Annotated in this window: 103 protein-coding genes, 2 rRNA genes, 4 pseudogenes and 1 other annotated feature (1 of these 110 running past the window's edge); of the genes and pseudogenes, 69 read left to right on the top strand and 40 right to left on the bottom strand. The window is 38.5% G+C overall.

Annotation, left to right across the window (positions count from 1 at the left end; all coding sequences use genetic code 11):
- Positions 1–589 precede the first annotated feature (589 nt).
- Genes NST97_RS09835 through NST97_RS09815 form a run of 5 tightly spaced genes read right to left on the bottom strand, consistent with a single transcriptional unit; the run spans position 590 to position 4,256 of the window.
- Positions 590–1,213 carry a 4Fe-4S single cluster domain-containing protein gene (locus tag NST97_RS09835; protein ID WP_341343159.1) on the bottom strand — a complete coding sequence of 208 codons (624 nt, stop codon included), beginning with the start codon at positions 1,211–1,213 and terminating at the stop codon, positions 590–592.
- Positions 1,213–1,926 carry a ComEA family DNA-binding protein gene (locus NST97_RS09830; RefSeq protein ID WP_341343158.1) on the bottom strand — a complete coding sequence of 238 codons (714 nt, stop codon included), beginning with the start codon at positions 1,924–1,926 and terminating at the stop codon, positions 1,213–1,215. The genes NST97_RS09835 and NST97_RS09830 overlap by 1 nt, the downstream gene beginning before the upstream one ends.
- A gap of 3 nt (positions 1,927–1,929) precedes the next feature.
- The gene (locus NST97_RS09825; protein WP_066248063.1) at positions 1,930–2,142 is read right to left on the bottom strand and encodes a DUF2997 domain-containing protein; all 213 of its coding nucleotides are present in this window, start codon (positions 2,140–2,142) and stop codon (positions 1,930–1,932) included.
- Between the two features lie 8 nt (positions 2,143–2,150).
- Positions 2,151–2,597: a hypothetical protein gene (locus NST97_RS09820; RefSeq protein WP_066248066.1), complete on the bottom strand. Its 447-nt coding sequence runs from the start codon at positions 2,595–2,597 to the stop codon at positions 2,151–2,153.
- Positions 2,598–2,615: 18 nt separating this feature from the next.
- Entirely contained in the window at positions 2,616–4,256 is a 1,641-nt protein-coding gene (locus NST97_RS09815; protein ID WP_130157217.1) for an AAA family ATPase, read from the bottom strand.
- A 1,065-nt stretch (positions 4,257–5,321) separates the two neighbouring features.
- On the opposite strand from NST97_RS09815, the gene NST97_RS09810 reads away from it, so the two are divergent.
- The gene (locus NST97_RS09810) at positions 5,322–6,476 is read left to right on the top strand and encodes an MFS transporter (RefSeq protein WP_066248068.1); all 1,155 of its coding nucleotides are present in this window, start codon (positions 5,322–5,324) and stop codon (positions 6,474–6,476) included.
- A 608-nt stretch (positions 6,477–7,084) separates the two neighbouring features.
- On the opposite strand, the gene NST97_RS09805 is transcribed toward NST97_RS09810, so the two are convergent.
- The 5 genes from NST97_RS09805 to NST97_RS09785 form a co-directional block, all read right to left on the bottom strand.
- Complete coding sequence (locus NST97_RS09805) at positions 7,085–7,816, bottom strand: ATP-binding cassette domain-containing protein (RefSeq protein ID WP_063387816.1); 732 nt, start codon at positions 7,814–7,816, stop codon at positions 7,085–7,087.
- A gap of 13 nt (positions 7,817–7,829) precedes the next feature.
- The gene (locus NST97_RS09800) at positions 7,830–9,566 is read right to left on the bottom strand and encodes a hypothetical protein (protein ID WP_130157219.1); all 1,737 of its coding nucleotides are present in this window, start codon (positions 9,564–9,566) and stop codon (positions 7,830–7,832) included.
- Positions 9,567–9,581: 15 nt separating this feature from the next.
- On the bottom strand, positions 9,582–10,097 hold the full coding sequence (locus NST97_RS09795; RefSeq protein WP_066248075.1) for a stage II sporulation protein M: 516 nt from the start codon (positions 10,095–10,097) through the stop codon (positions 9,582–9,584).
- Between the two features lie 83 nt (positions 10,098–10,180).
- Positions 10,181–10,366, bottom strand: a complete 186-nt coding sequence (locus tag NST97_RS09790; RefSeq protein ID WP_063388392.1) for a hypothetical protein — start codon at positions 10,364–10,366, stop codon at positions 10,181–10,183.
- A gap of 16 nt (positions 10,367–10,382) precedes the next feature.
- Positions 10,383–11,063, bottom strand: a complete 681-nt coding sequence (locus NST97_RS09785) for a YIP1 family protein (protein WP_094244515.1) — start codon at positions 11,061–11,063, stop codon at positions 10,383–10,385.
- 856 nt (positions 11,064–11,919) lie between these two features.
- Here NST97_RS09785 and NST97_RS09780 point away from each other — a divergent pair.
- From NST97_RS09780 to NST97_RS09715, 14 genes are all read left to right on the top strand, one after another.
- Positions 11,920–12,525 (top strand): response regulator, encoded by a 606-nt coding sequence (locus NST97_RS09780; protein ID WP_063388394.1) that lies wholly within the window; start codon positions 11,920–11,922, stop codon positions 12,523–12,525.
- A gap of 339 nt (positions 12,526–12,864) precedes the next feature.
- Complete coding sequence (locus NST97_RS09775) at positions 12,865–13,068, top strand: hypothetical protein (protein ID WP_063388395.1); 204 nt, start codon at positions 12,865–12,867, stop codon at positions 13,066–13,068.
- 91 nt (positions 13,069–13,159) lie between these two features.
- Positions 13,160–14,122, top strand: coding sequence for an ATP-grasp domain-containing protein (locus NST97_RS09770; RefSeq protein WP_339193332.1), 963 nt, complete (start codon positions 13,160–13,162; stop codon positions 14,120–14,122).
- A gap of 20 nt (positions 14,123–14,142) precedes the next feature.
- Complete coding sequence (locus tag NST97_RS09765) at positions 14,143–15,237, top strand: hypothetical protein (protein WP_144598178.1); 1,095 nt, start codon at positions 14,143–14,145, stop codon at positions 15,235–15,237.
- A 373-nt stretch (positions 15,238–15,610) separates the two neighbouring features.
- Positions 15,611–15,904, top strand: coding sequence for a UxaA family hydrolase (locus NST97_RS09760; RefSeq protein WP_232515603.1), 294 nt, complete (start codon positions 15,611–15,613; stop codon positions 15,902–15,904).
- Positions 15,894–17,048: a UxaA family hydrolase gene (locus NST97_RS09755; protein WP_066248079.1), complete on the top strand. Its 1,155-nt coding sequence runs from the start codon at positions 15,894–15,896 to the stop codon at positions 17,046–17,048. Before NST97_RS09760 ends, NST97_RS09755 begins: the two co-directional genes overlap by 11 nt.
- Before the next feature lie 13 nt (positions 17,049–17,061).
- Complete coding sequence (locus tag NST97_RS09750; protein WP_341343157.1) at positions 17,062–18,018, top strand: hydroxyacid dehydrogenase; 957 nt, start codon at positions 17,062–17,064, stop codon at positions 18,016–18,018.
- A gap of 14 nt (positions 18,019–18,032) precedes the next feature.
- Positions 18,033–19,082 carry an Ldh family oxidoreductase gene (locus tag NST97_RS09745; RefSeq protein ID WP_341343156.1) on the top strand — a complete coding sequence of 350 codons (1,050 nt, stop codon included), beginning with the start codon at positions 18,033–18,035 and terminating at the stop codon, positions 19,080–19,082.
- Complete coding sequence (locus NST97_RS09740; protein WP_063388402.1) at positions 19,075–19,788, top strand: FadR/GntR family transcriptional regulator; 714 nt, start codon at positions 19,075–19,077, stop codon at positions 19,786–19,788. Before NST97_RS09745 ends, NST97_RS09740 begins: the two co-directional genes overlap by 8 nt.
- Positions 19,789–20,102: 314 nt before the next feature.
- Positions 20,103–20,231 (top strand): hypothetical protein, encoded by a 129-nt coding sequence (locus NST97_RS09735; RefSeq protein WP_261308733.1) that lies wholly within the window; start codon positions 20,103–20,105, stop codon positions 20,229–20,231.
- Between the two features lie 220 nt (positions 20,232–20,451).
- Positions 20,452–20,898, top strand: a complete 447-nt coding sequence (locus tag NST97_RS09730; protein ID WP_094244518.1) for a GNAT family N-acetyltransferase — start codon at positions 20,452–20,454, stop codon at positions 20,896–20,898.
- Positions 20,899–21,682: 784 nt separating this feature from the next.
- Positions 21,683–22,945, top strand: a complete 1,263-nt coding sequence (gene ltrA, locus NST97_RS09725; protein ID WP_327848818.1) for a group II intron reverse transcriptase/maturase — start codon at positions 21,683–21,685, stop codon at positions 22,943–22,945.
- Positions 22,946–23,030: 85 nt separating this feature from the next.
- Entirely contained in the window at positions 23,031–23,471 is a 441-nt protein-coding gene (locus tag NST97_RS09720; protein ID WP_341343155.1) for a MarR family winged helix-turn-helix transcriptional regulator, read from the top strand.
- A gap of 35 nt (positions 23,472–23,506) precedes the next feature.
- Positions 23,507–24,598: an SDR family NAD(P)-dependent oxidoreductase gene (locus NST97_RS09715; protein WP_341343154.1), complete on the top strand. Its 1,092-nt coding sequence runs from the start codon at positions 23,507–23,509 to the stop codon at positions 24,596–24,598.
- 666 nt (positions 24,599–25,264) lie between these two features.
- On the opposite strand, the gene NST97_RS09710 is transcribed toward NST97_RS09715, so the two are convergent.
- Both NST97_RS09710 and NST97_RS09705 read right to left on the bottom strand, forming a co-directional pair.
- Positions 25,265–25,675 (bottom strand): DUF5367 family protein, encoded by a 411-nt coding sequence (locus tag NST97_RS09710; protein WP_063388406.1) that lies wholly within the window; start codon positions 25,673–25,675, stop codon positions 25,265–25,267.
- Positions 25,672–26,256 (bottom strand): TetR/AcrR family transcriptional regulator, encoded by a 585-nt coding sequence (locus tag NST97_RS09705; protein ID WP_063388407.1) that lies wholly within the window; start codon positions 26,254–26,256, stop codon positions 25,672–25,674. Before NST97_RS09705 ends, NST97_RS09710 begins: the two co-directional genes overlap by 4 nt.
- 225 nt (positions 26,257–26,481) lie before the next feature.
- Here NST97_RS09705 and NST97_RS09700 point away from each other — a divergent pair, with 225 nt between their 5' ends.
- On the top strand, positions 26,482–26,802 hold the full coding sequence (locus tag NST97_RS09700) for a MazG nucleotide pyrophosphohydrolase domain-containing protein (protein WP_063388408.1): 321 nt from the start codon (positions 26,482–26,484) through the stop codon (positions 26,800–26,802).
- Between the two features lie 400 nt (positions 26,803–27,202).
- On the opposite strand, the gene NST97_RS09695 is transcribed toward NST97_RS09700, so the two are convergent.
- Positions 27,203–28,105 carry a TauD/TfdA dioxygenase family protein gene (locus NST97_RS09695; RefSeq protein WP_186439284.1) on the bottom strand — a complete coding sequence of 301 codons (903 nt, stop codon included), beginning with the start codon at positions 28,103–28,105 and terminating at the stop codon, positions 27,203–27,205.
- Between the two features lie 627 nt (positions 28,106–28,732).
- Between NST97_RS09695 and NST97_RS09690 the strand changes: the two genes are divergently transcribed.
- From NST97_RS09690 to NST97_RS09670, 5 genes are all read left to right on the top strand, one after another.
- Positions 28,733–29,767: an ABC transporter substrate-binding protein gene (locus NST97_RS09690; protein WP_063388410.1), complete on the top strand. Its 1,035-nt coding sequence runs from the start codon at positions 28,733–28,735 to the stop codon at positions 29,765–29,767.
- 39 nt (positions 29,768–29,806) lie between these two features.
- Positions 29,807–30,634, top strand: coding sequence for an ABC transporter ATP-binding protein (locus NST97_RS09685; protein ID WP_341343153.1), 828 nt, complete (start codon positions 29,807–29,809; stop codon positions 30,632–30,634).
- A 26-nt stretch (positions 30,635–30,660) separates the two neighbouring features.
- On the top strand, positions 30,661–31,482 hold the full coding sequence (locus NST97_RS09680; protein ID WP_232515604.1) for an ABC transporter permease: 822 nt from the start codon (positions 30,661–30,663) through the stop codon (positions 31,480–31,482).
- A gap of 23 nt (positions 31,483–31,505) precedes the next feature.
- Positions 31,506–32,861: an LLM class flavin-dependent oxidoreductase gene (locus NST97_RS09675; protein ID WP_339197346.1), complete on the top strand. Its 1,356-nt coding sequence runs from the start codon at positions 31,506–31,508 to the stop codon at positions 32,859–32,861.
- A gap of 363 nt (positions 32,862–33,224) precedes the next feature.
- The gene (locus NST97_RS09670; RefSeq protein WP_341342920.1) at positions 33,225–34,586 is read left to right on the top strand and encodes an IS4 family transposase; all 1,362 of its coding nucleotides are present in this window, start codon (positions 33,225–33,227) and stop codon (positions 34,584–34,586) included.
- Here the strand turns inward: NST97_RS09670 and NST97_RS09665 are convergent.
- From NST97_RS09665 to NST97_RS09650, 4 genes are all read right to left on the bottom strand, one after another.
- Positions 34,549–35,115 carry a hypothetical protein gene (locus NST97_RS09665; protein ID WP_341343152.1) on the bottom strand — a complete coding sequence of 189 codons (567 nt, stop codon included), beginning with the start codon at positions 35,113–35,115 and terminating at the stop codon, positions 34,549–34,551. The genes NST97_RS09670 and NST97_RS09665 overlap by 38 nt on opposite strands.
- Before the next feature lie 332 nt (positions 35,116–35,447).
- On the bottom strand, positions 35,448–35,918 hold the full coding sequence (locus NST97_RS09660; RefSeq protein WP_235600456.1) for a YrvL family regulatory protein: 471 nt from the start codon (positions 35,916–35,918) through the stop codon (positions 35,448–35,450).
- Positions 35,919–36,028: 110 nt separating this feature from the next.
- The gene (locus tag NST97_RS09655) at positions 36,029–36,289 is read right to left on the bottom strand and encodes a hypothetical protein (RefSeq protein ID WP_063388371.1); all 261 of its coding nucleotides are present in this window, start codon (positions 36,287–36,289) and stop codon (positions 36,029–36,031) included.
- Positions 36,240–36,995 (bottom strand): S8 family serine peptidase, encoded by a 756-nt coding sequence (locus NST97_RS09650; RefSeq protein WP_341343151.1) that lies wholly within the window; start codon positions 36,993–36,995, stop codon positions 36,240–36,242. Before NST97_RS09650 ends, NST97_RS09655 begins: the two co-directional genes overlap by 50 nt.
- 372 nt (positions 36,996–37,367) lie before the next feature.
- Here NST97_RS09650 and NST97_RS09645 point away from each other — a divergent pair, with 372 nt between their 5' ends.
- The 4 genes from NST97_RS09645 (at position 37,368) to NST97_RS19245 (ending at position 41,873) form a co-directional block, all read left to right on the top strand.
- Positions 37,368–38,483, top strand: coding sequence for an IS4 family transposase (locus tag NST97_RS09645; RefSeq protein WP_341343103.1), 1,116 nt, complete (start codon positions 37,368–37,370; stop codon positions 38,481–38,483).
- A gap of 569 nt (positions 38,484–39,052) precedes the next feature.
- Complete coding sequence (locus tag NST97_RS09640) at positions 39,053–40,330, top strand: IS110 family transposase (protein ID WP_340786644.1); 1,278 nt, start codon at positions 39,053–39,055, stop codon at positions 40,328–40,330.
- Between the two features lie 385 nt (positions 40,331–40,715).
- Positions 40,716–41,630 (top strand): catechol 2,3-dioxygenase, encoded by a 915-nt coding sequence (locus NST97_RS09635; RefSeq protein ID WP_063388369.1) that lies wholly within the window; start codon positions 40,716–40,718, stop codon positions 41,628–41,630.
- Positions 41,631–41,666: 36 nt separating this feature from the next.
- Positions 41,667–41,873 (top strand): tautomerase family protein, encoded by a 207-nt coding sequence (locus NST97_RS19245; protein WP_420534702.1) that lies wholly within the window; start codon positions 41,667–41,669, stop codon positions 41,871–41,873.
- Here NST97_RS19245 and NST97_RS09630 read toward each other — a convergent pair.
- Positions 41,780–43,261, bottom strand: a pseudogene (locus tag NST97_RS09630) (NADPH-dependent assimilatory sulfite reductase hemoprotein subunit); the annotation flags it as partial. The gene NST97_RS19245 and the pseudogene NST97_RS09630 overlap by 94 nt on opposite strands.
- A gap of 1,216 nt (positions 43,262–44,477) precedes the next feature.
- Here NST97_RS09630 and NST97_RS09625 point away from each other — a divergent pair.
- Positions 44,478–45,530 carry a 2,3-butanediol dehydrogenase gene (locus NST97_RS09625; protein ID WP_094244530.1) on the top strand — a complete coding sequence of 351 codons (1,053 nt, stop codon included), beginning with the start codon at positions 44,478–44,480 and terminating at the stop codon, positions 45,528–45,530.
- Between the two features lie 243 nt (positions 45,531–45,773).
- On the opposite strand, the pseudogene NST97_RS09620 reads toward NST97_RS09625, so the two are convergent.
- Both NST97_RS09620 and NST97_RS09615 read right to left on the bottom strand, forming a co-directional pair.
- A pseudogene (locus tag NST97_RS09620) lies at positions 45,774–46,608 on the bottom strand (class II aldolase/adducin family protein); the annotation flags it as partial.
- Positions 46,609–47,478: 870 nt separating this feature from the next.
- Positions 47,479–47,982 (bottom strand): hypothetical protein, encoded by a 504-nt coding sequence (locus NST97_RS09615; RefSeq protein WP_341343150.1) that lies wholly within the window; start codon positions 47,980–47,982, stop codon positions 47,479–47,481.
- Between the two features lie 677 nt (positions 47,983–48,659).
- Here NST97_RS09615 and NST97_RS09610 point away from each other — a divergent pair.
- Positions 48,660–49,544 (top strand): diacylglycerol/lipid kinase family protein, encoded by an 885-nt coding sequence (locus tag NST97_RS09610; RefSeq protein WP_066247365.1) that lies wholly within the window; start codon positions 48,660–48,662, stop codon positions 49,542–49,544.
- Positions 49,545–50,372: 828 nt separating this feature from the next.
- Here NST97_RS09610 and NST97_RS09605 read toward each other — a convergent pair.
- Positions 50,373–51,746, bottom strand: a complete 1,374-nt coding sequence (locus tag NST97_RS09605; protein ID WP_339195758.1) for an IS1380-like element ISGsp2 family transposase — start codon at positions 51,744–51,746, stop codon at positions 50,373–50,375.
- Positions 51,747–52,219: 473 nt separating this feature from the next.
- Here NST97_RS09605 and NST97_RS09600 point away from each other — a divergent pair, with 473 nt between their 5' ends.
- From NST97_RS09600 to NST97_RS09570, 7 genes are all read left to right on the top strand, one after another.
- Positions 52,220–52,738 (top strand): general stress protein, encoded by a 519-nt coding sequence (locus NST97_RS09600; protein WP_144598223.1) that lies wholly within the window; start codon positions 52,220–52,222, stop codon positions 52,736–52,738.
- A gap of 30 nt (positions 52,739–52,768) precedes the next feature.
- Positions 52,769–53,599: a DUF1835 domain-containing protein gene (locus NST97_RS09595; RefSeq protein WP_311066470.1), complete on the top strand. Its 831-nt coding sequence runs from the start codon at positions 52,769–52,771 to the stop codon at positions 53,597–53,599.
- Positions 53,600–53,613: 14 nt separating this feature from the next.
- Positions 53,614–53,940 carry a YnfA family protein gene (locus NST97_RS09590; protein WP_044895977.1) on the top strand — a complete coding sequence of 109 codons (327 nt, stop codon included), beginning with the start codon at positions 53,614–53,616 and terminating at the stop codon, positions 53,938–53,940.
- Positions 53,941–54,474: 534 nt separating this feature from the next.
- The gene (locus NST97_RS09585) at positions 54,475–56,190 is read left to right on the top strand and encodes a M48 family metallopeptidase (protein WP_341343149.1); all 1,716 of its coding nucleotides are present in this window, start codon (positions 54,475–54,477) and stop codon (positions 56,188–56,190) included.
- Positions 56,191–56,648: 458 nt separating this feature from the next.
- The gene (locus NST97_RS09580) at positions 56,649–58,004 is read left to right on the top strand and encodes an MFS transporter (RefSeq protein ID WP_066247353.1); all 1,356 of its coding nucleotides are present in this window, start codon (positions 56,649–56,651) and stop codon (positions 58,002–58,004) included.
- A gap of 108 nt (positions 58,005–58,112) precedes the next feature.
- Positions 58,113–58,568: a DUF3237 domain-containing protein gene (locus tag NST97_RS09575; RefSeq protein ID WP_339193297.1), complete on the top strand. Its 456-nt coding sequence runs from the start codon at positions 58,113–58,115 to the stop codon at positions 58,566–58,568.
- A gap of 236 nt (positions 58,569–58,804) precedes the next feature.
- A complete protein-coding gene (locus tag NST97_RS09570; protein ID WP_339195824.1) occupies positions 58,805–58,897 on the top strand; it encodes a DinB family protein in 93 nt (30 codons plus the stop codon).
- Between the two features lie 31 nt (positions 58,898–58,928).
- On the opposite strand, the gene NST97_RS09565 is transcribed toward NST97_RS09570, so the two are convergent.
- Both NST97_RS09565 and NST97_RS09560 read right to left on the bottom strand, forming a co-directional pair.
- A complete protein-coding gene (locus tag NST97_RS09565; protein WP_339193295.1) occupies positions 58,929–59,513 on the bottom strand; it encodes a DUF1648 domain-containing protein in 585 nt (194 codons plus the stop codon).
- Positions 59,506–60,132, bottom strand: coding sequence for a hypothetical protein (locus NST97_RS09560; protein ID WP_311066466.1), 627 nt, complete (start codon positions 60,130–60,132; stop codon positions 59,506–59,508). Before NST97_RS09560 ends, NST97_RS09565 begins: the two co-directional genes overlap by 8 nt.
- 254 nt (positions 60,133–60,386) lie before the next feature.
- Here NST97_RS09560 and NST97_RS09555 point away from each other — a divergent pair, with 254 nt between their 5' ends.
- Complete coding sequence (locus NST97_RS09555; protein ID WP_339193293.1) at positions 60,387–61,145, top strand: MerR family transcriptional regulator; 759 nt, start codon at positions 60,387–60,389, stop codon at positions 61,143–61,145.
- 660 nt (positions 61,146–61,805) lie between these two features.
- On the opposite strand, the gene NST97_RS09545 is transcribed toward NST97_RS09555, so the two are convergent.
- From NST97_RS09545 to NST97_RS09525, 5 genes are all read right to left on the bottom strand, one after another.
- Positions 61,806–62,555 carry a helix-turn-helix domain-containing protein gene (locus NST97_RS09545; RefSeq protein WP_341343148.1) on the bottom strand — a complete coding sequence of 250 codons (750 nt, stop codon included), beginning with the start codon at positions 62,553–62,555 and terminating at the stop codon, positions 61,806–61,808.
- Between the two features lie 96 nt (positions 62,556–62,651).
- Positions 62,652–63,287: an FMN-dependent NADH-azoreductase gene (locus NST97_RS09540; RefSeq protein ID WP_311066462.1), complete on the bottom strand. Its 636-nt coding sequence runs from the start codon at positions 63,285–63,287 to the stop codon at positions 62,652–62,654.
- A gap of 407 nt (positions 63,288–63,694) precedes the next feature.
- Complete coding sequence (locus NST97_RS09535) at positions 63,695–63,898, bottom strand: hypothetical protein (protein ID WP_063386282.1); 204 nt, start codon at positions 63,896–63,898, stop codon at positions 63,695–63,697.
- A 5-nt stretch (positions 63,899–63,903) separates the two neighbouring features.
- A complete protein-coding gene (locus NST97_RS09530; protein ID WP_063386281.1) occupies positions 63,904–64,119 on the bottom strand; it encodes a hypothetical protein in 216 nt (71 codons plus the stop codon).
- A 716-nt stretch (positions 64,120–64,835) separates the two neighbouring features.
- Positions 64,836–66,038, bottom strand: a complete 1,203-nt coding sequence (locus NST97_RS09525) for a trans-sulfuration enzyme family protein (RefSeq protein WP_375338759.1) — start codon at positions 66,036–66,038, stop codon at positions 64,836–64,838.
- A gap of 150 nt (positions 66,039–66,188) precedes the next feature.
- Here NST97_RS09525 and NST97_RS09520 point away from each other — a divergent pair, with 150 nt between their 5' ends.
- From NST97_RS09520 to NST97_RS09495, 6 genes and pseudogenes are all read left to right on the top strand, one after another.
- A complete protein-coding gene (locus NST97_RS09520; RefSeq protein WP_063386279.1) occupies positions 66,189–66,512 on the top strand; it encodes an antibiotic biosynthesis monooxygenase family protein in 324 nt (107 codons plus the stop codon).
- Between the two features lie 215 nt (positions 66,513–66,727).
- Positions 66,728–67,702: a bile acid:sodium symporter family protein gene (locus tag NST97_RS09515; protein ID WP_327856213.1), complete on the top strand. Its 975-nt coding sequence runs from the start codon at positions 66,728–66,730 to the stop codon at positions 67,700–67,702.
- 338 nt (positions 67,703–68,040) lie between these two features.
- Positions 68,041–68,994, top strand: a pseudogene (gene serA / locus NST97_RS09510) (phosphoglycerate dehydrogenase); the annotation flags it as partial.
- Between the two features lie 103 nt (positions 68,995–69,097).
- Positions 69,098–70,327, top strand: a complete 1,230-nt coding sequence (gene hemA / locus NST97_RS09505; RefSeq protein WP_144598213.1) for a 5-aminolevulinate synthase — start codon at positions 69,098–69,100, stop codon at positions 70,325–70,327.
- Between the two features lie 98 nt (positions 70,328–70,425).
- Complete coding sequence (locus NST97_RS09500) at positions 70,426–70,923, top strand: GNAT family N-acetyltransferase (RefSeq protein ID WP_094244543.1); 498 nt, start codon at positions 70,426–70,428, stop codon at positions 70,921–70,923.
- 20 nt (positions 70,924–70,943) lie between these two features.
- Complete coding sequence (locus tag NST97_RS09495; RefSeq protein ID WP_094244544.1) at positions 70,944–72,023, top strand: Gfo/Idh/MocA family protein; 1,080 nt, start codon at positions 70,944–70,946, stop codon at positions 72,021–72,023.
- Positions 72,024–72,322: 299 nt separating this feature from the next.
- On the opposite strand, the gene NST97_RS09490 is transcribed toward NST97_RS09495, so the two are convergent.
- Positions 72,323–73,231, bottom strand: coding sequence for a LysR family transcriptional regulator (locus tag NST97_RS09490; RefSeq protein WP_144598212.1), 909 nt, complete (start codon positions 73,229–73,231; stop codon positions 72,323–72,325).
- 142 nt (positions 73,232–73,373) lie between these two features.
- On the opposite strand from NST97_RS09490, the gene NST97_RS09485 reads away from it, so the two are divergent.
- The 5 genes from NST97_RS09485 (at position 73,374) to NST97_RS09465 (ending at position 79,011) form a co-directional block, all read left to right on the top strand.
- On the top strand, positions 73,374–74,546 hold the full coding sequence (locus NST97_RS09485) for an MFS transporter (RefSeq protein ID WP_066247323.1): 1,173 nt from the start codon (positions 73,374–73,376) through the stop codon (positions 74,544–74,546).
- Positions 74,547–74,651: 105 nt separating this feature from the next.
- Positions 74,652–75,581 carry a glutaminase A gene (gene glsA / locus NST97_RS09480; RefSeq protein ID WP_340882010.1) on the top strand — a complete coding sequence of 310 codons (930 nt, stop codon included), beginning with the start codon at positions 74,652–74,654 and terminating at the stop codon, positions 75,579–75,581.
- 123 nt (positions 75,582–75,704) lie between these two features.
- Positions 75,705–76,820, top strand: a complete 1,116-nt coding sequence (locus NST97_RS09475) for an IS4 family transposase (protein WP_341343103.1) — start codon at positions 75,705–75,707, stop codon at positions 76,818–76,820.
- Between the two features lie 187 nt (positions 76,821–77,007).
- The gene (locus NST97_RS09470; RefSeq protein WP_341343147.1) at positions 77,008–77,412 is read left to right on the top strand and encodes a cytosolic protein; all 405 of its coding nucleotides are present in this window, start codon (positions 77,008–77,010) and stop codon (positions 77,410–77,412) included.
- Between the two features lie 357 nt (positions 77,413–77,769).
- The gene (locus NST97_RS09465) at positions 77,770–79,011 is read left to right on the top strand and encodes a S1C family serine protease (RefSeq protein ID WP_341343146.1); all 1,242 of its coding nucleotides are present in this window, start codon (positions 77,770–77,772) and stop codon (positions 79,009–79,011) included.
- Between the two features lie 183 nt (positions 79,012–79,194).
- Here the strand turns inward: NST97_RS09465 and NST97_RS09460 are convergent, their stop codons facing one another.
- Both NST97_RS09460 and NST97_RS09455 read right to left on the bottom strand, forming a co-directional pair.
- Entirely contained in the window at positions 79,195–80,667 is a 1,473-nt protein-coding gene (locus tag NST97_RS09460) for an MFS transporter (RefSeq protein WP_339210313.1), read from the bottom strand.
- A gap of 285 nt (positions 80,668–80,952) precedes the next feature.
- On the bottom strand, positions 80,953–82,716 hold the full coding sequence (locus NST97_RS09455; RefSeq protein ID WP_339193286.1) for a thiamine pyrophosphate-requiring protein: 1,764 nt from the start codon (positions 82,714–82,716) through the stop codon (positions 80,953–80,955).
- Between the two features lie 146 nt (positions 82,717–82,862).
- Here NST97_RS09455 and NST97_RS09450 point away from each other — a divergent pair, with 146 nt between their 5' ends.
- From NST97_RS09450 to NST97_RS09430, 5 genes are all read left to right on the top strand, one after another.
- The gene (locus NST97_RS09450) at positions 82,863–83,729 is read left to right on the top strand and encodes a LysR family transcriptional regulator (protein ID WP_063386271.1); all 867 of its coding nucleotides are present in this window, start codon (positions 82,863–82,865) and stop codon (positions 83,727–83,729) included.
- 124 nt (positions 83,730–83,853) lie between these two features.
- A complete protein-coding gene (locus tag NST97_RS09445; protein WP_063386365.1) occupies positions 83,854–84,546 on the top strand; it encodes a TerC family protein in 693 nt (230 codons plus the stop codon).
- 497 nt (positions 84,547–85,043) lie between these two features.
- Positions 85,044–85,535 carry a DoxX family protein gene (locus NST97_RS09440; protein ID WP_066247308.1) on the top strand — a complete coding sequence of 164 codons (492 nt, stop codon included), beginning with the start codon at positions 85,044–85,046 and terminating at the stop codon, positions 85,533–85,535.
- A gap of 58 nt (positions 85,536–85,593) precedes the next feature.
- Positions 85,594–85,809, top strand: a binding site (T-box leader).
- Between the two features lie 57 nt (positions 85,810–85,866).
- Positions 85,867–86,994 (top strand): glutamate 5-kinase, encoded by a 1,128-nt coding sequence (gene proB, locus NST97_RS09435; protein WP_063386269.1) that lies wholly within the window; start codon positions 85,867–85,869, stop codon positions 86,992–86,994.
- Positions 86,991–88,238 (top strand): glutamate-5-semialdehyde dehydrogenase, encoded by a 1,248-nt coding sequence (locus NST97_RS09430; RefSeq protein ID WP_063386268.1) that lies wholly within the window; start codon positions 86,991–86,993, stop codon positions 88,236–88,238. The genes proB and NST97_RS09430 overlap by 4 nt, the downstream gene beginning before the upstream one ends.
- A gap of 61 nt (positions 88,239–88,299) precedes the next feature.
- On the opposite strand, the gene NST97_RS09425 is transcribed toward NST97_RS09430, so the two are convergent.
- Complete coding sequence (locus NST97_RS09425; RefSeq protein WP_063386267.1) at positions 88,300–88,851, bottom strand: GNAT family N-acetyltransferase; 552 nt, start codon at positions 88,849–88,851, stop codon at positions 88,300–88,302.
- Positions 88,852–89,446: 595 nt separating this feature from the next.
- Here NST97_RS09425 and recX point away from each other — a divergent pair.
- Complete coding sequence (recX, locus tag NST97_RS09420; protein ID WP_341343145.1) at positions 89,447–90,262, top strand: recombination regulator RecX; 816 nt, start codon at positions 89,447–89,449, stop codon at positions 90,260–90,262.
- A 3-nt stretch (positions 90,263–90,265) separates the two neighbouring features.
- Positions 90,266–90,598 (top strand): YfhH family protein, encoded by a 333-nt coding sequence (locus tag NST97_RS09415; protein WP_063386265.1) that lies wholly within the window; start codon positions 90,266–90,268, stop codon positions 90,596–90,598.
- A 385-nt stretch (positions 90,599–90,983) separates the two neighbouring features.
- Here the strand turns inward: NST97_RS09415 and NST97_RS09410 are convergent, their stop codons facing one another.
- The 3 genes from NST97_RS09410 to NST97_RS09400 all read right to left on the bottom strand — a co-directional run bounded on the left by NST97_RS09410 (position 90,984) and on the right by NST97_RS09400 (position 92,409).
- Positions 90,984–91,139 (bottom strand): YpzG family protein, encoded by a 156-nt coding sequence (locus tag NST97_RS09410; protein WP_082829369.1) that lies wholly within the window; start codon positions 91,137–91,139, stop codon positions 90,984–90,986.
- A 28-nt stretch (positions 91,140–91,167) separates the two neighbouring features.
- On the bottom strand, positions 91,168–91,326 hold the full coding sequence (locus NST97_RS09405) for a small, acid-soluble spore protein K (RefSeq protein WP_066247293.1): 159 nt from the start codon (positions 91,324–91,326) through the stop codon (positions 91,168–91,170).
- A gap of 102 nt (positions 91,327–91,428) precedes the next feature.
- Entirely contained in the window at positions 91,429–92,409 is a 981-nt protein-coding gene (locus NST97_RS09400) for a metal-dependent hydrolase (protein ID WP_327848068.1), read from the bottom strand.
- Positions 92,410–92,588: 179 nt separating this feature from the next.
- Between NST97_RS09400 and mutY the strand changes: the two genes are divergently transcribed.
- On the top strand, positions 92,589–93,695 hold the full coding sequence (mutY, locus tag NST97_RS09395; protein WP_094244555.1) for an A/G-specific adenine glycosylase: 1,107 nt from the start codon (positions 92,589–92,591) through the stop codon (positions 93,693–93,695).
- 75 nt (positions 93,696–93,770) lie between these two features.
- Here mutY and NST97_RS09390 read toward each other — a convergent pair whose 3' ends face one another.
- A complete protein-coding gene (locus NST97_RS09390) occupies positions 93,771–93,938 on the bottom strand; it encodes a cytosolic protein (RefSeq protein ID WP_094246379.1) in 168 nt (55 codons plus the stop codon).
- Between the two features lie 103 nt (positions 93,939–94,041).
- Here NST97_RS09390 and fabL point away from each other — a divergent pair, with 103 nt between their 5' ends.
- Both fabL and NST97_RS09380 read left to right on the top strand, forming a co-directional pair.
- Positions 94,042–94,791, top strand: coding sequence for an enoyl-[acyl-carrier-protein] reductase FabL (gene fabL / locus NST97_RS09385; protein WP_063386261.1), 750 nt, complete (start codon positions 94,042–94,044; stop codon positions 94,789–94,791).
- 84 nt (positions 94,792–94,875) lie between these two features.
- Positions 94,876–95,019 (top strand): annotated as a pseudogene (locus NST97_RS09380) (gamma-type small acid-soluble spore protein); the annotation flags it as partial.
- A gap of 75 nt (positions 95,020–95,094) precedes the next feature.
- Here NST97_RS09380 and NST97_RS09375 read toward each other — a convergent pair.
- Entirely contained in the window at positions 95,095–95,910 is an 816-nt protein-coding gene (locus tag NST97_RS09375; RefSeq protein WP_144598206.1) for an undecaprenyl-diphosphate phosphatase, read from the bottom strand.
- Between the two features lie 214 nt (positions 95,911–96,124).
- Between NST97_RS09375 and NST97_RS09370 the strand changes: the two genes are divergently transcribed.
- The 4 genes from NST97_RS09370 (at position 96,125) to NST97_RS09355 (ending at position 101,742) form a co-directional block, all read left to right on the top strand.
- Positions 96,125–96,397 (top strand): YgaB family protein, encoded by a 273-nt coding sequence (locus NST97_RS09370; protein WP_232515610.1) that lies wholly within the window; start codon positions 96,125–96,127, stop codon positions 96,395–96,397.
- A gap of 104 nt (positions 96,398–96,501) precedes the next feature.
- Positions 96,502–97,029, top strand: coding sequence for a nucleoside tri-diphosphate phosphatase (gene ntdP, locus NST97_RS09365; RefSeq protein ID WP_063386259.1), 528 nt, complete (start codon positions 96,502–96,504; stop codon positions 97,027–97,029).
- Between the two features lie 65 nt (positions 97,030–97,094).
- Positions 97,095–98,843 carry an ABC transporter ATP-binding protein gene (locus tag NST97_RS09360; protein WP_066247284.1) on the top strand — a complete coding sequence of 583 codons (1,749 nt, stop codon included), beginning with the start codon at positions 97,095–97,097 and terminating at the stop codon, positions 98,841–98,843.
- Between the two features lie 178 nt (positions 98,844–99,021).
- Complete coding sequence (locus tag NST97_RS09355; protein WP_341343144.1) at positions 99,022–101,742, top strand: tetratricopeptide repeat protein; 2,721 nt, start codon at positions 99,022–99,024, stop codon at positions 101,740–101,742.
- 687 nt (positions 101,743–102,429) lie between these two features.
- Here the strand turns inward: NST97_RS09355 and NST97_RS09350 are convergent.
- Together NST97_RS09350 and NST97_RS09345 are read right to left on the bottom strand one after the other, a co-directional pair.
- Positions 102,430–103,503: an FUSC family protein gene (locus NST97_RS09350; protein ID WP_341343143.1), complete on the bottom strand. Its 1,074-nt coding sequence runs from the start codon at positions 103,501–103,503 to the stop codon at positions 102,430–102,432.
- A 339-nt stretch (positions 103,504–103,842) separates the two neighbouring features.
- Positions 103,843–105,144: a glutamate-1-semialdehyde 2,1-aminomutase gene (locus tag NST97_RS09345; protein WP_130158649.1), complete on the bottom strand. Its 1,302-nt coding sequence runs from the start codon at positions 105,142–105,144 to the stop codon at positions 103,843–103,845.
- A 162-nt stretch (positions 105,145–105,306) separates the two neighbouring features.
- On the opposite strand from NST97_RS09345, the gene NST97_RS09340 reads away from it, so the two are divergent.
- From NST97_RS09340 to perR, 6 genes are all read left to right on the top strand, one after another.
- Positions 105,307–106,341 (top strand): ABC transporter ATP-binding protein, encoded by a 1,035-nt coding sequence (locus NST97_RS09340; RefSeq protein ID WP_063386255.1) that lies wholly within the window; start codon positions 105,307–105,309, stop codon positions 106,339–106,341.
- Positions 106,334–107,125: an ABC transporter permease gene (locus NST97_RS09335; RefSeq protein WP_340808011.1), complete on the top strand. Its 792-nt coding sequence runs from the start codon at positions 106,334–106,336 to the stop codon at positions 107,123–107,125. The genes NST97_RS09340 and NST97_RS09335 overlap by 8 nt, the downstream gene beginning before the upstream one ends.
- Before the next feature lie 4 nt (positions 107,126–107,129).
- Positions 107,130–107,915 carry an ABC transporter permease gene (locus tag NST97_RS09330; RefSeq protein WP_063386253.1) on the top strand — a complete coding sequence of 262 codons (786 nt, stop codon included), beginning with the start codon at positions 107,130–107,132 and terminating at the stop codon, positions 107,913–107,915.
- Between the two features lie 140 nt (positions 107,916–108,055).
- Positions 108,056–108,460: an ion channel gene (locus NST97_RS09325; protein WP_063386252.1), complete on the top strand. Its 405-nt coding sequence runs from the start codon at positions 108,056–108,058 to the stop codon at positions 108,458–108,460.
- Positions 108,461–108,521: 61 nt separating this feature from the next.
- On the top strand, positions 108,522–108,992 hold the full coding sequence (gene bcp / locus NST97_RS09320; protein ID WP_063386251.1) for a thioredoxin-dependent thiol peroxidase: 471 nt from the start codon (positions 108,522–108,524) through the stop codon (positions 108,990–108,992).
- Between the two features lie 245 nt (positions 108,993–109,237).
- Complete coding sequence (perR, locus tag NST97_RS09315) at positions 109,238–109,681, top strand: peroxide-responsive transcriptional repressor PerR (protein WP_186439264.1); 444 nt, start codon at positions 109,238–109,240, stop codon at positions 109,679–109,681.
- Between the two features lie 24 nt (positions 109,682–109,705).
- Here the strand turns inward: perR and NST97_RS09310 are convergent, their stop codons facing one another.
- On the bottom strand, positions 109,706–110,068 hold the full coding sequence (locus NST97_RS09310) for a YgzB family protein (protein ID WP_063386249.1): 363 nt from the start codon (positions 110,066–110,068) through the stop codon (positions 109,706–109,708).
- A gap of 308 nt (positions 110,069–110,376) precedes the next feature.
- On the opposite strand from NST97_RS09310, the gene NST97_RS09305 reads away from it, so the two are divergent.
- The 3 genes from NST97_RS09305 to NST97_RS09295 all read left to right on the top strand — a co-directional run.
- Positions 110,377–111,750, top strand: a complete 1,374-nt coding sequence (locus NST97_RS09305) for an IS1380-like element ISGsp2 family transposase (protein WP_327847978.1) — start codon at positions 110,377–110,379, stop codon at positions 111,748–111,750.
- Between the two features lie 1,210 nt (positions 111,751–112,960).
- A 16S ribosomal RNA gene (locus NST97_RS09300) occupies positions 112,961–114,514 on the top strand.
- Positions 114,515–114,652: 138 nt separating this feature from the next.
- Positions 114,653–115,343: ribosomal RNA gene (locus NST97_RS09295) — 23S ribosomal RNA — on the top strand (it continues 2,241 nt past the right edge of the window).
- Together the 16S and 23S rRNA genes form the textbook arrangement of a ribosomal RNA operon.

Below are 115,343 nucleotides of genomic sequence, written 5' to 3'. Positions count from 1 at the left end.
GCTGATTACGCAGACTCCGAACATACAACTGGTGAAATTAGTTTATATAAAGCAACAATGAAAAAAATAAGCCTATCATCCTGCATTATAAAGCTTCGCAATAATATCTGCCGCCGGTTGGTATACGAGAAAGTAATCGATTGCCTAGGTGAAAATGACCTGGCAACCACAACCTTATGATTGAGGATTTGGTAAATTAATCCTGTATCAGCTAATGAGAAATGGGCAGAGCGAAAGTTGCCAGGATTGGCCGAAGTACAAGCAGCCCTCGAGCATATGTTTGAAGAACTAAATAATGCAAATCAAAAAAATAGGAGGATTCCCACTTTCCACATGGGGGTGTCTAATAAGTCGTTTTTACTACTTATTGACGCCCCCTTTGATGTTTTAGAAACGTTGATATATCGATGTTTATGATTTTTTGTTTTTTATGGGGATTTGATTTTCTGGACAGCCCCGTGTGGAGAAACATTCCAAATCCATTTCAGAGACCCCCTATCTATCTTGTATTACACAAAATTTTTGACGGTACCTGAAAGGTAGGGGATTATCTATTGTTTCTTTATCAAGTGCACCTAACAAATAAAAATTAAGTATTTGATCGGATACGTTTAAAAGTGTGCTGATTCAATATTTCTTTCAATGTATCTTTCGTTGCCATTCCGTTCACTGAGATTGTACCATTTTGAGAAATTCGAATTTCAATTTTATTTTGGAATTGATGAAAGTTCGTTTCTAAATGTTTATAAACATCCGTGAGGAAATGATAGTTTTGATTGGATGAACCAACCCAAGGACGGCTTAAATCTAATTTTTCTTCGATAAAAGGTCCATCGATTAGCAAATCTGTCACTGATAGCAGCCGTTGATTTTGATTTTGTTTTTTCAAATCATCATATAAATACCCTGTAAATGTCATAACTGTTAAGCCGAGCTGTTTCACTTTTCTTCCTAGTTCCCCTAAGGCTTCAGCTTGATCAAACGGTTCTCCTCCAAGAAATGTGACGCCTTCAATCTCGTTTTGCTCTTTACTATCTTTAATGAATTCAAATAAATTCTCCACATTCATTTTTGTACCGTTTTCATTTACCCAAGTCCAAGGAACGGCACACCCTTTACAACGAATTGAACAACCTTGTACCCAAATTGCAAATCTTTTACCTGGTCCTTCCACTTCAGTAACTGGAATATAACGATGTATGTACAGTTCCATCAAAAGTCCACAACTCTTCCTCGTTCCATTTTTTTCTTTTGATTTCCTTGATTATTATCGTCTGTATTAAACTGTAAATATGGTCTCATTTTTTCAGCTACATGAGGCTTAATCCCAAGAACTTGGATAAAGTGTTCGAAATTTTGAAAGAATCCTACCCTTTCTCTCTCTGCAATTATTTTTTTCGCAAAAATCAATCCAACCCCAGGTACCTTTGCAATTTCTTCTGCTGAAGCATGATTAACATCGATTTGTTTACTTACGCTTTCGTTTTCAATTGATGGCTGCATTGGGTTTATAAATTCTTCCTTTGGAGAAATCACTTGCTGTTCATCATTCGATTCAAGGATATGTTCTTTCGCAATAGCTTCTTTTAATTGCTTTAAATTTTTTTCTTGTACTTTTTGCTGTGATTCAAGACGGAGTAAATATTCAGGTCTAATTCTAAAAACATGAAAGATGGAAGAAACCCAACTAATAAGTGCTAATGCAAACGCGATATCAAATAAGAAATGTCCTTCTTCTGCAATTAAAAATATGATAAAAGGTAAAGTATATATGAGTCCTGCAAAAAACCATTTTCTTTGTCTTACTCTGAAAGCTGCATAGAAAAAAGAAATATAATTAAAAAAAGCAAAAGGGAAAAAGACCCATAGCATCCAGATGGAGTTACGTAATTCCCAACATATCCCCTTCTCAGTTATACTCCGCATCATTCACTCCTCCTTTAGCTTCAATTTATTTTGTTCAGTTATAGTTTCTTCAAATTGAAAATATTCTTCTTTATAATTTGAATCAACTGTTTCCGATTCGAGTAGTTTCTCCAAAAGGTCAATATACTTGATGCATTCTTGTCCCTTCATGCCAATTGTTTCCGCAAAGATTTTACCGTCTTCTGTCAATTTGATCTGTATTTTTTTGGTTCCCATAGCATCACCTATTTAGAAATATTGTTGACATTAAAAGTTAAAACAATTGTTCGGTCTTCTTGCATAATTTCCGATTCCAGATGTAGGCCATGTTCTGCTGCTTGTTTCAGTAAATGTTGATAAGTTTCTTGTTGTATTAGATATTTGTATTCTGTCTGTAAATTTTCAATAAATTCCATGGCAGCTTGTGTGTCAACACTATTGTTAAATATCGCTTCAAAATACCCCTGTTCAGTTAGTTGAAAATAAATTTGAAGATCTTCAATTGTCGTTTGGTAATTTTGTTCAGTCAATTTTGTCACTTTGCAACCATACTGTTCAATCGATTTTTGAAGTAAATCTTCTTTCTTCATAATCGTTGGAATGATAAAGGAATCATTTTTTTGATTTGCAAAGGCTTTAATCGAACTAATTGTTGCAATACCAATTGGAACTAACAAAAGTTCAATGCTCAATTCATTCACCTACTTCTATTAAAAGTCAATCGCACGACCGCCACGAGTGGACTTAATATCCATATCCATGTTAGAGCTATTTGATTCGCAATACTCCGCTCGATCTTCTCTAGGCGTAGCCGCAACCGCTCTAACACTAGCCCATTCACGAATCTCTTTAATTTGTTCAGCCTGTGTCACCGCAAGTGGTACAATTAATTTCGAAACTTTTTCAAAATCACTAAATTGAACACTTCGTTCTTCATAAAATGCCTCAAATAATCCATTTATGACAACTTGTTCAATCTCTGCTCCTACAAACCCCTCCGTCATGTCAGCCAATTTTTCCAGGTTTTCAGTACTAATTTCAAAATTACCTTTTACGCTTGGGTTATTTAATCTTTTCTTTAAATGAACTCGGAAGATTTCAATACGTTCTCTATGTGTTGGTAAATCAACAAAGAAAATTTCATCAAATCGACCTTTTCGCAACATTTCAGGAGGAAGTGCCGATATATTGTTTGCAGTGGCAACTACAAATACGGATTTTTCTTTTTCTTGCATCCAAGTTAAAAAGTGTCCAAAAACACGAGAACTTGTCCCGCTATCTCCAGATGAACTAGTTCCGTTAAATCCTTTTTCGATTTCATCAATCCATAAGATGGAAGGTGCAATGGCTTCAGCTGTTTGAATCGCTTTTCTCATATTTTCTTCACTACTACCAACAATGCCGCTAAACACTTTTCCAATATCTAATCGCAGTAATGGAAGCTGCCACATTCCACTAATCGCTTTACTTATTAAACTTTTACCACAACCTGGAACACCTGTAATGAGCACACCCTTTGGAGCTGGTAAACCATACTGTTGCGCAGACTCTAACCAAGATTTATCTCTTTTTTTCAACCAACGTTTTAAATTTTCTAATCCACCGACTTCATCCATATTAAGATTACTCGATATAAATTCTAGTATCCCTGTTTTCTTAATGATTTGTTCTTTTTCTTGAAGGATCACTTCAACATCCTTGATTGATAATTTTCCATCATCAACCATTGCCCGTGCAAAGGCATTTTCGGCTTCCGAAAGTGTTAAACCCAATGATGCTTTTACGAGTTTTTCTTTTTCTTCTTCATTTAAGTTAATTTCAATTCTTCCTGTTTGTCGGTTTACTTCAATCATTTCATCAAGCAGTTGCTTCATTTCAGTAAAGGTTGGTAAAGGAAAATCAACAATTGTAATATCTTTCTCCAAATCTTGCGGTAATTTAAGAATTGGAGATAAAAATACAATATTCTTTGGATTAACACTTTGTTTTAAACTCATTACAATGTCACGTAGTTTTCTTATCACAAGAAGATCTGGTAATCTTCCTTGATCACCAAAATAAACATGGAAGTCTTGCAGTACAAAAATAGCGGGCTCATCATACTTTTCAATAAATTCTAATGCTTTTACAGGAACCTTCGTATCGTCTTTACGTATACCCTCTCCTACAATCCCTTCCGTAATCTTCCAAGTAAATAATTTTCTTGTTGTTTTAATCAACTGTTGATCATAGGCAATGTCATTAATAAGTGCTAGTGCTCTTTGCTCTTCCCAAGTTGGAATATATATAAATGGGAATCTAGCTTTAAACAAATTAGCTACAAATCTTTTTTGCTTTACTAAGTAATTCAATGCTTTCCCTTCTTCCTTTAGATTTTTGGGTTATTAAGAATTTTATAAGCAGTTGTAATGTTTAAAATATATCTTTACCCATATATCCTATAGATACCTGAATCCGTGATAAAAGGTAGCTTACCTAGATAATTTTGGAATAACTTTCTTTTACCTTAACTTTGGATATTTTTACTGGAATTAACGTTTTTGGGTATATCAAATAAGTTTCCCATACTGATAAAAGCTAGCAGTCTAAATAAATCAAAGCTTTGTAATTAGTTTCTTGTTCAAGGCATTTAAGCAAGTGTATGAGTTTAGTGTTGTAATTTTACCTTTCTCTTCATCATTAATATTACATTAATTTTGAACAATACTAAAAATAATAAATTGAATGAATTTTATAAATATTATTCATCCAGACTCAAAGATTTCTAAGCACTAAATAAGAAGTACTCCCGAAAATGTCGAAATAAGTAAGCGGCCAAACAGTCTATCGACTTAAGGTTGACCCCCTATGCCTATTATAAGACAAGGAAGCTTTTTTGACATCAAGATTTATCCAGATTTACCAGTTGCAAAGTTAGATCGGAGTGGCTCAAAATTCAATTATCAAATACAATCGGATATTGGTTGATACAGGCTCTGATAGTAACGGTTATTTCAAGTGAATTGGCTGAGACAATATTGTTCTTGAGGAAAATGATACGATTTATAGAATAAGTGGCGTTGGCGACTCTGAATTTGTATTTTCGAAAAAAGTAGATTCTATTAAATAGGATTCGAAAGTGCAGCCGCATTCATATGGTTGGCTGTTCTTTTTTCTATATATTTGGAACGATTATAGATTGAAAGAGGCGTGAGGATAAAAAAATGAAGGATATTTCTTTCGTATCTCGAATTATTTAAAAGAGTTACTTTTTTGTTAAACGAAAAGAACTCTTCTCATCCTCGGTAATTTGTTTTCCATATAAGGATGTCATTCATTGTATAGGCTGCATTATTGAATATGAACCGGCGATGCTCTCAGTAAACATTTAAAAAGATGACTTCAACAATAAAAGATAGCGGAGGAGTAGTCACTATATGTTACGTTTATTCATTATTTTTGTAGCTACAGCAAATGCGTTCATTGTTCTTTATGCACCACAGCCTCTACTCCCGTTGTGGACTCAAGAATTTAATATATCGATAGCAACGGCAAGCTCAGCTATTTCGATTACCATTATTTCATTAGCCGTGTCATCTTTTGTATTTGCTCAATTATTGGACCAATGGGATCGAAAAAAAGTTATTCTTTTTGCAAGTATATTATTAATTTTTCCGAGCATGATGATTTACATTAGTGAATCATTTTCATCAATTTTATTTTGGAGATGTATGTATGGTCTCATCATACCTGGCATCTTGGCTGTGATGATGGCATATGTATCTGAAGAATTTCCTCTAAATCAACGTGGAAGAGTGATGGGAGTATATGTAAGTGCTAATGTGGCGGGCGGATTGCTGGGACGGGTTATTTCTGGACCGATAGCCGACACATTTTCCTGGAGGACTGTTTTTTCAATAATCGCGGTGTATTCCATGGTCGTTGCTTTTTTAGTTTGGAAATATCTCCCTAAACCTAACTATCAAAGAGAAAGGAAGAAACAAAGTTTTGGCATACATTTTAAAAATCCTGCTCTGATAGGTACATTCACTATAGGTTTTTCGCAATTCTTCGCATTTATTAGCTTTTTCACATATATTCCTTTTTATGTTGCTCAACCTCCTTTTCAGTTAAGCAATACACAAATTTCGTTGCTTTATGCTACATATGCGTTCGGCATTTTCTCCGCTCCTATAGCCGGCATGATATCTGATAAGATTGGCCGGCGTTGGACAATGAGTATGGGGCATATTCTTGGCGGAATCGGTATTTTCATAACGCTTTGGCCAACGATTCCTGCGCTTGTTGTGGGATCATCATTGTTGACGCTCGGAAATTTTGCTTCTCAATCAGCAACAACAGCTTATGTGACAGATATGGCCGCCGATTCACGGGGAGCTGCTACGTCTTTATATTTGGTGTTTTTCTATTTAGGAGGAAGCCTTGGCGGTTGGATTCCCGGCCTTTTATGGGAAAATTACGGATGGCATGGTGTCGTTTTTTTAACAATTGGAACAATCATTTTGGCACTATTAAGTAATTTATTTCTCGCAGGAAGAACCCCAGGGAGATTGAAAGTTTCTGAATTATGATATGAACAAAACAGTATTATTTCCTTGCCGAATCATAGTGAATATTTATGACTAAAATAAGGATTCTTTTTCCACAATGGGATTGTCCCGAAAGTCATTGAAACTTGACTTGTATCGTCTCCTTAATGAATTAAGGTGAAGCAGACGGGAACATACTGCGATTTGATTTTGAGCCACTGTGTATGCTTTTTCAGCCAGGAAGACAGTTAGCTAATTCAGCCTTGTTAGCTTACCTACCACTCAACGTAAAGTTTTTCGTTTGATCGGTGGTGCATGAAAGATTTTTTCCCATGGTTTTCTTAACTTTATAAGAACTTCATTTTATTGTTCGATTAAGTGTAACTTTTCGAATAGGAACCACCTTTTCCAAGGGTTATGTACTTTATCATTTTTGAACATTGTTAGTGTGGTGGAAACATCGGATTTATTTGCAATGGTAGTGATTTAAAATATAAATCTAACGATGATTCCTCCCAAAATAAATAAACTAAATATGAGATACCATATACTTTCGCTTCGGTTTTCTTTCCATCCCTTAATTGCGTAATAAAAGGCAAATGCAAAAAGTATAAAGAGAAGTATATCCCCAATATATTTGAACACATTCCTCATCCTTCCTCAGTTGAAAATACATTTAAATAATATTCCTCAAGACTGCTAGCTGTCTCTTTGATCTCGGAAATAGATATATTATTTTTTAATATTTTCCCATTGGAAATTAAAATAATTGAATCACAATATCTTTCACAAACCTCTAGTTGGTGTGTAGACATAAAAATACTGCATCCATTTTGTGCGTATTGAATTAAGATGTTTTTAATATCTTTCATACTGACAGGGTCAATTCCTGATAAATACTCATCTAGCAAAAGCAGCTTCGGTTTTTTCATTAATAATGGAATAAGATTGAGTTTCTTTTTCATCCCAAGCGAATAATTGAAAATTTGCTTATTTAAGGAATTTAATAATCCCAATAACTGGAGCATTTCTTTAATTTCCGGACTGTCTATATCAAAATTTAATAACTCGCTCATGAATTTTAAATATTCTTTTCCGGTCAGCACGGAAAATAATAATGGGGCATCAGGAAGTAACATGATTTCTTTTCGATCCAGATCTGACAGTTTTACACCATTGACGTAAATTTCTCCATCATCGTAGCCGGTCAATTCAGATAAAATTCTAAAGGTTGTGGTTTTCCCCGCTCCATTTGGTCCGAGAAATCCGACAATTTTATTTTCAGCAATTTCAAACGTTGCTTGATCTAATATTTTTTTCCCATTTTCAATTTTGGTCAGATTATGGACTTTCAATAAATAATCAGAAGATGCTGCTCCCACTGGATTTTCACTCCTAATAAATAAATTGTTTTTTATTTAGCTTTCTTTTTACTAATAAAAGTGATATAAAGAGCATTCCGAATAGATAAATAGCAAGAAAAATAGGATTGATGAACAAATATTGTGATTTTGTTAAATAACCCATGATAAATAAAACCATGGGGATTGTCATACTAGGAAGTATGATAAATAAAGACATTGCATCTAAGATAGAATCGACCATTTTTTTATCGCCAAATTCATTCAATTCTTCAGCGTTTCGAAATTCAAAATGAGGATAGAAGGCGCTGGAAATATAATTTAAAGCGCCAAAAGCATTTAAAGCTAAAATTTGCATTGAGAGCAACCATATAATAGTAGTTAATGAAATGGGAGTGAGTATATAAACAATGAAATCACCTATTATGATTAAAGGAATTAACGTGATGATGTAAACAAAAAACTTTTGTTTAAATACATACCAAAGATTTTTTCCAGCATTTAAATAAATTAAGACATTGGTGCCATCACTTTCTAAGGCCATTCCCCCTATGAAATGCTGATAATGACGTTCCGCCAAAAAATAAATATGGTACAAAATAAAAAATGAAAATACTAATTGCTGCACTTTGTACTCATCATCTAAATTGGCGAGCAATCCGCTAAATATGCCAACAGAAAACCAATAAACGAAATCGCCAAACATATACGGAAGCCTCTTTTGAAAAAAGCTCGATCTAATAAATAAAAGAATCGTAAAAGCTTTTTTCTTTAAAAACGGCACTTTTAATAACGGGGAAGGCAGCCGATCAAAATACTCCGCTGATCGCCTGTTGGGGTTTTCTTTAAAAAGAATGATAAATAACAAGTAAAATACCATAGTAAACATACACATCAATATCGTGCCAATATATGTATATAGAGAATTAGCAGTGAAAATATCAAAAAAGCTTAAATTGATTTTGATCGTCGTTACACTGTCAAACAGAATTTCCCAACCTTTGTTAGACCATTTTTCAAATGACTCGGATGTGGGATTTTCTTTAATAAAGGGAATATCAATAAGCCATCCTGTAAACTTTGCAGCGAAAAAATAGCCTATAGAAAATATGATCATTCTTGATATGACAATTTTGGCTACTTTGTTTACGAAAGGTTTTTCTATTATAAACTTGTATACATAAAATGTGTGCGAAAAAGAGACAGCAATGCTGACAAACAAATATAAAGAAAAGCTGAGCAGTGTTAATCCAATTACCATAGATATGTTTAAACCGATTGCGTATGATAAGCTAAAAAGCAATGTTAAAATATGTATGATGAAACTTCTTATGTTCCAGCAGATTGTTTCGAAAATAACCATAGAGTTGGCTTTACTTAAACTCAATTTAAAATGTGACAGAAGCCACTCCTTGTCCATTGAGCTTAAATTCCACTTGGAAGCTTTTATGCCAGCAATAACAGAGAAAACTATTACATATACAAAATAAAACTGCCAGAGAATATAAACATTGTTGTTAATTTGGGAAATTTTTTGCAATAAAAAGTCCAAAAATGGCGCACCTGTCGTTGCTGTATGTAAAAATTCATTCATAATTACCAGTTTTAATACAGCATATGCAGAAAAAAAATAAAAAATAGCCTCTATGACATCAAGAAAAAAAGCTGTGATCGCAAATATATATCCTGAATACCCTCTTCTATTTAAAAATTTACCCCATTGATTTTTCCATCTTATATAAATCTTCCATTTAATCCATGCTGCTCTCATTTTGACTCCCGACTTTCATAAATTTAATGTAATCAATCCCTCTACAATGGAAGCTAGAAGGATTCCTATAATTACCATTACGACATGTTTTAATAAAAATTTCAACCCATATTTTCTATTAAAATAAAATGTAAATCCTAAAAAGCCGATAGCTCCTGCTAATAAAAAAAAGGGGATTTCAAATATTCCATGAGGTATAACCTTTAAAAATATATTTAATAAAGGTTGATCAGATAAAATAAGATGAGTTAGACCTGCTCCGATAGATATGCCATTAAAGAGTAAATAAATAAACGTAGGAATCCCAAATGTAAATAAACCCAGCATTAAAACTAGACAAACAAGTATATTATTTAAAAAAATAGAATACACTGAGTACCAGCCAGCTTTATAAGTTCTTTGGAGCTCAGCTGCCTCCTCCATTTGAGGCGAAGTCGAAAAAATTATCATGACCCCAATAATTAAACCTATGCCAAATACAATGGCAGAAAGGATAAAAGTGTTTCGTAGACGGGAAAAATAGTTCAACATCACTCACTCGCTAACTTTTTCTTAAGTTAAATAGAAGGTAGGATAGAGAAAGACTAACGGCTCTCTATCCTATCCTAAAAACATTATGCTACTACAGCTTTTTTGCCTCCGGCTCTTAGAGCTATCTGCAAGGCTTTTAATGTGAGACCTGCTCCGGTTATCAATGTCAAGAATGAAGCTATTCCTAAACCGGCGTCCAAAAATGCAGCAATAGTATTTGCAGTAGTTTCATTAATGCCATAAGCAACTAAAAGATCAAGTTCCAACATTATAATTCACCTCCTTTCAAATAAGTTCAATTAGTGTGTTAAATATAATTGTTACTGGAAATAATATGGAAACTATCTTTGTTAAAGACTGCTTTGTAACAATTGTTAAGCTTAAACAAATTAGAAATAATGACCACAAATTAAATAATTCAATTTTCGATAAAAATATTTGCACAAATTGATTCATGTTTAATCCTGAAAATAGGTAGGCCAAGCTGGTGACAGGAATATGATATTGAGACGGATCAGATAACACGTATTTTATACCGAGCCCCAAAACAACAGGGGATTGAGCGATGATGACAAATCTCAATAATTCCCTGAATTTTACTTTCAATTTTACGATGGAGAGAACTATTTTTATTAAGGCTGTAAGTAAAAGAATATTAACGAAAAATAAGAAGACTTGCATAATTGCAGCAAAAATAGTAAGAGCATTTTTAAACGATTGTGATGGATTGTTTCCTAAAAGATCTGCTATATATTCGGATTCCAATAAATTTTGACTTATAACAATACTTATTGCGGCAAACAATATAACTAATGTCAAAGTAGCTAGTATTCCTAGTTTTTTTTCATTATGTATGTTCAATAAAGTTTTTTGCGGCGAATAAATGATTTTAAATGGATAAAATATCCTTTTGATAAAAACATGACTAGGGTTTCTTACCAATTGCTCTTGCTCTTCAAGACGCATTATCAAATCACCTGCTTACATAATTTAATGAGTTTTAGATATTTATTTGCTAAAAAACAATGTCAATATTTCATATGATCACAATGCTCCTGCTTGTTGTTTAAAGTTTTAGAGAGAAGAGAAGAATTGATATATTTTTGGTAGAATTTACAATTTATTCTTCTTAATTCAAAATATATTACAAATCTTCTAAAAAAACATCGGTATTTTCCACAAAAAATGATGTGGAAAATACCTATTTTTAGAAAAAACAATGAAAAAAACTGTCATTTAGTGTAAAATTTTTACTATAAATACTAGTTGAAGGAGGGATAAAAAGCGAGAATCGATAGGATTCACTGAACTTTGCATTCGCGAAAGAAAAGATTGGATTTGGATGTGTTCTCTCACTTGTGTATATATGAAAAACAGACGGACAGTTAACGGAAAAGTAAATGAGTTTTTGGAAAAACACTTGTTTAGCTCTAAGCTTTAAAAAAGGCATCTTTAAACTGTTGCGCCTTTAGAGGAAAATGATTTGGAAACGAAGATTATTTTTTTCGAGATGTGTATACGCTTTTAGTCTATAATCGCTAATTTTTTCATCTGATTTTAGTGAAGCTAGTCTAAATACATTCTGTTCTAATTGAAATTCTTTTAATGGAAATTTTGTAAATTATTCTCACATCTGTTCTCTTCAATGTTTTTTAGACTTATAAAATGCTTTAAAAATAAAAGGGTTTATATTGAGTTTTCCGAGAAATCAATTAGAGTGAGTGACGATCTAAAATCTTCGAAGAAGATGGCTACGCTTAAATGCAGTCAGAACTGGGCATTGTAACTTCCTGATAACTTTGCCGAGATTAGGATGATTGAAATGAAAATTAAAGTACTACTGGTAGATGATCACTTACTAGTCTTGTTAGGAATCAAACAATTATTAGAACACGAATCAGATCTTGAAGTTGTAAATACCATTTGCGACCCTGCCGGCATCAATGCAGCAATATCAAAAAATCATCCGGATGTTGTGGTAATGGACATAAGAATGAAAGGCTACAATGGAATTGAGTTGACAAAGAAATTAATCGAAAGCTATCCGAATCTGAAGATTGTCATATTATCAGCTTATAACGATGATGAATATATTGACGCATCTTATCATGCCGGTGCTTATGCGTTCATTACGAAGGAAAACTCTGCTACAGAACTTGCAAATGCGATCAGACAAAGTTTTTTGGGCAACAATATCATTCCTAGAAAAAAAATAGAATATCAGAATCACTATTTAACCAAAACTGAGTTAGAAATTTTAAAGCTGATTTCTGAAGATAAAACGAACGCAGAGATCAGTGATATTTTGATGGTAAGCAGAAGAACGGTCGAACACCATGTTTCATCAATTATTAAAAAGCTGAATGTGTACTCAAGAGTTGGTGCAGTGGTAAAAGGAATAAAACTGGGACTATTAAAAACTATTTAAAATCGATATATTTTGTTCAAATCGGAAGCCTACATTCCAGCATGTAGGTATTCAAGACATAGATATTGTGTCTGAACTCAATTGCGCTTTAAACAACAAAACCGCTGTACCGTGTGTGAGAGTGTCTATCAAACATAGTGATTCTCTTATTTTTTAAAGCCGAAATGTATAAACTTGACTTTTCCAGGTGGAGGATTTAGCAAAAAGACCTATTTGTTCTCTCAATTTCATTCTTAAGCACTATTCAGAATAGGACATTTTATCTATAGGAAGATAAAGGTAAATATGTTATTTTTAAACAGAAAATTTTTTTAATATTTTGAATAGGAGGAATCAAAAATGAAAAAGAAATTGTTTATTGAAGAATTGGAAGTAAGGCAATCTAGCTCTCCGTTATTTGTGAGCCCTATTGTGGATCCGGGATATGCCACAACGTTAGCTTTAGGCGAAGAAGGAGGATATACAACTCAAGCTATCGGGGAAGAAGGCGGACCAATTGTTACCACATATGCACTTGGCGAAGAAGGCGGTTTTATAAAATAGGTTTTGTTAAAAGTTGGACAAGCGCCCCAGAGAATGTTTTCTGGGGCGCTAAAATTCGGAAAATTCTCATTTATTTCATCGGAGGTGCGAAATGGCGGAAGTATCTGTTGGTATTATCGGTTCACAATTTGAAAGGCATTGTCTTTATTTACAAAAGGAATTGGTTCGACAAGGCGCCCAAGCATTCATTTTAGATAATTCGCCGGATGTCCCCTACCCCTTAAGCTTTGGGGGTGAAGACAGCCATTATGAAAACCGTGATTTATCGGAAACGAACGTTTACTTTTTGAGAGCATTATTTGTTCCTACTCCTGCATTCGATACTTCTCAAATAAAGGAACAAATCAAGGAGAATGGATTTTTGGCATATGCGGCGGAGCGGGAGAGATATGCTGCTTGGCTGTCTTGGTTAAAATCTTCCTCTTACTTCGGCAGACTCATCGTCAATCCTGTTGATACACTGCTCATTCATTTTGCAAAGCCTTATCACCTTGAGTGTCTAAGAAGAGCAGGTATTCCCGTTCCTAAAACGTTAGTAACCAGCAATCCGGAAAAAGTTTTGGAATTCAGCCATAACTGCGATGTCATCTATAAACCCGTTGCTGGAGGAGCATTGTGCCGTCTATTGACAGAGGAAGATAAAAAACCTGAAAGATTAGAAGCATTGAGCACAGCACCGGTGCAATTCCAAGAATACATACAAGGTCAGGATGTACGTGTATTTGTCCTGGACAGAAAAGTCATCGCATCATTTATCATTGAGGGAGAAGGAATTGATTATCGTGAAGGCGCCCATCAAGTCAAACCCTTTGAGATAACGCCAGAGATCGCTCAGTTATGTATAGAGGCATGCGAAACATTAGGGCTTATTTTCAGCGGAATTGATTTAAAACTACGTCCAGACGGTTCTGTTATATGCATTGAATGTAATCCAAGCCCAATGTTCGAAGGATTCGATCGGGTTGCCCCTGTTTCAATTGTTTCCCAGCTGGCTTCATACTTGATCAAACAAGCCATTCTTAAAGAGGAAAATAAACTGAAAGTGAGAAACTGACGTTTGGAGAGGGAGTATTTGTGAATTACTCACAGTCATTTCAAAAACCGTTAGTATACAAAATAGGAAAGATAAAAGAAGATCGGTACTGGATTGAACGACCGGATGGACTTTTATTGCAAATAGATAACTATTCAAAAAAATTGTTGGAGCAGTTGGCAAACAAAGAGCCTATATCTTCTATTGCAGATAAAATGGAAGTATCGGAGAAGGAAATTTTACTATTTCTTGAAAAGTTAGGCATCGATAAGGATGCAGCCTTTTCCCTTATTGAAGAAAAACAATCTGATTTTGAGCCGGATCAAAAGCCGCTCATAACCTATTACAATCCTTGGCTGGAGCGTAAATGGTTTAACTGGATTACCGCAGGTGCTGTTTTGATTTCGATCATCAGCACCGTTTTGTTCATGATCAACACTCCATTTTTTCTCGTCACTGATCTAAAAGGTCAATGGATCATCGCCGGAGTTTTAACATTTTCAGTCCTCATCCATGAGCTTGGGCACTTATTAACAATGCCGCGTACAGGGAACATTTCCATTTCTGTTCAATGGTCCGGGCCTGTCCCGTTATTTAGCATTGTTTGCAATGAAGCTTGGAAGCTATCAAAATGGCAGCGCATGCGGATCAACATCGCGGGCTTTACGGCAGATTTGATTGTATGCGGATTAACATCAGTGATCGGCTTATGCTTTGCACAGCTTTCACCATGGATTTGGTCCTTTCTTATTGTTCATATGTTTAGAATGCTGTTTGCGATTTTCCCGCTGCTTCCTGGAGACGGCTACTGGATGATCGTTGATCTATTGAATCAGCCGAATTTGTGGAAAAATGCAATAGATCAACTAAAGAAATTGAAAATTAATTTGCTTTCCTTCTATGCTTTTGTGCGGATTGCCTTTCATATCTTTATTTGGATTTTATATACGTATTTCATTTTTTTGTGGTCAGCTATCATATTCACAAGGCCGTTTGAAGACGTTCTTTTATTCTTTTTACAGCCTGCGCCGTTGTTGTTATTCCTGAACCTTTTCTATCAGCTGATTTTCATTACTTCCCTCGGAATCAAGCATATAAGGCGGCTGGGCAAGGCGGAACGGGCTCTGGAACGGTAACGATTTTTCGCCATTTTATGAAAATCATAACTTAATGATTCGCCATAAACGGCTCTCGAGTTGTTGAAAAGATTGCAAGAGTGGAATTTTTGAATGATTATTCCCGGAACGGAGCCAATCTTGAACATAATTTAATTGATTTTTTTTGAAAAAATATTGACAAAAAATTCAATCCATGGTAATCTTTAAACCGCAGTAAATCAATAGGAATAATTTAGGTTCGATCAGACGACTGAAGGGCCTTGCAATGCTTGGAAATAATATATTTTCAGGCGTGCAAGGCCTGTTTTTATTTAATTTAAAGAAATTGGTTGGACCATTGAATGTCTGAACCAAATGCGTTGTAAAAAAGGAAATGGAGGGGTGGTTCATAGTGTCACACAAGTTTTTAGTACATAATGTCGGCGATTCTGTGGGAGTCGCAATAGAAGACATTGAAGCAGGCGAGCAAATCCAAGGGGTCATCTTAGAAGACGATTCAGTTGTTTCAGTAGAGTCTAGAGATTTTATTCCTCTTGGTCATAAGATTGCTTTAGTGGATTTGGATGAAAACAGCAAAGTAATTGAATATCGCGTACCGATTGGTGTAGCTACAAAAAAAATCTATAAAGGGAGCTATGTTCATACTCATAATTTAAAAACGGCGAGGTGGAAATATGGAGAATAAAATTTGGGGTTATCGCAGAGAGAACGGAAGAGTTGGTATTCGGAATCATGTAGTGATCATGCCTGTCGATGACATTTCTAATGCGGCAGCAGAAGCGGTTGCTAAAATTGTTCCTGGTACTTTAGCGATCCCGCATGCATACGGGCGATTACAATATGGGCCGGATTTAGACTTGTTTTTTAAAACGATTATCGGCAACTGTTCTAATCCAAATGTAGCAGCTGTTGTTGTGATTGGTATTGAGCCTAACTGGACAAATCGAATTGTTGAGGAGGTACAAAAAACAGGCAAGCCGGTAGCTGGATTTTCAATTGAACGTTATGGCGATTTGTCTACGATTGAAAAAGCAGCTCGAACAGCACAAAAATTTCTGCAGGATGCTTCTGAAATTCGCAGAGAGCCTGTGGAATTATCAGAAATTTTAGTAAGTATTAAATGCGGAGAGTCGGATACGACAACCGGGTTAGGATCATGCCCTACGGTAGGAAATGTAGTTGATCGTTTAATCGACGAAGGCGGAACTGTTTTGTTCGGTGAAACCTCCGAATTAACTGGCGGCGAGCATTTAATTGCAGAGCGTTGTGCCACTCCAGAAGTAAAACAAAAATTTTTAAGCCTTTATCAAAACTATGTTGAAGAAATCGCATCAAAAGGTGTTGATCTGCTTGGCAGCCAGCCGACAGAAGGAAATATAAGAGGCGGCCTCACAACAATTGAGGAAAAGGCGCTCGGCAATATCGAAAAAACGGGCACAAAACCGGTGGTTGATGCTTTAGGACCTGCGGAGGCTCCAGTAAAAGCGGGATTGAATTTTATGGATACCTCCTCTGCAGCAGCTGAATGCATTACTTTAATGGCAGCTGGAGGGGCAGTCGTACATTTCTTTCCTACCGGTCAAGGCAATATAATTGGTCATCCAATAGTACCCGTTATTAAGCTTTCGGCAAATCCAATTACAGTTTCTACTATGTCAGAGCATATCGATGTAGACGTTACAGGATTATTGAAACGGGAATATAATCTCCAGCAGGCTGGCGATTTGCTGCTTGATATTTTGATCCGAACAATAAACGGACGTTTAACTGCAGCGGAAACATTAGGGCATAGAGAATTTGTTTTGACGAAACTTTATCGCAGTGCATGAGCGGAGGAAAGTAATGAAAATACTAATCTCTGAATATATACCTGAATCCGGGATTAACAGGATGAGGAAAATAGCGGAGGTCGAATACAATCCGGATTTATGGAGAAATAAACAGGAATTAATAAACAAAATAATAGATGCAGACGCATTAGTCGTTCGAAACCAGACAATTGTTGATCAGGAAATACTGGATGCAGGGAAAAAATTAAAGGTAATCGGCAAATTAGGAGTCGGGCTTGATAATATAAATTTACTTGCAGCAAAACAACGTAATGTAAAAATCGTCTCCGCCAAAAATGCCAATTCGGTTTCAGTAGCAGAATATGTTATGGCCGTTATTTTAACGGCATCGAGGTCTATCATACAAGCCGGAGAAGACGTTAAAAAAGGAAATTGGAATAGGAAATTATTTACGGGAAATGAGATATACGGGAAAACATTGGGATTAATCGGAACGGGAGAGATTGGCCACAGGCTTGCTAAAAGAGCCATTGCATTTGGAATGAAAGTGATCAGCTATGATCCTTATATAAGAGAATTCGATTATCCTTTTTCTGAAACGGGGATTACAAAGGTTGAATTAGCAGAGGTCTTAAAAGAGTCCGACTTTGTAAGCATTCATGTTCCGCTAACGAATGAAACAAGAAATTTACTTAGTACGAAAGAATTTAACTTAATGAAAAAAAATGCAATTATTATCAACACTTCTCGCGGGGGAATTGTTGATGAATCCGCCTTATTCAAGGCGGTGGAATCCGGGCAAATAGCTGGTGCTTACTTAGATGTACTTGAGAATGAGCCGGTCGAAAAAGACTATTTTCTATTAAACAGCAGCAAGATTACTGTAACTCCGCATATTGCTGGATTAACAGAAGAGTCCCAAGAACGAATCACTAACATTATTTCAGATGAAATTATGAAAGTACTTGAGGGAAAAGAATCACTATTTTTAGTTTCATCTGATTTTTAAAGGGTGAGTGAAGTTTGACTGTTTATGATGCGAAAGCTCTAAAAAAATTTGTTGAAGATGTTTTGGTGAAGCAAAACGTTAAAAAAGAGAATGCTGAAGTTGTAGCAGATTCATTAATAAGGGCAGATCTTGAAGGTATCACAAGCCACGGAATCAGCAGATTGCCGATCTATTCAAAACGTTTAAAAGAGGGGCGGATTAATCCGACCCCGTCCATAAAAATACAAAAAAAAGGGTTATCCATTTTAACTGTCGATGGAGATAACGGATTGGGCCAGATTGCATCATATTATGGCATTAAAGAGGGAATCAAAACAGCAAGAGAAACGGGAGTTGCTGCCATCGCCATTCGAAAAAGCAATCATTTTGGATGTGCATCATATTATTGCAAGGCAGCTTGCGATGAAAATCTTGCAGCAATTGTGATGACAAATTCTCCGCCTTGGGGAGGCAAAAAAGCTTTCTTTGGAACGAATCCGATAGCATTTGGCTTTCCAGTCAAAAACGGACCGGATGTTATTATTGATATGTCTGCAAGCGTCGTTGCAAGAGGCAAAATTATAGAAGCGGCAAAGGAAGGAAAAGCCATTCCAAAAGGCTGGGCAATCGATCAAAGAGGCAATGATACGGAAGATCCTGCAGAAGCATTAAACGGAGCCGTTCTTCCTTCGGGAGGAGTAAAGGGGTATGGCTGGGCTTTGGCAGTGGAAATATTAACAGGGCTATTAACAGGTGCTGCTTACGGCCCACATGTCGAAAATATATATGACGATAACGGCCAAATAGCAAATGTAGGGCATTTTTTTATTTTAATCGATATAGAAAAATTTATGCCTGTCGATCAATTTACCTCTCTTCTGCAAAAAATGCTTTTGGAAATGAAAGCTGTTCCTAAAAAAGAAGAAGTCCATACAATTTTGTACCCTGGGGAACGAAGAGAACAATCTTATATTCATAAATTACATTGTGGTATTCATTTATCTCAGGAAGTGGAAAAGGATTTAGTGCAGCTGGCTAATCAGTTGCATTTGGAATTTCCTACCACAGGTGATCATTATGTTTGAAAATATTCGTTTTGATCGTTCCACTGTTCCGAATAAGATTGTTGAAGAATTGAAATCACTTATTCAAGAAAATAAGCTGAAACCCGGGGAAAAGCTGCCGTCAGAAAGAGAGCTTTCTCTTAAATTAAATGTGAGTCGAAATACAATAAGGGAAGCTTACAAAGTTCTCTCTACGCTCGGATTTATTGAAATTAAACAGGGGAATGGCGTTTTTGTAGCGGATGGAACGAATAATTTAGCTCAATTAGCCAATCATTACTTTGTCAAAAGCGACCAATTTGCAGATTTATTTGAAATAAGAATGCTCATTGAAACGCAAGCAGTAGTATGGACTGTTGAACGGGCATCCGATTCGGAAATTGACGTTTTGTATCAGTTTGTAAAAGAGACTGTACAATTAATCAGCGAAAATAAAGTGAATGAAAAGATTTTGTCTGAACGAGATCACAAATTTCATATTAGAATTGCGGAGCTTTCCAAGAACGCAATTGCTTATCGGATAATGAACAGTCTCACTAGCCTTTTTAACAATATCAGGGTGGAGACATCTAAAATACCTGATCGGATGCACCATTCGTGGCTGGAGCACTTAGAAATTGTCGAAATGATCAAAAAGCGCGACATAATTAGGTCAAGGAAAAGCATGGAGAAGCATTTGCAAAGTGTCGAGCAGACTTTAGAAAACGCAAAGAGGGATAACGGCTAACATATGACATTTAAGTTTATTTCCGAGAAAAAATCGACGGGTTCACCGCTGTATTGTTCGGCCTCTTATCGGTAAATGAAAGCAAAACTCTATCACCCTTATATATGAGCTGATGTGCCTTAGCGCCGACGCTTGTCATTCGCTGATTTTTATAGCAAAAATATATTGTCAGGCGCCATTTTTTCCGAGATTCATTGAGATACTTCTTGTGCTATTTGGAATTGGCTGTGTTTTGAAAGGAAAAAGGCAGAGCTGCCAGCAGGAAAAATTCGCCTCACCTTCTTTATTAAGCTTCTTAATTATGAGCATAGGCTGTGCAGCCAGTCCGTCAGCGGTATCCGTTCGCTGGATTTTTTTATGATGATGAGGAACTTATCCTAGAACCAGGCTATTTAAATTCTGAAGATTTTACGAAAGATGTACAAAATGAAACGGAAGCATAAACAAAATTAGCCGAAAAGACTAGAATCCGCAAATGACATGAAGGCCATTTTCTAATAAAATGATTTTAAGATTTAAAATAGATAGAAAATGGTAAGCAAAAACAACAGAGAAAGTTTTCTGTGCTGGCAACACCAAATCGAATAGTTTAATGGGGAGTGTTTTCGAACAGACGGGAGTCAGGATGCACTCCCCAGCTATTTACTATAGGGGGAAATTTTTGTGGCAGAAACAATTGCACCAATGACGGCAAAACATTTGGAACAATGTATTGAACTATATATGAAAGTTTTTAATCGTGACCCTTGGAATGAAAGCTGGACATATGAAACGGCTAAAGAAAGGCTTACAGATTTGCTGCATACTCCGAAATTTACAGGATTTTTTTGGGAAATCGATGGAACTCCCATTGGTTTTATAGCAGGGAACAGCAAGAAAACATATCAAGGAATAACTTTTTATTTAGCGGAATTATGCATCAATCATGAAATTCAAGGTAAAGGCTATGGCTCCAAGCTTCTCCAATATTTAGAGAAAGATTTACAAAAGAAACAAGTTAAAAGCATTTACCTCTTAACATCCACTGGAGGACTCGCAGAAAGCTTCTACAGAAAAAATGGTTATGCTGTGAATAACAATCGAATTGTGATGAAAAAAAATTTGTTTTAGACAGTTTTTTCCTAGCTGAAATTTTATCCAGCCAATTTTCGGTCTCCGCCAAAGAATCATGCAATCACTGTGCGCATATGAAACCGAATGAGATAATGTTTTAAAACGAGAAACGAATTCAAATTTTGTCAAGTGCTATTCCCCACGCTTATGTTTGGGGAAATTTTTTTTGTGATTGACAAAAAATAATGGTAAATAGTTAAATATATTTAATTAAATATATTTAACTATTTATGTGCGCCCGGCATGGGTGTAATCTCTAGGGTGAAAGTCCCGAGCCACGAAGGCAGAAGTAGTGGTTAGCCTAACGCAAGGGTGTCCGTGGTGACGCGGAATCTGAAGGAAGCGAGCGGCGAACTTCCGGTCTGAGGAACACGAACTTCATATAAGGCTAGGTATCATTGGATGAGTTTGCATAACAAAACAAAGTCCTTTCTGCCAAAGGTGATATAGAGTAAATGAAGCAGATAGATGGAAGGAAAGATTACACTCTTACCCGGGGAGGTCTGATGGATATGTGAAGTACCCTTCATAACCTACTTAGTGATAAGTAGCTGAACCATCAGAAGTCAGCAGAGGTCATAGTACGGATTGGTCTAGAACAATTCGGAAGGACCGAACAATTAAGAGAGAATAGCCCTTTGCATTCAGTGCGTCATGTTGAACACAGAAAACATAGTACCTCACTTGAGGGAGGAAGCGGTGAATCCCGCAGGGGTCCTCTTGGAGGGTGGAGTGAGCACTGGCATAAGAAGACCAGCTATTCACGGAAGGAAGAATAACGATGCTCTTGAAACGAATCCTGTCACGGGAGAATATGCTTTTAGCTTTACAAAGAGTAGAAAAGAATAAAGGTAGCCATGGAGTAGATATGATGCCCGTACAAAACCTACGTCAGCACATAGTCGAAAACTGGATATCCATTAAAGAAGCCATTCTCAAGGGTACCTATGAACCAATGCCTGTCCGACGAGTCGAAATCCCGAAACCCGATGGCGGTGTTCGGTTATTAGGTATTCCAACCGTGACAGACCGTTTGATTCAACAAGCAATAGCCCAAGTACTATCCAGGATATATGACCCTATGTTCTCCGAACATAGTTATGGGTTTCGTCCAAATCGAAGTGCCCATGACGCAGTAAGGAAAGCAAAAGGTTATATCAGGGATGGTTATAGATGGGTAGTGGACATGGATTTAGAAAAGTTCTTCGATCGAGTGAATCATGACAGGCTGATGAACACATTAGCCAAGACGATTAAAGAAAAGCCACTATTGAAGCTAATCCGCAAATATCTACAAGCTGGTGTCATGATTAATGGTGTGGTTTCAAGTACAGAACAAGGGACGCCGCAAGGTGGCCCTCTAAGCCCTCTACTTTCGAATATTGCACTAGATGAACTAGACAAAGAATTAGAGAAAAGAGGACATAAGTTTGTTCGTTATGCCGATGATTGCAATATTTATGTGAAGTCGAAACGAGCTGGGGAACGAACAATGGCTAGTGTTCAACGATTTATTGAGGGGAAACTACGTCTAAAGGTCAACGAGAAAAAATCGGCGGTTGACCGACCATGGAAACGGAAGTTTCTTGGATTTAGTTTTACATCTTCAGAAGAGCCAAAAGTTCGAATCGCCAGAGAGAGTATAAAACGAATGAAGAAAAAGGTACGAGAAATTACATCAAGAAAGATGCCATACCCAATGGAATATCGAATTGAGAAATTGAATCAATATTTAATTGGTTGGTGTGGATATTTTGCATTAGCAGACACAAAGAGTATCTTTGGAAAATTAGATAGCTGGATACGACGAAGACTCCGGATGTGTTTATGGAAAAGCTGGAAAAAGCCAAAAACCAGAATACGCAACCTCATAAAGTTAGGAGTTCCTAGCTGGAAAGCCTATGAATGGGGGAACAGTCGTAAAGGTTACTGGCGAATTTCAAAAAGTCCCATATTACACAAAACCCTTGGAAACCCCTATTGGAGTAACCAAGGGCTTAAAAGTCTACAAAAACGTTATGAATTCTTGCGTCATCTATCTTAATTGAACCGCCGTATACGGAACCGTACGTACGGTGGTGTGAGAGGACGGGGGTTAATCTCCCCCTCCTACTCGATTGGGGGATTTTATGGTTAAAGACAGCATTGCGTTTATTGCAAATTATTTGTGGAGGGAATCGATTAAAAATTTACATATGCATTTGACGGAGGCGGAGATTAAAAATTTCAGCAGCAATGACTACTATTATTTAACGACTATTTACTATATGGGGAAACCCAATTTTTCTCAGGTGGCAGAAGCTTTGAACGTGACGAAGCCGGCTGTTTCAGCGATGATTAGAAAGCTGTCAAAAATGGACCTTATAGAAAAAATACAATCGCAGGAGGACAAACGAGTTTATTATGTAAGTGTTACAGAAAAAGGAAAGAACATTGTCGAAGGTGATGAAAAGCTCTACAAGAAAATTGACTTGCAAATAAAAGAGTGTTTAGGAAGCGATCATAAATATGAATTTCTGGAAACTTTATTGGCAGAAATCGTTCGTTATTTGCAAAAAACAGATCGCTAATGCATCATATACATTTTTACATGGAGGAGCTGTTCATGAAAAGGAGTTTTGAGGGTAAATCTGTTATTGTCATAGGCGCTTCAGGGGGATTAGGTTCAAGCTTTGCAAAAGCTTTTGCCGATAAAGGTGCAAGGCTTCTTTTAGTTGGAAGGAATGAAGAAAAGGTTAAAAAGACAGCAGAGCAAATAACTGGAGATATAACAACAGCCGTTTTTGACATTACTGATTTACAATCGATTAAAGAACTGAAAAATATTGTAAAAAGGTGGTCGGCCCATATTGATATTGTCGTCAATGCTTCGGGTTATGACGTGAGAAAGTCTTTAGCTGAGCATAGTTATGAAGAAGCGAAAAACACGCTTGATATCAATCTTTTAGGAGCGATTCTTATAACGAAGGCATTCCTGCCGCATATGAGAGAACAAAAAGGCAGCACGATTATGCATATCGGGGGATTTGCAGATGGCCGCTTGGCTTTTCCATATTATAGTGTCGATGCTGCATCACGAGCAGGGCTGTTCACATTTATTGAAGCTGTAAACCGTGAATTGGAGTTGGAAGGTAGTCAAGCAAGGGTTGCCTTTTTTTCGCCAAGTCCTGCAGATACTGAAGCTGAAAGACCATTTCATCCGCTTTGGAGGAAAATGGGTGTTTCCATTATGCCTGTTGAAAAAGTGGCAGAGGATTTGCTTAAAACAATTGAAAAAAAGAAGACAGTACGAATTATGGGAGGGATGTCCACGATCCTTTTTGCCAAGGTTAACTCCATATCACCGAAGCTGGCTGATGCTATCATGATGAGAAAATATGGAAAAATGCTTCAACAATTTTTTTACAGGACAGAGGATGGCGGACAGCAAAAGCCGAGTAGGCATAAAAGAGGCTATCTCCGCAAGATTGCTGTCATTCTTATTATCGCCTCGTTTATTTTGTATGGACTAGCCGCCGTTGTCCCATTGCTTCCGCTCACTCTTACTCAAAAAGCGGCGGCTGTTCCGGCGCTGATTGCAATTGGCGAAATCGTTTGGTGGGCCGGGCTGGCAATCGCAGGTCGGGAAGTCGCTGCCAAGTACAAAAAATATCTTAATCCGTGCACTTGGTTTTCCTGTAAAAGAAAAACAATTTAAAGATTAGAAAAGTGCCATCAGCTGGAATTCTAAACTTTATGCGAGAAGTGAGGAGCTTGGAATTTTTTTAGCCCAGATTGGCATATTCTTATTGTTAGTTGTTGGAATAGGATTCACTTCAAAATTATTGGGTAAATATAGTTTGTATTTTTTGCTGGCTCTCACTTTTACAGCTTTAATTTTTGCTGTACTAAATACGAATGATTTTAGTAATCGGCCTTTCTTATATGTTGTTTTATTTGGAACAGTTTGTCTAGCTTCAATGATAAAATTGATGATCCAAACGTGTAAGTTAAAATAAAAGGTTCTTCGGAGCTTTATCAGGTAGACGGCAGCTTATAAATAGCGTAAAAGGACATTTTGAAATTCTTTTTAGTGAGAAAGACGTCCTCAACATCTATCTTGCTTTCTTCTAAATGTTGATTCGGTTATTAGGCAGGCGGCAGCATGGATTACTTAAATAAGGAAAAGAAAAGACTTACGTTTTGATAAGGCGAAATCCCTTTAAATTCGAACAGTCATACAATGCCCTAAAGGGGCTGTCTTAGAAAGTCAAATCGTCATTGATAACCACGATATATCAACGTTTCTAAAACATTAATGGGGGCGTCAATAAGCCGTAAAAATGACTTATTAGACACCCCCATTTTGTGATTGCATTTTAATTCATTCGGTTTTAAGCTTCTTTTTCATTAATTCATTTATTATGGCAGGTATTAATAAATACAATGCGTAGGCAAAAGACATCCATGCTGCAAAAGCGATAACCTGCGGCTCATCAAGCTTAGGAAAAATCAGCTGGTGGTTGGATAAAGAAAAAGTATCTAAAATTAAACCAACAATCGTGCCGATGAATCCAAATTTCAGCGGTGCATTTTCGGCTTTGTCAAACAATACATATAAATACGTGGCTCCTGCCAATAACACCCCTGTTCCAGCTATTAGCAAAGAGAGGCTGACAGCAAACTCCGCTGTACCCGGTCTGAAAAGAACGCTGTCCCCAAACATAACAAAAAACATTGTGGCAAAAAACCAAACAAAAACGCTCCAGCATGCTGTGTACAAATATCCTTTCATTTGTTCTCCACCTCTTGTAAGCCGCTCAATGCTATAAATAATTTCTCAAGTTCTGCGTATGTTTTCTCTACCGGAAAATTTTTTGACAATAGAGCCTGTAAGGCGATTCCGTCTACAACAGCGTTTAAAATGATCGCCCATGTGTCAAGCGAAATTCCTTTAATTGGTGATGAAGGCCATATTTTTAATAAATTTTCCGCTAGAGCTTTATTTTCTTGTAAAATAATCCCCTCAAGCTGTTCCCTGATTTTATCATTATGAAAACCTGAAACGACGAGCGTTAAGAACAATTTATGAAAAAAAGAATCATGAGAACAACGGCTTTTCGCTGTCTCAATCGCTTGTTTAATGATGTTGCCGTCACTTTTCGATAATTCGTCCCAAGAACTGTCGCAAATATCTTTTACAATATCCAATAATAATTGTTCTTTAGTTCGAAAATGATAATAAACAGTCCCCTGCGTAACCCCTGCCGTTTCGGCGACTGCCCTCAATGTGAACTTTTCAATTCCGTTTTTGACTAAACACTTCTTCGCGGAACGAATTAATTCATTTTTACTAATAACATTCGGCTTTGCCATATGATCACTCCTTATTAGTTATTCATATAACTAACTTAACTCAAAAAAATTTACCGTTTATTCACTGATTCATTTTAGATTATACAAAATTCTTGACAGTACCACAATATAAAATGGTCATAATTACTATCTTTTCAAAAGTCATTTGAATTCTCTAATTTGAATATTGACAAGAAAAGAGTTTTCATGTGACTCTTTTTAAGAGAGAAAGGGCAGGTGAACAAAATGGATATCAATGAGTTTCAACAATGGGTGAAGGAGTATTATGACAGCAGGGGCTGGGCTGAATTAGATATTTTTGTCCGCATTGGATTTTTAGCCGAAGAAACGGGGGAAGTTGCCCGAGCTATAAGAGCGCTTGAAATTGGCAGAGACAGACCAGACGAATCAACAGGTTCAGTTGAGGAAAATAAACAGGCATTAATCGAAGAGCTGGGAGATGTGTTAGGAAACATCATAGTGATTGCAAACAAATACAATATTCCTTTGGAAGAAGTATTTCATTCACATAAAAAGAAGCTGTTAGATCGTTATTCTACTGTTTAAGTTTTATGTCTTAAAAATTCCGTAATAAGGTAAAATTGCGGCATCGCTGTTTCACGTGGTGAACGGATTCTTCCGTATTCTTTGATGCCGCAAACGATTGTTGAATAGATTGTGAAATCCATTTCTTTTTATGGTCGACCAATTGCAAATAAACTTTCTTTTCCGGGCAATAGGGGGGATGCCCAATTTTCAAAAGTCATTAGCGATAAAAACGATTCCAAGGTTATTAGATAAAAGGCAGTGTTCGCATCAGAGGATGACGATTCTGCGTAAAACGGTCCCGAACTTATATAGCTTGATATTCACATAAGGGAGATGCCGTTTTTATTTGGTTATAAAAATTTTTGAAGTTTAACTGAAAGGCTTTTATAAATTATTGGTTAGAAAAATCCTGATGGGACTATTTTTCTATTTTTCGTGTAATGCTGCGGCGGCCGTCTATACTAACAGGAACATCTCCTGCAATTGTAATTCTTCTCACAACTCTTTGTTCGTCGCCATAGTCATTTATTGCATAATGCTGGGTTGCACGGTTATCCCAAATCACAACATCTCCTGCACTCCATTTCCAGCGAACCGTATTTTCTAATTGTATAATATGCTGCTGCAGGACAGTGAACAATTGGGCTGAATCAAAGGTGGAAAGTCCGACAAATTTTTTGACAAAATGACCAAGTAAAAGATTGCGTTCACCGGTTTCAGGATGTATATGGACAACGGGGTGCTCGGTTTCATATAAAGTGGAAGTGAATACTTCGTCATAGTGCTTTTTTGCTTCAGGAGATATATTATATCGCAGTGCTGCATAATCATAGGCATTTGTATGGATTGCCCACAATTGATCAGCAAGATTCCGCAGTTCTGTTGGCAGAGTTTCATAGGCAGCAGCTGTGTTCGCCCAAACAGTATCCCCTCCTGCTTCAGGGATCACAACCCCCCGTAAAATGGAGAATTTCGGAAATGCATCTACAAATGTAACATCTGTATGCCATGAATTGGCCCGGTCGCCACGATCAGAGTCTAGCTCAAAAATATAATTGGAGCCGTCTTTTGCTGGAACAGTTGGATGAACAACAGGATTGCCAAGCAGCTGTGCAAAGGCTTCCTGCCCCGCATCATCTAGATGATGCTGATTTCGGAAGAAAACTACCTTGTACTTTAAGATCGCTTCGCGAATAAATTGAATTGTTTCAGCATCTAGTTCATCGGAAAGTTTGATGCCTGATATTTCAGCGCCAATTCGTCCGGCAACTGGTTTGACAATAATCTCTGATTCATTTTGTACTTGTTTGACATCAGTCATAGAGATCGCCTCCTCAAGAAAGTTTATGATTCTACGGAATATTCATCTTTCTCAAAATTTCATCGGCACTTAATAGAAGCCCCACCTCCTTGCTCGTTGAGTGAGCCATTTTAATAAACCGATAATAAGCAAGAAAGCCAGAGCAGATGAGCTCCGGCTTCCAGATGGCTGGTCAGCTTTTTATTCCAGTTGTAAATCCTATGAATTCATATCGGTTTAGTAAAAATATTAGATTCACAAGAAAAAAATGTCAATATTAAATTTTAAAAATTTTTTATTTATAAAAAATTAATATTTTACAGTAAATTTTAGCTTGACTATTTTTCATTTGCTCAGTAACATTAAGGATAACTAATGTATACTAATTCAATAGGAAATATCGGTTAATTGATTGTTCCCACCGGTCAACCGGAGACATTGCTGCAAAATGTCTCCGGTATTTTTTTAATAGATGAATATGCCGACCAGTACACTGGAGGTCTTTACAGAAAATGTAAAGACCTTTTTTATGCGGGCTGGCATGGACTAAATTGAACTGCCGTATACCGAACGGTACGTACGGTTGTGTGAGAGGTCGGGGGTTAGTCACCTCTTCCTATTCAATTGAAATCAAAAGGGAGGAGTAAGATGAAGTTGTTGAAGAATTGCAGAGTGATAGGAATTTTATTGTTAGTAGGGACAGTTGTTTTATCTGCTGGCTGCCAGAACAAAACAGTTGCTGAAAAAGAAGGCAAAGCCGGAGGTGATGGCAAATATGAGACGCTGACACTGCGCTATCAAGGATCTCCTGGACAAGTCACTTTCCCGGAATTGGCGGAAGATTTAGGTTATTTAGATCCAATCAAACTTGAATGGGTTGGAAATACAACGAGTGGACCACAGGATATCCAAACAGCTGCAACAGGGGAAATTCATTTTGGCGGTGCATTTAATGGAGCAATTATTAAATTAAAAGCCAGCGGCGCCCCGATTAAAGCCGTGATCAGTTATTACGGCAGCGATGAAGATACGTTCAGTGGGTTTTATACATTAGAGGATAGTCCGATTAAAGAGGCGCGAGATTTAATTGGCAAAAAAGTCGGGATGAATACTCTCGGTGCACACCATGAATTCGTGTTAAAAGAATACTTGCGTCAAAATGGATTAACAGAGGAAGAAATTAAAAAAGTAACGATAGTGGTGATTCCGCCAGTCAATGCAGAACAAGCATTGCGTAATAAACAAATTGATGTAGCTGTGTTAGGCGGAATGCTGCGAGACCGGGCATTAGAAAGGGGCGGGATTCGGAAGCTCTTTAGTGATTATGATTTGTTTGGTGCTTTTAATGCGGGCAGTTATGTTTTTACTGAGAAATTCATTAAAGAAAATCCGAATACTGTGAGAAAATTCGTTGAAGCAACAGCGAAAGCAATTGAATGGGCGCGTTCAACCCCTAGAGAAGAAGTCATTGCACGTTATGAAGCAATTATTGAAAAAAGAAAACGAAAAGAAGATGGTGAAACAGTTAAATTTTGGAAAAGTACAGGAATCGGCTCGAAAGGAGGTTATATACAGGAGAAAGATTTTCAAGTGTGGATCGATTGGCTAATAAAAAGCGGTGAGTTGAAAAAAGGCGAAATTGGGCTGGATGACTTATACACAAATGAATTCAACCCTTACTAAAGGAAGCTTGAACAAAAATGTTTAGGAGGTGTTCAACAGGTGACAGATAAAATTCAATTTGACCATGTCACAAAAATTTTTAAAATTCGGGATGTTGAAAAGGGAAAAGGAAGCTTTAAAGAGTTTACCGCATTGGGGAACGTTCATTTTTCCGTTAAAAATGGAGAATTTCTAACGTTAGTCGGGCCGTCAGGATGCGGAAAATCAACTTTGCTTGATCTTCTCGGCGGATTGTCTCAACCAACATCTGGGAAAATTTTGATAGATGGGAAGCAAATCGACGGCCCCGGTTTAGATCGAGCAATTGTCTTTCAACAGTACGCCTTGTTTCCTTGGAAAACAGCTAAGGGAAATATTGAGTTTGGTTTAAAAGCGAAAGGTGTGCCAAAAAAGGAACGTTCGGAAATCGCCCGTCATTTTTTGGAGCTAGTCGGCTTGTCCGGCTTTGAAGAACGTTATCCCCACGAACTATCAGGCGGGATGAAGCAGCGTGTAGCTATTGCTAGAAGTTTGGCTTTTGACCCTGACGTTTTATTAATGGATGAACCGTTTGCGGCCTTGGATGCTCAAACACGCGAAACATTGCAAAACGAATTGCTTCGTATCTGGGAAAAAACAAAGAAGACGATCGTGTTCATTACTCATGGAATTGATGAAGCCGTGTACTTAGGACAGCGTATCGCTGTAATGACTTCACGTCCGGGGACGATAAAACAAATTATTACAAACTCAGCTCATTCCCAAGCAAAGGAAGACGATGCGCGTTCCACGCCGGAATTTGTAAAGACTCGCCATCAAATTTGGGATTTACTGCGGGATGAGGTCAGTAAATCGCAAAATGATCATAAAAAAGAGCATTCAGCTTAGGAAATTTAATAAAAGGAGTGATGACATTGGCTAGTGTTAGCAAATCCATTCAAACTACATATGAAACGAGAAAACATATCCGTTTTTCTTTTCACTGGATTCAAAAACTTGTGAAGCAAACAGCCGTTATTATCCTGCTGCTTTTATTTTGGGAAGTGGCGCCTCGCATTGGAGTGACCGATCCGACGTTCTTTCCGCCTTTTTCAAAAGTAGTTGAAGGCTGGTGGGGATTAGTTGTCTCAGGTGAATTATTGGCTCACTTTCAAGCGAGTATTGTACGTTCATTTATTGGATTTGGAATTGCGCTGCTTATTGCTATTCCTCTCGGATTATTGATTGGCTGGTACCCGATCGTTAGCGATTTGTTAAACCCGGTGCTGGAATTATTCCGAAACACAGCTGCATTAGCGTTATTGCCTGTATTTATATTAGTGTTTGGCATTGGTGAAACATCGAAAGTAGCGATTGTCTTATTCGCTTGTACATTTCCTGTTCTGCTAAATACTATTAGTGCCGTTCGAAATGTCGATCCGTTACTTATTAAATCGGCAAGATCAATGGGATTACCGCCATATAAATTGTTTTATCAAGTTATTTTGCCTGCATCTATTCCGACTATTTTTACCGGAATACGTATGGCGGGAACAGCTTCCATTCTCGTATTAATTGCTGCTGAAATGGTAGGGGCTAAAGAAGGATTAGGATACTTAATTAATTATACTCAAATGAATTTTCAAATTCCCGAAATGTATGCCGGTATTATTACCATTGCCATACTTGGCTTTGTATTAAATTATATTTTAGTATCTTTGGAAAAACGGTTCTCTGCTTGGAAGACAAATCAATAATAAAGGAAAGAGGGGAAAATTAAATGACGGCAAATAAGCGCGAAATGAAATTAGGTGCATTTTTCATGATCCCGGGGCATCATGTCGCAGCTTGGCGGCATCCTGATGCAGAAGCTCATAATGTCATGAACTTTGATTTTATCAAAAGGCTTGCGCAAACGGCTGAACGAGGAAAGTTCGATATGATCTTTCTGGCGGACACATATGCAGTAAGAACAGGGAATCAAAAGGCATTTGAGCAGACAGTGAATACACTTTTTGAACCATTTACTCTGTTATCAGCCCTTTCATCTGTGACCGAACGCATTGGGCTTGCAGCTACCGTGTCGACCACATTTAATGAACCCTTTAATGTAGCGCGAAGATTTGCCTCGCTTGATCATTTGAGCAAAGGCCGGGCAGCATGGAATGTCGTCACATCCAATACGGAAGCAGAAGCTCATAACTTTAGCTTAGAGCAACATCTTCCGCATGAACAGCGTTATGATCGTGCTGAAGAATTTGTAGATATAGTGAAAAAGCTATGGGATAGTTGGGAAGATGACGCTTTAGTGATTAATAAGGAATCGGCTCAATTTGTGGACGGCTCAAAAATACAGGCCATTCATCATAAAGGAAAGTGGTTTTCTGTAGAAGGACCTTTAAACGTTTCCCGTCCTGTTCAAGGCCATCCGGTTGTGATCCAAGCAGGTTCGTCTGAAGCTGGAAAAGAGCTGGCCGCACGTACCGCGGAGGTTATTTTTACAGCGTGGCAGACGCTTGAAGAGGCTCAAGCTTTTTATGCTGATGTGAAAGGAAGAATGAAAAAATATGGGCGTTCACCAGATGAATTGAAGATTATGCCAGGTGTTTTTCCTGTTATCGGAAGAACTGAAGAAGAAGCTGATAAGAATAAGAAGCTGCTGGAGGAACTTATTCCTGAAGAAGCAGGAGTTGCTCTTTTATCTGGAATGTTAAGTGTTGATTTATCAGGGTATCCTGTCGACGGTCCCTTGCCTGATTTGCCTCATTTGGAACAAATAAATGGAGGGAAAAGCCGTTTTAAGCTGTTAAAAGACCTTGCTGAGCGTGAAGGATTAACGATTCGTAAGCTATATCAACGGATAGCGGGAGCACGAGGGCATAGAGAAATTAAGGGAACACCTGAACAAATTGCCGATCAACTGCAAGAATGGTTTGAAAATGGGGCAGCTGATGGCTTCAATATTATGCCGCCATATTTGCCCGGAGGACTTGAAGACTTCGTTGACTTAGTGATACCTGAACTGCAAAAACGGGGATTTTTCCGCACGGAATATGAGGGCAATACTTTACGAGAACATTTAGGGCTAAAACGTCCTGAAAATACTTTAATTGCTAAAATAGGAGAGACACTGTAGATGAAGGGAAATATTGCATCTAAAAAAATAGTCATGCGAAAATGACAGTTTAATGGTCGAGTCAATTAGTTAGGGGTGTCCCAAAAAGTAAAACTTTAGGGCATCCTTTTTATTTTAGAAGTAAGAGCTGGCCGCTTCTTTATTGGAATTAGACTAAGATTCATTTATATAAATTATCTTTTTTATATAATTTACTCAACTTTCTCACAGTAAATTGGATTTCTAAGCCTTACGGTTAATGGGTTTGTTGGTTGTTTCGAATACTTCTTGACATAAAAATTTGCAAAAAAAACACCTCAACTTTTGGTATAGTTTAATTGTCCAGAAAAAACATTACCAAAAGCAGGTGAGGTGTCTCTTATTATGATAACGAATAACAGACTGAACAATCAACTACCAAAAGAAGTAAAAGCTATATTTGATGAACTTGAAATCTTAAAATATTTAAGGAAAGTGGGAATTAACAAGGGTTTCGGTTATTCCTGCGCCTATTTATTCCAGCTAGTTTTTAGTTTAGTTTTTGAAGGCAAAAATTTGTTTCGACTTCTTCAAAGTAAAAAAGCTAAAGATTTGCCGGAAAAAAACGCTATTTATCGCTTCTTAAATAACCCTCAATACAATTGGCGCAGGTTTTTACTTGTTTTGAGTACTTTCACCATTATGAAGGTAAGTAGTTTAACGAGACACGACCGTCCGAAAGTGCTGATCGTGGACGACTCATCTTATGAACGAAATCGCAGTAAAAAGGTTGAACTGCTTGCTCGCTGTTTCGATCATTCTTCTCAAAAAATGCGTTATTACAAAGGATTTCGTATGCTTACACTCGGCTGGTCAGATGGTGCTACATTTTTGCCTATTGATTTTGCTTTATTAAGCTCTACGAATTCCCAAATCAATGGGATTGATAACCGAATCGATAAGCGTACATCCGGTTATAAGCGGCGTGTCGAAGCTTTACAAAAAGCGCCGGAAGTTATTCCCAATATGATTAAACGGGCACTTTCTCAAGGAATCGATGCCTCATACGTTTTAATGGATACATGGTTTACCCAACAGCCTTTGATCAAGTCCATTGTGGATCAAGGGTTGGATGTTATTGGAATGGTGAAGGATACAAAACAAAGATATCAAGTGAACGGTGAATGGGTGAGCCTAAAAAAACTATACCAAACAGCTAAACCATCACAACATCAAAAGGGTATTTTGCGCTCTATTCACACAACGATGGCAAATGGCGTACCTGTTAAAGTGGTATTTGTCCGTAATCGTCATAAAAAGAGACAGTGGCTAGCTATTTTGAGTACAGACTGTACTTTATCGGATCAAGAAATCATTCGTATTTATGGGATACGTTGGGATATTGAAGTATTCTTCAAAACAGTCAAATCCTTATTGAAACTCCAAAAAGAGTTCCAAGGAAGATCTTATGATTCCATGATCAGCCATACCACTATTGTGTTTACAAGGTACATTGTTTTGTCTTGGCAAAACCGAGTAAGTACAGATTATCGAACATTAGGCGGCATTTTTTATGAACTTTGTGATGAAATCGATGAACTAGATTGGGCCTTTGCACTTCAACTACTCATTGAAATTCTTGAAGATGCACTTCAAAATGTAAATCAAAAGATTAAAAAATTCATCGAAAGTCAATTACGTAAATGGATTGTAGTTTTGCCTAATTATATCAAGGCTTATTTACCAAAATTGAGCTGCGAAAGTTGAGTAATTTAGAAATTAATAAATGTTTTAAATTGAAAAGTTCATACTCTATTTTTGTTGCATGGACTGGAAATTCGATAAAAAAAACTTTCTGAAACTTAGTATACGAGGAGTGAGAGGCTATGGAAATATTTCTAGCTTGGAAGGATAATTCTTGATTGAATGTTTCTTGCTGCTCGATGTGTTTCAATAATTTAGAAATGTGATCATCCGAATGAGGGAACGAACGATTTTCGTTTGGTTTTTCAGCTGGAACGTGGCCCGTTACTTCTTCGAACGCCCCTTTCCCAAACCGGTCAACGACAACGATCGCGGCGTTCTCTAACTGCATGTTGTGTTGTTGAACAAGGGTTTGGAAGTGTCTTAGTTTGACTAGGTCGCTTTCAATAAATAATCGCTGTGCTCGGTCATTTTTGATGAAGGTATAACCGTTCTTTTCCAAAGCTAGGTACCATTTTCGTAATGTACTATCACCAATTTCTAAGGTATGGCTCACTTCTTTGGTACTGTAAGCTCGTTCTTGCGATTTCATTCGTTCAACCTCCTAGTGGGATGGGACGGGATATAGAGCGTTCTCCTATCCGTTTTAGAAGCATTCGACAGATATAATTCATTTACCTGTTCTGTAAGGAGGAAAAGGGAGAGAAGGACTGCATAAAATCCGCCTTTTTTATGCAAGATTTAGAGCTTCATAAAAGGGGAAAACCCTTGATCCATCAAGGATGTATAAAATCCTGCATAAACGAGTCAAAACAGAAAACCGCCAATTCCTTGCGTATCAAGGGGTTGGCGGTTTTCATTACTTCCCATAGTTGGCTTTATGTTACCTAGATTTGTATAAAGCATTCACATATGTTTAATGATTTATTTTTTGGGTTTAAATTTATTATCTATTTCTTTAAATTCCTCACTATCAATATCTGGTGGTTCATCCTCATCTTTTCTTAATTTCCAACCAATAAATCCAGTAACCATCGCAAATATGAGTGAACCTTGCCATTCGATTTCAATATTTGCCATAAAATTATCTATTACTTCAATCAATAAAAAGGTAAGAGTTGTATTCAAAATAAATGGTAGCCATCCTTTACTCGTTTGAAGTATGCCAACAGATTTTAAAGCTTTTGGTATTGCATCTGTAATAAAAGCAAGAGGTATTTCAAGGAATAAATACAAAATAAAGAACAATACTAAATCCAATAATGAATTATATTGGAAACCTATTATTCTTAAAATGATGTATTCAAAAAAAGCAATAAAGAGTAATATTATCAGTACGATAGAAATAGAGATACCAACAGTTTTAAATTTATTGATATGAACTGCCTCCTTCAAATTATTTTTCTCAATATTTTAAATTAGAACGGGTAATTATCATTACCAATTATTAGTAAAAAATGATTTATATATATATAAAGAACCTGAGAAAGTCTCTTTTCTAATTTTTATTTATTTATCATCATTAAGGAACTATATGCATTCACTTTTCCTTCTCCAAAATAATTGTCTCTACCAGGCTTACCGATATCAGAACTTCCCTTCTCTAGATATTTAAGCACTTTATTAACAGAAGGCTTATTACCTGTTCGTTCTGTATACTCTGAAATAATAAGAGCTGCAGTAGCACTGACTTGTGCTACTGCATAACTTGTTCCTTCAGTTAGTGTGTATCCTTGAGGAATTCCAAGCCCCTTTACTTTCTGCATATTTTACAGCTTTTTTATATGCCTTAATCAGTAACTTATCTTCTTTTTCAGACTTAATAAAATAAGTACCGACGCTTAAGTTGATCACATCATTATCATTATTAGCTGCATCAATAATAGCTTCTATCACCCATACTGATTTCCCTACCTCATTTCCAATAACTTTGTAAGGAACAATTGTTGTCTCTGGAGCAATACTTGACATTATCCCAGCAATAGTTGTGCCATGACCTAATTCATCAGTAATATCCATGTCATTTGTGACATAATTTTTTGCTAATGTTAAATCAATATTTTCTTTTATCAATGGGTGTTCTATATCTACTCCACTATCTATTAAAGCAATTGTGGAATGTTCCCCTGTATCAATAGATAAATTCTTATAATCACTTGTCACATCTTTTAAATACCAATTAAAAGGCGTAAATGTTTCAGAATTTAGTGATGGAAACTCGATATTAGTGTCAAATTGATTAGATTCTTTAAACTCATCGAGTGTTAATTGCTTCACTTCGTTTAGAATTCTATTTGGTGTAACGGCATCTTCGTAAGGGGAAATGAGATCTGGTAATTCCCCTTGTACATCTATATATTCTATTATTTTATTTTCAATTTTATTTACATCTATATTTTTAGAATTCTCTACATATATTAATCCAATATCTTCGATTGCTGTTACATTCAAAGACGGGTATTGGTTTTTCATTATTTCTAAAACTTCTTTAGCCTGTTTAGGACTTTTTAATAAATATGTGTAGTTTTCTAGAGAATTATTTTTTCTACAGTATTGTTTGATTCGGCAGAACCATAAACCGGAAATGAGACTAATATTAAAGGAATACTTAGAAGAACAAACAAATACTTTTTACTTAAATTATTTTTCTACCCCACTTTATACAAATTCAAAATTTCCAAACATTCAGTAGTATATCACACTACACTAGCATTGCAGTAATTAAATCTGATGATTCAAAATACTAAGAATGTTCAATTTTTTATTGATTTCGAAACAAAAAAATCCTTTACAATGGAAGTACAGGTGGTTCCTGCCCAAATCCAATCGTAAAGGATAACCATTATGGACAAGAATACACTAATTTCATCATTTGGTAAATGGGTTTCACCCATAAATATTCAAAAACTTAGCGAACAAGTCAAAGAATTGAAACAGGACTATTACACAAAAAAGCTGACAACAGAAGCCTATATTAAACTTTTATTGGTAGCCCAGCTGCTCGAATTTACGAGCTTAGAGGAAATGAGTGATGCACTTGTAGACGAAGATCTTCAAAAAGCACTCGGATTTGAATCGATAAGTGCCTCTCAGCTATCCCGAAAAAACAATCAGATCCACCCACTAATTCTTGCAAATTTGTTCTTGGATCTTGTTTGGAAAATTCAACGGCACCATTATCAAAACGGAAAGAATATGCCACTGAAAATCATTGATTCAAGTACACTCCCGTTGAATTTGACCCATTATAAATGGGCAAAATTCCGGAAAACAAAAGCTGGTGTAAAGCTACACTTACGGCTCGTTTTCATGGATAAAGACACCGTCTATCCTGAAAAAGCAGTGATTACGACAGCAAAAGAACATGACCGAAATCAACTCGAAGTCCTAGTGGATGATCAAGAAGCCATGTATGTGTTTGACCGCGGTTATGTGGACTATGAACGTTTTGATCGGATGACAGATGATGGCTATTTCTTCGTTTCAAGACTGAAGAAAAACGCAGTCATTCGTGAAGTCTATACATTTTCACTTCCTGATGATTGTCACGTTCTATCCGATAAAATGGTCTACATTGGTACCACACAAAATCGTACTGAAAATGTCTATCGTCTACTAGAAGTTATGGACACAAAAGGGAACTTACTTCGTTTCATCACCAACCGATTTGATTTAAAACCAGAAGAGATAAGTGATATTTACCGATCTCGCTGGGCTATTGAACTCTTTTTCAAATGGCTCAAGCAACACGTAGAAATTAAGCACTTTTATGGAATGAGTGAAACAGCTATTCAAAATCAAATTTTCTTAGCCCTGATCACGTATTGCTTACATGTTCTCATTCAATTGGAGATGAAAAGTAAGAAATCCCTACTTCGAATTACTCGTTGGTTAAAGAGAGCTCTGTGGAAACCAGCTTATGTTTGGTTGCGAAAATTTGATGGGCGAGCCAGTCCATAATCTCCCTTTTGTCGTTGTCGCTCTGGTTTAACTGTATATATTTACCAAATGGGCAGTGCCACCTTTCTTTAGGTTTTGTCTTTTTGGCACAAATTCACAAAAATTAATTAACAGAAAATTCTAACTATATTTATGCAATGCTAATGATCACACTATTATAAAAAATTCTAATATTTTCATATATTTTACAAATTTAAACTTCGATTATATTTTTCGTTTTTATTAATTTCGATTAGGAACTGAAAGCAGCAGGGATTTATCAAACATATCATCAATGATTTCGTTTTTACCATATAAGTATATGTTTTTCAGTATTTCTCGAAGCTCCTCATGAAAATTTAGTACATTATTGCGAAAATGGCAAAGAATTTAAAGGTAAAACAGCACAATTATTTGTATAATCAGAAAATAAAAATTGTTAAAATTATTCCATAAATTAAATCAAATATAAGGAGCATTCCTGTTAGAAGTTTTTTCGGGGACTTGAATAAAAAAAGCCCTCTTGGTATGATTCGGGGGTGTCAATCGCACGAATTGACCCCTAATTTGGATACCAAGGAGGACTATACATGAATTCTATCTCAAACAAGAAGATTAATCAAGTCACCGATCAAACGCTCGTCGTTGGCATGGATATCGCGAAAAAGAAGCATTACGCCTGCTTTGTGGATGAGCGAGGGAGGGTGCTGAAAAAATCGTTTCCCGTTCCGCAATCCAGAGAAGGGTTGGAATGGTTGTACCAGTGCATCGTGAAAGCGATGGAGGAATTTGAAAAAACGGAAGTGATCGTTGGCATCGAGCCAACGGGACATTATTGGCTCAATCTCGCTTACTTTCTTGACGAGAAGGGCATTCCTCTCGTCATGACAAACCCGATGCACGTGAAGCGCTCCAAAGAGCTGGACGACAATCTTCCAACCAAGCATGATGCGAAAGACGCGCTCGTCATTGCCCGGTTAGTGAAAGACGGCCGATTCAGCTATCCGCGCATTCTGAAAGGGATGGAGGCCGAACTGCGCGTGGGAGCGACATTTCGCTCCAAATTGGTGGAAGAACAGGGAGCGATTCGAAATCAAATGATTCGCTGGCTTGATCGATATTTTCCGGAGTTTTCCCAAGTCTTCCCGTCATTTGGGAAAATGGCGCTCGCGGTGCTGGAATATACGCCATTTCCGAGTGATCTGGCAGGAAAAGAACTAGAAGAGGTGCTGGCCCTTTACCGGCAAAGTGAGGGATTACAATCGCCACAAAAGCCGAAAGCGAAGAAGTTGATGGAATTGGCCCAACACTCCATTGGCGTAACGGAAGGACAACAGATGGCCCGTATCGAAATCGCCACGCTTGTCCGCCGATATCGCCAGCTGGAAAAAGAGATCGAGGCATTGACAGAACAGCTGATTGAACTCGTACAGACATCGGTCGAGTACGAATGGTTGAAGACCGTTCCGGGCTTAGGCGATGCGACCATCGTAGAATTGTTATCAGAGATCGGGAGTTTCTCCCATTATCAGGATCCGCGGCAGCTTATCAAATTAGCGGGCCTGACGCTGCGGGAACATTCCTCCGGCCAACACAAAGGGCAAAAACGGATCTCCAAGCGTGGAAGAAGGCGGTTGCGCGCCCTCCTCTTCCGCGTGATGATGCCGATGATCCGCCACAACGAAGCGTTTCGGCAGCTGCACGACTATTACACGACACGTCCTGATAATCCGTTGCGGAAGAAGCAATCGATTGTGGTGTTATGCGGAAAATTATTGAAGGTATTGCACGCTGTATGTACGAAGCACCAAGCGTTCGATGCGAAGCGAATGATGCAGGACATCTTTGGCCTCGAAACGGCTGCTTGATGCCTATAGTCTCGATTCTCTAGACAACAAGGATGACACGGAGAAGCTGGCGCGATATCATCCATTCGACCTTGAGTCCCTAAAGGAGCTTAGCCGGCCTCTGCCTGATGACTAGACCGAACGAAGGAATGTAGGCACAAGGATGCCAAGAGACATGGGAGGGTTCGTCATCATCAGCGATGCAGAGATCTACGGTGCATCCCATACGCTTCCCCCCACTACAACCAAATTTAACCAGTAGTGGCCGCGAAGCGTACCCAGTCAATGTAAGATATACACATATTTAAGAAATAATGTTAGAAACTTTGTCGAAAAATATTTTTTTGACACCCCTGAAACGGCTACTACCGTTGATATATCAACATTTATAGAGGGAGTGGTTGAAATGGCTATTATGCGGGTTGGCAAGGCTGAAATAAGAGTCATGGATCTTGAAGAATCAGTCAAGTATTACACAAATGTAATTGGTCTTGAAGAGATGAGAAGAAGTGAAGGGAGAGTTTATTTAAAGGCGTGGGATGAATTCGATCATCATAGCCTTATTCTTCAGGAGGCTGACTCTCCTGGCCTTGATCACATTGCTTTTAAAGTAGAAAACGAAGAAGATTTAGCCAAGTACGAAAAGAAGATTGAACAATTCGGGTGTACATTAAAACGGGTTTCAAAAGGAACAAGAATTGCGGAAGGAGAAGCAATTCGTTTTGAACTTCCAACAGGCCACCAAGTTGAATTGTATCATAAAATCGAGCGTGTCGGTACGAAAACAGGAGATTGGAATCCTCACCCATGGCCGGATGGACTGCGGGGAATTGCGCCGCATCGTCTCGATCACCTAGCATTAACAGGAGATGATATAGACACTGTAACGAGATTTTTCACTGAAGTCCTGGATATGTTCGTTAGTGAAAAAATTACAACAGTAGATGGAGAACAAATGGTGGGGAGCTTTATTTATGCTAGAAATGGAAAACCGCATGATGTTGCCTTTATTAAAGGACCGGACAAGAAGATGCACCATGTCGCGTTCTATGTTGACAATTGGTATGATGTGCTAAAGGCAGCAGATATTTTATCAAAAAATAATGTCCAATTCGATGTTACACCGACACGCCATGGCATTACGCGAGGACAAACAACTTATTTCTTTGATCCTTCAGGCAATCGCAATGAAGCTTTTGCGAGCGGTTACATTACTTATCCTGATTTTCCAACTATAACATGGACTGAAGACAAAATCGGTCAAGGAATTTTTTATCACAGAAGAGAGTTGACGGAGTCATTCGCCAAGGCATTGACGTAAGAAAAAGCAAAACTGATCATAAGCGAGGATAAAAACATGCCGATTATTCAAATTCAATTGTTTGGAAGTCTTACAGTAGAACAAAAAGAGGCGTTAATAAAAGAAACATCGGACGCAGCAGCCCATGCCTTAAATGTGCCATTGCCGATAAAAGCGATGTTGGCGTTGTACGGGCGCGCACAGCCGTTTGAGCACCCAGTCATGCGGACGGTGATGGTCTCGTCCGAGAGGCCAAGCTCATGAAACAGCTGCTCAAACTGTGGCAACAGATCGGGCAGAGCCCGCTCCGACTCGGCCAGCGCAAGTCCGCAGGTCGGCAGGGCTACACATGCCATTGTATTTTTTCGGACTGTTGATAGCTCATGTGGAAGCGGCACTCCCGCAGAGCGCAATCGCTCTTCAATCGCCGGTCGAAATTCGTCTGGAATGCCGCTCAGGATCACATTTTGCTGCGTGGTGAGGCGAACGGTCGGACGAAATTCGCGCACAATGTTTTGAAGTGGCGATTTCAATTTCATGGTTTCAGTATCTTTAATACGACCATATGGAACAAACAGGCCAAGGTAGCTTATCCCGTCACGCTCACGGTGCCAGCCGAGATGGTCGTGCCCGTTGTACCATTCCAGCTTTCTTGGTGGCTCTAAAGTACGCCCAAGCCTTGTCTCAACCTCTTGCCGGAACCAATCCAGTCCTCGCCGGTCGATTAAATATTTCATGCGGGCAAAACGGCGGTTTGAGCGATCTCCGAAGTCCCGTTCGATGGTCACAATGGCTACGCAAGTATCAAGGATTGTGTCTACGACATCCTTCCTGGGCACATAGCAAAGCGGACTCGCCAGCCTCGGATAAGTTGCCTGAACGACCGCCGTTCGTCCCATACCGCCGCCTACCAGCACAGTATAGCCAGCAACGTGTCCGTTCTCGATATGTGCCACAAGTCCGATGTCATTGTCGTACACATCGATGCAGTTATCTCCTTCCGGTACCATCGCAACCTTGAACTTGCGCGGGAGGTATACATCACCGTACAGCGGCTCCTCAGTCTCTCCATCAGAAAGCTGAACCGGTTCGCCGTCAAGCCAGATTTCGTGATACGCATTTGTCTTAGGACTCAGCCGATCAGTCAGTGCAAGCAGATCTTCCCGCATCTCGGCGCGGAACGGCTCATCGCCCGGCTTTGCGCAACAGATGATGTTCCGCCCCGAATCGCCGCAGGCGCCAAGTGTTGTGATTAGTGATTCGTTCAGCCTTTTTATGGTAGCCTTCAAGTTCCCTTTCAGTATGCCGTGAAGCTGGATGGTTTGACGCGTCGTAATGCGCAGCGTCCCGTATTCCGAATATTCATCGGCTAAGCGATCGAACACCAAATATTGATCCGGATTCAACACCCCGCCTGGTATTCGGGCACGCACCATCATCGAGTAATGCTTCTCTTTGCCTTCTTTCAAAAGCTTGTGCCGCAAATCCCGGTCGTCCTGCTGGTAAACACCGTGAAACTTCAATACCTGTACATTTTCTTCCGAAAACATCGGTTTGCCATCTTGAAGAGCTTCCTTGATTGTCCCCCGTAAATAGCGGCTTTGTCGCTTAATCACTTCGATTTTTGATTCTTTTTTGTTTTGAGTAGACAAATACAATCACTCCTCCCTGAATTCTGATTTGTTTACTATGATATAAAGAAAAAGACGAAAACACACCATCCAAAAGGACGTCAATTTGACCCATCCACTACAAAACTTGTTATATTTTTCAGCCGATCTATATAGTGAGCTGTTAGGAGCAGTCATCAAGAAAGGAGGCGTCTCCATACGGAAATGTGTGCGGATCAGATTCAGGATTTGTGAAATCTGCGTTTGCAGGATCAGGGAAAAAATCGTTCTAGAGGATACAGATTTAATTAACACGCAAAAAAGTAAACGAATGGAATTTCTTTTTTTGCTGTAAAAGTCAGGATAAACATGGTTCTTACGTTCTTTTGGTGAAAAATCGAGGTCATTGATAACACAGAGATAAAAATACTTATTTGTACACTCATTTTCTCCATTAACCTCCTTCCCATCACCAAGATTGAGTAAGAACCATAAACATGTACATTGTTGACTGTTTAAGAGTGTACATGTTTTTTTCTCTTTAAGTGATTTTGATATGTACAATATTAATCAAGGTCGCGCATGTTAAAATCTTGTCCAATCACTTTTGTGCATTCTTAAACTAGCATTTCATTTCTGCCGATTCACCCCGCACCTTTAAATGTAATGAAGGGGGGAATCAGTTTTTTTTATCATGATATTCTTGAAATACCTTCCTATATTGTAATAAAATGAAAATAGATTCATAGAACTTTAGTTCTATCAGGAGGTGGGATGCGAAAAAACTTAGGACTTTTGTATATATGGTCAGGGAAATGAGAATTTCCTTTTTCAACCGGCATGATCCGGTAAGGAAGGGAATTTGCAAACCCTAAAACCTGTGAAAAATGTGCTTGCCCTCATAACAGTGTGTGCATGCTGCAGACAGCTGGCAGAAAACTATATGATTGATCAAATAGTCACTAAATTCAGGTAAAGAGGCATTTGGCAAATAGAACATTTGAAAGAAGAGGGCTGATTTTTATAATAAGATATTTTTGACATTTAAGGCTTAAGCTGACCTCATGATCATGGTAATTGCCGCATGACAAATATGCTCCTGTTCCATGAAGCTTGTACATATCATAGTTTGAAAAAGAGCCAATCACAAAATAAGCAATTTCTTTTATAAAATAATTTCGAATTTTTTCGATATGATAAAAATAGGACTAAAAAATGATACAATGAAAGCGATTATAAAATTGGGAGGGGAAATGAAATGAAAGCAGCAAGATGGCACAACGCTAGAGACATTCGAGTAGAGGAAGTAGAAGAACCGAAAGCAGGGAAAGGAAAAGTAAAAATTAAAGTAGAATGGGCAGGAATTTGCGGAAGCGATTTACACGAATATGCGGCAGGTCCAATTTTTGTTCCTGTTCAAGAGCCTCATCCTGTCAGTAAAGATGTGGCGCCAATTATCATGGGCCACGAATTTTCTGGTCAAGTAGTTGAAGTTGGAGAAGGCGTTACGAAAGTAAAGGTTGGGGATCCTGTCGTTGTAGAACCTATTCTTCGCTGTGGAGAATGCCCAGCTTGTAAAAAAGGTAAGTACAATCTTTGCGAATCTTTAGGATTCCACGGTTTATCCGGTGGCGGCGGCGGATTCTCTGAGTATACTGTCGTTGATGAGCATATGGTGCATAAAATGCCTGAAGGTCTTTCTTATGAACAAGGAGCATTGGTGGAGCCTGCGGCTGTAGCCTTGCATGCTGTTAGATTAAGCAAAATCAAACCTGGCGATAAAGCCGCTGTGTTTGGAACAGGTCCTATAGGTCTTCTTGTGATTGAAGCATTAAAAGCAGCTGGCGCTGCAGAAATTTATGCAGTAGAAGTTTCCAAAGAACGTTTGCAAAAAGCGAAAGAACTCGGTGCTACATCTGTCATCAATCCAATAGAGGAAGATCCGGTTCAAAAGCTTCATGAATTAACCGATGGCGGAGTCGACGTTGCGTTTGAAGTAACGGGAATACCGGCTGTTTTACAACAAGCTATTGACAGCACTGCATTTGAAGGAGAAACAGTCATCGTTAGCATATGGGAAAAAGAAGCGGGCATTCAGCCAAATAATATCGTATTAAAAGAAAGAAATGTAAAAGGAATTATTGCATACCGCGATATCTTCCCTGCTGTAATGGAATTAATGAAACGAGGCTACTTCCAAGCAGAAAAACTCGTTACGAAACGAATTAAGCTAGATGATATTGTAGCAGAAGGATTTGAAACGCTGATAAAAGAAAAAGACCAAGTGAAAATTTTGGTAAAACCAGAATAAACATTTAAGCAGAGTAGGGAGAAAACGGTGCGGACAAGCTGATGCTTCAATAGATGGATGCAATGTGAAAAACGCGGTGCACCGTTTGGCGAGCAGGGAGAAAGTTGCAGGGGATTTGCCGATGCTTAAAAATACATACAAACCAAATAAGTAAGGTTAAATCCCCTCTCTCTATCCAAATTTTTTTTCGGGAGCCTTAATCATTCCATAAAAATTCCGTTGGTTCAAAAACATGTAAATACGTTAAGACATCGGTACTTGGGGGATAATTTTGCCTTCGATACGTTCAAAGATGTCATCTTTAGTCCATGGTTTTTAAGACCAATAATAGCTTTAGAAGGCTCTTTTGAAATTCGGACAAGTTCAGCCACTGTTTTTGCAAGTTCAATTGTTCCACAAGGATAGTTAATCTCTGTAGCCTTTATGCCGTCCATCCAAGCATGAACATGTACAATCGCTCCTACCTCCGGGTGTTCTTTATAAATCATCCAGTGCTCAATAGCGTCGACAGATGCCCTTTTTGGTGTTATATTCGGGGGAACGCTTACTTTCATGGCATTTTTATCAGGATCATATCCACTTATTAAGAGAAAATCTTCACCGACTGTTTTCATATCTGCTTTGTTAATTCCGCTTGCACTCATCCAAAAGCTTTCACTGTCCCGTCTGGCACTGAGGTTTCCATAGCTTAGTCCTCCTAATCCGTAAAGTTTTTTTAAATGGCGAAGACCACGAGGTGTAAGATATTCTTCCGATGGAAATGGAGCGGGAAGTAAATTCATGCGATCAAGCTTTTTTCCGTATTCGCTTAATGATCTCGTAATCTCATCTCCGTTCCACATCTCTTCCGGAAGATCATCATAAAAATTATTGTCAATGACTAACTGCGAAGCTGCGAGCGGTTCCAATCTTTCAAAAATTTGTTTAAAAAATGTTTCTTCTTCTCCTTTTCTATACTCCAATTTATAAATACCTTGTTTAGGTGTAAGAAAATAAATATCTGTTGTTTCATTATCGTTATCTAAGATATACATAAATGATTTGCTAAAGACCTGATTAAATACGGATAGGCTGATTTCCTGAAGGTAAAAGATGTAAAAACGGGGAAAGTGTCAATCCGAAAAAAAGGGGTAGCTTTTTCGGGTTAAAAACAGGAGCGCCTGTTCTTCCGGTTGCGATTATTTGTCTAGATGCGAAAAAGTGGATTCGAAAGCCAGTAAAAGTTGTTGTTGGGCCAATGATATATTTAAATGAATTTAAAAGTTCAGATTATACCGTACTTGCAGAGGCTGTTATGAAACTTATGATGGTGCTGCAGCAATCAAAAAAGGTTAGTCTCCCATAGCTAGAACTGATTATGCAGGAAGAAATCAAAAATTTCTTCGAAATCTAACAGGAGGAACGGCATAGAAGCTACCATCGAAACTCAGCGAATATGTTTGTAAATGGCTACATTTAACCATATTATTATATTAAAAAAGGGGAAAAGGGATTCTTCCTTTCCAAACAGGAGACTGCCCTATCTATCTTGCATTACACACAAAATTCTTGACGGTACCGTAAAGGACGTAAACGACATTTAGTTAGCAAATATTGATGATAACGATAGCATCAAAATTTTTTTGTACTAATAAAAATAGAATGCCAAGCCATTATTAGTGTAAAAACCACTCTCCGATCAGTACTTGAAGCAAATCAGTACTCTTTTTCCACCGCTTAATCCTGTTAAGCGTAAATCCAAACAAAAGGCGGCAGATCAGAATAAAAATTGTTGCTTTGGAACAAGCCGCAAAACACTTAACGGATGGATAAATGGAAATTATATGTGGTAGCAGGAAATTAAATCAAGGGGTGTACAATAGTATAGCTTCAATATAAGCGGAGCAAATTTTCAAGCAAAAAACGGGCAACTCCATAAGGAAGCTGCCGACCACATAAATGTATTAACTTAAGAAAACGGAAATGAAAAACGACGAATCCTTGAAAACGGGAATCGGAATCTCCTAAATCTCCGAAAACGAAATGGGAAATGCCCAAACCCTCCAAATCCACCGAAAGGACCTCCGAATCCACCGAAAGGAGATCCGAATCCTCCGAAAGGACTTCCGAATCCACCAAAAGGACTTCCGAATCCACCAAAAGGACCTCCGAATCCACCAAAGCCAAATTGTCTTTCTTCTTCGTTATCTTCTTCTCGTTGGTCGCCAATAGGTACTAATAAATAGGCATGATCATTATCGGCTTTATCAATAATGCCATCATACATTTTTCCATCGTCCATTTCCAGCAAGACGTAATAATGCTTATGTCTTTTGCAAAAATCATGCTTGCTCACATGGTGATCATAATGATCCCGATAATGCATATTTTCTTCATACGGCTCCTGAGGATTCGCATATGGAACTTGTTGATCTAGGTTATAAGCATAGTTCAAGTTATAATCATATTGCATATTGATTTCTCCTTTCCTGAAATTCGATTATATTGTATTCACCTAATTTTTCTTTGTTACAAAAAATAACATTTTATTGGATATGTCAAGCAATCATCCCTTTTGCAACATAAGACAACTCCTTCAATCTATGTCTCATTCATTTTTTCTGCAAAGATAGTAAAGAAGTTTTTTCTTTTGTCTTTTGTTACTCATCAAAAAATTTTTTAAAGGATTGCCAGTAAACTTAGGAAAAAACAAAGATCAATTCCTTGTATTTCAAGTGATAGCCGACGGTCATTGGGGATTTTTCACATTGACAGCATAAATGGAGTTGTGTGAATAGATTCCTGTAAATAGGAGAAAATTGTAATAAAATAGATAGAGAATTTACAAAAAACTTGGCAAGACAGTGCATGGGAACATCTTCCATTTGAATGTGCAAACGAGATGAATGTATCAACGGATTGGGTAACCAAGCAGGAAAGTGGTTGGACCGCTTAATCGGCAAACAAGCAGTTGTTGCTTTCTAATCCATCTAGAAAACTTCTGACAACCTTCTTCTGTACAGAAGCTTCATCGAGAAACGCCCACCTCTAAACGAAGTGAATGTGGAGATGATAAAACCATGCCAAATAAAACGGTTTTGGCATAATATATAAAACTTTCATATCTTTAATAAAGGAAAGATCTTTAGTATGTATTATTTTATCGTCAATAAAATCTCAGGAAACGGAAAAGGATTAAAAGTTTGGAAAAAGACTGAAAAGTTGCTTCAAGAAAAACAGATAAATTATCAAGTGCGCTTTACCAATCGTCCAAAACATGCAGCAGAAATTGCTAAGGAGTTGTCTTCTGAAAAATGTTATGCTGTTGTAGCCGTAGGAGGAGATGGTACAATCCATGATGTTGCTAACGGGTTAATCAATTCGAATATACCTTTGGGTGTTATTCCTGCAGGATCGGGAAACGATTTTGCAAGGGCTCTTGATATACCAAAGGACTATAAAAAGGCTTTAAAACGTATTTTAATGGGAAAACAAAGAAAAATTGATATTGGAAGAATTGGCAACGAATACTTCATTACTGTAATGGGGATCGGTTTTGACGGTAAAGTCGCCGAGATAAACAATGGCTCGAAATATAAAAATTGGCTGAATTTTATTAGATTAGGTAATCTTTCATATGGACTTAGCTTCTTGCATGTTTTATTAAAATATCGTCCTGTCAGCATTCAATTAATGGTTGATGGGGAGAAACTAGTTTTTTGTAATGTATGGTTAATTGCAATTGCCAATATCTCAAACTATGGCGGAGGTATTAAAATATGTCCAAATGCTTGTTATAATGATGGACTATTTGACATTTGTATAGTACACGGCATGAATAAATGGGAGCTGTTGCGCACTTTTCCAAAGGCGTTTAAAGGCAAACATATACTACATCCTGGTGTAACTATGATAACAGGGAAACAAGTGGAAGTTATCTCCGATTTACCTGTTATTGTGCAAGGAGATGGCGAGATTCTCACTAAAACTCCGATGAGTGTGACGATTCAAAGAGGTGGGTTGCTTATCATTTAAATAGTGGTTGTAAAGATGAATGATCTTAGTGAGAACACGACTTAGGTATTTCTGTTTGGGAAGTCATTCACCATAATTAGTATAAAAATGGAAAAACAATTTAATACACGATGCATTCCAAGTCTTTTCTTGTTAACTTATAAGGGATGTAAATGTCTCTCAATAAAAAGATTTTCTTAACATACTTTAGCTTTATTATCAATTTGAAAATTGGGGAATTATAAAATCGTTATTGGACTTTAAATGCAAAAGTTATTTACTGAATGTTTGTAAATATAATAAATTTTAATCTTTTCAACGTTGCAGATATATTAGTTTTAGGCCAAAAAAAACAGTCAGGAAATTAAAATCTTTGGAAGATGTGGCGAGTTTCTGATATTTTTCGTACAAGTTTGTATTTTTTCTCAGAGTTCATGAGCGTTTGTACATTTGATTTCGCTAACGAACTGTTTGATGATTACAGCTTACTCATAACGCATTTTTTATGGATTTTAGTCTATTACTATATTAATCTGTGTCTCTTTTTTAATCTAACTTTATTTAGAACGAGAATATGTTCGTGGATCCAAAATAATGTTTTGCTCACTTCTCATTGTAAAATTGTTGCAATTTAAATTATTTCCTGAATCCGTGATGAATTGAAATCGACTTTGATTTTGTTGTAATTTTGATGGATTGATAATCCATAAAACCCCTTTTATGCTTATGACCTATGTCATCTCTATTTCCGAAAATGGAACAAATCTCTTTTTTAGGTATACGAACCAAAAAAATAGACAAAAAAGCACAGGGAGTGACGTTGGACATCAGTTCCCGAACATTCGTTCGTTATCTTACCTCTCTCCATTTCTGATAGACGTTCAGTAGGGGCTCGCTATAGCCACTCCTTCGCGTCAGTTTCATCCAGATCTGTCGTGATCGACGGACGAGTCGCCCTGCCATCGTGATCACCGTCTGAATAATCGTCTTGATGCGGCGGCGTTTCACTTTGTGGTGCAACGGATGTCTCGGATCGCTTAATAGATCTTGTCCAATCAGACGAAGAAGATTGTAAACGAAGGCTCCCATGACCAACACGAGCGCATTCGTTTTCATCTTCCCAGATGGAAGCCGCTCTAAATCTAAGTCGCTCTTCAGTTCGCTATGAAACTGTTCGCATGTCGCATGGTCATGATACAACGCGAGCACATCGCTCATTCGAACATGCTCGTATCCTTTGAGCCGCACCCAATAGCTTTCCACTTCATAATCAGGAACGAGCATCAGCTGTCCATTGCGTTCCATCGTCCGTTCCGTCACTTGGGTGACTTGAACGTACGTATACGTGTTCCCATCGATCGCTGCCTTCTGTGGAAGGCATAGCTCATAGGTTTGTACTCCTTCGCTTTGTCCATCATCGACACGTTTGCCCTTTTGCGAAGCGATCTGGAACCAAAGCGCTTTCGATTCTCGGCGTAAGTTTCGCTTGATGACAAAGTCCACGTCTTCCTTTAGGCATACGTGCACATTCGCTTCTGCATCGTTTCCTGCATCCATGCGAACAAGCAGACGAGATGAAGTCAGTTGACGAGCTCGACGGATAGCGGTGACTAAAAACGAGGGCATGTTGTCTTGCACATGTTGTTTCCCTGGACGCAACTCGGCATGAACGAGATACCCTTCCTTCCCTGCATACGCAAACAACGGTGTAAAACCGTCAAATCCTTTATACGTTCGACTGACTCCTTCTTTTTTCGTATCGGAGTTGTCAAATGGGGAACCATCTATATCAAGGGGAAGCCATGTCGTCTTTCCTTTGGTCCAACAAGGGGACAAAGTGGCATGTCGTTGAATCAACAGACGTATGGACTCCTCCCAAAGAATCGTTTCGGTCATCGGAAGACAAGCGAGCTGATCGAGTCGTTGTCGCAAGGTTGGAGAGGAAGGCACGTGCTGAATCCCCATCGATGCCGAAAAGATATCGTCCTGACGATACGCTTCGATATGATCGAAATCCGTTTTTCCTGTGGCAAGCAAGCCAATCATCGAGCGAATGACATCGCTATGGGAAATGTGCACTTCTCGACGAACCGTTGGAAGCCGAAGTGCGTTTACCCGTTTATCCAGTTTCGTTCGATGGAGTAAGTAGCCAACGAGAGCAAGCCCAGCACTTGGGGTAATCGCTTCATCTGTCAATACAAACCGAATCGGGAAATCTTTCATCACATCACCTACTTGATGAAGAATCGTCAACGTCGTTTTCCCTTATCGTATCAACGGTTTGCGACCATTGTAAAGATGTTTTGTCACGGATTCAGGTTATTTGCCAATAAATAGTTTGAAGAGAAGGCTCTTGATCGTTCAATCAAAAAATAGGAGAAAGTAAAAAAATGATAAAACATTTTCATGGAAAAGGGCAATGAATCAATTCAGAATTTTAACCCATTTTTTATTAAAAAATAAAGTACCTTAGTCAATTTTTAAACACTGCGATTCAAGTTGTGTCCTAGATGTTGGCAATGGAAAATTAGGATTGTTCGGTGCGAAAAGCACATAAAGTTTCTCCGTTAAATATCAATGAATACAGCATCTAGTGAAACAAAACAAGAGCTGAGACGTATGAAAATGGTGCTATACCGTATTTACATCCTTAACGATTAATCAGCCATCCGAGACGAAGGAACTAGGTGATGCACTTGAGGGGAAAATTGGAGAAGAGATTTTTCTATTTATATACTGGGGAGGCAATGGCAGCAGTCATTTTTTTTATCATTAGTTTCATTTGGAATAAAGTCTTTGCCCATTTGCATTTATATTCGCTGTACTCTTTTTGGATTTCGTTTTTTCTGTTAGAGTTTCTCTTATTTCAGGGTAGTGTGTATTGGTTTGCAAAATGGAAGCGATTAAAAAAAGAAAATACTGCCATAACTCCTGCTTATATCGTCCATCGATTAAAAAATATAAAGAAATGGAATACACTGTTTATCATCATTTCGCCTTTCATGTTTTTTGTCGATCTAGTCAGATGGTATCCGTCGGTACCTGCAACAGGATTGTACATAGCGGGATTTATTTATGTTTTTGCCATACTTGAGTATATAAACTATTTTCATATTCAGCTTTCATATGACAATTTTTCTGATATGAAGTACCTCTTAAAGTCGAAAAAGCTGAAAAAATCGTGTTTACGTAAAGACTTTGAAAGATTAGGATAAAGTAATAAGATAGCGGAAGGAAGATTATAAATGATACATATTCTGCTTGGCGCTTCACCTTCGGGAAGTTTAAAAATGGTCTTAAGGGATTTAGATGTGGAGAAAAAAGAGCGCGTCATTTCTTTTTGGGAAACATTCTCGGTAGGTCCGATCTGGAGACTGCATGAAGACATTGGAAAAGAAGCGAGATTTCATTGGATAAAAAATAATTTGACGGATGCATACAATGAGTTTCATGAGTATGAACAAAACTTTCAAAAAACAGTCAATGAAATAACAGCGATTCCAGAAGGATCACCTATTATGATATGGATTTCTGACAACGCTCATGAACAGACCGGATTGCGATTTGTTTTATATCTATTGAAGAATAAAAATAATGACATCTTCCTCATCAACACGACAAAGGTATATGGCGAGCTTTTTAAGAAACGAAAAGAAAAATATACTGTTTTGGATACAGGTGAAATTCCTCCTGAAAAGCTTCGATTCATATATGAACAAAGTAAAAATGAACCGCCTCTTTCCCAGCATGAAAGAGAGAGTTTTGAAAAGGAATGGCTCGCTCTTGCAAATACTCGCGAAGTATTGCGAATTTGGCAAAACGGAACGATACACAGCGTTTCGGAAGATTATTATGATCTTTTCATAATAAACAGAGCGAAAAAGCTGCATAATGAAATGAAGACGAAGGATTTTATAAAATCAGTTAGATTAATCGGTGAAGTACTGGGGCATCTAGACCAATATGTAGGAGATGAATTCTTGGAATATCGGCTAAGAAAGCTGATTGAAAAGAGAGCTTTTGAAATGGAAGGCAGTCTGGAAGCTATGGCCTTCTATAGTGTTAAATTGCGATAGGAAAGTGGTGAAATATGATTTACGCCATTATTTTATTTATTCTTGCTGGTTTAGCTGAAATTGGCGGAGGGTACTTAGTCTGGCTATGGATACGTGAAGGAAAACACTACTTGTACGGAGTTATTGGTAGTATGATCTTGGTTCTATATGGGCTGATCCCTACTTTGCAAAACTTTCCTACATTCGGTAGAGTATATGCCGCTTATGGCGGCGTGTTTATTATTCTTTCTGTTTTGTGGGGATGGTGGGTTGATAAAAAAACTCCTGATATTTACGATTGGATCGGAGCAGGCATTTGTTTAATTGGAGTTTCAATCATGCTTTGGGGTCCAAGACATTAGACTGTCCATTCTGATAGGGATTTTTAATAGAATAGCTGCAATTAAATAATGTGCGAGTGAGTAAGCTTTCTCGGAACATATCGAGCATGAGCAAGACAAATTCCGTATAGGGAGTATGGCATCCTAATTAATTGACAGTTTTAGCGTTATGCTGAATGACTTTTTTCCGGTGATGCCGATAATGTGCGATTTTTTAATAAAGGCTTCAGCTTGCCGTTACACTTCAGAGATATTACAGGCTCTGAATAATGGCAACAAGCGTGGCGGAAGGTGCAATCAAAATGATTTTTTTGTTTTATTTGAATAACAGATCGCTCTCATTCCCGACCAATCCAACGAGTCTTTAAAAAATGGACGAAAATCTCCTTAATGTCAAGCTATTGCAATTTTTTTAGTATATAAAAAGATTGCTGGCGTTCTTAGGAAGCCCCTGCTGTTGAATTGGTGAAGCGAGGAATTCAATTTTTTAGAAACTTTTATAGAAAAAAAACGTTAATACATATGTAAGGAATATAAAAAAAACGGGGTGTGCTCATGATCTGGGCGTTGGTATTGATTATGCTTGGAGGAGTGTTAGCTGGTTTTTTGCATGTTTGGTTGAAAAAGCGGATATCCTTTTTTCCGTTATTGGTGATAGAAATCGTACTGTTATCTGTTCTTGCAGTCTATTTATTTATAGCATATGAATTAGGTTTTACAATTAGAGCGATGTCTAGCTTTGGATACTCTTTTCTTATGTGTTTAATCACGTTTTCCCATGAATCGGGTTACGATAAAATAAAAAATGAAGCAAACAGAGTGGAAATTGAAAAGATTGAACTCAATAAACATTCGAGTCGGGTTTGGGTTGATGCGGCATTTGCGATGACATTCATTGGTCTATCTGTCTTATATTTTGTTTTCAATTCATACGATTCTGTTTGGTCTCTTATTTTGTTATATACGAATGTTGTAATGATTTGTCAATTGTTAAAAAAAGCTGTTCTTTATCGAAACCTTGAAGTGTATTTCAGTAAAGAAACAAATTGTATTTACATATTATCGAACATCACAGCGAAACGATATCCGCTTTCAGAACTTTCAGAAGCAAAGCTCGAGTCAAATGTTGATGTACTTAAATTATTCCCATTATTTACGATGTTTTCAACAAATGAAGATTTCACGACAAGTATGGGAAAAACATTAAAGCTAGTATTTTCAGGCGAAACTGTCTATTTTAATGCTAAAAACACTTCTTGGCTTACGACCATTGAAAGCCGGGAAGAAAAGGAACTACCGTCGGAAATTGCACAAGTTGAAGTGCTTCCATTTTATCATAAAAAAAATATAAAAAGACTTCTCGGCAAAATGTACTTTGCCATTTCCGTCAAAGGAGTCGGCGCCTACACGACATTGACTGTTATCTTATCACTGCTAAAGGTTCCTATTTGGGTGATCACGATTGCGGTCATTGTTTTTTGGATATTTAATCTTTACATTTCTGATCGATTATTAAAAATTGCATTAGACGTGAAAGAGATAGATGATCCAAATGTTTTAGCTGTTGCAGACAAAGTGCTAAGTCGGGCCGGAATTTCTGATGTGAAAGTTTTTCAAACAGAGGCGAATGAATTAAACGGTTTTGCAGCTGGGGCAAACATCGGTCGATCAATGATCGTATTAACGTCGGAAACGTTAAAGCTTCCGTTGGAAGCAATCGAAGCGGTTTTTGCTCATGAAGCTGTGCATGTAAAAAAACGGGATGTCATGATCGGTCAAATTATACGTATACTTGCGCTTTTAGTAATTGTTTTATTTATTTACTGGTTATACCATTCTTTTCTACTAAGAAATGAGTCTCTTCTTTTTTACATTGTTTTTGTTCTTATTTTATTCCTTCCTCTTATCCAGTCTCTTCTTTTGCAATGGATGGAAGTGCGGGCAGATCATTTAGGGGCTATATGGCTTGACAACGGAAATGATCAAATGGCAGACGGTTTAACTGCTTTAGCTGTAAAACAAGATGAGTTGACATACAAAGCAGAACGCTACAATTTAAGTAATGAAGAACAAAATTCATCGATTGAGCGGGATTCATGGTTTTTCAGATTTCTAGAATTTCAATTTATGATCCACCCGCCAATGTATTGGCGTATTCAATCTTTAAAGGAAACTGGAACGGAATGGAACATGAAAAAAATACGAAAGTGGTGGAAAGAGCGTTTTTACGAATCGCTTCCTGATAAAAAGAATAAAATGGAAAGCATGTGAATCATTTTTATCGTTTGAAATGCTTATTAAATTAAACGATACAAACGTAACCCCCATACGAGAAAATGTGGCGAATTTTCATATTGAGTCGGCATTTTGAGTGCCGGCTTTTTGTATTTTATGGGTATCCGCTGATCATAATCTTTTTGTCTTCACCTTTTCCCAATGCCGGGAAAATCGTAATGGAAGACGAAAACCAATTTGGCCCGCTAGCAGTCAGAGTGAGAAATAGAAGAGTATTTGTCAATCTTCTTTTCTGCAGATTTGACCACATAATTTAGGAAAATGAATGTGTTTTTTTCTACAATAAGTAGATAACAATTATGATAATGAGATGCTACAATCAACTTAAAGATAATTCAAAATATTAAGTAAAAGAGAGGTGTTTCAGATAAATTGCAAACGCTTACTTAAAATGTGAAATACAAAAAATTTTTGATGAGGAGGTCTATCATAATATGAAACGGATTAACCCAATGAACGTAATTGACAACAGCCGCATTCATTCATTCCATATTTGGCTGATTTTCTGGTTATTTATCGTTATTATGTTTGACGGATTTGATGTTGTCATTTACGGTGCTTCTGTCCCGCTGCTTATTAAGGAATGGGGAATTTCGGATGTCACTGCCGGGGCTATTGGCAGCTATACAGTTGTCGGAACAGCAATCGGTGCTGTTTTGTTTGGATTGTTATCGGATAAAATAGGGCGAAAAAATATTATTTTGTTGACTACGTTCTTGTTTAGCTTTTTCACGCTGCTCGCAGGTTTTGCAGCAAATCCTGTCTTATTTACGATCTTTCGTGTCATTGCAGGTGTTGGTCTGGGCGGAGTTATGCCTAATGTCGTTGCAATAGCAACTGAATATTCACCGCGACGGGTTCGCACAGCAATTGTTTCATTCATTTTTTGCGGTTATTCTGCAGGAGCTATTCTGGCAGCGCTTACAAGCAGGCAGCTCCTTCCTACAGTTGGATGGGAGTCAGTATATTGGGTAGGCGGAATTCCCTTATTGTTCATTCCTTTCTTGTTGAAAAGTGTTCCAGAATCCATCGACTTTCTTTTGGAAAAAGGAAAGGAAGAAGAAGCTAAAAAAATTCTTGCCAAAATTGAGCCGGGAATTAGCAGCGATGGGGAATTTGAAAAAAAGGAAAAAGTGAAAGAAGCGGGATCGCCTATTGTCAGTTTGTTTGAGGAAAAACGTGCATTCAGCACCGTTATGTTCTGGATTTCCTGCTTTAGCGCATTTGTATTAATTTATTCCATGAATACATGGCTGCCGCGCCTTATGATGGAAGTTGGCTATGATTTAAGCTCAAGCCTTGCATTTACTGCTGTCATGCAAATTGGGGCGATTGTCGGAACAGTTGTTTTCGGCCCTATAGTTGACCGGCTAGGCTTTAAAAAAGTGCTTGTTCCATTGTTTTTCTGTGGAGCCATTGCACTATCTTTAATCGGTTTTGCCAACAGTACATTCATCGCTTTTGCCCTGATTTCTGTTATTGGTGCAGCATCCGTCGGGGTTCAAAATATGGCGAACGCATTCGTTTCTCAATATTATCCTACTAATATGCGTTCAACAGCTGTAGGAAGTACAATGGCATTTGGCCGTTTAGGCGGAATAGTTGCCCCTACATTTGTCGGGATTTTACTTTCATTAAATTTACAGCCGCAATATAATTTTGCAGCTATTGCCAGTGCAGCAGTGCTTGGCGGTTTAGCAGTATTGTTCATTCAAGAGCAGCATTCAGTCTATTACAAAGAGAAAAAACAATCTGAGATAATCAATGAAGATGTAGCCGTCGAAAAATAATTTTTGTAAAATCCCGAGGAGATATTTTCTTCGGGATTTGAAATTATTCTTAGCGGTAAAGCGATTTGTAAAAAATAAAGTCGCTCAACTTTGGAAGGGGAAAGAAAAATGCCAATAAAAATAGAGCATCTGTTAACTGCCAGCATAAAGGTAGAAGAGCCGATTATTATTGGTGATGTTGGATTAGGGATAAGGAGGGTTATTCCGATTATTGGTGGAAGATTTGAAGGCCCTAACATAAAGGGAAGAGTACTTTCCGGAGGAGCCGATTACCAATTAATACGAAAAGATGGGCTGACGGAATTGTTAGCCCATTATACAATTGAAACAGACGACGGAGTGCCTATTTATGTAGTTAATAAAGGATATAGGCACGGACCGAAAGAAATTATGAATAAGTTGATTTGCGGCGAGGAAGTTCCACAAGACTCGTATTATTTTAAAACATCTCCCGTTTTTGAAGTAGGTAATAAAAAGTATGATTTCCTTAACAAGATGATATTTGTAGGAGAAGGAATTAGAAAACCGTCCGAAGTACAAGTAGCATTTTATCAAATTCTTTAATTCATATGTTATCGGCCTTTTATCGATTTGCAAAAACAGTGAAAACCGGAAATCTGGATGTATTTGGCGAAAAATTGAAAGAGATGGAAAAGGACTTAAAAAAACTAGCAGAAATGTATACTGAAAGAACAAAAAGCCTGCTAGAATCCGTGACGAATGAGGATCTAGATCGCCAAGTCGATCTTTCCAAAATTTTTGGAGCGAAAATGTCTGGATCGCAATGATTGCAAACTGCGATGGATCATGAAATCCACCATAAAGGACAGCTGTTCGTCTATGTGCGGGAAATGGGGAATACGGCCCTTCTACGTTATGTGATGCGCGGTTGATGAAATGAACCAGATGATCATCGAACTGATGTCATCTGGTTTCTTTCAGAACTTTGTTTGTGCGGAAGGCAAAATAAATCGATGTCCCTAGTATGACAATTAAGAAAATATAAAGCGGGTAGACTCCAAGTCCATCTGCTTTTCCGAGTGCGACTTGAGCGGTTCGCCAGACCCCGAATAAAAAGAAATAAACTATTTCTGCTTGCAATAAACGGATGAAAATCCTTCCTTGATTATAAAGAAGCTTTTTTTGTTCTTTTGTAGCATTGTACTGATAATAAAATGCGTCGGGAATGCGGGACAATAATGTTGTCAAGACAAATATTCCTAGTCCTGTAAAAGGCAGAACAAGAATGAAGCCTTTTCCGCCGAATCCATCCGGTTCGCCTTTGAAATTGAAATGCCGTGGTATAGTATCCGGCAAATGCTCCCAAATGAAAATGACGTAAATGAACATTGCTGAAAGCCCAATAATTGAAAGTGTCAAAAGAACATTTTCAATTTTCTTTTTTTTCTCCACAGAGAAAACCTCCGTTTTTCCATTATCGATGTTTTCATACGTATTCACCGTTTGTTGTGTTTCATTTAATCGCAGCTGCAGGATTCTATTACTCATTTACATCCCAAGTAACTGTAAAGCTTCCTTTCAGTTTGTCGCCTGTGACGATGATATGGTAGATGCTTTTTTCTGCCGCTTTGATTTGATATGTGCTTTCGTCGACTTCTTTCATGGCGACAACGTCGCCGTCTTTGTTCAATACATGAAAACCATGTCCGCCTCCGTTATTGTTTTGAATTTTAACGGAAAACGTAATCGTTTGACCTTTTTCCGCATAAATCGGAATGGCGTGTTCTCCGTGGAAATAGTCGAAAAGTGCGATATAGCTTGAATTCCTTTTCCATTCGCGCCAATCTTTTTTTACAGTAAAATCCGTGTTTAAAATAATACACAAAATAAACGGAGCACAGATTGCAAAAATATATTTAAAAAATGCGTTTTTTCGCGCCATGTATGTTCCAAAATAAAAAACTAATGAACAAAGAGCTCCAACTGTTCCGCCAACAATCACCATCATCCATCCGAAAGGCAAAAAAAAGAGATATCCTGCCAAAACGTAAAAGGCAATTTTAATGGTTCCAGTGATTTTAGGAATTTTCACAGCCAGCAGGTCAATAAAAATAGAACAAATTATTCCGTATCCGTAAAAAATGCTCCAAAGAAAAGGGTTATTCAAATCTTTTGAAACTCCATACAATTCAAAATCAGCTGCAATGAAAAAAACAGTAAAAAAAATAAACAGCGAGAATCCGGCGCCGGTGAATTTGGGTTTAACATAAGAAATAGCATTGAGGATATTTTTTTGTAAAAACACTAAGTGATCACAGCCTTATTTTATTTTCTCAATATTATGTTTATTATAACATTAATTTTTCTCTGTACATTGACGTTGCGTAAAGGTTTATGATGATCTTGTCAGGAGGTGAAAGGATGGAATATACGGTAAAACAATTAGCAGAATTGACCGGAGTTACAACAAGGACATTGCGATATTACAATGAAATTGGGCTTCTTATGCCAGCGAAAATCAATTCATCCGGATATCGCATATATGGGGAAAAAGAGGTTGATAAACTGCAGCAAATTCTTTTTTATCGAGAGCTTGGAGTTGATTTAGATACAATTAAAAAAATCATCAATTCACCATCCTTCGACAGCATGAAAGCTTTAAAGGAACACCGCGAAAAGCTTCTTGCAAAACGCAGGCAGCTAGATTCATTAATCGCAAATGTGGAGAAAACAATAGCGGCAAAGGAAGGAAGGATCACGATGAGCGATAAAGAGAAATTTGAAGCTTTTAAACAAAAATTAATTGAAGAAAATGAAAGAAAATATGGGCATGAAGTTAGAGAAAAATATGGAGGCGAAGTCGTCGATCGATCTAATCAAAAACTGAAAAACATGACAAAAGAGCAGTTCGAACAGCTGAAACAGCTTGAGGAAGAGGTCTTGAATACACTGAATAAAGCATTTGTAACTGGAGATCCAGCGAGCGAGCTGGCACAGAAGGCAGCTGATTTGCATCGTCAATGGCTCTGCTATTTTTGGGATCATTATACGAAGGAAGCTCATAGAGGAGTAACAGAGATGTATGTAGCAGATGAAAGATTTAAAGCGTATTATGATAAAAAACATCTTGGAGCAGCGGAATTTTTAAGAGATGCAGTTCGAATTTATACCATGAATTGAAAAGAATTTTTTACAATTCGGTCTTTGGAATGCTTTCTTTGATGAACCATATTTTAATTCTGTGGCATCAACTACCCATTTTTCATTTGGCTTTTCCGCTGTGAATTCACGATTCAATATATTTTCTGCAACATGTTGAGGAGTAGATCGCTTATAAGATTTCTTCTTTTTTCGAATAACAGATTGTATACCGGCAACTTTCATCAGTCTTTATGATTGAAGTTCTGACCAAGCTTTCGATTTATATTCAACGTCATCCGACGGTAACCATAGATGCCGTCAACTTGTTTTTTGCAAAATAAAAGTGCAGAGAATTGCAAAATCCTTATGCAGTGATTTGCAATGGGGCTTTACATGGAGGAGGAGCCATGATAACCTTTTTGGTTTTGCCAAAACTGTTGAATCTGGCGCTTGGCTAAAGAATCATGGCTACAGAGGATCCATGTCAAGCCCTTGATGGATAGATCACATATCTGTATATTTATTCAAAATTTTGAAAAAGATATACTGCAACACTCTGTATTTTTTTCTTGCAGAAAACAGTCAACTTTCTCATGGAGAACTTTCATCTCTTTTACGATTTCTTCATTCTGAAGTTCTCGGGAGGAAGGCGAACGTTTTAACCACTTATAGTAAGCAGCCCGTGAAATACCGGCGATTTCACATAATAAGATTATGCTTAGGGTTTTCTTTCTCGTGAAGTTCCCGGATTGCGATATACTTGTCTTCAAAACGGATTTGGTTTACTTTCGCCTCCTTTCGATTTCCTCTAACTTTCTTAAAAAGATTCTCCGCACGTAAGCGTTCATTTTCTCTTTCTAACTTTTTCATCTCCAGTTTCATTTTTTCTTCTGGAGATAACTTTGCTTCTTCTTTTTTTCTTCCTCGTTTGTCTTTCAGCGCTTCTTCTTTACCATTTTCATACTTCTTCACCCATTGATATACTTGTTGATAAGAAACTTCATAAGTCTCTGCTGTTTTTTTATAATCTTTTCCGTTTCCTAAACAATCAAGCACAATTTGTATCCGTTCATTGCAAGTCGTTTTTCTTCCTTTAGTCATAGAGCTTGTCTTTCCTTTCGACGTTAAATCTCTATGGCTATTATACTTCTTCATCCATCGTTGAAGTACCGATCTACTTGAAATACTATATGTCCTGACAATTTCGTATTGTGAGAACTCACCAGATAAATAATCTTTTACAGCTGCTTCAGCTGCTTCCTTAAAACCTTTCCAAGAATTTAAACGTTCTAAACCCTCTATTCCAAATTCCTCAAATTCATTTATCCATTGCCTTAAAGAATATTTAGTAATTTGATGCCTTTTACAAAGCTCTTGAATAGTACATTCTCGGTTTTCATATGCAAGTAAAACTTCAAGTTTGAACTCTGTAGTATATTGCTTATACATAGAAAACTCCCCCTAAGGTAAAACAGATTTTTTATATTTTAATCTGTCTACCTTAAGGGGAGCATATCATGAAAGATCAGCCTCTTTATTTTTTACTTAAAACGTATGCGCTAAATCTTTTGCTCTCGCAATTGCGTTTTGTTTAATTTCCTCTGCTTTTTCAGGTTGAGCAGCGTGTCCTTCTACAAACAAGCCTTCAAATGAAGGAACACCGAAAAATTGCATCACAACAGCCAAATAGCGGTGACCCATTTCCATTTGAGCTGCTGGACCTTCTGAATAAATGCCTCCACGCGCTTGAATATGCAGGGCTTTTTTATCAGTCAATAACCCAACAGATCCTTGTTCAGTGTATTTAAACGTTTTGCCTGCAACTGCAACTGCATCAATATATGCTTTCAAGACAGGCGGAAATGAAAAATTCCATAAAGGTGTAACAAAAACGTATTTATCCGCTTCAATAAATTGTTCACAAAGCTCTGAAAGACGTCCAACTTTCGCTTTTTCCTCGGAAGTAAGCTCATCTAAGCTTTTTCCGGATCTCAGTTTCCCCCAGCCATTTAATACATCAGCATCGATTTGGGGAATATGTTCTTTATATAAATCAAGGTGAATTACTTCATGGTCAGGATTCGCTTCTTTATAGGTTTCGATAAAAGCCTTTCCTGCTGCCAAACTGTAAGATTGGGTGTCATCAAGTGGATGTGCTGTAATGTACAATACTTTTGTCAACGTAAACCTTCCTCTCTTGGTGCAATTTTAGTTTTTTAGTGAAAAAATAAAATTTATAAATTTTTATTTTGAAAATATTTATTTCGAGATAATTTTATAGGAATTTGTTTTAGATTTCAAATGATTTGTTTGCAAAAAAATTTATCCAAATTTAGTCAAATAATTTGTTTTCAGCTGTCTAATTTGTTTTTCACGTCTTATCGGTCAATAAACATGGCTGATCTACGAATGAGCCTTGATCAGTTATTTTTGATTTTGAACGCTTTCGCCGTGAAAACCGTTTTTCATCCATTTGTTTGGAATATAATTTATTATTCCCTGTAATGTGAAGCTTAGCTATTGCCATCTTCTCCTCAAATGATAAGGCAGCATTTTCTTTACGGAAAGGCAGAGTAAATGCCCGTTTCTTAAATTCTTTTCCAATAATCCCATCGTCCTTCATTTATTTCTTTTTCGATTGTTTTAATATATTTCTTTAGTTCAACGGGCATCTCGTCATTTTCCAGCTCATCCATTGTAAAAGTAATCATTTGCGCACCGCTGAAATCCATGACCTGTACAACTCTTTGCCGACCTTTAAAATATGTTAGCATAATGTGATATCTACCCATTCGTTTCACCCTATTTTTCGTTTTTTTATGGGACCAATTGAAAGAATGTTGGATCGTTTAAACGTTCGGAAAGTTTTTCGAAAGTGGCAGTAAGCGCGAATGTATTTATCGTTAAAGTCTTTTACTGTAATCAATCTTTCTGTTATTACCCCTTGATCGGTCATGTAGATCATCTTTAAAGCAAAACCGTACTTTTTGGCATTCAGCAGCAAACCGTTCATGATTTTCACCTCACAAAAAAGAACGTTTGTTCTATTTTTATTATATGCGAATATATGTTCTGATATGAAGAAGAAAATTTTGGAACGATTCATTTTTTTGGGCATCTTTCTTTAGAATGGAATGGCAGAGATTGAAATCACATGGAGAAGGGAATGCTGTTTTTTTCGAGAAGCGTGCAAGTGGGGAAGTTAAAATCATTTTAAATAAAAAATAGCTGTCAAGCGGGCCTCTATATCGATGATTTATTGACAACACATGCTGTCTTGGAGTGCGTATGTAAAACAAATCAGCTTAACTTTAAGAAGCGAGGCGGAGTGCTGTGTTGACATAACTCATCTGCTCCAAGGATGGGGAGAAACTAATCTTATTTACTATTAATACGGCAAAATTTACATCCCATTAAATAGAACTGATGAAGCAGTTATTTTTTATCATAAGCTGCCAAAGCTTGTTCAGGTAGTGTGTTCAATAGTGATATTTAGAAATGATAGATTTCGAGTGTTTCAAATTGCAAGATGTATGTTTAATAAAATCAAGATTTTTCTGCAAGCACTAGCTCCTAAAATGAAATGCATTTTTAATTGAGGCTGTACAGAAAGTCAAATCTCCATTGAAAACAAAAAATCATAAACTTTCAAAAAGATGAAAGGGGGCGTCAATAAGCCGATAAAACGGCTTATTAGACAGCCCCCGCCATTGTCCGCACATTCCTTCATTAAATTTTTTGCAGAGCTTGTCTGACATCTTCTTTTAAATCTTCGATATGTTCTATGCCGACAGAGAAGCGCACGAAGTTTGCCGGGATTCCTGCGAGCTGCATTTGTTCTTCGTTCATTGTTCCTTCCCACATCGCTGCTGTATGTACAACGAGAGACTCGACTCCGCCAAGGCTTACAGCGTTAGGAGGAAGCTTTAATGCGGAAACAAAGCGCTGTGTTTCAGCATAACCGCCCTTAATGGAAAAGGCAATAACGGCACCAAAGCCTTTCATTTGCCGCTTAGCAAGCTCGTGCTGCGGATGGCTTGGCAGCCCCGGATAATATACCCGTTCAACTTGAGGCTGATTCTCAAGAAATTCGGCTAACGCCAAAGCGTTCGCGTTAATCCGTTCGATCCGCATAGGAAGCGTGCGCAAGCCTCTCAGCAATAGCCAACCATCCATTGGCGAAAGCACTGAACCGATGGAAATATGCGTATTCCAAATACGTTCAGCTAATTCCTCGTTTGTGCAAATTACGCCAGCTGTCAAATCATGATGGCCGCCCATGTATTTTGTTGCACTATGGACAACAACATCAACCCCAAAGTCATGTGGACGCTGATTGATAGGGGAAGCAAACGTATTATCTGCGACAACGATAATTCCATGTTGGCGGGCAAGATCACACACTGCAGCTAAATCTGTCAATACCAATGTAGGATTGGCAGGCGTCTCAACCATAATAAGTTTTGTATTCGGACGAATTGCCTTTTCAAACGCAGAAGTGTCGGATTGGTCAACGAACGTCACGTCAACACCAAATTTCGGCAGCAGCTCATCCATAATTTTCGTTGTGCTCATATAATGATTTTTTTGGGCAATCACATGATCGCCTGCTGCTACAAGCGATAAAATAGTTGTCGCTATCGCTCCCATACCAGAGCCGGTTACTAAGGCTGTTTCAGTTCCTTCAAGATCTGCTACAATTTTTTGAACCCGTTCATGCACTGGGTTTCCGTAACGTGTGTAATATCGCGGATGACGAGGTGTTCCAGCAATTTCAGAAAATTCGCTTGCACTATGTGCCTGGAATGTTGCGGAATAGTAAATAGCAGGATTGACTCCTTTTTCGTCCGTTATAGAATCGTCGCCATGGATGACAATTGTTTCATCTCTGAGTGCTTGAGGATTCCGTTGTTCTTGTTCATTTCTTTTCATTATTTATTTCTCCCTTAAATCAAAGTAATTTTATAGATATTATATATCTATTATTAAAAAAAATAAAACTAGTTTGAGAATTCATTTTTGTTCATTATATGATAAAACAGTATGAAACTTTTCGTTTTGATAAGAAAGGGTGCTTGAAAAATGAATTATACAAAACGTTTAAACGAGTATTACGCCGTGATTTTCACATCGGAAAGAACAGAAGGGGACAATGGTTATGAGGAAATGGCAAAGGAAATGGATCAATTGGTGTCCAAACAGCCCGGTTTTTTAGGAGCAGAGAGTGCAAGAAATGAGAATGGGTACGGAATTACAGTTTCATATTGGGAATCATTGGATGATATCAAACGCTGGAAAGAAAATGCTTTGCATAAAGCGGCGCAGGATAAAGGCAGGAAGGAATGGTATAAACGTTATACAATCAGAATTTGCAAAGTAGAAGAGGAAAGGGTTTTCCATATTTGATAGATACTATAGCCCAGAAGAATGGCCGCTTCCCTAAAAAACCAAGGGAAAAGCATGAGACTAGGTTCATAGTAACTTCGCAAAATGTTTTGACATAGCGCTGGATTGGTGAGAAAAAATTGCATATTATATAATGAAGTAAAGATTGTTCACTATTTGTGAACATTAGGATTGCGCAACTTTTCATTTTAGCTTAACACTGGAGAGAGAGAAAAATGTTAAAAAACATAAACAGCATAATGGAAAAGATGCTTCCTTTTTTAACCCCGTCAAGTGTTGTGATCGGGATTGTATTTTCAACTATATTTGACGATTTTTCTCAGCTTGTTCCGTGGATTTTTGCTTTTATTACGTTTGCGGGCAGTTTAAATCTTAGTTTTCATGCGTTTAAGCAGGCTCTTTTGCATCCGCTGCCGATTTTCGTCGTTCTTTTGCTGCTTCATCTTTTCATCCCGCTTTGGGCGTTTGCTGTCGGCCATCTTGCTTTTCAAGAAGACAGCTTCACAATCATTGGTTTAGTTTTGGCCGTGATCATTCCAACTGGTGTTACAAGCTTTATTTGGGTATCAATCCATAAAGGAAATTTGGCTTTAGCTCTTGCTGTTATATTAATAGATACGTTTATTTCTCCTTTTGTCGTTCCTGCCAGTTTATTAGTATTGGTGGGGAGAACGGTAGAAATCGACGTATGGAATATGATGTCTGGCTTATTTTTCATGATTATCCTGCCTTCCATTTTAGGAATGCTTGTAAATGAGTGGACGAAAAAAGAATTGAAACAGCGTATTGCAGCCGTTTTAAGTCCGTTTTCGAAAATAGCCTTATCGCTTGTAGTGATCATCAACAGTGCGATAGTGGCTCCTTATTTGGCGAACCCGAATAAAAAATTAATTTTGATTGGGTTTTTCGTTTTTTTGATTGCTACAAGCGGCTACTTTTTTTCATGGATGACCGGGCGTCTATTAAAATTTCAACAGGATGATATCATCACTTTAACGTTTACGGGCGGAATGAGGAATATTAGCGCCGGTGCAGTGCTTGCGATCACTTATTTTCCGCCGCAAGTGGCGGTACCGGTTGTCTTAGGCATGCTTTTTCAGCAGGTTTTAGCTTCTTTTTATGGACGCATGCTTGAAAAAGTTTATCACCATGCGCTTACTGAAAAAAAGTATGCGGCAAATGCAAAATGAACGCTTTTATGCAAAAAAGCATTTATAAAACGTTATGTGAGCATCCCCTTCAATTAAGGCATTTCTGCCTATATTGAAGGGGTTTTTTAAGGGCAATTTCAGGCATTGATGTGTTAATTATTTTATTCGCCAATTGGACGCAGAACTGGTAAGGAGCATCAATAATGACGTTACATGAATCAGCATTTTTTAACAGTGTTTTAGTAATATTTATAACTCAAACTATAAATTAACAAAAATTAACTTTTTTTACAAGGAAAATAAAAGCAAATATAGAATTGATTTGGTAAGCGTGCGCTAATAGATCCTAAAAATAAATTACAGAAGGTATTTAAACAATGTTTCGGCTACTAGTCTCTGACAAAGTGAACAATGAAGGACTGAAACCGTTGATAGAATCAGAAGCGGTTGAAGTTGTCCAAAAAAGTGTATCGGAAGCAGAAGATGAACTAAATCTTTTTGATGCTCTTTTGGTGAGGAGCAGCACAAAAGTAACGAAAGAGCTTTTAGGAAAGAGGACCTCTTTAAAAATTATCGGAAGAGTCGGAGTCGGTGTAGATAACATTGATATTGATGAGGCAACAAAGCAAGGAGTAATTGTCATTAATGCTCCCAATGGAAATACCATTTCGGTAGCCGAGCATACACTTGCGATGATTTCTTCTTTGATGAGGCACATTCCGCAAGCGAATATTTCAGTTAAAGCAAAAGAGTGGAATCGGTCAGCATTTGTTGGATCTGAACTTTACGGGAAGATCTTAGGCATTATCGGTTTTGGGCGCATTGGTATTGAAGTTGCCAAGCGGGCTAAAGCCTTTGGAATGAAAGTGCATGTATTTGATCCAATCCTAACTCCAGAGAGAGCAAATAATTTCGGTGTCGAAATGCTTTCTTTTGATGAAGTTCTTTCAAGTGCGGACATAATTACAGTTCATGCACCCCTGAACGAAAAAACGAGAGGATTGTTAAATAAAGATACATTGGCAAAAACAAGAAAAGGGGTAAGGATTATCAATTGTGCAAGAGGCGGAATTATTGAAGAAGAAGCTCTTTTAGAAGCTCTAGAAAATGGCCATGTCGCAGGTGCAGCGCTTGATGTTTTTGAAGTCGAACCGCCTATTCATTCAAAATTGGCTGATCATCCGTCAGTAATTGCGACGCCGCATATAGGAGCCTCGACAAAAGAAGCGCAGTTTAAGGTCGCTGCACAAATTGCCGAGGAAGTTTTGCGATTTATAAAAGGCATGCCTGTTAGGTTTTCTGTCAATTTTCCGCCCGTTGCACAGGAGGAGAATATTAACAAACAATTGATTTTACATTAAGAGTGCGGCTGAAAAACAAAAATTACAATTCCTTCTTGAATGGAATTTATATTTATTGGAGGATGATAGAGTTATGTATACAGAAATTCTCAGCGACAAGCTAAATTCGTTGAAGGAAAGAGGGCAATACCGTGAATTTATTACGATTAACCGCATATGCGGCCAGTATCCTTTGGCGAAGTTGAATGGCAAGGAAGATGAGCAGCCTGTTGTTGTTTGGTGCAGCAATGATTATCTGGGAATGTCCCAGCATCCTTTAGTAATTGAAGCGATGCAAGAAGCAATCCGGTTAAATGGAGCCGGTTCAGGCGGATCGCGGAACATAGGCGGCACACACTACCAATACACTTTGCTTGAATCATCATTGGCTGACTGGCACGGTAAAGAGGCAGCACTCGTTTTTCCGACCGGATACAGTTCAAATGATGCAACATTACAATGCTTATTGCGTCTGTTCCCTAATTGCATAGTGTTTTCCGACGAGCTTAATCATGCCTCCATTATCAATGGGATACGAAGTGCAAAAGCTGACCGCGCCATATTTAGGCATAATGATGTCGAACATTTGGAGGAATTACTAGCTTCCCAGCCGCATAATCGAGCCAAAATCATCGTATTCGAGTCAATATATTCGATGGACGGCGATATCGCACCGATTAAGGAAATTGTGAATCTTGCTAAAAAATATAACGCACTAACATTTCTCGATGAAGTTCATGCTATCGGTATGTACGGTCCTCGAGGAGCAGGAATAGCTGCAGAGCTTGGAGTTGCCAATCTCATTGACATTATACAAGGAACAATGGCGAAGGCGATAGGAGTGATAGGCGGGTATATTACTGCATCGGAATTGCTGATTGATGCTGTCCGCTCCTTTGCATCCGGCTTTATTTTTACTACCTCCCTGCCGCCGGCAATTGTTGCTGCATGCTATACAAGCATCGGGTATTTGAAATCTTCTGATAAAGAGAGAAATGAACTGCATAGAAAGACTAATCAGCTAAGAAAGATGCTCGTTCAGGCAGGTATACCGGTAATGCCATCGAGTGTAACACACATTCTTCCTGTAATGATTAGGGATGCAAAAAAATGTAAGGCAGCTGCTCAAAGAATGCTTGAAAAACATAAAATCTATCTGCAGCCTATTAACCCGCCGACAGTTCCTGTTGGTACAGAACGGTTTCGAGTCAATGTTACACCGAACCACACTGAAGAGCAGATGTTGCAGCTAACCGATGCATTAAATGAAGTTTTTTGCCACTTTAATATTCCATTTGCACAATCGGCCGATGTGTTCGCATAATTGGTTAGAGATAACCTATTACAATTCTGAGATAAGAGTAGTCCATAGTTTTTTGCCACCCTTAACGTATACAACAGAATAGGAGAGGATATTTATTCATGGATCATAATTTAAAAATTGTTGCTAGAAAGGCAACCATCAATGATGTTGACATGCTGATTGATTTAAGGAAGCTGTTGCTCAATGAAGGGGCAGGCCACTATGTTTCGAAATCACCCGAAGAACAAATGGCATGGCAGAAAAGCTATCGGAAATGGCTTATTCACAATATACCTGCAAATGAAAAAATGGTAATTGCTGTAGCCCACTATGATGGCGAAACCGAAATATCGGCCTGTGCTATAGGAATCATTGATGAACGTGCGCCGATGAAAGGATGTTTAAACGGACTTGTTGGGTGGGTGCAATCGGTTGTTGTTCACCCTGAACGGCGCCGTAGAGGGTTTGCAGAATGTTTAATGAACTATATTTTGGACTGGTTTCAGGCCAATAATGTTGAAAAAGTTATCTTACAAACAACACCGATTGCAAAAAATTTATATAAAAAGCTCGGATTTATTGATTCAGGCGAAGAGCTTTTAATAAAAGAAATTTAAATGTTAAAGGGAGGCAACTGATGAACGTCTTAATTTGTGGTTTGGGATATGCAGGGACAAGATTTCTTAAAGCTTTTTCCAATATGAATAAAGATATTGTTGGAGCTAGAAAAATCAATTTTGCATATGTTAATAGAAATCCTAAACGCAGGGATATTCAATACTTTAAAGAGGTGGATGCTGCTATTGAACAATTTGAGCCTCACATTATTGTAATTAGTGTAAATGATGAGTTCCACATGGATATAATTAAAAAGTTGGAAGGATACAAAGGCTTTGTTATTTGCGAGAAGCCCTTGGCGAATACGAACGATGATTTAGAGCTGCTGGAAGCGAAACTTAAAAGTGTATCTGGATTCTGTCTTAACCTTATAGAACGTTACTCTGATGCAACCATCGTCTTGAAAAAGTTTGTTGAAGAGCATAATTTGCAGCTTATTCGGGCCAATTTTTACTGGGGAAAGAACAGAATGAATGATTATAGGCCAACTGTAGGTGTGATCAGCGAAATAATCCATCCGCTAGATCTTATCCAATGGATTTGTGCATCCAATACTGATCTGGAGTTAAAGTCTATTCAAGGCACTCGATCAGACTTCTCCGTATCAGGTTCTGACGTACTTGACAGTGCAGCCGTAACTGCATGTTTAGGAAAAGCGGCAATAACCGGGTATAGCAGCTTCGTAAATATTGTCCGAAAGAGAGAAGTCGATCTTGTATTCGCTTCTCCACAAAACCGTCTAATCTTTGCCAATATGGTGTTTGATACACCTGTATGGGATGTTGACCATCTTCGTATATGGGAAAGAACTCCTTTCGGAGAACAGGTCATAATGGACATGAAAACGAATATTGATGACTCGAAGCCTGAACTAAAAACAATACGCAAATTGGTAAGATTGGTTAATGATGTTGGCGGGTATGTAGTAAACGGAGCAGCTCCTTCACAACCGTTTGCTAGCCTTCAAACAGCTTTGAAGCTCCAAAAATTATTAAATACAATAGAACGTGATGCTCAGACAATTGGACCGATAAATTATGTTGTTGGTTCACAACGGGAAATTTACAACGATGAAAATGATTGGGAGCGTCTAGGCTAAATGAATGCAAAATTTCAATTGATAATAATTGTAAATTTATCGGTTTTTTGAACCAATTTTTTAACGGCAAAATGATGTTAAAGACAAAAAAAGAGGAGACAGATACAAGAGTTCTTTCCCCAATCATCAAATCGGCTGCTAAAATGCATTGAAATTTACTTTGGCAGAGAGGGAAATGATTATTTTCATTGTACTCCTGCTTCTTTTTTTATTGCGGTTATTTCAATTATTCTCCTTGTTTAATTAAGGATTTGATAGAGAATTTTAATTGCCAGTATCATTTCATGAGATTATTTCTATTAAACTTGGTGAAAAAACGGAATGACAGATTTTCTCATTAAGTTAAGAAATGCATGAACAGTTGGAGACAAATTTCCACTTTTCCACGCAAAGGCAGTTGAAGTAGTAATTGGGTTGTTGTAAATGTCGCGATAGACAACTTTATTTTTTAATACATGCTGGATAGAGGATGGTACAATCGCTACGCCCATTCCTGATGAAACAAGGGATAGGACTGTAGGCAATTCTTGTGTTTCTTGAACTACTTTAGGATGGAATCCCGCTTGATAGCAACTGTTTATCACAGTATCATAGTGGCTTTGATTTGCCTTCCTTCCCGTCAAAATAAATGAATCGCCCGCCAATTCTTCAAGATGAATCGGGGAAGTGCCGGAAGCTAGCCGATGATCCTCTGGCAGAGCAATCATCATTCGTTCTTGCCGAATAACCTCGAAATGAATTCCGTCATTTTTTATGTTGGCGGGTTGGCAAAGGATTCCTATATCAATTGCGCCCTCATGCAAAGCTTTTAATTGCTCTCTAGTTGTCAATTGTTGCAAATCTATATGAATATTAGGATATGCTTTACGATAGTGCTCTATAATTGTTGGAAGAATATCATAGGCTGATGAGGAAATGAATCCTATCGCTATTTCTCCGACCTCTCCACGGTTCACCCTTTTTACTGATTCGACAGCTTCCTCCAGATCTTTGAAAATTTGATTAACTTTTTCCAAAAACAATTGGCCTTCTTTCGTCAGTTCTACTTTTCTTTTCGTTCGATGGAAAAGAGGCACGCCTATTTCTTCTTCTAATTGTCGGATTTGAAGGCTTAAAGGCGGCTGTGCCATATTTAAACGGGCTGCAGCTTTCCCAAAATGCAAATCTTCAGCAACTGTTAAGAAATATTTCAAGTGGCGCAGTTCCAATTAATCTCCTCCTTTATTAATATTTATAAGATATTAGTAGTTTTATAAATATATATTAGACATATTACATTCCGTCTTGTAAAGTGAAAAATAGATAAATCTTCCGTAAAGATAATTCCGTAAAAATGGAGGCTAAGTTATTATGCAAAAAGTTTTTCTCTTGACGATCGGTATGTTCGCTCTTGGGTTTGATGCTTATGTGATAGCTGGTTTGCTTCCGGATATCGGTGCAACTTTTCATATAACCCCTTCACAAACAGGGCAAGCCGTGAGCGTCTTTACGCTTTGTTATGCACTGGCCGCTCCGGTATTTGCAACACTGCTTGCTGGAAAACCGATGCGCAATATTTTATTGTTGGCGCTCGCAGTATTCTCGATAGGCAACGGGATAAGTGCACTAGCTTCAAATTTTTCCATGTTGCTGATTGCACGAGCAATTGCAGGCATCGGCGCCGGACTTTACTCTCCGCTAGCATCAGCAGCTGCAGCATCACTAGTGCCCGAACAGAAACGCGGCAGAGCACTTGGCATGACTCTTGGCGGCATGAGCACTGGAACAGTCATAGGAGTCCCTCTTGGACTGGTGATTGCGGAACATCTGAAGTGGAATGGAACTCTTTGGGTGATCACTGCACTAGGCTTAATTGCCATGATGGGAATTGCCATCTGGTTTCCACATTTTGCAGCTTCAGCTCCACCTTCACTCCGCCAGCGCGTCGCAATGATGACAAATAGACGGGTTGCAGCAATTGTTGGCATCACTTTTATGACCAGTGTTGCCAGCTTGGGTCTTTACACATATATTGCTGTTATTTTGAATAACTTGGCGGACATTTCCAACAACACGCCATATCTTTGGGCATGGGGAATTGGCGGCGTAGTTGGCAGTTTTTCCATCGGCGCTTTGATTGACCGGACAGGCAAACCGGGTTTGCTCATGGCAGGAATTTTGGCCATAATGGCTTTGTCCATGTTCAGTGTGCCATTCGCCCTTTCATTTCCGATCCTGTCATTTCTGCCTTTTATTCTATGGGGGGCGATGGGCTGGGCATCGCAAGCCCCGCAGCAGCATGAATTGCTTCACATACAGCCTAATCAAGGTGCAGCGGCCGTTGCTTTGAACAGTTCCGCAAATTATTTGGGCAGTGCAATAGGTTCTCTTCTTGGAGGGATAGTGATGCTGGCTGGATTGGCTCCTTCCCAACTTCCGTTTGCCGCCGGCGGCCTTGCATTAGTGACATTACTGGGACAATGGGGGATTTTATCAAGCAAAAGAAAGCATGGAAGTGAGAGAAAACAATCTATGCAACAATGACTATCTCCAGATTGAATAAACATATCATACTCATTTGTCAAATATCAAAGGGGTTGTTTATAAAATTTTATACAGCGAGCCATACTAAATAATGGTGATGGCTGAATGTACGAAAAAGAAGAATTGATCCGCTTTGTCCAAGAAGCGAAAAAGTATGGGCATCAGGGGAAAGTTGCCAGTTACATACCGGCTCTTGGCAAAGCAAATCCAAATGATTTATCTATTGCTATATATATGCCTGATGGGAGAATCATTGACGCGGGGGATGTAACGGTAAAAGTGACGCTTCAAAGCATTTCAAAAATTATCGCTTTAGCTCTTGTCATTATGGATCACGGTGAAAAGGAGGTATTCCAAAAAGTCGGGATGGAGCCGACGGGCGATCCGTTTCATTCCATTGCTAAGCTTGAGGAAACACAGCCTACAAAGCCGCTGAATCCGATGATCAATGCCGGTGCACTTGCCGTAACGCATATGATTTCGGGAAGAACGGTGAAAGAACGGCTGCAGAGACTCATTCGTTTTGTCCGCAAGCTAACAGGAAATCCAACCATTTCTTATTCGCAAGAAGTCGCTCAATCCGAATTTGAAACCGCGTTTTTAAACCGCTCCTTATGTTATTTTCTTCGACAGCATAATATTATAAACGAAGATGTCGAAGATCTGATGGAGCTTTACACGAAGCAATGCGCCATTGAAATGACATGCATCGATTTGGCGCGCATCGGCCTCGTTTTTGCGATGGATGGGCGCGATCCGTTTACAGAAGAGGAAATCATGCCGCTTGATGTAGCGCGTATTTGCAAAACGTTTATGGTCACCTGCGGCATGTATAATGCTTCGGGAGAATTTGCGATTAAAATCGGGATTCCGGCAAAAAGCGGCGTCTCAGGAGGCATACTCGCATCTGTTCCAAAAAGATGCGGCATCGGCATATTCGGTCCAGCATTGGATGACAAAGGCAATAGTCTGACCGGCATCAAACTGCTTGAATTTTTATCTAAAACATATTCATTAACACTAGCATTGCAGTAATTAAATCTGATGATTCAAAATACTAAGAATGTTCAATTTTTTATTGATTTCGAAACAAAAAAATCCTTTACAATGGAAGTACAGGTGGTTCCTGCCCAAATCCAATCGTAAAGGATAACCATTATGGACAAGAATACACTAATTTCATCATTTGGTAAATGGGTTTCACCCATAAATATTCAAAAACTTAGCGAACAAGTCAAAGAATTGAAACAGGACTATTACACAAAAAAGCTGACAACAGAAGCCTATATTAAACTTTTATTGGTAGCCCAGCTGCTCGAATTTACGAGCTTAGAGGAAATGAGTGATGCACTTGTAGACGAAGATCTTCAAAAAGCACTCGGATTTGAATCGATAAGTGCCTCTCAGCTATCCCGAAAAAACAATCAGATCCACCCACTAATTCTTGCAAATTTGTTCTTGGATCTTGTTTGGAAAATTCAACGGCACCATTATCAAAACGGAAAGAATATGCCACTGAAAATCATTGATTCAAGTACACTCCCGTTGAATTTGACCCATTATAAATGGGCAAAATTCCGTAAAACAAAAGCTGGTGTAAAGCTACACTTACGGCTCGTTTTCATGGATAAAGACACCGTCTATCCTGAAAAAGCAGTGATTACGACAGCAAAAGAACATGACCGAAATCAACTCGAAGTCCTAGTGGATGATCAAGAAGCCATGTATGTGTTTGACCGCGGTTATGTGGACTATGAACGTTTTGATCGGATGACAGATGATGGCTATTTCTTCGTTTCAAGACTGAAGAAAAACGCAGTCATTCGTGAAGTCTATACATTTTCACTTCCTGATGATTGTCACGTTCTATCCGATAAAATGGTCTACATTGGTACCACACAAAATCGTACTGAAAATGTCTATCGTCTACTAGAAGTTATGGACACAAAAGGGAACTTACTTCGTTTCATCACCAACCGATTTGATTTAAAACCAGAAGAGATAAGTGATATTTACCGATCTCGCTGGGCTATTGAGCTCTTTTTCAAATGGCTCAAGCAACACGTGGAAATTAAGCACTTTTATGGAATGAGTGAAACAGCTATTCAAAATCAAATTTTCTTAGCCCTTATCACGTATTGCTTACATGTTCTCATTCAATTGGAGATGAAAAGTAAGAAATCCCTACTTCGAATTACTCGTTGGTTAAAGAGAGCTCTGTGGAAACCAGCTTATGTTTGGTTGCGAAAATTTGATGGGCGAGCCAGTCCATAATCTCCCTTTTGTCGTTGTCGCTCTGGTTTAACTGTATATATTTACCAAATGGGCAGTGCCACCTTTCTTTAGGTTTTGTCTTTTTGGCACAAATTCACAAAAATTAATTAACAGAAAATTCTAACTATATTTATACAATGCTAATGATTCATTAAGTATTTTCTAATATTTGAGGAGGAGACATACGATGCTTGAATTCACTGTTAAATTTCACCTTGAAGATGATATGGAAGAAATGAAAGTGCAAAAGCTGAGCCCGGATGATTTTGAAAGGGTGACAGAAGGAGGGACAAGACATTTGTTTGATCTCGATACAAACATTGGTTTTTTCGTCTTTTTTGACGCTGGGGACAGCGATGGCAATATGTCTTATCTTTCCCTTCGCTACGAGGAGGACGAGGAAGATCCGAGCGAATGCTACCGGTTTGAACTAAAAGACTTTTATGAATTTATAGCTCTTTATCTAAATGACTTAGAATTCGGTGATGAAGTGATGGCGGAGCAGGAGGAAGAGGAAATATACAGCCCCATTCAGCATCTTGCTCATCTTCTTTTCCATGTTGCTGAAGAAGGGAAAACAGTTGAAGTTTGAATACGTTGAATGAAATCCAGGGCATGCATACGAATTCAAATGCCAATTTTTCAGAAAGGCTTATTTTCAATCAACAACATCTATGTGTTTCAGAATTGCATTTTTTGTAATAAATGAAAGTACCGCGGGCGATCCAGATTGATGTTCACCGTTTCGTTAGGGCTTGGCAGGAGAAACGATTTTTGAAAAGTGCTTTTGAACTATGGATTTGGCGAAAAGGTAAGAGGCGCATAATATCGAGCGGCGTCCGATCTTTTTTATATTTCAATGTTTTTTTACCTTTTGTTCATCGTTTCGTCATATTTTTTGCCTAGTATGTGAATAAGACAAACGATGAAGAAGAGGAGGGCTTTTGCTATGGGATATTATGATGAAATAGATCAAAACAATCGTGTGGAAAGAAAAAAGAACAGTTTGTTGAAGCCGGTTCTTTCTTCTTTAATCAGCGGTGTTTTGGGCGGAGCTGTTGTATACGGTGCGTTGACCTACTTGCCATTCCAAGATCATAACAAAGCTTCAAATGAAACAGAGCATATAGCGGTCAGTCAAAATACAAACGATCAGGAAGCATCTGTTAATGTTGCGAAGATTTCCAATCAAGGCGATATTGCAGAAATTGCTGAAAAACTTTCACCAGCGATTGTCGGCATTTCTAATTTGCAGCAGCAAAGGACAGATTGGTTTGGATCGCGCCAAGGTTCTTCCAGCGAAGAAGTGGAAAGCGGAAGCGGAACAGGAATTATCTTTAAAAAGTCCGGCAATGATGTTTTTATTGTTACAAATAACCATGTTATTGAAGGGGCTTCTTCATTGGAGGTAACGCTTTCCAATGGCGATAAGGAAAAAGCAGAGGTAGTCGGTGCTGACTCATTGACAGACTTGGCCGTCATAAAAATTAATAACAATAGTGTTAACACAGTAGCTGAGTTTGGTGATTCCGATAATATACGAGTCGGCGATCAGGTCATTGCAATCGGGAATCCGCTTGGCAGCGATCTTTCTAGAACTGTAACAGAAGGGATTATCAGCGGAGTCAATCGCACAGTGACGATTACAACTTCTGAAGGAGACTGGGCGCTTGATGTCATTCAAACTGATGCAGCGATCAATCCAGGAAACAGCGGAGGCCCTTTAATTAACATGGATGGGAAAGTCATCGGCGTCAGCAGTATGAAAATCAGCCAGGAAGGTGTGGAAGGGCTCGGATTTGCTATTCCAAGCAATGATGTTGTGAAGGCGATCAATCAATTAATGGAAAAAGGAAAAATTGACCGTCCGTTTCTTGGAGTTGCATTATTAAATGTAAGCGAGCTTCCTGAGTATTTCCTTAGAGACACACTCAATTTGCCATCTGACGTTAAAGAAGGTGCGGTAGTTGGAAGAGTTCAGGCAAATTCTCCCGCCGATCAGGCCGGATTGCAGGAAAAGGATGTGATCGTCGCATTGGATGGGCAAAGCATTCACAACACGAGTGAGTTAAGAAAATATTTGTACAGTGAAAAGAAATCAGGAGACTCAGTCAAAGTCAAATTATATCGGGACGGAAAAGAAAAGACCGTCACAGTTACCCTTTCAAGTCAAGACTTATCGCAAACCTGATCGGGAATAGTATTAAAAAGAAAGGGCCCGCAAAAAGTCAGTTCAATTAACTTTTTGCAAAGCCCTTTTTTCAATGGTTTTTCATCAATGTGAAAATGATCTATCTCTGATAAATGAATGATACTCGCCAATTAACAACAGCATCATTTGCTTAGAAAAATTTCATCGCTATACATAACTTGTTTACATATTTGCTTCGCTAGACGAGATAATTTTTGGTTGAGCAGATTGTACAGCTTTGCTTGAGATTGCTAAAACAAATAAACAACTAATACTAATTAAAACTCCGTCCAATATTAGCGGAGCTCCCCAGCTGCCTGTGCTGTCTCTTAAATATCCTGATACGACTGGCGACAATACGGCGCCAATTTCTGCTATCAGATTCAGCATGCCAAATGCCCCGCCTTGTTTGCCTTCCGGCGCCAATTCTGCATTTAATGCATGTGAAACCGGCTGCAATGCAAAAAAGAATAATCCTGATATAAATAAAATGATTGATGTAATAATCGGGCTGCTATTTTCCGTTTGAATATACCAAGCAAAAACAAATATTGAAACAGCTAAAAGAAAAGTTAAAAGCGCTAATACATTTCTGCGGCCGTTCGGTCTATCAGCTAACAGGTCAGAAATTTTTCCGCCAAGCGGGAACCCGATAACCCCTGCTACTGCGTTAAATGAAGCTACTGCTGCTGCGGCAACTAGTGCTCCGCCGCCAAATTCTTGGACAATTGCCGTAGACCAGAATCCATACAACCATAAATGCCATAAAATCGGCAGGAAAGATAGATAAAGGAAAAACAGGTTTTTATTCATAATCAAAGGGTGCACTTCTGATTTTTTTGTTACATAAAGATATATGATCAATATGGGGGCTAAACTAGCCAAAATAAAAGCTATGACAATCGATGAGAGCCCTAATTTTGTTGATGTGAAGTATATCGCCATGATGATAACCAAAAACACAAGTGAATAAATACTTAAGTGATATAACGATTTTCCGTAAAATTCCTTCACACCAGGTGAATTTGGATCTGCTGATTGTATCAATTTTTTATCAGGCTTCATAAATTTAAACATAAGAACAGCAACGATTAAAGTAATGAATCCCATGAATAGAAAAGGAACTCTCCAAGCCTCATTTCCCATTAGAGGAACAAAAGCTTCCAGAAGAAGAGGTGTACCGATTGTTGCCAACGTTAAGCCGATAGACAGGCCAGTAATAACAACTCCCATTCCTAAGCCCATTTTTTCCGGAGGAGTGTTGAAAGCAATATAGGATCTGTCATTTGAATAAAGGATTCCTTCACCTAATCCAAGTAATACACGGAATAAAACAAACATGACGAGTCCGCCTGATAAGCCTGTGAAAAAAGTGGCGACGGCTGCCCACAAAATACTTAATATAATAATAGGGCGGTATCCAAATTTATCTCCCAAGTTTCCTCCAGGAAATTGGTTTAACATAAATCCGGCAAAAAACAAACTGCCTATTAAGCCCCCAAATTCATGAGGATTCGGGACATCTGAAAAAAATGATATTTTATGTTCTATCATCCAAGTAACAATTGGGCCTGTCGCAGTTCTGTCGATATAAGAAACAACCCATCCTAGGAACAGCATTCCCCATATTGTATGGTACCTTTCCCATTTTTTCATTATCATTTTCACTCCTATCTAGATTTAAAATTTAACATAACCTTTAGATAACGCTTACATAAAAGGGCAAAAAGAAATAGAAAATGCTGCTGGTTGAATATAAGATCATTGGCTGCTGGTTTTTTATATTTCGGACGATGTGCGATGAAAGGAATATAAAACTTTTTTAGCCTACATTCTTGATGATTCCATCTTGTTTTTGAACTTTCTCCGCAGCTTTAAAATTTTTGTACTTTCAACTATTCCAAATGAATTCAAATTTTAAATGCTTTTTGCTCCCGCTTTTTAAACTGTGGAATGGTTTTTTTCCTCTCTCATTTGATTTTCTTGACTAATAGCGGGCAAATATACATCTAAAACAGCGGAACGGCCAGACTTGACAGTTTTTATTGCTTCATTCAGAGCCTCTTTCAGCTCATGAGGGTTTTCTATTTTTCTTGCATAGGCGCCACCTGCAGCTTCTGCAATTTTCGAAAGATCAGCATGAGGAGTGAAATCTACGAAAAATTGATTCGTTTCATTTGCGATACCATTCGGATGAACAGCTAAGGTTGACAGTTTCGGAGATTTCCAACCGCGATTATTATAAATTACGGTTAAAAATGGCGCGTCATATTTTTGCGATATCCAATGAACGCTCGAAGGGACGCTAAACAGATAAGATCCATCTCCAGTAAGGCTGATCACTGTTTTAGACGGGTCTGCCAGTTTTGCTCCTATCGCTGCTCCGCCGTTCCATCCAAGTCCGCCTCCGCCGCTGCCAAAAATAGAACCTGGTTTGGTCATTTGCAAATGGGTATATAATGTTTGGAAATTTGAAATGCCTTCATTGACAATAATCGTGTTTTCATCGCACACTTCCCGTATGCAGGCAGTTAAATACTCAGGCGTGATAATGTCGTCAAAAAATTGTTCAGCTTTTTTCCATTCTTCACGCTGAGCTTTATGATATTTTTCTATTTGTTTTCTCCTTTCATTTACTTGCAAGCTGTCAATGTCAGCGTTTTTAATCACTTCGTTCAACTGGCGCAAGGCCGTTTCGGCATCAGCTGCGAAAAAACGTTTTGATGGGATATACCATAATGTCATCCCTTCCTTCAGCGGATCTTCATCAATATAGTAAATCGTACAATTTGGCGATGGTTTATTATTCACTGGAATCCAAGGAACATCACTGTCAATGACCATTATAAAATCTGCTTTTTCGATTAAATCGTTTTGTGTTGAAGTATTCCACTGATATCCGCAATGAAGCGGATGATCAGATGGAAAGTTCATATAGTTTGGCACTGACTCTAAAACAGGTATCGCAAGTTTTTCACAAAATTTAACGAGTTCTTTCACCGCTTGTTTGTTTTTGCCAATATATGACGTGACAATGAGCGGATTATTTGCTGCCAGTAAATCTTTCACTAAAGGATCTATTTCTTGCGGTGCCAGTGCACGCGCTGCAATTGGTCTCCATTGCTCAGGATGAATTTCTACTTTTTCTACTTCCTCCTCCAAAACTTCTCTAGCGCTCGTCAAATATACGGGTCCTTTCGGGCTGCTTTGAGCAATTTGCAGTGCACGATGGACAATTTGTTTTACATTTTTCCCGGTGCGAATCTCATGAGTATACTTCATGTAACCCCTTACAATTCCGGGCTGATCGGGAACATCCTGAATCCAGTGAATAAATTCGTTCCTGCTTCCCCGAAGCTCCCCTTCTTGAGTATATGGAGAAGTTCCGGCAAAAATGAGGACAGGCACCCGACCTTTCCAAGCATTGTGAATGGCAGCGCCAAGGTTTTGCGTGCCGCATTCAACATGCACTAAAACAGCTTGAGGTTTCCCGCTTACTTGAGCATATCCATGTGCAGCGCTTAAGGCAACCATTTCATGTGGACAAGTAATGATTTTCGGAAAATCAATTCCCTCTTTTTCAGCTTCGGCAAGGGCTTCAATAATGGCAGGGTGATCGCTTCCTAGATTTGAAAAAATAAAGGAAACATCAGCTTCTTGTAACGCTTCTAAAAGTGCCTTGCTTGTCGTATATCGGCTGGTCAAACAACACACACCCTTTCAATATAATTTAGATAATTAATACTAGTCAGATAATTCCGTAATCAGAATTGTACTTGAAAAGAAAAGATAGTACAATACTATAATAACTATCATAATAATAGAAAATATCTATAGAAAGGAGCTATAAAATGGAGTTCCGTCTTTTGCAATATTTTGCAATATTGAGTCAAGAGCTGCATTTTACGAAAGCTGCAGAAAAGCTGGGGATTACGCAACCAACATTAAGCCAGCAAATTCGCCTTCTTGAAAACAGTCTTGATACAGTTCTTTTTCGAAGAATGGGGAAAAAAATTGAATTAACGGAAAGCGGAGAGATTTTACTTGAACATGTGAAAAAAATTTTTTCTGAAATTGATCAAGCAAAAATTAAAATACATGAATTAAAAGGATTGAATCGCGGCCATTTAAAAATCGGATGTGTTGGCAATCATCTTCTTTATTCTTCCTTGCTTACGTTTCACTCACAGTTTCCAAATATAAAACTCTCTGTTTACGATCTAAAAACGGAAGAAACGTTAGAAAAAATAGTCAAGTCTGAGCTCGATATAGGGATTGTCTATTTACCAGTTCATCATCCGCAAGTAGAGGTTATTAAATGGTTTTCATTAGAGTTTTTTGCCATTGTATCCCTTGATCATCCTTTAGCTGAAAAAAATTTAATATATTTGGAAGAGCTTCAATCGTACCCGATCTTTTTATTGCCCGAGCAATATGTTCTTAGACAGACGATCGATTCATTTTGTAATAAAGAAGGCATTAAGTTAAACCCAATTGTGGAATTGTCGGATACGTATTCGTTGTTAAAGATGACGCTTTTACATAACGGAATTACGATCCTGCCAAAGCTTTATGTTGAAAACAGCCCGGAGTTTTCTGTCAAGCTTTTGAAAATTGCAGACGAACTTCCGCGTAAAGAGGTTGCAATTATTTATCGAAAAGGTCTTCTTTCTTCCACTGCCATTCGAACATTTATCCAGCAGCTGACAAGGAGATGACTCATTTTAATTTTTAAATAGGTAAAATATTGGATTTGCTTTCAAAGGAAGGTAGGGATAGAATCTATACGTATACATTTTTTAATAGAGGAGCGAATAACAATTGGATTTATTTTCAGTTGGCATATCTATTTCATCTGACGCCATCATTGCCTTATTAAAAATTATTGCAATCGATATTATTTTATCCGGCGATAACGCAGTTGTAATTGCAATGGCAACGAGAAATCTGCCGAAAGAACAGCAAAACAGAGCTATATTCTGGGGGACTGGAGGTGCGGTCGCATTACGGATTTTGTTTGCATCCGTCATTGTTGTCCTGTTGAAAATCCCATTTGTCAACATTGTCGGCGGATTTTTGCTGCTTTGGATTGCTTATAAAGTTTTGGTAGATGACGGAGAAGCTGCGCATGTCCAATCTCAAAGCAGTCTGCTTAAAGCTATTCAAACGATCATTCTTGCAGATGCCGTCATGAGTTTGGATAATGTGGTTGCAGTAGCAGGTGCGGCACACGGCCATATCGGCATGATTGCGGTTGGAGTTTTGATCAGTATTCCAATTATGATTTTTGGATCAAAAGCGATCGTAAAATTAATGAACAAATTTCAATGGATTGTATATGTTGGATCTGGAATTTTAGCTTGGACCGCCGGTGAGATGATCTTTAAGGATAAACATATTGAACAATGGTTTCACATCCAAAACTTGTGGATCGAATATTTACTTATTGGAATTATGACATTGATTGTGTTAGCGATCGGTTATGAGAAAAATAAGCGTGCAGAGAAAGAAAATAAATTGCAGCATAGTGCTTAGCAGGCGGCTGTTGAAACGGCGCCTGTTTTTTATGAAAAGAAATTCCACGTTTTAATAGATTTAGTTATGTCTAAAATTTTTGTTATCGGAAAATATGCACACTTCTGTAAAATGACGGTTTCTTTTGCAACAGCTCTAATTTGAATGTAAATTCGAGGGATCGTTCTTGTGTATAAGCATTCATCGTCCAGAGAAGGTGAGTGCTTTTTTATTTTATCCACAGATATTTCAGACAATTCACAACTTATACACATTATCCATACTGTTTTTGTGGATATTATGTAACTGTTGGAGCTTAAGAAGCTGGATTTTTTCCATAAAATTCTACTATGAATGTGGATAACTATAGTAATTGTTAACAATTTGTGAAATATTTCACAAATATATTGAAGTTAAATTCAGAAAATTATATATTGAAATTGAAGAAGTTAGTGAAATATTTCACAAACTTCTTCGAAAAATAAAAGTGAAAAAACAAACAAAGGAGATGGTTGAAGATGGAATGGCTGAAAGGTCCAAAAATGGCGGTTGTCTGGGCGGCTCTTAGAATTTGGCTCGGTTATCAATGGTTTGTCGCGGGAGTCGAAAAGCTGGGTGGATTTGATGCGACAGGATTTTTAAAAGGGGCGATTGCTAAAGCAACCGGAGAACATCCGGCCGTTCAAGGATGGTATGCAGCGTTCCTTGAAAACTTTGCTCTTCCGAATGTAGAACTTTTTAATTTTATTATTCCAATTGGAGAAGTGTTAGTTGGCATCGGACTGATTTTGGGATTGTTTACAACTCCTGCATTAATTGCTGGTGCGTTTATGAACTTGAATTTTATGTTAGCTGGAACAACAAGCACGAATCCGATTATGTACACTGAAGCAATCATTTTAATGGCAGTAGGCGCAGCTGCGTATTATTGGGGAGCTGATCGGTTTATCCTGCCGTATTTGAGAGATAAATTTACAAACAAAAAATTCAATCAACAAGCAAATGTTTAAATGCAGCAATCATCTTGACTTTTAAAAATTTTTGAAACATAATTTTAAAAAAAGTATATTTTCGGCGTTGAAAGGGGCCAGTAAATAGACTTTAGGCGAAAAAGAGAGTGAAACCCTATGGCTGAAAGGTTTCATCGCTGATAAGCTATTGAACCTACCCCTGGAGCTGTCAGGCTCATAACCTGACCGTATCCTTCGTTACAGGCTAAAGGGAGCACTAAACTAGTGCTAAAAAAGGTGGTACCGCGGATATAGACTCATATTCGTCCTTTTTCGAAAGGATGATATGAGTCTTTTTTATGACTGTCAAGCAATGAAGAGGTGTTTTTTAGTGAGGAAAAAGCGAGTGGTCGTAAAAATAGGAAGCAGTTCTTTAACAGATGACAACGGGGGACTCAGCAAAGAAAAGCTGCACGAGCATGTTGAAGCGATTGCTAAATTGAAGGAAGCAGGGTATGAAGTAATTTTAATTTCGTCAGGAGCGGTATCAGCAGGGTATGGAGATCTTGGATATCCTTCCAGGCCTGTGACAATTAGAGGAAAACAGGCGGCTGCGGCAGTGGGCCAAGGGCTGCTTATCCAGGCTTATACAGAAGCATTTAAAAAATACGGCATTGTATGTGCCCAGCTTTTGATGACAAGGAGCAATTTTCAGCATAAAGAGCAATATCAAAACGCATACGCCACCTTATCGGAGCTTCTAAAGCGGCAAGTGCTCCCGATCATCAATGAAAATGATTCGGTTTCGATTGAGGAATTGACGTTTGGAGACAACGATATGCTGTCAGCTCTTGTGAGCGGATTATTGCATGCCGATTTTCTTATTATTTTGACGGATATTAACGGTTTATATGAAGAAGATCCTACCAAAAATCCGAATGCGAAACGATTTGATTTTTTGCCGGAAGTAACAGATGAATTAATTGAACAAACAGAGGCAACATCCGGTTCGAAAGTTGGAACAGGTGGCATGAAATCAAAGCTCATGGCGGCAAAAACGGCACTTGCCCTCGGTGTATCCGTATTTATCGGGAAAGGTCAAGGAAAAGAGAAATTAATCGAAATTTTAAATGGGAACGGTGACGGAACATATATTGGCAAAAACGATTTAAGTGCTGTTCGTAATTCAAAAGCATGGATTGCTCTTCATTCGATCATATCTGGTGATGTGGAAGTCGATGATGGAGCAGTAGCGGCTATTTTGAAGGAAGGGAAATCGCTCCTTCCTGCTGGCGTTAAGCGTGTCAGCGGCAACTTTCAATCCGGAGACGTGGTGCAAATTTTAAACAAGGAACAAAAGCTGATCGGAAAAGGCATAGTCAATTATTCATCTGAAGAATTAAAAGAAATTATGGGCATGCCGAGTCAAAAAGCGATGGAAATGACAAAGCGCATACATCCTGAAGTGGTTCACCGTGATCAATTTGTAGCGATAACGAGTAAGGAGATGATGATATGAGTGAAGTGTTGACAAAAGGGAAGCTGGCAAAAGAAGCTGCTGCCAAGCTGGTTGCAAAGACTACTGAAGAAAAAAACAACGCATTATCAATCATCGCTGAACAATTGCAAAAAGAAACGCCTTATATTTTAAAAGAAAATGAAAAAGACATTGAAAACGGGAAAGCGAATGGTTTATCCGACGCTCTAATTGACCGTCTTCTTTTAAACGAAGAACGAATTAACGGAATGATTGAATCGTTAAGACAATTGATTTATTTGCAAGATCCAGTTGGGGAAGTGCTGGAAAGCTGGACTCGTCCGAACGGTTTACAAATCGAAAAAGTTCGGGTGCCGCTCGGAGTTGTTGGGATGATTTACGAAGCCAGACCAAATGTGACAATTGATGCCTCAAGCCTTTGCTTAAAAACAGGGAACGCTGTTCTTCTTCGCGGCAGCTCATCCGCATTGCATTCAAATATGGCGATCGTAAAGGTGATACGAGAGGCGTTAGAAAAAGCGAATTTTCCTGCCGACAGTGTACAGCTTCTGGAAGATACCAGCAGGGAAACAGCAGCGGAAATGTTCAAATTAAATGATTATTTAGATGTGCTAATTCCTCGCGGAGGGAAAAATCTGATTAAAACAGTTGTTGAAAATTCATCTGTCCCTGTGTTAGAAACGGGCGCAGGCAATTGTCATGTGTTTATTGATGAATCAGCAGACAAAAAGATGGCGATTGATATAACTGTAAACGCAAAAACACAAAGACCTTCCGTCTGCAATGCAGCCGAAACTCTTCTCATCCATGAAAATTGGAATAAGGAGTATATTCGCGAGCTCATTGAAAAGCTCGAGGAGAAAAATGTGGAGTTGCGAGTCGATCAAGCATTGTACAATGAATTCCCGCATTTGAAATTAGCGACAGAAGAAGATTGGGAAACGGAATATTTAGATTATACAATGGCAGTGAAACTTGTTTCGAATGTAGATGAAGCAATCGAGCATATTAATCGTTACGGAACAAACCATTCTGAGGCAATTATCACAGAAAATGCCGCAAATGTAGAAAAGTTTTTCAAATTAGTTGATTCCGCAGCTCTTTACCACAACGCATCGACGCGCTTTACAGACGGATTTGAATTTGGGTTTGGCGCAGAAATCGGGATCAGCACGCAAAAGCTCCATGCCAGAGGACCGATGGGACTCCCTGCACTGACTTCTACAAAATATATTATTAAAGGAAGCGGACAGATTAGAGAATAAGAAATGATAAAAAAATGGAAGCAGACATCTTGATTCGTTCGGATGTCTTCTTCCAATTTTTTTATGCTTCCTTCAATCTGCTTTCTTCGTCTGTCATGAAACCGTTTCGTTTTGTATACAGTGTGTACATATCCTTTGAAATTTCAAAGATGTTGTATAAGTTTTTGTTTTCAATATGGGGAAGCTGACGAGATTCATCGGCAAGGGAGACATATGGAAGCTTCTGCGCGGCTTTCATGGAACGTTCATTGTCTTTCCGTATTTTCATAAAGATCGTTTGAATTCCAAATTCATAAAAAATCTCTTGAAAAAAAGCGTCCTTAGCAAGCTGATTATATCCTTTACCATGGTACGGCTTGCCGAGCCAAGTTCCGAGAAATCCAGTTTGATCAAAAATATCATACAAGCTGATTGTTCCAATAGGAGAGCCCCATTCATCCAAAATGGTGCGGGAAATTAATTCCCCTCGTTCCTCTGCTTCAATCAACTGTTTTGTTATAAACATGTATTCTTCAATCGACGTTGCTTTATGACGAACATAAGGGAAGACCTCTGGATGAACCATAAGTTCGAACAACTCTTGACAATCCGCTAGATCACGTTTTTTTAACATGCTCATCCTCCTCTATCAACGAGGGCGGTTACCACGAAATCTAACGGATCCCACCCTCGAAATTTTTATTTATCAAGTAAAAATTTCGGGGTGGGAATCGAACCCACTAGAACCGGTCAAAAGACCGGTGGCGCACCATTTGCCTTCCCTTAAAAACAAATAAATTTAATTGTCAGCATTTCTTCTAGTATCATACTTGATTTCTATGGAAAAGAAAACAAAAAATTTGTAAAAAGATTATTAAGAAAATTTTACTTTTTTCTTACTACTTTAAGAGTTTCTATAAGCAGTGAATAGGACAAAATTACAATATTTTCTTTGACGATATTTTTTTCCTATTGCTTTGATGCAATAACAATGAGGACCGCATTTCCTGACTGAAGCAGATTTGCCTGCTGCCAGCAAAATATTTAGAAATCATAATAAGAACGGTTGAATTTTACTTCATAGTTTTATAGCATCAACGGCTAGAAAAGTCAGCAAAACGTTCCTTACAAGCTGAAAAATCTATTGTTACAGTATTCATACACTTTCATGCTTAAAACTTCCATTTATTTATTTTTTCTATGGTACTATAAAAATGAGGTGTCTGTACATGTTTATTGTAAAAATAGAAGTTCAACCTAAAAAGAAAAATCGTTTTAATATTTACGTCGATAGAGGAAACGGTGAAATATTTGCTTTTAGCGTCGGGGAAGATGTTTTAATTAAGCACGGGCTAAGAAAAGGGATGGAGCTTGATGAGCTGGATATAGATGCGATTTTGCACGAGGATCAAATAAAAGCAGCATTCAACAAAGCTTTAACTTTTCTTGGCTATCGAATGAGATCGGAAAAAGAGGTCCGTGACCATCTTGTAAGTCAAGGTATAGATGAGAGGGTTATTGAACGTGTAATGGTTGAGCTTCAATTAAAAAATTATGTAAATGACAAGGAGTTTGCGGAAGCCTTTGTAAGAACGCAAATGAAAACCACTTTGAAAGGGCCCGGCATAATAAAAGCAGAACTGGGACAAAAAGGGATTGAGAACGATTTGATAGAAGCAGCTCTTCATCATTTCACGACAGAAAGACAAATAGAAGCAGCGTATAAATTAGCTGAAAAGCAATTGGGAAAAAAAGCGAACATATCTATGTCGCAGCTAAAGCAAAAAATAGAGCAGACAATGTTTAGGAAAGGTTTTTCATCCGAAGTGATTCAAGCTGTTTTAGAGATGCTGCCTTTACATGAACGTCATGACCAAGAATGGGAAGCATTATTAATACAAGGCGAAAAAGGGAAAAAAAAGTATTCCCATCTAGATATGTACACATATCGTCAAAAGCTTGCGCATTTTTTATATCGAAAAGGTTTTTCGCAAGAACTTATTCAGCAATATTTGCAAAAACACTTAGAGAAAAGCGAGGAATAGGAAATGGAAAAACGGTACAGTGAAATGACGGAATACGAGCTAAAAAATGAAATTGCCCGATTAAAAGAAAAAGCGCGCAAAGCGGAACAGCACGGAATGATCAACGAATATGCTGTCCTGGAAAGGAAAATTGCTATGGCAAAAGCATATATGTTGAATCCTGACGATTTTCCGCCAGGTGAGACGTATGAAATCGATGGAGCTCCTGGTGAATATTTCAAAGTTGAATATTTAAAAGGAGTCTTCGCTTGGGGGTATCGGTTATCATCTCCTTTAAAGGAGGAAGCACTGCCGATATCGATGTTGATTAAAAAAAGTAATATAAATGAGAAATAAGTCGAGAACGAAAAATGAAGGAAGTTGGGGAAAAGAGTGGCCGTTGATTTCTTTCAATCGTTTTTTTCTTCCTGTTCGTGGCTATGCTTCCTCGCGCCTAACTTTGCATTATGGTTATCAAACTGAATACTCTCTCAATTGACCTTGAAAGGATACGGATTTCGTTTTTAGCTTGAAATCTTTTGTTAACAAATAGTATCAAAAAATAAGGCGAATAATGGAAATTTGTTTACTCAAGCAATGTTGAAGCTAAATATTTTCTTTATTAAATTTAATCGAGGAAATCATAGTTGAGTTTTGAATCTAGGCGATTATTTTTAAAAATTAAAAAAGGTCTGTATAAACAAGATCATGCCAAATAATGGCATGATCTCGTATTATTTATTTATGAACGTTTTCGCATTTCGTTTTCCAAAATGATTAAGCTTTGGGTTTGCTGGGTTTCCCCGTTTACTTGACGGAATGAATGTTTCGGTTTTCCCCAAGCTCCTAAAAATTCGTTTTTCTGCTTTTTTGATAAGGATGATCGGTTAGTGTCCATTAGTAAACACCTCTTGAAAGGTCAATGGTTATGAAAAATTTTTATCCCGTTCTCCTGAAGCTTTCATCCTCTCTTGAGGGTGTGTGTTAATGGTTCCATTCGCACGACGTGACGCGAATTCCGCTTTAGCACGTGGCTCACCGTCAAATTTTTCATGCTGCGGAAATCCTTTTGCTTTATTGCGCATCGCAGATCCTCCAAGGAGAAAAAAATTTGCGCTATTGGACGCGCATAAATAGTATTTGCTTATTAGAAGCCAATATAAAAGAAAATTAAGGAAATGTCATAATCAATCAATTAGCGGTTTAAGTTTTTTCTTCATTCTTTTTTTACTGAAAATCCAACCTGTGTACGAACGAACAATGTTGAGGTCTTTATCGAGCTGTGCAACTGCTACAAAGGGATAATGACCTTTGCTGAAATAACGCAAGTCAATCAAACGGATTTCGGTATAATCAAGCTGCTCTTTTATTTGCCAATGGAAAACAGGGGAAAAATGCAAAAATGCTGAAATATTCCGGTCTTTTTTTGCGGCTTCCATTGCAGGGTGATTCGGCAGCTCTTTGCGCTCAAATTGGTCGACGATTTGAATTTCGGTAAAATTTGAATATGCAACGTAATAATGTTCTTTTGTCACAATGACGAGCTGCCACTTGCGGAATTTCATTGTTGGGTTAAATATGACGTTTTCAACATTTTTCCATCTGTTTAAGATTTTTTTCTTAATCGATCTTTGCATTAGAAGTCTAACGACATAATATAAAGCGATTATGCAATAAATAATTAAAAAGGTATAGCCCCCATGGGCGCCGGAAAGCCAAATGCCAATGCCGACAATATGAGCGATGAAGATAAACGAATCAAACGTATTAATTGTGCCCAGCGCAATCCACTTTTCAGAAAAAGGTCTGAGAGCTTGAGTGCCGTAGCCGTTGAAAATGTCGACAACAACATGAAGAACAACAGCTAATAACGTCCAAATCCATACATGGATGAGGCTGCTGCTTGGCATAAGAAAATGAATTGCTCCAGTGATCAACAGCGACCATAATAAAACTGCGGGAATTGAATGAGTTATTCCGCGATGATTTTTTAAATAAGCTGCATTATTTTTAAATTTAAGAACCGTATCAAGATCTGGTGCTTGTGAACCGATAATCGTGCCAACAAGAACTGCCTCGCTTGTCAGAAAGGAACCGCCGACAGCCGGATCCAAAGTTGCTAAGCCTCCCAATGCGATTCCCATGACGAAATGTGTACCTGTATCCAAAGCCATCCTCCTTAGCTGAAAAAACAATCGTTATGATGATATTTGAATTTTTTCCATTGAACGCAAAAAACATAAATTCATTTTTTCTTTCATGCCAAAAAAAAATAATGTACGATAAATTCATAAGTTCTTTTTAGTGTAACATATTTTGAAGTGCATAATGGAGGAAATATTGAAAAATGGGTCAATCACTGCAAAAAATTGAGAATTTCGATATTAAAACATTTCAGGAGGACCTGATCGGCTGGTATATACGGGAAAAAAGAGATTTGCCCTGGAGAAAGGACCAAGATCCATACAAAGTATGGGTATCTGAAATAATGCTTCAGCAAACACGGGTGGAAACGGTTATACCGTACTTTAACAATTTTATTAAAAAATTCCCGAATGTTGAGGCGCTGGCAAATGCGGATGAAGAAGAGGTTTTAAAGGCATGGGAAGGCCTAGGCTATTATTCGCGCGCACGAAATTTGCACAGTGCAGTGAAAGAGGTGGCAGCAAAATACGGAGGAAAACTTCCGGATGACCCGAAGCAGCTTGGAAAATTAAAAGGAATTGGGCCTTATACAAAAGGAGCAATATTAAGCATTGCTTATAACAAGCCTGAGCCTGCTGTTGACGGCAATGTGATGAGAGTGCTGTCAAGAATTTTACTGATTGAAGAAGATATAGCAAAGCCAAAAACAAGAAGAATATTTGAAGAAGCGGCTGCAAATCTTATTTCAAAAGAACGTCCTTCCGATTTTAATCAAGCATTAATGGAATTGGGAGCAATGGTTTGTACGCCGACTTCTCCGTCCTGTTTGCTTTGTCCTGTACAGGAGCATTGTCTTGCCTTTTCAGAAGGATTACAGGAAAAGCTGCCAGTAAAAACACGAAGCAAATCAACAAAGCAAGTTTCGATTGCTTGCGCGGTTTTAGTGCAAAACAACGATTTATATATTCATAAAAGACCTGACACAGGACTGCTTGCGAATTTGTGGGAATTTCCAAATTGCGAAGTTCGCACAAACAGAATTCCTAAAAGGATATATCTAGAAAATTTTTTGCGGGAAGAATACGGTGTTGAAGCGGAATTAAGCGAGCTAAAAGGAACGATTCAGCATGTTTTTTCCCATTTGACATGGAATATTAATGTTTATTTCGGCAAAGTTTGTAGCGATGAATCAATGAAAGAGCTTGAAAAAGTTTTCATCAAGGATATTGATCGATATGCTTTTCCTGTACCTCATCAAAAAATATTTGCTCTTTATAAGGAAAAAGCTGGCATACAAGTGAAGCCGTAATTCCATTGGGAAGTGAATGAAAATGCAATCGGCATGTACCGATTGCATCCATTATGCCTCTAAAAATTGGTTTAATCAGTCTTTGTTAATACCGCCGCGCGCTTCAATTTCTTCTATAATTTCACGGTGAATGGTATGACCTTCTATATTCAGGTAAGGCATAATTTGTTGAAAGGCGCGGTGATAATGCTGAAGCTCCTCACTGCTCCAAGCTTGCTTCGAGATCATGGAGAGCTCTGTCATATCTCGTATAGGCAATTTACAAAAACTCCTTTTTATATGTTTTTCTATATCTATTCTTTGTTACGATAGAAATAACTATTCAATACATAAGGAGATGTAAAATATGAATGAAAAAGTAGCGCTTGTCACAGGATCTTCAAGAGGAATCGGCAAAGCTATTGCCTTGAGGCTTGCTGAAAAAGGGTATCACATCGTCATTAATTATGCTCGCAGCAAATCGAAAGCGATCGAAACCGCGGAAGAAATTGAACGTCTTGGTGTGAAAACGCTTGTGGTGAAGGCAAACGTCGGAAAACCAGAAAAAATAAAGGAAATGTTTGCAGAAATTGACAAAACGTTTGGACGGCTTGATATTTTAGTAAACAATGCAGCATCTGGAGTTTTACGCCCTCTAATGGAAATTGAAGAATCCCATTGGGATTGGACGATGGATATTAATGCAAAAGCACTTCTTTTTTGTGCGCAGGAAGCAGCAAAATTGATGGAAAAACACGGCGGCGGACACATCGTGAGCATCAGCTCTTTAGGGTCTATTCGCTATTTAAAAAATTACACGACAGTAGGGGTTTCTAAAGCAGCTCTTGAAGCTTTAACTAGATATTTAGCAGTTGAATTAGCACCGAAAAATATTGTAGTAAATGCGGTTTCCGGCGCAGCTGTCGATACGGATGCATTGACACATTTTCCGAACAGGGAGGAAATTTTAAACGAAGCAAAAGAAAAGACTCCGGCTGGAAGAATGATTGAAAAAGAGGATATCGTAAATGCAGTTGAATTTTTGCTCTCTGAAAAAGCTTTCATGATAAGAGGACAAACTTTGATCGTAGATGGAGGCATTTCCTTATTGCTGTAACTGCAAATTTTTTTGGATAAGTTTTTTCCCTCCTGGACATGATATATGACGTGGAGGTGAAAAATGATGGCAAAACAACAGCAAAACAAAACAAATGCTCAACAAGTGAGAAAGCAAAACCAACAATCAGCTCAAGGATTTGGAACAGAATTTGCTGCTGAAACAGATGCACAACAAGTAAGACAACAAAATCAACAATCTGAACAAAATAAACAACAAAATTCTTAACTATTAATTTTGAATGTTTCTTTTAAAAGAGCCAGGCAAAAAGCGGAGAACGTTTCAGCTCTCCGCTTTCTTTCATTAAAGGAAAAAAACATAGATGATGATCGCCAAAATGATCCGATAAATAGCAAATGGTGTAAGTTTAATGCGGTTGATCAACTGCAAAAAGAATCTTATGGCCAAAAGCGCGAAAATAAACGCACTGATGAATCCGGCGATAAAAAACGGCAGGACGTCGATCGTGAAATGCTCCCAATTTTTAATAAGAGAAAGACCGCTCGCCCCCGCCATTATCGGCACAGCCATAATAAACGTAAAATCGGAAGCTGCACGATGGCTTAAACCGGCTAAAACCCCGCCGGAAATCGTTGAACCGGAACGCGAAAAACCAGGCCAAAGGGAAATGCATTGGATGAGGCCGATGGTTAGCGCTTGTTTGTATGTAATTTGATCAACCGTTTCTGCTTTCGGTTTTCTTGGACCAAATAGGTCTGCTGCAATCATTAATAATGCCCCTAACACAAGGCCGACTAATACGCTATGAGCGGAAAACAAGTACGTATCAATATAGTCTTCAAATAAAAAACCTAAGACGGCAGCAGGAAGAAGTCCTGTGATGACAAGGCCAAGCGTTAATCTTTGACCGTTTTGATGCTGCATTTTCTTAATCTGTAATAAATCGAAAAAGCGATCTTTAAATACGATCACCGCTGCTAGTATTGATCCAAGCTGAATGACGACTTTAAAAGAGTTGGCGACAGGCTCTGAATATATTTCTTTAGATTTTAGAAGAATGTCATCAACAAGAATCATATGTCCAGTAGAAGAAACAGGGGCAAATTCCGTTAACCCTTCAACAATGCCTAAAATGACTGCTGTGATGATTTCCCACACGATATAGTAACTTCCTTTCTCTCAAAAAAAATCAAAGTTTGTAATGATTCAATCTTGTCAGATTGTACATAATGAATGAATGGAGAGTCAATAATAATTTTGACCTAAGCGTTCATACGACAAAACTTCTTAATTGTCTACATAACTTGTCAAAGGAATCAAGTGAAATAGTTAGAATATGTATCCATAAACATTTTATGAGGGAGGGATTCATTTGAATACATATAACCGCTTTGATCTGCTAGTTGGCGAACAGCTTGAAACGATGGATAAGCTTGTATCGCTTCAATCTAAAATAGAGCATTATCAACAAATGGAATTGGAATTTTTGAGACAAAATGATGATAAGAAATTGCGTTCTGTGCAAAAAGAAATTGAAAAAATGAAAAATGAGTTGATAGACATTCAAAAAACGTTTGAAAAGCAAACGGAAGAAGTTATTAAAATGTACCAAATCGAAATGTATGACTCGAGTCAGCCATTTTAGCGGCATGGCTCTTTTATTTTCTTTTTGAATATCAAACGTTATAATAAAGAAAAATGATTTTTTCGGATTTGAAGTGAACTGTTCATTAGAAAGTAGGGAACAAAATGGCGCTGCCAAAGGAAGGAGATATCATTCAAATACACAGTTATAAACATAATGGATGCATTCATCGTGTTTGGGAGGAAACGACCGTTTTAAAAGGATCGCAAAACTGTATTATTGGCGGCAACGATCGAACAACGGTTACCGAAGCTGACGGCAGAACTTGGATTACAAGGGAGCCGGCGATTTGTTATTTTCATGCACGTCATTGGTTTAATGTAATTGGAATGATTCGTGGTGACGGCATTTATTATTATTGCAACATCAGTTCTCCTTTTGTTTGGGATAATGAGGCATTAAAGTATATTGATTATGATTTGGATATTAAAGTGTTCCCGGATATGACCTATACACTGTTAGATGAAGATGAATATGAACGGCATAAGAAATCAATGAAATATCCGCAAGTCATTGACCGTATCTTAAAGAATAATGTGAACAAATTAATTTATTGGATACGCGGTAGAAAAGGTCCGTTTTCCCCTGAATTTATCGATCAGTGGTATGAAAGATATTTAACATATTTATGATGGAAAAGTCTGTTGGAATATCAACAGACTTTTCGCTTTGCATTGATCTGAAAGGAGAGAAATGGTTGGGTTCGATTAAACGCTATTTTCAATTTGTAAAACCATATAAAAAACAAATTTTTTTAACGATTTTCATCGGGATTATAAAGTTTGGCATTCCTTTGTTAATTCCGCTCGTATTGAAATATATCGTCGACAATATTTTAAACGGATCATTATCAAATGACGTAAAGATAGAGATGCTTCTTTTTTTAATGGGCATCATGTTGTTTATATTCCTCGTCATACGGCCGCCGATCGAGTATTATCGGCAATATTTTGCGCAATGGACGGGAAGCAAAATTTTATATGATATTCGCGATCAACTGTTTACTCATCTTCAGCGGCTGAGCTTAAGATATTATTCAAACAATCGTGCGGGAGAAATTATTTCGCGGGTGATTAATGATGTTGAACAAACAAAGACGTTTGTTATTACGGGCCTTATGAATCTATGGCTTGACCTTTTTACTATTATATTTGCCATTGGGATTATGTTTACGATGGATGTCACGTTGACCATTGTATCGATTATGTTGCTTCCTATATACGGATTGTCAGTTAAATATTTTTACGGCAGGCTTCGTCATTTGACAAGAGTTAGGTCGCAGGCGCTGGCAGAGGTGCAGGGGCATTTGCATGAGAGGGTCAGCGGAATGGCTGTCATTCAAAGCTTTGCGAATGAAGAGCATGAACAAAAAGAATTTGATCGTGAAAATCGCAATTTTCTTGAAAGGGCGATTGATCATACAAAATGGAACGCAAAAACGTTTGCTGTTGTTAACACCGTTACTGACCTAGCGCCTCTTTTCGTCATTTTTTACGGGGCTTATGAAGTGATACAAGGGAATTTAACGATCGGGACGATGGTTGCCTTTACAGCCTATATTGATCGGTTGTACAATCCTCTTCGCCGTTTGATCAATTCATCAACTACTTTAACACAGGCTTTCGCTTCAATGGACAGAGTATTTGAGTTTCTTGACGAACCTTACGATATTGTTGATAAACAGGATGCAATAGCAGCAGACAAACTTTCGGGGGAAATTATTTTTGACAAAGTATCCTTTCGCTATCATGACAACGAAGAATTTGTACTAAAGGATATTCATTTAACGATTCAAAAAGGGGAGACGGTCGCTTTTGTCGGGATGAGCGGAGGGGGAAAATCCACCCTTGTGAGTCTTGTTCCGAGGTTTTGGGATGTAACGGAAGGAAAAATTTTGTTGGACGGCATTGACGTTAGAGATTATAAAGTGCAAAGCGTCAGGGAGCAGATCGGCATAGTTTTGCAGGATCCTTTTTTATTCAGTGAATCGATAAAAACGAATATTTTAATTGGCAAACCAAATGCAACGGATGAAGAGGTCATAAAAGCGGCCAAAGCAGCTAACGCTCACGAGTTTATTATGAGTTTGCCTGATGGCTATGATACGAAAGTGGGCGAAAGAGGCGTGAAGTTATCCGGCGGTCAAAAACAGCGAATTGCAATTGCCCGAGTATTTTTAAAAAATCCGCCGATTTTCATTTTGGATGAAGCTACGTCTGCTTTGGATTTAGAAAGTGAACAATTTATCCAAGAAGCCCTTGATAAACTGGCAAAAAACCGTACGACCTTAATTGTTGCCCATCGTCTGTCTACAATTACTCATGCAGATAAAATTGTACTAATTGAAAACGGGAAAATTGTTGAAACCGGAACTCATGAAGAACTAATGAAAAAGCGCGGACATTACTATAAACTATTTCAAATTCAGCAATTGGGTGAATGGTAAAAAATACCGCAGCAAAATGGGTAATTAGTCATTTGCTTTGAAATCCATAATATACTTTAATTTTAGCAAGACTTTTGCCAGTCAAGTTTTTCATAAATTTTTGATTCAATCCCTTTTGAAAAAACGATTTTGGTAGAATAAAAGAAAAGACTAAATTCGTATAAGAACGGAGGTTGTCATGGCGGCGGAAAAGCAGTTAATTGAAAAAAACTTTTATCAAACATTATTAAAAGAAAATGAAACGAAACATCCGATCCAACTGCTTGGGGAGCTTTTTCAAGAAGAACAAAAAAAGGTCGCATATGATCTGTCTTATGTACGCTATGCTCAAGGAGAAGTATATTTCCACCACAAAGATTATGAAGCGGCAATTTTTAAATGGGAAAATATAGAGAATGAGCTGGCGCCATGGGCGAGAAAAAATGTCGGAGATGCATATTTTGAATTAGGATTATTTTCATCTGCGGAAGAAATGTACCGTTCCATTGAAACGGATTCAAAAGTTCTTAAAGCAGAAGCATCGCTAAAGCTGTTTTCGCTTCACCGACTTCAAGGAGAAAAAGAAAAGGCGTATGAGGCGATTCGTGATGCGGTATCGATCAACCCTGACCATGGTCAAGCATCCACCATCGCTATTCAATTTTATGAAGAACAGGAAGATTGGGACAAAGCTGTCCATCTTACGGTTGAAGAATTAATTCGGACTGAAAAAGCGGAATGGTTTCAGCGTTTGATCAATTATGTTGAACAAGGTTTTGTCAAAGAAAAAGAGCCGGATTATTTCTTTAAAGCATTAACGGTTTTATACAGAACCGACGTAGAGCAATTCGAGAAGCTTGCTGTTTCGCTGTGGCGATGCTATAAACACGATCAAAAATATTTTATTCCATGGTTAAAAACGATAAACAATCTAATTTTCAATGTGAAAGTGGACGAATTTCAGCATTGGGATGAAATATCGCGCTTTTATGAAGAATCCTATAATAAGCTTCTTGGCGGATCATATTTACTAAAAGAGCTTCAAGATATTATGCCGGACATTTTAGCCAATTGGCTGAAACTATCGACAGGAAAACAACTATCGACCGCTGCAGCAGCTGTCGTTGCATGGAGTGAAATTTACCGTTCAAGCTTAGATGAGAAAGTGATTGAAGAAGCGGAGCACGTTTTGGCATCAGGTAGTCATGATCGTGCTGATGGTCATGAAGCCAAAAAACGGCTATTTGCGAAGCTGGCCGATTGGGCGGAAATAAATCAAGTAAATCTTGGGCAGAAATATCATTGGATATTAAAAAAGATTTTTGAACAGAACGAACATTATTTGCTCATTGTTGGAGAAAGCGGTTTTGCCCGATCGCTGCTTGGCCATTCTCTTCCAAGCATTCCTTCATCAAAAATTACTATTTACTGCCATGAAGACCGGACAGACATAAAGCAAATAAATAATGAAAGCATAACAGATGTATTCGCTGAAGAAGATGCGGCAGTTCGTGAAGATGGAACAATTGTTGCGGTATGTGCGCCTAATGATTTGTTAAACGATCATAAGCTAAGTTTAATAGAAGTACCTGACATAGAGCATGTTGATCAAGAGGAGCTAAAGGAATATATACAACTGGCTGATGGGTTGGTATATGTCCATCCAGAGCATCAACCTGCTTCAGTTGAGAAAATGGTAGAAAGCCTGGCATCGATTGCTTTAAAAAAGGAGCTTCCAATTTACTTTTTGCTTGAAGATAGCGGCATGCTTCATAATCATTTTAAAGAACAAATACTTGACTTTTTCCCGGAAGCTGAATTTTTCCCATTCCCTTCAAGAAATGAAGGAGAGAAGCGGAAACAGTCCTTCGCTGAATTTATTCATTCACGTTTTCCGTTTCATCAAGATAACAAAACGGAGAAGCTGTTGTTTTTCTTGAAAAAAGCTATTAAATATGCTTATAGCAAACGGATGGAATTAGAGCAGCATTTAGAAGAAAACATCGATAAAAATAAAGAAATCGTGTCTCGATTAAAAGGATTAATACACAGCCTTGGCGATATGGAAAATGAAAAAGCTAAGGAATTGAGGCAGTCACTCCGCTCCACATTGGAAGAGATAAAAAAGGATCTTCATGATGAGTTAAGGACTATTTTGCGATCTGCATCGAAATTCATAACGGAAAACAGCGATTTCAGCCATTTACACATAGAATTGAACAAAAAAATGAACGATCAAGTGAAGGCGCATTTTGCTGAAACGCTGCTTCCAAAAATGTCGCAAAAAATGGGAGAATGGGTTTCATTTGCTGAAAGCGAGCTAAAACAATGCCAAGTCTATTTAGATGAAATGTGTGAATCGTTTAATTCATTGTACGGTCATGACCGTGTGAAGCTTATGTCTGATTTCAAAGTAGTGGATGATTGGCGGCGGGATATTGATCGTCTGACAACAGTGGTGAACATCGAAGAAGAAAATATTATGAACCGCTTTAAGCCTGCACAAGTTATATTAAAAGGAGCAGGAAAGCTGTTTTCGTCCATTGGGAAAAACAAGCTGTTTATCGCACAGCAATACAAAAAATACATTGAAACTGAAACATTCGATGATGCGATTCAATCGATGATCCGAAAATTTTTTGCTCAATTCGACTTATTTGAAAAAGGAATTGAACGAGATGTGAAAATGTTTTTCCGTGAACCTGTTCACAACCTTGAACAAATTGTGCAAGAAGGAGAGCAGCAAATTCGGACAGATCAACAACAATTGGACAGCTTGAAAACAAACCCAGAGATTTATTATGATCCGCTGACAGTTTTTGAATTAAACTTAAGACAATGTGAAATATTGAATGAATACCATTCCTTAAACAATAAAGCGGTCGAAACGAATATAAATAAGTTTTCTAGCGGAGATTAAAGCAATGCTTAGCACATTTTTAGATTAGGGGCTGTCCATAAAGTCAAATCCCCATTGAAAAACAAAAAAATCATAAACATCGATATATCAACGTTTCTAAAACATTAAAGGGGGCGTCAATAAGCCGAAAAAACGACTTATTAGACAGCTCCTATTTATTTTATTAGTAGAAGTGAAACGCAGGTCAAGACTGTCTGAGAGCTTTGAGCTCAAAAAGCTGACCGTGATTCTAAAGGAGCCTCCTTGTGATAACATCCAACAAAGCTTTGAGTTGGAAAGCTGAGAAAATACAGCTGTTCCAAATGATATAAAACTTGCCTGCGCTTGGATGATATAAGACGATTTCAATTTAACAAGATGAAGCGGTTTGGAAACAGCATTTCGGCGGGGATCAGTTGGATCTTGAAGACAAATTAAAACGCAGCCTTTATCCGCAAAGCTGCGTCCATGAAATTCCAGTTATCATTTGCAGCGGATAAAAATGAAATAAGATTTATTTCCAAGGCAGAAAAGCTACCGATACTTTTCTGAGAGAAGAGAGGTCATTCAGCTTCTCAAATAAATGAAATGATTGTCTTAAAAAAGATGAAAGACTACTGAATTCATGAATGAAATTCTGTAGTCTTTTACAATTTTTTGCTTTTTTCATCGCCTTCTGAAGGCTGTAATATACGGAGATGAACTTGTTTACTCTTCATCCTCCACATGAATTTTATTTTCTTTTTTATGGAAATGTTGAAAGCTGTTAATCAATGTATCTAAATGCTCCAATTGATCGTGATAATCAACGATGGCGGAGACTAAAGATAGTATTTGGTAAAACGAATCGGAATCTTCCGCTTCTTTTTCAAATTTCAAAAACGCTTGAATGAATTCTTTTCGGTTAAATTTGTCATAAGGAAGCAGGTCTTCATCGTGATTGTTTTTAATTTTTTTCGTTATTTTTAACAGCGCCTGCTCATGCAAAATTAATAAAAAGTCAAGCTCTGATATAAGCATTTCATGGAGCTTTCTAGGTATTTGCCGAAGTTCGTTTTCCAAGCAATGAATTTGGCGCAATGTGTAAAATGCCCTGTTCGTTGTGATAATCATCTGTCTATACAGGACAAGTTTTCTTGATTTTGGCAATACCTTCGCTTTAGAATAAGTTCGCTCTTCTTTGTAAAGCAAAAATAAATGATCAAGTTTTATCAGCTGATCTTTGATTTTGTCTATTTCCTCTTTAAGAGGGGCAAACTCAGATTTATTTCGAATATTGATCCGAATCCATTTCATAATCTCATGGGAAATTTCGGTGATTTTATGGTAAAGCTTTGTTTCGTATTTTGGCGGCATAAATATCAAATTAACAAAAAAAGCTGATAAAACCCCAAGTAAAATCGTTAAAAACCGTATGGTAGCAAACTGTACAAAATCGTCACCTGTTGTTTCAAGTATCGCAATAACCGTTACTAAAGCAATTGCGATTGTGTTTTCAATCTTTAATTTTAAACAAATAGCAATGGTAATCACTGCTGTAAGACCAATAATAAACGGGTTTATTCCGAAAGAAATCCCGAATAAAACTGCGACAACAGCGCCGATTATATTTGCCTGAACTTGTTCAATGACGGTTAAATATGATCTATATATTGACGGCTGTATCGCAAAGATAGCTGCAATCCCTGCAAATGCTGGAGATGGAAAATGAAGCATCTCTGCCAGCATTAATGCCAGTGTAATTGCAATACCTGTTTTTAAGATACGGGCTCCAAGTTTCATGTTGAATAAAAATTTTTCCTTCCTTTCATCAAAAAGGTTGTAAGCTATTCAGACTATACATTGTTTAACACGAATATTCAAGGTTATTTTAAGAGAAAGGAAAAAATTAACACTCTTGTAATATGATATGATCCTTTAATATAGACAGACCAAATAGTTACGTTGTGATCGAGCGAACTTTTGCACTTTTTTCGTACAACTGAAGAGGCGGCAGTTTTACATCACCTCCATCGTTTCCAAAAGAAATAAACAACCTGAGTCCATAAATATCGGGCTCAGGCTGCTTAAAGATTTACTTTTTCATTTTGCCTGCTTGTGCAGTAGGCGCTTTAGTAAGACTCATTTTTTGTCATGTGAAAGCTGTTTAAACGATTGTTCGACTGCCGAAATGGTTTTTTTAATGTCCTCTTCTGTATGAGCGATTGTAATAAACCAGGCCTCATATTTAGACGGCGCCAAATTAATGCCTTGATGAAGCATCAGTTTAAAAAATTTAGCAAACATTTCTCCGTCTGTTTTTTCGGCTTGCTCATAATTCGTCACCTTTTCGCGTGTAAAATATACTGTTAATGCACCTTTTAAACGGTTGATGGTGATCGGTATATTATATGATCTTCCAGCGTTTAAAATGCCTTCTTCAAGCATCCTGCCGAGCTTATCAAGATAGTCATAAACTCCTTCTTCGCTCAGCACTTCCAAACAAGCAATTCCTGCTAAGATCGATGCAGGGTTTCCTGCCATCGTCCCTGCCTGATAAGCCGGTCCTAATGGCGCCACCTGCTCCATAATTTCTTTACGGCCGCCGTAAGCTCCGATCGGAAGGCCTCCGCCGATAATTTTTCCAAGTGCGGTTAAATCAGGCTCTACATGAAGCAGATTTTGGGCACCGCCGTACATAAATCGAAACGCTGTAATAACTTCGTCAAAAATAAGCAGCGCGCCTGCTTTGTGAGTAAGCTGTTTGACTGTTTCTAAAAATCCTTCCTTAGGTTCCACAATACCAAAGTTTCCGACAATTGGTTCAACTAAAACGGCTGCAACTTCATTTCCCCATCTATGAATAGCTTGTTCAAACGCCTCCACATCATTAAAAGGTACAGTGATAACTTCTTGAGCAATGCTTTTTGGTACCCCTGCGGAATCAGGCGTTCCAAGGGTCGATGGACCTGATCCTGCTGCGACAAGCACCAAATCGGAATGTCCATGGTAGCACCCGGCAAATTTAATGATTTTATCCCTTCCTGTGTATGCACGGGCAACTCGAATTGTTGTCATTACTGCTTCTGTTCCAGAATTGACGAAGCGGACCTTTTCTAGAGAAGGGATAGCTTCTTTTAACATTTTTGCAAATTTGATTTCATGAGGCGTCGGTGTTCCATATAGGACGCCTGTCTCGGCAGCGTGCTTGATTGCTTTTGTAATATGAGGGTGTGCATGGCCGGTGATGATCGGGCCATATGCTGCTAAGTAATCGATATATTTGTTGCCATCAACATCCCAAAAATAGGCACCCTGCGCCCGCTCCATTACAACAGGTGCTCCTCCGCCGACAGCTTTATAAGAACGGGACGGGCTATTTACCCCTCCTACAATATGTTCGAGCGCTTCTTTATGCAGCTGTTCTGATTTTGTAAAATTCATTGTTTCACCTTCTTTTTTACTTAACTGTACAGCCAAAAATATTCAAGCATCCTCGTTTATTCTAGCACTTTTCGTAAAAAAGAAAAAAGGTGCATGCAAATTGTTAATTTCAAATAATTCGAGTAAACTAATGTTTGTGATTGATCGATGGAGGTTACAGCTATGAATGTCATTGAAGTAGAGAATTTGCGCAAAGAATTTAAGAGCTATTCAAGCCGCTCTGGATTAAAGGGGGCTTTTCGCGATTTATTCACTAGAAACTATAAAATTAACAGAGCTGTTAATGATATTTCCTTTACAGTGAAACAGGGAGAAATGGTGGGTTATATAGGCGAAAACGGCGCAGGAAAATCGACAACGATCAAAATGCTAACAGGGATTTTAACACCGACATCAGGGAAGGTCCTGGTGAACAATATGAATCCTCATAAGGAACGGGAAAAGTTTGTCCGGACAATCGGTGTTGTATTCGGACAGCGTTCACAGCTTTGGTGGGATATTGCTGTTCAAGAGTCATTCAGGCTTTTAAAAAAGGTATATAAAGTGTCCGATCAAGATTATAACGAACATATGGATCATGTCATTAAAACGCTGGATATCGGCCCTTTGTTAGATAAGCCGGTGCGAAAGCTGTCATTAGGGCAGCGGATGAGATGCGAGCTTGCCGCAGCATTAATTCATAATCCTCCTCTTTTATTTTTGGATGAGCCGACGATCGGCTTGGACGTTTTAGTCAAGCTGAAAATTCGTGAATTTTTGAAAGAGATAAATGCCAAATACAAAACAACGATTTTGCTGACGACACATGATATTGCGGATATAGAAGCATTGTGTGAACGCGTCATAATGCTTGATGAAGGAAAGATTATATATGACGGCTCTTTGGACCATTTGCGCGGGAATTGGGGAAAAGGGAAGCAAATTGAATTTCAATTTGCCTCTTCTGTTGATGAATCCCTTTTATTGCAATTAACGAGTGGTTTTCACGTGCAATGGATGAAGGGAGATAAAAGCAATGTTTGGATCGCGCAAATTGCGAATCATGAGGAAATGCCGGAAATCATTAGCCGCGTCATGAAGGCTCAAACTATCGTGGATCTAAGCATTAAAGAAATATCAACGGAGGAGATTATACGCAACATTTATGAAAAAGGTGATGCGAACAGTAACTTAGAAAAGGTGATCATGAATGTCTAAATATTTGGAAATGATCCGCATCCGTTTTTTAATGATGCTCGCTTACAGGACAAACTATTATTCTGGAATTCTCATATACAGCATTAATATCGGTGCTTACTACTTTTTATGGACAGCCATTTATGGGGGAAAAGAAAGCATTCAAGGTTTAGATGCAGCGCAAATGGTGACATACGTGGCAATTTCATGGATGGCAAGAGCATTTTATTTTAACAACATCGACAGGGAAATCGCAATGGAAATTAGAGAAGGAAAAGTGGCAGTGGAGCTGATTCGTCCCTACAATTATCTTGGCATGAAAACGATGCAGGCGTTTGGAGAAGGCGTTTTTCGCCTTTTCTTTTTTTCCATGCCTGGAATGGTGATTGTAAGCTTTATTTTTCCGCTCGAATTGCCGCTTGATTGGCAGGCGTGGTCTTTTTTTGCCATTTCCATATTTTTTAGTTTTGTTATTAATACAGAAATTAATTTATTGACAGGAATCTCAGCTTTTTTCTTATTTAACAACGACGGACTAATGAGAGCGAAACGCGTCGTCATTGACTTGTTTTCCGGACTGCTGCTCCCCATTAGCTTCTACCCAGTTTGGGCTCAAGAAATAATGGAATATTTGCCTTTTCAAGCAATCAGTTATATTCCAAGCATGATCTTTACAAAAGGATTCCAAGAGGCTGAAATTACAGACGCTATTCTTTTTCAATTGTTTTGGTCCATTTTATTGATCATTCCAATTTGTGCTATGTGGGCGGTTGCGAAAAGAAAAATGATTATTCAAGGGGGGTGAAAAGATGTTTTATGTGTCAATGTTTTTTCAATATATCGCTCAATATTTAAAAACAAGGATGGAATACAGAGCGGATATGATTGTAGAGATATTGTCTGATCTATTGTTTCAGGCAGTAAATTTAGTTTTTATTCTCGTCGTATTTGGACATACAGAATCGCTTGGCGGCTGGCAAAGAGATGAAATTATTTTCATTTATGGCTTTTTCTTAGTTCCTTATGCTTTATTCAGCACCTTTTTTAACATTTGGGATTTTAATGAACGATATATTGTAAACGGTGAAATGGATCGCATTTTAACGAGACCGATCCACAGTTTGTTTCAGGTGATATTGGAGAGAATGGAGCTTGAATCGCTTTTTGGCGTTATTACAGGGCTTGTTGTCATGGGGTATGCAGCAGCCCGGCTGAATCTTACTTTTCATTGGTATGACATTTTTATTTTTATTCTATTTGTATTTGGCGGCACCCTTGTCTGCGGCAGTATTTTTGTTGCGCTTGCATCGATTGGGTTTTGGTCGGATGCAAAAACATCGATTATGCCAATGATGTATAACATTGGAAACTACGGCCGCTATCCAGTAAATATTTACAACGATGTGATACGTTTTATTTTAACGTGGATTTTGCCGTTTGCCTTTGTGGGAGTTTATCCGGCTTCCTATTTTTTACGAAAAACGGATTGGTATATTTACGCTTTTTTAACTCCTGTGATAGGCCTTCTGTTTTTTATTTTGTCGGTTATTATTTGGAATATTGGAGTGAAGCGATATCGAGGGGCAGGAAGCTGATCATAGTTTCCTTTCGTTAAGCGATAAAATTCAAAGAGGCTGTTGACATCAGTTTGGTTGACGAACAAGTTTCCTTTAGCTAGTGATAAAATTCAATAAGGCTGAATAACATGTACAAACAATAATTTTCGGGGGAAATTATGGCGATTGTCGTAGGAACAGGGATAATGTTCTGTTTGGTTATGAGCATTCGAACGATGTTTTCTGCTGTGAAAAGAGGTACGTTCCTTACGTTTGAAACTGTATATTTAATTGCTTTAGTATATGCCTCTTTTTTGTTAGGATTTGGTGTGATTTATTTAATTTTAACTCAATACGGCTTTCCGATTTTAGCTGAATCTGGGCGGCCTCTTTATGGGACGTATTTAGAAAATTTAACCACCTGCTTATACTTTAGTGCAGTTACGCTGTTTTCTGTAGGCTATGGGGATATCACTCCTTTCGGCATTGGAAGGTGGATTGCAATTGTACAGGCGATGATTGGCTACATATTGCCTACGGTTGTTGTTGCCAAAACAATGATTGATATTGAGAAGAAACAATAGTTGTAACATGAAGCGAAATTCGGTACGCTGAAGATAAAATGAACAACTGGAGGGATTAGATATGGCAGCTGAAGTGGGAAAGCCTGCACCAGATTTTGAGCTGACTGCTGACACTGGAGAAAAAGTAAAACTTTCTGATTTTAAAGGAAAATATGTAGTGCTGTATTTTTACCCGAAAGATATGACTCCGGGATGCACAACGGAAGCGTGCGATTTTCGCGATAAATATGAAAGCTTTCAAGAGCTTGATGCCGTCATTTTAGGAGTAAGCCCTGATCCGCAGGAACGACATCAAAAATTTAAAGAGAAGCACGGGCTCCCTTTTTTGCTTCTCGTTGATGAAGATCATAAAGTTGCGGAACAATACGGAGTATGGAAATTAAAGAAAAACTTTGGAAAAGAATACATGGGAATCGAACGATCTACTTTTATTATAGACAAACAAGGAATATTAGTGAAAGAATGGCGAAAAGTAAAAGTGAAAGGACATGTTGAAGAAGCTCTCACATTTATTCAAAATAGAGAAGAATGACAGCAAATGATTTGCTCTGTTCACCCTATGTTGTCAAGGCGGGCATTTGTGCCCGCTTTTTCCCGTGCAAAAGCGAAAATCTTTTTCTTAAATTGGTGCATTTTTTCAATGGATAGATAAAATGTTCTACTAAATTAAACGCTCCCATTGACAAAAGTCTTATAATCAATGTACACTAATTATAAATATTATAAAGTAATAATGATACAAAATAAGAATGTTTTCAAGAAATGAGGTGCATGGCGATGTCAGACAATACGTTAAAGGAAGCTCTTGAAATTTTAAAACAAACGGGAGTCCGCATCACTCCGCAGCGTCATGCGATTTTGGAGTATTTAGTTAATTCAATGAATCATCCAACTGCTGATGATATATATAAAGCGTTAGAAGGTAAGTTTCCAAACATGAGTGTTGCAACTGTTTATAACAACCTTCGGGTATTTCGTGAAGTTGGACTGGTAAAAGAATTAACGTATGGCGATGCATCTAGTCGATTCGATTTTGTGACAACGGAGCATTATCATGTCATTTGCGAGGAATGCGGAAAAATCGTTGATTTCCATTATCCAGGTTTAGACGAGGTGGAGGATCTTGCAGAGCATGTAACGAACTTTAAAGTTAGCCACCACCGAATGGAAATATACGGGAAATGCCCTGCATGTCAGCAAAAAGAAAAAAATATGCACTGAGAAAGCTGGTAGGAAAACAAACTATCAGCTTTCTCTTTTCCTTGATTTACGATTGTACTTTTCGTCGAATTCTTTGCCTTCAAGCTCTTTATCAAGAGTCAAAGGCTCTCTGCAATACATGCACATATCCACACGACCGAGCATTTTTGTCACTTTCCCGCATGAAGGACATACAACTTGAACAGCTCTCGTCGATAGCATCCCGATCCAGAAATAGACGACAGTACTTCCGATGATGGATAATAAACCAAGCAGCATGAAAATGGTCATGACCCATACATGTTCTCTGAAAAAGATGCCTATGTACATAATGATAAAACCAACAAATACTAAACTTAAGGCAAAAGTGCGGATTTTATTTATTTTGCTTGTATATTTTTTAGCCATTGTACAAACCTCCTGAACACTACTATAGCATATTTTCACTTTTTTTTCGTCACAGAACGGCCAATTGCTAACAGTATTTCTTTTTTTATTTATAGAAGCTTTTGTTTAATGTGTTTTATTCAGACAGCGGATGAATAAATGATTTGCAGCGAATCTATATACACTTAAAGAAAGGACTCGCCATCCAGATACATTAGCTGTATTATTTAATACCTGAATCCGTGACAAAACATCTTTACAATGGTCGCAAACCGTTGATACGATAAGGGAAAACGACGTTGACGATTCTTCATCAAGTAGGTGATGTGATGAAAGATTTCCCGATTCGGTTTGTATTGACAGATGAAGCGATTACCCCAAGTGCTGGGCTTGCTCTCGTTGGCTACTTACTCCATCGAACGAAACTGGATAAACGGGTAAACGCACTTCGGCTTCCAACGGTTCGTCGAGAAGTGCACATTTCCCATAGCGATGTCATTCGCTCGATGATTGGCTTGCTTGCCACAGGAAAAACGGATTTCGATCATATCGAAGCGTATCGTCAGGACGATATCTTTTCGGCATCGATGGGGATTCAGCACGTGCCTTCCTCTCCAACCTTGCGACAACGACTCGATCAGCTCGCTTGTCTTCCGATGACCGAAACGATTCTTTGGGAGGAGTCCATACGTCTGTTGATTCAACGACATGCCACTTTGTCCCCTTGTTGGACCAAAGGAAAGACGACATGGCTTCCCCTTGATATAGATGGTTCCCCATTTGACAACTCCGATACGAAAAAAGAAGGAGTCAGTCGAACGTATAAAGGATTTGACGGTTTTACACCGTTGTTTGCGTATGCAGGGAAGGAAGGGTATCTCGTTCATGCCGAGTTGCGTCCAGGGAAACAACATGTGCAAGACAACATGCCCTCGTTTTTAGTCACCGCTATCCGTCGAGCTCGTCAACTGACTTCATCTCGTCTGCTTGTTCGCATGGATGCAGGAAACGATGCAGAAGCGAATGTGCACGTATGCCTAAAGGAAGACGTGGACTTTGTCATCAAGCGAAACTTACGCCGAGAATCGACAGCGCTTTGGTTCCAGATCGCTTCGCAAAAGGGCAAACGTGTCGATGATGGACAAAGCGAAGGAGTACAAACCTATGAGCTATGCCTTCCACAGAAGGCAGCGATCGATGGGAACACGTATACGTACGTTCAAGTCACCCAAGTGACGGAACGGACGATGGAACGCAATGGACAGCTGATGCTCGTTCCTGATTATGAAGTGGAAAGCTATTGGGTGCGGCTCAAAGGATACGAGCATGTTCGAATGAGCGATGTGCTCGCGTTGTATCATGACCATGCGACATGCGAACAGTTTCATAGCGAACTGAAGAGCGACTTAGATTTAGAGCGGCTTCCATCTGGGAAGATGAAAACGAATGCGCTCGTGTTGGTCATGGGAGCCTTCGTTTACAATCTTCTTCGTCTGATTGGACAAGATCTATTAAGCGATCCGAGACATCCGTTGCACCACAAAGTGAAACGCCGCCGCATCAAGACGATTATTCAGACGGTGATCACGATGGCAGGGCGACTCGTCCGTCGATCACGACAGATCTGGATGAAACTGACGCGAAGGAGTGGCTATAGCGAGCCCCTACTGAACGTCTATCAGAAATGGAGAGAGGCAAGATAACGAACGAATGTTCGGGCACTGATGTCCAACGTCACTCCCTGTGCTTTTTTGTCTATTTTTTTGGTTCGTATACCTAAAAAAGAGATTTGTTCCATTTTCGGAAATAGAGATGACATAGGTCATAAGCATAAAAGGGGTTTTATGGATTATCAATCCATCAAAATTACAACAAAATCAAAGTCGATTTCAATTCATCACGGATTCAGGTTAATAGAAAAAGAATGCTGCTTCTCTGCAATCCGATTATTTGGCCTTTGCTTTGCTGCTGTTGTTTATACAAACCTCCGATAAACCTTTGATTATAAAATATTATGGATTACTTAATGAAAAGGCAGCACTCAATATAGCAACAAATTTTTTAGGCAGTAGCCGGAGAATTATCGACTGATGTTTAAATAATGGAAAAATATTGTTTGACTGGAACGAGTATCTTTCCGATCTGAATCGAGCGTTAAAATACATTACCATTTCGGGGCGGAAAAGTTACCATCGTCGAAGATAATCAGGAACTCAACCAGAAGAGAGAAAGTGGAAAAATTCAGTTGAATTTGCAAAATTAATTAGACAGTGTTGGCTAAAGGAAAAGCATTGTTGATGCAAAACGATATCTTTGAAGCATATAATCATATTGTTGCTGCACTGCATCACTTGTAAAGACCGGAAGTGATCGGTTTCTGGTTGCTATATGTGCTCAAGTAAACCAAGCTGTATAAATAATTGAATTAATTGAATATGATAAAGGGCAGTATAAAAACGTTTCAAATTATTTTTATATTGCGTTTGGCTGTCTAATCCGTTCAATAGCTGATTTCTGTGCGGCTCAAAAAATGTTTTTCCGAGTTATTTGAACATCTTAAAGTCAGACTGTATTTTGCGGATTAAGTGTGCTGCTGGAATATTTAATCGAGCGGATTCAGTTGTTTAGAATCAAAGGAACAGGCGTTGGCAGTTTTTATTGATTTTTTTTAAAAAAAAGTGTTGACACTAAAATTTCATGATGATATATTATAAAGCGTCGCTGTTGAAAAGATGAATAATCTTCGAAACAGCAAAATAATCTATAAATGTAAGTTTAAAAATTTTATTCCGATTGTTGACATAACTTCATTTATCTGCTAGAATAAAAAACCTGATCGGAAATGATCTTTGAAAACTGAACAAAACGAAAAGCGTGCCTGTTGATTCTAAAAGAGCATTTGGTAACAAACTTTTTTTGGAGAGTTTGATCCTGGCTCAGGACGAACGCTGGCGGCGTGCCTAATACATGCAAGTCGAGCGGACCGAAGGGAGCTTGCTCCTTTAGGTTAGCGGCGGACGGGTGAGTAACACGTGGGCAACCTGCCCTGCAGACTGGGATAACTTCGGGAAACCGGAGCTAATACCGGATAACACCGAAAACCGCATGGTTTTCGGTTGAAAGGCGGCTTTTAGCTGTCACTGCAGGATGGGCCCGCGGCGCATTAGCTAGTTGGTGAGGTAACGGCTCACCAAGGCGACGATGCGTAGCCGACCTGAGAGGGTGACCGGCCACACTGGGACTGAGACACGGCCCAGACTCCTACGGGAGGCAGCAGTAGGGAATCTTCCGCAATGGACGAAAGTCTGACGGAGCAACGCCGCGTGAGCGAAGAAGGTCTTCGGATCGTAAAGCTCTGTTGTCAGGGAAGAACAAGTACCGTTCGAACAGGGCGGTACCTTGACGGTACCTGACGAGGAAGCCACGGCTAACTACGTGCCAGCAGCCGCGGTAATACGTAGGTGGCAAGCGTTGTCCGGAATTATTGGGCGTAAAGCGCGCGCAGGCGGTTCCTTAAGTCTGATGTGAAATCTCGCGGCTCAACCGCGAGCGGCCATTGGAAACTGGGGAACTTGAGTGCAGGAGAGGGGAGCGGAATTCCACGTGTAGCGGTGAAATGCGTAGAGATGTGGAGGAACACCAGTGGCGAAGGCGGCTCTCTGGCCTGTAACTGACGCTGAGGCGCGAAAGCGTGGGGAGCGAACAGGATTAGATACCCTGGTAGTCCACGCCGTAAACGATGAGTGCTAAGTGTTAGAGGGTATCCACCCTTTAGTGCTGCAGCAAACGCATTAAGCACTCCGCCTGGGGAGTACGGCCGCAAGGCTGAAACTCAAAGGAATTGACGGGGACCCGCACAAGCGGTGGAGCATGTGGTTTAATTCGAAGCAACGCGAAGAACCTTACCAGGTCTTGACATCCCCTGACAACCCTAGAGATAGGGCGTTCCCCTTTCGGGGACAGGGTGACAGGTGGTGCATGGTTGTCGTCAGCTCGTGTCGTGAGATGTTGGGTTAAGTCCCGCAACGAGCGCAACCCTTGACCTTAGTTGCCAGCATTCAGTTGGGCACTCTAAGGTGACTGCCGGCTAAAAGTCGGAGGAAGGTGGGGATGACGTCAAATCATCATGCCCCTTATGACCTGGGCTACACACGTGCTACAATGGGTGGTACAAAGGGCAGCGAAACCGCGAGGTGGAGCGAATCCCAAAAAACCACTCTCAGTTCGGATTGCAGGCTGCAACTCGCCTGCATGAAGCCGGAATCGCTAGTAATCGCGGATCAGCATGCCGCGGTGAATACGTTCCCGGGTCTTGTACACACCGCCCGTCACACCACGAGAGTTTGTAACACCCGAAGTCGGTGGGGTAACCCTTACGGGAGCCAGCCGCCGAAGGTGGGACAAATGATTGGGGTGAAGTCGTAACAAGGTAGCCGTATCGGAAGGTGCGGCTGGATCACCTCCTTTCTAAGGATATATACATTGAAATAGGGTGCGCTTTTCCGTTTTGTTTAGTTTTGAAGGATCATATCCTTCTTGATTGTTCTTTGAAAACTGGATAACGGAAAGACATTCACGAATAGATCGCTCATGTTAGGAAGAAACGGTTAAGTTAGAAAGGGCGCACGGTGGATGCCTTGGCACTAGGAGCCGATGAAGGACGGGACAAACACCGAAATGCTTCGGGGAGCTGTAAGTAAGCGTCGATCCGGAGATGTCCGAATGGGGGAACCCACTGTCCGTAATGGGGCAGTATCCATACCTGAATCCATAGGGTATGGAGGGCAACCCGGGGAACTGAAACATCTAAGTACCCGGAGGAAGAGAAAGCAACAGCGATTCCCTGAGTAGCGGCGAGCGAAACGGGAACAGCCCAAACCAAGAGGCGTGCCTCTTGGGGTTGTAGGACACTCGATTAAGGAGTGACAAAGGAACGGGGTAGACGAAGAGGTCTGGAAAGGCCCGTCAGAGAAGGTAACAACCCTGTAGTCGAAACTCCGTTCCCTCCCGAGTGGATCCTGAGTACGGCGGGACACGTGAAATCCCGTCGGAAGCAGGGAGGACCATCTCCCAAGGCTAAATACTCCCTAGTGACCGATAGTGAACCAGTACCGTGAGGGAAAGGTGAAAAGCACCCCGGGAGGGGAGTGAAAGAGAACCTGAAACCGTGTGCCTACAAGTAGTCAGAGCCCATTAACGGGTGATGGCGTGCCTTTTGTAGAATGAACCGGCGAGTTGCGATTTCGTGCAAGGTTAAGCCGAAAGGCGGAGCCGCAGCGAAAGCGAGTCTGAAGAG

Origin of the sequence: Aeribacillus sp. FSL K6-1305 (genome assembly GCF_038050115.1) — a bacterium.
Classification (GTDB): Bacteria; Bacillota; Bacilli; order Bacillales; family Aeribacillaceae; genus Aeribacillus; species Aeribacillus composti.
This window is presented reverse-complemented; position numbering and strand designations above follow the sequence as displayed.

What these genes read in the sequence shown, in the direction of transcription:
- NST97_RS09330 (WP_063386253.1), top strand. Translation starts at nt 107,130, where the DNA reads ATGTTTTATGTGTCAATGTTTTTTCAATATATCGCTCAATATTTAAAA.
- NST97_RS09535 (WP_063386282.1), bottom strand. Translation starts at nt 63,898, where the DNA reads ATGGGTAGATATCACATTATGCTAACATATTTTAAAGGTCGGCAAAGA.
- NST97_RS09810 (WP_066248068.1), top strand. Translation starts at nt 5,322, where the DNA reads ATGTTACGTTTATTCATTATTTTTGTAGCTACAGCAAATGCGTTCATT.
- perR (WP_186439264.1), top strand. Translation starts at nt 109,238, where the DNA reads ATGTCAGACAATACGTTAAAGGAAGCTCTTGAAATTTTAAAACAAACG.
- NST97_RS09340 (WP_063386255.1), top strand. Translation starts at nt 105,307, where the DNA reads ATGAATGTCATTGAAGTAGAGAATTTGCGCAAAGAATTTAAGAGCTAT.
- NST97_RS09750 (WP_341343157.1), top strand. Translation starts at nt 17,062, where the DNA reads ATGAAAATACTAATCTCTGAATATATACCTGAATCCGGGATTAACAGG.
- NST97_RS09515 (WP_327856213.1), top strand. Translation starts at nt 66,728, where the DNA reads ATGTTAAAAAACATAAACAGCATAATGGAAAAGATGCTTCCTTTTTTA.
- NST97_RS09350 (WP_341343143.1), bottom strand. Translation starts at nt 103,503, where the DNA reads ATGAAACTTGGAGCCCGTATCTTAAAAACAGGTATTGCAATTACACTG.
- NST97_RS09675 (WP_339197346.1), top strand. Translation starts at nt 31,506, where the DNA reads ATGACGGCAAATAAGCGCGAAATGAAATTAGGTGCATTTTTCATGATC.
- NST97_RS09415 (WP_063386265.1), top strand. Translation starts at nt 90,266, where the DNA reads ATGGAAAAACGGTACAGTGAAATGACGGAATACGAGCTAAAAAATGAA.
- ltrA (WP_327848818.1), top strand. Translation starts at nt 21,683, where the DNA reads ATGCTCTTGAAACGAATCCTGTCACGGGAGAATATGCTTTTAGCTTTA.
- NST97_RS09755 (WP_066248079.1), top strand. Translation starts at nt 15,894, where the DNA reads ATGGAGAATAAAATTTGGGGTTATCGCAGAGAGAACGGAAGAGTTGGT.
- ntdP (WP_063386259.1), top strand. Translation starts at nt 96,502, where the DNA reads ATGGCGCTGCCAAAGGAAGGAGATATCATTCAAATACACAGTTATAAA.
- NST97_RS09780 (WP_063388394.1), top strand. Translation starts at nt 11,920, where the DNA reads ATGAAAATTAAAGTACTACTGGTAGATGATCACTTACTAGTCTTGTTA.
- NST97_RS09790 (WP_063388392.1), bottom strand. Translation starts at nt 10,366, where the DNA reads ATGTTGGAACTTGATCTTTTAGTTGCTTATGGCATTAATGAAACTACT.
- NST97_RS09605 (WP_339195758.1), bottom strand. Translation starts at nt 51,746, where the DNA reads ATGAAAGATTTCCCGATTCGGTTTGTATTGACAGATGAAGCGATTACC.
- mutY (WP_094244555.1), top strand. Translation starts at nt 92,589, where the DNA reads ATGGGTCAATCACTGCAAAAAATTGAGAATTTCGATATTAAAACATTT.
- NST97_RS09695 (WP_186439284.1), bottom strand. Translation starts at nt 28,105, where the DNA reads ATGACTGATGTCAAACAAGTACAAAATGAATCAGAGATTATTGTCAAA.
- bcp (WP_063386251.1), top strand. Translation starts at nt 108,522, where the DNA reads ATGGCAGCTGAAGTGGGAAAGCCTGCACCAGATTTTGAGCTGACTGCT.
- NST97_RS09595 (WP_311066470.1), top strand. Translation starts at nt 52,769, where the DNA reads ATGATACATATTCTGCTTGGCGCTTCACCTTCGGGAAGTTTAAAAATG.
- NST97_RS09700 (WP_063388408.1), top strand. Translation starts at nt 26,482, where the DNA reads ATGGATATCAATGAGTTTCAACAATGGGTGAAGGAGTATTATGACAGC.
- NST97_RS09775 (WP_063388395.1), top strand. Translation starts at nt 12,865, where the DNA reads ATGAAAAAGAAATTGTTTATTGAAGAATTGGAAGTAAGGCAATCTAGC.
- fabL (WP_063386261.1), top strand. Translation starts at nt 94,042, where the DNA reads ATGAATGAAAAAGTAGCGCTTGTCACAGGATCTTCAAGAGGAATCGGC.
- NST97_RS09425 (WP_063386267.1), bottom strand. Translation starts at nt 88,851, where the DNA reads ATGTTAAAAAAACGTGATCTAGCGGATTGTCAAGAGTTGTTCGAACTT.
- NST97_RS09650 (WP_341343151.1), bottom strand. Translation starts at nt 36,995, where the DNA reads ATGAAAAACCAATACCCGTCTTTGAATGTAACAGCAATCGAAGATATT.
- NST97_RS09835 (WP_341343159.1), bottom strand. Translation starts at nt 1,213, where the DNA reads ATGGAACTGTACATACATCGTTATATTCCAGTTACTGAAGTGGAAGGA.
- NST97_RS09720 (WP_341343155.1), top strand. Translation starts at nt 23,031, where the DNA reads ATGGTTAAAGACAGCATTGCGTTTATTGCAAATTATTTGTGGAGGGAA.
- NST97_RS09785 (WP_094244515.1), bottom strand. Translation starts at nt 11,063, where the DNA reads ATGCGTCTTGAAGAGCAAGAGCAATTGGTAAGAAACCCTAGTCATGTT.
- NST97_RS09580 (WP_066247353.1), top strand. Translation starts at nt 56,649, where the DNA reads ATGAAACGGATTAACCCAATGAACGTAATTGACAACAGCCGCATTCAT.
- NST97_RS09585 (WP_341343149.1), top strand. Translation starts at nt 54,475, where the DNA reads ATGATCTGGGCGTTGGTATTGATTATGCTTGGAGGAGTGTTAGCTGGT.
- NST97_RS09450 (WP_063386271.1), top strand. Translation starts at nt 82,863, where the DNA reads ATGGAGTTCCGTCTTTTGCAATATTTTGCAATATTGAGTCAAGAGCTG.
- NST97_RS09795 (WP_066248075.1), bottom strand. Translation starts at nt 10,097, where the DNA reads ATGTTGAACTATTTTTCCCGTCTACGAAACACTTTTATCCTTTCTGCC.
- NST97_RS09825 (WP_066248063.1), bottom strand. Translation starts at nt 2,142, where the DNA reads ATGGGAACCAAAAAAATACAGATCAAATTGACAGAAGACGGTAAAATC.
- NST97_RS09405 (WP_066247293.1), bottom strand. Translation starts at nt 91,326, where the DNA reads ATGCGCAATAAAGCAAAAGGATTTCCGCAGCATGAAAAATTTGACGGT.
- NST97_RS09610 (WP_066247365.1), top strand. Translation starts at nt 48,660, where the DNA reads ATGTATTATTTTATCGTCAATAAAATCTCAGGAAACGGAAAAGGATTA.
- NST97_RS09645 (WP_341343103.1), top strand. Translation starts at nt 37,368, where the DNA reads ATGGACAAGAATACACTAATTTCATCATTTGGTAAATGGGTTTCACCC.
- NST97_RS09335 (WP_340808011.1), top strand. Translation starts at nt 106,334, where the DNA reads ATGTCTAAATATTTGGAAATGATCCGCATCCGTTTTTTAATGATGCTC.
- NST97_RS09800 (WP_130157219.1), bottom strand. Translation starts at nt 9,566, where the DNA reads ATGAGAGCAGCATGGATTAAATGGAAGATTTATATAAGATGGAAAAAT.
- NST97_RS09495 (WP_094244544.1), top strand. Translation starts at nt 70,944, where the DNA reads ATGAACGTCTTAATTTGTGGTTTGGGATATGCAGGGACAAGATTTCTT.
- NST97_RS09530 (WP_063386281.1), bottom strand. Translation starts at nt 64,119, where the DNA reads ATGAACGGTTTGCTGCTGAATGCCAAAAAGTACGGTTTTGCTTTAAAG.
- NST97_RS09355 (WP_341343144.1), top strand. Translation starts at nt 99,022, where the DNA reads ATGGCGGCGGAAAAGCAGTTAATTGAAAAAAACTTTTATCAAACATTA.
- NST97_RS09635 (WP_063388369.1), top strand. Translation starts at nt 40,716, where the DNA reads ATGGCTATTATGCGGGTTGGCAAGGCTGAAATAAGAGTCATGGATCTT.
- NST97_RS09325 (WP_063386252.1), top strand. Translation starts at nt 108,056, where the DNA reads ATGGCGATTGTCGTAGGAACAGGGATAATGTTCTGTTTGGTTATGAGC.
- NST97_RS09485 (WP_066247323.1), top strand. Translation starts at nt 73,374, where the DNA reads ATGCAAAAAGTTTTTCTCTTGACGATCGGTATGTTCGCTCTTGGGTTT.
- NST97_RS09305 (WP_327847978.1), top strand. Translation starts at nt 110,377, where the DNA reads ATGAAAGATTTCCCGATTCGGTTTGTATTGACAGATGAAGCGATTACC.
- NST97_RS09520 (WP_063386279.1), top strand. Translation starts at nt 66,189, where the DNA reads ATGAATTATACAAAACGTTTAAACGAGTATTACGCCGTGATTTTCACA.
- NST97_RS09770 (WP_339193332.1), top strand. Translation starts at nt 13,160, where the DNA reads ATGGCGGAAGTATCTGTTGGTATTATCGGTTCACAATTTGAAAGGCAT.
- NST97_RS09310 (WP_063386249.1), bottom strand. Translation starts at nt 110,068, where the DNA reads ATGGCTAAAAAATATACAAGCAAAATAAATAAAATCCGCACTTTTGCC.
- NST97_RS09590 (WP_044895977.1), top strand. Translation starts at nt 53,614, where the DNA reads ATGATTTACGCCATTATTTTATTTATTCTTGCTGGTTTAGCTGAAATT.
- NST97_RS09625 (WP_094244530.1), top strand. Translation starts at nt 44,478, where the DNA reads ATGAAAGCAGCAAGATGGCACAACGCTAGAGACATTCGAGTAGAGGAA.
- NST97_RS09615 (WP_341343150.1), bottom strand. Translation starts at nt 47,982, where the DNA reads ATGCAATATGATTATAACTTGAACTATGCTTATAACCTAGATCAACAA.
- NST97_RS09475 (WP_341343103.1), top strand. Translation starts at nt 75,705, where the DNA reads ATGGACAAGAATACACTAATTTCATCATTTGGTAAATGGGTTTCACCC.
- NST97_RS09690 (WP_063388410.1), top strand. Translation starts at nt 28,733, where the DNA reads ATGAAGTTGTTGAAGAATTGCAGAGTGATAGGAATTTTATTGTTAGTA.
- NST97_RS09740 (WP_063388402.1), top strand. Translation starts at nt 19,075, where the DNA reads ATGTTTGAAAATATTCGTTTTGATCGTTCCACTGTTCCGAATAAGATT.
- NST97_RS09705 (WP_063388407.1), bottom strand. Translation starts at nt 26,256, where the DNA reads ATGGCAAAGCCGAATGTTATTAGTAAAAATGAATTAATTCGTTCCGCG.
- NST97_RS09715 (WP_341343154.1), top strand. Translation starts at nt 23,507, where the DNA reads ATGAAAAGGAGTTTTGAGGGTAAATCTGTTATTGTCATAGGCGCTTCA.
- NST97_RS09525 (WP_375338759.1), bottom strand. Translation starts at nt 66,038, where the DNA reads ATGAAAAGAAATGAACAAGAACAACGGAATCCTCAAGCACTCAGAGAT.
- NST97_RS09465 (WP_341343146.1), top strand. Translation starts at nt 77,770, where the DNA reads ATGGGATATTATGATGAAATAGATCAAAACAATCGTGTGGAAAGAAAA.
- NST97_RS09500 (WP_094244543.1), top strand. Translation starts at nt 70,426, where the DNA reads ATGGATCATAATTTAAAAATTGTTGCTAGAAAGGCAACCATCAATGAT.
- NST97_RS09830 (WP_341343158.1), bottom strand. Translation starts at nt 1,926, where the DNA reads ATGCGGAGTATAACTGAGAAGGGGATATGTTGGGAATTACGTAACTCC.
- NST97_RS09665 (WP_341343152.1), bottom strand. Translation starts at nt 35,115, where the DNA reads ATGAAATCGCAAGAACGAGCTTACAGTACCAAAGAAGTGAGCCATACC.
- NST97_RS19245 (WP_420534702.1), top strand. Translation starts at nt 41,667, where the DNA reads ATGCCGATTATTCAAATTCAATTGTTTGGAAGTCTTACAGTAGAACAA.
- hemA (WP_144598213.1), top strand. Translation starts at nt 69,098, where the DNA reads ATGTATACAGAAATTCTCAGCGACAAGCTAAATTCGTTGAAGGAAAGA.
- NST97_RS09345 (WP_130158649.1), bottom strand. Translation starts at nt 105,144, where the DNA reads ATGAATTTTACAAAATCAGAACAGCTGCATAAAGAAGCGCTCGAACAT.
- NST97_RS09640 (WP_340786644.1), top strand. Translation starts at nt 39,053, where the DNA reads ATGAATTCTATCTCAAACAAGAAGATTAATCAAGTCACCGATCAAACG.
- NST97_RS09575 (WP_339193297.1), top strand. Translation starts at nt 58,113, where the DNA reads ATGCCAATAAAAATAGAGCATCTGTTAACTGCCAGCATAAAGGTAGAA.
- recX (WP_341343145.1), top strand. Translation starts at nt 89,447, where the DNA reads ATGTTTATTGTAAAAATAGAAGTTCAACCTAAAAAGAAAAATCGTTTT.
- NST97_RS09710 (WP_063388406.1), bottom strand. Translation starts at nt 25,675, where the DNA reads ATGAAAGGATATTTGTACACAGCATGCTGGAGCGTTTTTGTTTGGTTT.
- glsA (WP_340882010.1), top strand. Translation starts at nt 74,652, where the DNA reads ATGTACGAAAAAGAAGAATTGATCCGCTTTGTCCAAGAAGCGAAAAAG.
- NST97_RS09470 (WP_341343147.1), top strand. Translation starts at nt 77,008, where the DNA reads ATGCTTGAATTCACTGTTAAATTTCACCTTGAAGATGATATGGAAGAA.
- NST97_RS09565 (WP_339193295.1), bottom strand. Translation starts at nt 59,513, where the DNA reads ATGAGTAATAGAATCCTGCAGCTGCGATTAAATGAAACACAACAAACG.
- NST97_RS09460 (WP_339210313.1), bottom strand. Translation starts at nt 80,667, where the DNA reads ATGAAAAAATGGGAAAGGTACCATACAATATGGGGAATGCTGTTCCTA.
- NST97_RS09430 (WP_063386268.1), top strand. Translation starts at nt 86,991, where the DNA reads ATGAGTGAAGTGTTGACAAAAGGGAAGCTGGCAAAAGAAGCTGCTGCC.
- NST97_RS09570 (WP_339195824.1), top strand. Translation starts at nt 58,805, where the DNA reads ATGGATCATGAAATCCACCATAAAGGACAGCTGTTCGTCTATGTGCGG.
- NST97_RS09545 (WP_341343148.1), bottom strand. Translation starts at nt 62,555, where the DNA reads ATGTATAAGCAATATACTACAGAGTTCAAACTTGAAGTTTTACTTGCA.
- NST97_RS09655 (WP_063388371.1), bottom strand. Translation starts at nt 36,289, where the DNA reads ATGCAGAAAGTAAAGGGGCTTGGAATTCCTCAAGGATACACACTAACT.
- NST97_RS09440 (WP_066247308.1), top strand. Translation starts at nt 85,044, where the DNA reads ATGGAATGGCTGAAAGGTCCAAAAATGGCGGTTGTCTGGGCGGCTCTT.
- NST97_RS09555 (WP_339193293.1), top strand. Translation starts at nt 60,387, where the DNA reads ATGGAATATACGGTAAAACAATTAGCAGAATTGACCGGAGTTACAACA.
- NST97_RS09670 (WP_341342920.1), top strand. Translation starts at nt 33,225, where the DNA reads ATGATAACGAATAACAGACTGAACAATCAACTACCAAAAGAAGTAAAA.
- NST97_RS09390 (WP_094246379.1), bottom strand. Translation starts at nt 93,938, where the DNA reads ATGACAGAGCTCTCCATGATCTCGAAGCAAGCTTGGAGCAGTGAGGAG.
- NST97_RS09410 (WP_082829369.1), bottom strand. Translation starts at nt 91,139, where the DNA reads ATGGACACTAACCGATCATCCTTATCAAAAAAGCAGAAAAACGAATTT.